Annotated in this window: 56 protein-coding genes and 1 pseudogene; 29 read left to right on the top strand and 28 right to left on the bottom strand. The window is 62.1% G+C overall.

From position 1 onward, the window contains the following. Nucleotides 1-30 precede the first annotated feature (30 nt). The 3 genes from BFW87_RS29355 to BFW87_RS29345 form a co-directional block, all read right to left on the bottom strand. Complete coding sequence (locus BFW87_RS29355) at nucleotides 31-1,056, bottom strand: purine-nucleoside phosphorylase (RefSeq protein ID WP_078743213.1); 1,026 nt, start codon at nucleotides 1,054-1,056, stop codon at nucleotides 31-33. Between the two features lie 14 nt (nucleotides 1,057-1,070). After that, on the bottom strand, nucleotides 1,071-2,033 hold the full coding sequence (locus BFW87_RS29350) for a nucleoside-specific channel-forming protein Tsx (protein WP_078743212.1): 963 nt from the start codon (nucleotides 2,031-2,033) through the stop codon (nucleotides 1,071-1,073). Nucleotides 2,034-2,205: 172 nt separating this feature from the next. Further along, nucleotides 2,206-3,126 (bottom strand): AraC family transcriptional regulator, encoded by a 921-nt coding sequence (locus BFW87_RS29345; protein WP_078743211.1) that lies wholly within the window; start codon nucleotides 3,124-3,126, stop codon nucleotides 2,206-2,208. Nucleotides 3,127-3,404: 278 nt separating this feature from the next. On the opposite strand from BFW87_RS29345, the gene BFW87_RS29340 reads away from it, so the two are divergent. Together BFW87_RS29340 and BFW87_RS29335 are read left to right on the top strand one after the other, a co-directional pair. Further along, a complete protein-coding gene (locus tag BFW87_RS29340) occupies nucleotides 3,405-4,664 on the top strand; it encodes an ABC transporter substrate-binding protein (protein ID WP_439848407.1) in 1,260 nt (419 codons plus the stop codon). A 17-nt stretch (nucleotides 4,665-4,681) separates the two neighbouring features. Next, entirely contained in the window at nucleotides 4,682-5,455 is a 774-nt protein-coding gene (locus BFW87_RS29335) for an L-iditol 2-dehydrogenase (protein ID WP_078743209.1), read from the top strand. 157 nt (nucleotides 5,456-5,612) lie between these two features. Here BFW87_RS29335 and BFW87_RS29330 read toward each other — a convergent pair whose 3' ends face one another. After that, nucleotides 5,613-6,305 carry an NUDIX hydrolase gene (locus BFW87_RS29330; protein WP_078743208.1) on the bottom strand — a complete coding sequence of 231 codons (693 nt, stop codon included), beginning with the start codon at nucleotides 6,303-6,305 and terminating at the stop codon, nucleotides 5,613-5,615. 146 nt (nucleotides 6,306-6,451) lie between these two features. Here BFW87_RS29330 and BFW87_RS29325 point away from each other — a divergent pair, with 146 nt between their 5' ends. The 3 genes from BFW87_RS29325 to nadE are packed head-to-tail and all read left to right on the top strand — an operon-like array spanning nucleotide 6,452 to nucleotide 9,139. Further along, nucleotides 6,452-7,099 carry a nicotinamidase gene (locus BFW87_RS29325; protein WP_078743207.1) on the top strand — a complete coding sequence of 216 codons (648 nt, stop codon included), beginning with the start codon at nucleotides 6,452-6,454 and terminating at the stop codon, nucleotides 7,097-7,099. An 11-nt stretch (nucleotides 7,100-7,110) separates the two neighbouring features. Beyond that, a complete protein-coding gene (pncB, locus tag BFW87_RS29320; RefSeq protein ID WP_078743206.1) occupies nucleotides 7,111-8,328 on the top strand; it encodes a nicotinate phosphoribosyltransferase in 1,218 nt (405 codons plus the stop codon). Nucleotide 8,329: 1 nt separating this feature from the next. After that, nucleotides 8,330-9,139 (top strand): ammonia-dependent NAD(+) synthetase, encoded by an 810-nt coding sequence (gene nadE / locus BFW87_RS29315; RefSeq protein ID WP_078743205.1) that lies wholly within the window; start codon nucleotides 8,330-8,332, stop codon nucleotides 9,137-9,139. Nucleotides 9,140-9,147: 8 nt separating this feature from the next. Here nadE and BFW87_RS29310 read toward each other — a convergent pair whose 3' ends face one another. Then, complete coding sequence (locus tag BFW87_RS29310) at nucleotides 9,148-9,636, bottom strand: Hcp family type VI secretion system effector (protein WP_078743204.1); 489 nt, start codon at nucleotides 9,634-9,636, stop codon at nucleotides 9,148-9,150. Nucleotides 9,637-9,810: 174 nt separating this feature from the next. Between BFW87_RS29310 and BFW87_RS29305 the strand changes: the two genes are divergently transcribed. Beyond that, a complete protein-coding gene (locus tag BFW87_RS29305; RefSeq protein WP_078743203.1) occupies nucleotides 9,811-10,734 on the top strand; it encodes an NAD synthetase in 924 nt (307 codons plus the stop codon). 44 nt (nucleotides 10,735-10,778) lie between these two features. Then, complete coding sequence (locus BFW87_RS29300) at nucleotides 10,779-11,210, top strand: hypothetical protein (RefSeq protein WP_078743218.1); 432 nt, start codon at nucleotides 10,779-10,781, stop codon at nucleotides 11,208-11,210. 45 nt (nucleotides 11,211-11,255) lie between these two features. Here BFW87_RS29300 and BFW87_RS29295 read toward each other — a convergent pair whose 3' ends face one another. Genes BFW87_RS29295 through BFW87_RS29265 form a run of 7 tightly spaced genes read right to left on the bottom strand, consistent with a single transcriptional unit; the run spans nucleotide 11,256 to nucleotide 17,695 of the window. Beyond that, nucleotides 11,256-12,287, bottom strand: coding sequence for an ABC transporter substrate-binding protein (locus tag BFW87_RS29295; protein WP_078743202.1), 1,032 nt, complete (start codon nucleotides 12,285-12,287; stop codon nucleotides 11,256-11,258). A gap of 14 nt (nucleotides 12,288-12,301) precedes the next feature. Next, nucleotides 12,302-13,399: an NAD(P)/FAD-dependent oxidoreductase gene (locus BFW87_RS29290; RefSeq protein WP_078743201.1), complete on the bottom strand. Its 1,098-nt coding sequence runs from the start codon at nucleotides 13,397-13,399 to the stop codon at nucleotides 12,302-12,304. Further along, complete coding sequence (locus BFW87_RS29285) at nucleotides 13,396-14,739, bottom strand: NAD(P)/FAD-dependent oxidoreductase (protein ID WP_078743200.1); 1,344 nt, start codon at nucleotides 14,737-14,739, stop codon at nucleotides 13,396-13,398. Before BFW87_RS29285 ends, BFW87_RS29290 begins: the two co-directional genes overlap by 4 nt. Beyond that, entirely contained in the window at nucleotides 14,736-15,026 is a 291-nt protein-coding gene (locus BFW87_RS29280; protein WP_078743199.1) for a (2Fe-2S)-binding protein, read from the bottom strand. The genes BFW87_RS29285 and BFW87_RS29280 overlap by 4 nt, the downstream gene beginning before the upstream one ends. Further along, the gene (locus tag BFW87_RS29275; protein ID WP_078743198.1) at nucleotides 15,026-15,820 is read right to left on the bottom strand and encodes an ABC transporter permease; all 795 of its coding nucleotides are present in this window, start codon (nucleotides 15,818-15,820) and stop codon (nucleotides 15,026-15,028) included. The genes BFW87_RS29280 and BFW87_RS29275 overlap by 1 nt, the downstream gene beginning before the upstream one ends. 4 nt (nucleotides 15,821-15,824) lie before the next feature. Then, nucleotides 15,825-16,670, bottom strand: a complete 846-nt coding sequence (locus BFW87_RS29270; protein WP_078743197.1) for an ABC transporter permease — start codon at nucleotides 16,668-16,670, stop codon at nucleotides 15,825-15,827. After that, the gene (locus BFW87_RS29265) at nucleotides 16,667-17,695 is read right to left on the bottom strand and encodes an ABC transporter ATP-binding protein (protein ID WP_078743196.1); all 1,029 of its coding nucleotides are present in this window, start codon (nucleotides 17,693-17,695) and stop codon (nucleotides 16,667-16,669) included. The genes BFW87_RS29270 and BFW87_RS29265 overlap by 4 nt, the downstream gene beginning before the upstream one ends. A 241-nt stretch (nucleotides 17,696-17,936) precedes the next feature. On the opposite strand from BFW87_RS29265, the gene BFW87_RS29260 reads away from it, so the two are divergent. Beyond that, nucleotides 17,937-18,767: an IclR family transcriptional regulator gene (locus BFW87_RS29260; protein ID WP_078743195.1), complete on the top strand. Its 831-nt coding sequence runs from the start codon at nucleotides 17,937-17,939 to the stop codon at nucleotides 18,765-18,767. A gap of 120 nt (nucleotides 18,768-18,887) precedes the next feature. Here BFW87_RS29260 and BFW87_RS29255 read toward each other — a convergent pair whose 3' ends face one another. Together BFW87_RS29255 and BFW87_RS29250 are read right to left on the bottom strand one after the other, a co-directional pair. Continuing rightward, entirely contained in the window at nucleotides 18,888-19,553 is a 666-nt protein-coding gene (locus BFW87_RS29255) for a response regulator (protein ID WP_078743194.1), read from the bottom strand. Then, entirely contained in the window at nucleotides 19,528-22,911 is a 3,384-nt protein-coding gene (locus BFW87_RS29250; protein WP_078743193.1) for an ATP-binding protein, read from the bottom strand. The genes BFW87_RS29255 and BFW87_RS29250 overlap by 26 nt, the downstream gene beginning before the upstream one ends. 301 nt (nucleotides 22,912-23,212) lie before the next feature. Between BFW87_RS29250 and urtA the strand changes: the two genes are divergently transcribed. The 6 genes from urtA (at nucleotide 23,213) to BFW87_RS29220 (ending at nucleotide 29,737) form a co-directional block, all read left to right on the top strand. Next, nucleotides 23,213-24,421 carry an urea ABC transporter substrate-binding protein gene (urtA, locus tag BFW87_RS29245; RefSeq protein WP_078743192.1) on the top strand — a complete coding sequence of 403 codons (1,209 nt, stop codon included), beginning with the start codon at nucleotides 23,213-23,215 and terminating at the stop codon, nucleotides 24,419-24,421. Between the two features lie 167 nt (nucleotides 24,422-24,588). After that, on the top strand, nucleotides 24,589-25,506 hold the full coding sequence (gene urtB, locus BFW87_RS29240; RefSeq protein WP_053256607.1) for an urea ABC transporter permease subunit UrtB: 918 nt from the start codon (nucleotides 24,589-24,591) through the stop codon (nucleotides 25,504-25,506). Nucleotides 25,507-25,516: 10 nt separating this feature from the next. After that, nucleotides 25,517-26,677, top strand: a complete 1,161-nt coding sequence (gene urtC, locus BFW87_RS29235; RefSeq protein ID WP_078743191.1) for an urea ABC transporter permease subunit UrtC — start codon at nucleotides 25,517-25,519, stop codon at nucleotides 26,675-26,677. After that, complete coding sequence (gene urtD / locus BFW87_RS29230) at nucleotides 26,674-27,432, top strand: urea ABC transporter ATP-binding protein UrtD (RefSeq protein WP_078743190.1); 759 nt, start codon at nucleotides 26,674-26,676, stop codon at nucleotides 27,430-27,432. The genes urtC and urtD overlap by 4 nt, the downstream gene beginning before the upstream one ends. Before the next feature lie 10 nt (nucleotides 27,433-27,442). Beyond that, complete coding sequence (gene urtE / locus BFW87_RS29225) at nucleotides 27,443-28,132, top strand: urea ABC transporter ATP-binding subunit UrtE (protein WP_078743189.1); 690 nt, start codon at nucleotides 27,443-27,445, stop codon at nucleotides 28,130-28,132. 150 nt (nucleotides 28,133-28,282) lie between these two features. Beyond that, nucleotides 28,283-29,737: an amidase family protein gene (locus BFW87_RS29220; protein WP_078743188.1), complete on the top strand. Its 1,455-nt coding sequence runs from the start codon at nucleotides 28,283-28,285 to the stop codon at nucleotides 29,735-29,737. Between the two features lie 14 nt (nucleotides 29,738-29,751). Here BFW87_RS29220 and BFW87_RS32685 read toward each other — a convergent pair whose 3' ends face one another. Next, nucleotides 29,752-30,459 (bottom strand): methyl-accepting chemotaxis protein, encoded by a 708-nt coding sequence (locus tag BFW87_RS32685; RefSeq protein ID WP_439848406.1) that lies wholly within the window; start codon nucleotides 30,457-30,459, stop codon nucleotides 29,752-29,754. Nucleotides 30,460-30,879: 420 nt separating this feature from the next. After that, nucleotides 30,880-31,365: pseudogene (locus BFW87_RS32680) on the bottom strand (MCP four helix bundle domain-containing protein); the annotation flags it as partial. Between the two features lie 258 nt (nucleotides 31,366-31,623). Between BFW87_RS32680 and fmdA the strand changes: the two are divergent. The 6 genes from fmdA to BFW87_RS29185 all read left to right on the top strand — a co-directional run bounded on the left by fmdA (nucleotide 31,624) and on the right by BFW87_RS29185 (nucleotide 37,243). Continuing rightward, entirely contained in the window at nucleotides 31,624-32,853 is a 1,230-nt protein-coding gene (gene fmdA / locus BFW87_RS29210; protein WP_064452754.1) for a formamidase, read from the top strand. Between the two features lie 2 nt (nucleotides 32,854-32,855). After that, a complete protein-coding gene (locus tag BFW87_RS29205) occupies nucleotides 32,856-33,203 on the top strand; it encodes an FmdB family zinc ribbon protein (RefSeq protein WP_078743186.1) in 348 nt (115 codons plus the stop codon). A gap of 15 nt (nucleotides 33,204-33,218) precedes the next feature. Next, on the top strand, nucleotides 33,219-34,262 hold the full coding sequence (locus BFW87_RS29200) for an aliphatic amidase (RefSeq protein WP_078743185.1): 1,044 nt from the start codon (nucleotides 33,219-33,221) through the stop codon (nucleotides 34,260-34,262). A gap of 3 nt (nucleotides 34,263-34,265) precedes the next feature. Beyond that, nucleotides 34,266-35,222 carry an AAA family ATPase gene (locus tag BFW87_RS29195; protein WP_078743184.1) on the top strand — a complete coding sequence of 319 codons (957 nt, stop codon included), beginning with the start codon at nucleotides 34,266-34,268 and terminating at the stop codon, nucleotides 35,220-35,222. A 64-nt stretch (nucleotides 35,223-35,286) separates the two neighbouring features. Further along, a complete protein-coding gene (locus tag BFW87_RS29190) occupies nucleotides 35,287-35,862 on the top strand; it encodes a DUF2239 family protein (RefSeq protein WP_078743183.1) in 576 nt (191 codons plus the stop codon). A 25-nt stretch (nucleotides 35,863-35,887) separates the two neighbouring features. After that, nucleotides 35,888-37,243 carry an MATE family efflux transporter gene (locus BFW87_RS29185; protein WP_078743182.1) on the top strand — a complete coding sequence of 452 codons (1,356 nt, stop codon included), beginning with the start codon at nucleotides 35,888-35,890 and terminating at the stop codon, nucleotides 37,241-37,243. On the opposite strand, the gene BFW87_RS29180 is transcribed toward BFW87_RS29185, so the two are convergent. Beyond that, the gene (locus BFW87_RS29180; RefSeq protein WP_078743181.1) at nucleotides 37,244-37,705 is read right to left on the bottom strand and encodes a DUF4440 domain-containing protein; all 462 of its coding nucleotides are present in this window, start codon (nucleotides 37,703-37,705) and stop codon (nucleotides 37,244-37,246) included. Nucleotides 37,706-37,770: 65 nt separating this feature from the next. Continuing rightward, complete coding sequence (locus BFW87_RS29175) at nucleotides 37,771-38,736, bottom strand: GlxA family transcriptional regulator (protein WP_078743180.1); 966 nt, start codon at nucleotides 38,734-38,736, stop codon at nucleotides 37,771-37,773. A gap of 171 nt (nucleotides 38,737-38,907) precedes the next feature. Between BFW87_RS29175 and BFW87_RS29170 the strand changes: the two genes are divergently transcribed. Further along, entirely contained in the window at nucleotides 38,908-40,080 is a 1,173-nt protein-coding gene (locus BFW87_RS29170; RefSeq protein WP_078743179.1) for an MFS transporter, read from the top strand. Here the strand turns inward: BFW87_RS29170 and BFW87_RS29165 are convergent, their stop codons facing one another. Together BFW87_RS29165 and BFW87_RS29160 are read right to left on the bottom strand one after the other, a co-directional pair. After that, nucleotides 40,081-40,446 carry a type II toxin-antitoxin system HicB family antitoxin gene (locus tag BFW87_RS29165; RefSeq protein WP_078743178.1) on the bottom strand — a complete coding sequence of 122 codons (366 nt, stop codon included), beginning with the start codon at nucleotides 40,444-40,446 and terminating at the stop codon, nucleotides 40,081-40,083. It abuts the gene before it with no gap. Then, a complete protein-coding gene (locus BFW87_RS29160; RefSeq protein ID WP_078743177.1) occupies nucleotides 40,443-40,694 on the bottom strand; it encodes a type II toxin-antitoxin system HicA family toxin in 252 nt (83 codons plus the stop codon). Before BFW87_RS29160 ends, BFW87_RS29165 begins: the two co-directional genes overlap by 4 nt. Before the next feature lie 209 nt (nucleotides 40,695-40,903). Here BFW87_RS29160 and BFW87_RS32475 point away from each other — a divergent pair, with 209 nt between their 5' ends. From BFW87_RS32475 to BFW87_RS29145, 3 genes are read left to right on the top strand one after another with little or no spacing between them, the layout of a single operon-like run. Then, complete coding sequence (locus BFW87_RS32475; protein ID WP_078743176.1) at nucleotides 40,904-51,868, top strand: non-ribosomal peptide synthetase; 10,965 nt, start codon at nucleotides 40,904-40,906, stop codon at nucleotides 51,866-51,868. Between the two features lie 14 nt (nucleotides 51,869-51,882). Further along, nucleotides 51,883-72,630, top strand: coding sequence for a non-ribosomal peptide synthase/polyketide synthase (locus tag BFW87_RS31865; protein WP_078743175.1), 20,748 nt, complete (start codon nucleotides 51,883-51,885; stop codon nucleotides 72,628-72,630). A 58-nt stretch (nucleotides 72,631-72,688) separates the two neighbouring features. Further along, a complete protein-coding gene (locus BFW87_RS29145) occupies nucleotides 72,689-73,654 on the top strand; it encodes an alpha/beta hydrolase (RefSeq protein WP_078743174.1) in 966 nt (321 codons plus the stop codon). 92 nt (nucleotides 73,655-73,746) lie between these two features. Here BFW87_RS29145 and BFW87_RS29140 read toward each other — a convergent pair whose 3' ends face one another. The 5 genes from BFW87_RS29140 to pvdM form a co-directional block, all read right to left on the bottom strand. Then, a complete protein-coding gene (locus tag BFW87_RS29140; RefSeq protein ID WP_078743217.1) occupies nucleotides 73,747-76,083 on the bottom strand; it encodes a TonB-dependent siderophore receptor in 2,337 nt (778 codons plus the stop codon). Between the two features lie 349 nt (nucleotides 76,084-76,432). Then, nucleotides 76,433-78,085, bottom strand: a complete 1,653-nt coding sequence (locus BFW87_RS29135) for a cyclic peptide export ABC transporter (protein WP_078743173.1) — start codon at nucleotides 78,083-78,085, stop codon at nucleotides 76,433-76,435. Nucleotides 78,086-78,201: 116 nt separating this feature from the next. Continuing rightward, entirely contained in the window at nucleotides 78,202-79,074 is an 873-nt protein-coding gene (pvdO, locus tag BFW87_RS29130) for a dihydropyoverdine dehydrogenase (RefSeq protein WP_078743172.1), read from the bottom strand. 31 nt (nucleotides 79,075-79,105) lie between these two features. Continuing rightward, nucleotides 79,106-80,377 (bottom strand): pyoverdine-tailoring periplasmic protein PvdN, encoded by a 1,272-nt coding sequence (pvdN, locus tag BFW87_RS29125; protein ID WP_078743171.1) that lies wholly within the window; start codon nucleotides 80,375-80,377, stop codon nucleotides 79,106-79,108. 19 nt (nucleotides 80,378-80,396) lie between these two features. Then, complete coding sequence (gene pvdM, locus BFW87_RS29120) at nucleotides 80,397-81,746, bottom strand: pyoverdine-tailoring dipeptidase-like protein PvdM (RefSeq protein ID WP_078743170.1); 1,350 nt, start codon at nucleotides 81,744-81,746, stop codon at nucleotides 80,397-80,399. 142 nt (nucleotides 81,747-81,888) lie between these two features. On the opposite strand from pvdM, the gene pvdP reads away from it, so the two are divergent. Next, nucleotides 81,889-83,520 carry a pyoverdine maturation tyrosinase PvdP gene (pvdP, locus tag BFW87_RS29115; protein WP_078743169.1) on the top strand — a complete coding sequence of 544 codons (1,632 nt, stop codon included), beginning with the start codon at nucleotides 81,889-81,891 and terminating at the stop codon, nucleotides 83,518-83,520. On the opposite strand, the gene BFW87_RS29110 is transcribed toward pvdP, so the two are convergent. Continuing rightward, nucleotides 83,501-83,944 carry a GFA family protein gene (locus tag BFW87_RS29110; protein WP_078743168.1) on the bottom strand — a complete coding sequence of 148 codons (444 nt, stop codon included), beginning with the start codon at nucleotides 83,942-83,944 and terminating at the stop codon, nucleotides 83,501-83,503. The two genes, pvdP and BFW87_RS29110, sit on opposite strands and share 20 nt — an antisense overlap. A gap of 118 nt (nucleotides 83,945-84,062) precedes the next feature. On the opposite strand from BFW87_RS29110, the gene BFW87_RS29105 reads away from it, so the two are divergent. Beyond that, the gene (locus BFW87_RS29105) at nucleotides 84,063-84,953 is read left to right on the top strand and encodes a LysR family transcriptional regulator (RefSeq protein ID WP_078743167.1); all 891 of its coding nucleotides are present in this window, start codon (nucleotides 84,063-84,065) and stop codon (nucleotides 84,951-84,953) included. Here BFW87_RS29105 and BFW87_RS29100 read toward each other — a convergent pair. Next, nucleotides 84,941-85,834: a LysR family transcriptional regulator gene (locus tag BFW87_RS29100; RefSeq protein WP_078743166.1), complete on the bottom strand. Its 894-nt coding sequence runs from the start codon at nucleotides 85,832-85,834 to the stop codon at nucleotides 84,941-84,943. The two genes, BFW87_RS29105 and BFW87_RS29100, sit on opposite strands and share 13 nt — an antisense overlap. Nucleotides 85,835-85,931: 97 nt before the next feature. Between BFW87_RS29100 and BFW87_RS29095 the strand changes: the two genes are divergently transcribed. Further along, entirely contained in the window at nucleotides 85,932-86,921 is a 990-nt protein-coding gene (locus BFW87_RS29095; RefSeq protein ID WP_078743165.1) for an aldo/keto reductase, read from the top strand. Next, entirely contained in the window at nucleotides 86,918-87,394 is a 477-nt protein-coding gene (locus BFW87_RS29090; RefSeq protein ID WP_078743164.1) for a (R)-mandelonitrile lyase, read from the top strand. The genes BFW87_RS29095 and BFW87_RS29090 overlap by 4 nt, the downstream gene beginning before the upstream one ends. A 65-nt stretch (nucleotides 87,395-87,459) precedes the next feature. Here the strand turns inward: BFW87_RS29090 and BFW87_RS29085 are convergent, their stop codons facing one another. Further along, nucleotides 87,460-88,323 (bottom strand): LysR family transcriptional regulator, encoded by an 864-nt coding sequence (locus BFW87_RS29085; RefSeq protein WP_078743163.1) that lies wholly within the window; start codon nucleotides 88,321-88,323, stop codon nucleotides 87,460-87,462. 102 nt (nucleotides 88,324-88,425) lie between these two features. On the opposite strand from BFW87_RS29085, the gene BFW87_RS29080 reads away from it, so the two are divergent. Further along, nucleotides 88,426-89,430, top strand: coding sequence for a quinone oxidoreductase family protein (locus BFW87_RS29080; protein ID WP_078743162.1), 1,005 nt, complete (start codon nucleotides 88,426-88,428; stop codon nucleotides 89,428-89,430). The last annotated feature ends 96 nt before the right edge of the window (nucleotides 89,431-89,526 follow it).

Raw genomic sequence — 89,526 nt, 5'->3', positions numbered from 1 at the left:
AGCAAGCCCCCTCCCACACTTTGATCTTCATCAGGCTTCGGGGGCGCCTTTTTCCCAGGCTGACCAGTTCTTGAGGATTGCCTGCACCAGCGGGTTCCCCGTGCGATACAGGTTCTCCAGCGCCGGCACAAACCCGCCCTGGTCCGCATATTTCAGCAGGTTATCCACTTCGCTGTAGCCCGGGTACGGGCGGTCGAAATCGGAACCGGCGCGCACCACAGCGAGGCGCTGGATATCCACCAAGCCTTCGTGGCTCGCACGTAACAGGGCCTCGTAGGTGGAGTTGTCTTCCTGCTGGGTGGTGCAGTACTCGCCTTTATTATCAGTCAGCAACTTGGTCCACACTTCAGCGCGTTCGCTCAGGCGCGTGCCGGAGAACCAGGTGTTGCCCGCCAGCGTGTCGCAGCGTGTGACTTGCGGCGGCTGGTTGGCCGGTGCGGCCGGGTAGTGTTTACGCCAAGCGGTGGATTCTTTGCTTTCCGTCAGCTCAACCTTCTGCGACAGGGCGAATGCCTTGGCCTGCAGCTTGGGGTTCAACTCAAACACTTCGGTCTTGTAGTCCAACGGTGGTTTCTCGTTGGGGCCTTTGGTGTTGATGCCGATGTAGCCGGTCGGCCAATCCTCCGGCGCGTCGCGCGAATCCAGCTCCCACTGGGTGCCGAATTCCACCAGGTAATGTGCCCAGGCAGCGGTGCCGATGGTTCCGTGTTTAGGGCTGATGCCGGCGATCCCGGCGATCAGGAAGTAGCTCTGACGCAGGTCGAACTTGGGCGACAAGGCCAGCGCCAATGTGGACGCTGCTGCGTTGGTCTGGCCCATGCCGGTCACCAGCAGGCATACGTCCTGGGTGTTGCAGCGGATCACCGGGTATTCGGCGGAGAGGCCCGGCACGCGCACCTCTTGCTTGAGTTCCAGGCGGTCGATCCATGTTTGCGCCTCGGGCGCGAACATGGTGATCAGCATGACCTTGGGTTTGATCGGCGCGGTATCCGCCAGCACCACGTGGGGCAGCAGGGCCAGGCCCACGGCGATCGAGAGTCGTGTAAACGCTTTCATCTAATGCTCCTTTATCAGAATTGGTAGCCCACGCCGGCGTAGTAACCCCAGCCGTCGGAGCGGGCGCGGAAGTTGCCTTCGCCAAAATTCAACTCGCTGCCGTCTTCCCAGTTGCCGCCGTTGTGGAAGTAACGGCCGACCAGAGTGAAGCGCAGGTGAGTAAACGAATACAGCAGCACGTTGGTGGCCACCGTGGACGTGGCGGTACGCGCGGGGTTGTCCTTGTGCAGGCTTGAGCCGAAGTCGTGGTTGGTGAAGCCGATGTACGTCAGCGAAGCACCGTTCTCGAAGCTGGTGATGGGCACGATGTACTTCATTTGCGCGCGGTAACCATCCCACGAATATTCATTGCTCGCGCCATAGTTTTCCCACTGGTAGCGCCCGTAGAAGTTGGCCGACAGGTTGACCCGCGAGTGCGTGTCGATGTCGGTGCCCAGGCCGCTGTACAGCGTGTTGGCACGGTTTGCCTTGTTACTGCCGTGGTCATAGATCCAGTCAAATGCTACATACCATTCCTTGAACGGGCCGATCGCCAGGCTGCGCCCCGCCAGGTAGTCGATGGAGATACGCGGCTCGTGCTCCATGAACACCGGCGAGCCATGATCCCACGCGCCTTTGTCATTGCTGTTACCGATGCCGAGGATCTTCGGCACATCTATATAGCCATATAACTCGAAGGGGCCTTTGCGGCCGAAGTACTCGTATTCCAGGTAGACGTCATCCTGCGGTTTGGGGCCGAAGCTGATGTCTTTGCTGCCGATCAAGGTCAGGTCCTGGTTGAACCAGTCCGACAGGTACGGGCCTTTTTTCGGTGGGTTGGCTTCCGGCTTTTTGGTTTCCGGGCTGAGGGTTTCGCCCTGTGCTGAATCATCGGTGGGGTGTTCCTGCGCCAAAATGGGCGCACTGAGTACTCCCGTAACGGCGGCCAGTAGCAAAGAAACACCAAAGCCAGCATGACGCCTTGAGGTGGGGTGCATTGAAAATCCCTGTTCGTACGCGGTTTAGACCCGGTTCAGCGGGTAAGGGTGAACTTGGCGGCCAAGTTCGTTCCGCAAACGTTTGCACAGGCTGTACCAACTTTGCTCAATCAGTTGATCAGGTTGAAAAAAATCGAGATTAGTCGACCTTTTGATCAGAAATGACTCGGTGTCATTTCTCAAGGCGGTTGAACAGGTGCATCGCGGTTTCCCGTCGGTATTCACTCGGCGTCTGGTTCATTTCGATCCGAAAATGCCGGTTGAAGTTGGACAGATTGGCGTAGCCCACTTCAAAGCAAATGTCCGCGACCGACATGTCACTTTGCAGCAACAGGCGGCAGGCGCGTTGCACGCGAAACTTGCGCATCAGGTCGATAAACCCGTGGCCGGTGTTGCGTTTGAAGAAACGCGAAAAGCCCGGCTCGCTCATGTCCAGTTGCTGGGCGATCACCGACAGGCGCAAGTCGCCGGTGAGTTCACGCATGAGGTAGTCGAAGGCCTTGTTGATGCGTTCGGCGCTGCGGGCGTCCAGTGTGGGGGCGTAGCAGGCGCTGGCTAACGCTTGGCTGTGCTGGGGCGGAGCATTTTTCAGCGTATCCAGCAGTTGCAGGAAAAGTATCAGCCGTTGCAGACCGTGGGCGCTGCCGATGTCTTCCATCAAGCGCGCCGCCTGCACGGCGGTGTGGCCGCTGAACGCGAGGCCGCGTCGCGCGTTTTCAAACAATTGCTGCAAGTCGCCGAGTTCCGGCAAGGTTTTGCGCAGGGCGAGGAGGGCGGCGCCGTCGAATTGCAGCACCACATCGCGCCCGGTCAGGTATTCGCCGGGAGCCAGGTCGCCGATCCAGTCGTGGGGCAGGTCCGGGCCGATCAACGCGACATGCCCGGCGCAGAAGGCGCCGATGTAGTCGCCCGCGACCAACTTGCCGCTGCCTTTGCGGATCAGGTGAATTTCAAATTCAGGGTGGTGGTTCCAGCGCGCCAGGTCATAGGGGTAGTCGTGTTCGAACCAGCGAAAACAATGGTCCGGTTCGGGCAGGATCACTTCGAGTTCGGCGGGGCGGTGCTCGAACAGCTTGGCGCGGCTGACAGGCATGGCGAGGCTTCTTTGTTGTACTTGGAATGCCCTCAAAATACGCGCCTGCGACGTGTGCGCGCTACCCCAGGTTTCGCCCGGTACTGATACTTTTTTGATCCTGGACCCCGGGTTAAAAAAGTATCAGTCGGGCATTCGCCATTCGTTTGTTAGGGTTTGGCAGAGCTGCTGTAATCGGCGCTCAACAACAAAAACAACAGGTGAAAACCGCCATGTTCCCGATCTGCAAAGGCAAGCTCCCGCAAGCGCTGTTCCTGCTGTCCGGCCTGGCGCTGGCCATGCCCAGTTACGCCGCCGACACCGTGACCATCGCCACCGTCAACAACAGCGACATGATCCGCATGCAGCGCCTGTCCAAGGTGTTTGAGGAACAGCACCCGGACATCAAGCTCAATTGGGTGGTGCTCGAAGAAAATGTGCTGCGCCAACGCCTCACCACCGATATCGCCACCCAGGGCGGGCAGTTTGATGTGTTGACCATTGGCACTTATGAAACCCCGTTGTGGGGCGCCAAGCATTGGCTGGAACCCTTGACCACGTTGCCGGCCGCCTACGATACCGACGATATTTTCCCCGCCGTGCGCCAGGGCCTGTCGGTAAACAACACCCTTTATGCACTGCCGTTCTACGGCGAAAGCACCGTGACCTATTACCGTACTGACCTGTTCAAGCAGGCCGGGTTGAGCATGCCTGCGCACCCGACCTGGACCCAGCTCGGCGAGTTCGCGTCCAAACTCACCGTTAAAGACAAAGACCAATACGGCATCTGCCTGCGCGGCAAGGCTGGCTGGGGTGAGAACGTCGCGCTGCTGAGCACCATGGCCAACGCCTTTGGCGCGCGCTGGTTCGATGAGCAGTGGAAGCCTGAACTGACCAGCCCCGAGTGGACGGCCGCCGCGAACTTCTATGTCAATACCCTGAAAAAATACGGTCCGCCGGGCGTCTCCAGCAACGGTTTCAATGAAACATTGGCGCTGTTCAACAGTGGCAAGTGCGCAATCTGGGTCGATGCCAGCGTGGCCGGGTCCTTCACCACCGACAAGAGCCAGAGCAAGGTCGCCGACAGCGTAGGGTTCGCCGCCGCACCGACGGAAGTCACCGACAAGGGCTCCTCCTGGCTGTACGCCTGGTCGCTGGCGATTCCGGCCACCTCCAAGCACAAGGACGCCGCCAAGGCCTTTATCACCTGGGCGACTTCCAAGGACTACATTCAGCTGGTCGCCGATAAAGAAGGCATCACCAACGTACCGCCGGGTACCCGCCAGTCCACCTATAACGAGGCTTACTTGAAAGCCGCGCCGTTTGCCCAAGTCACTCTGGAAATGATGAAGCACGCTGACCCCGCCCACCCTTCGGCCAAGCCGGTGCCGTACGTGGGCATTCAGTACGTGACCATCCCTGAGTTTCAGGCGATTGGCACCTCGGTCGGCAAGCTGTTCTCGGCGGCACTGACCGGTGGCATGACGGTTGATCAGGCGCTGCTGGAAGCCCAGTCCACCACCGAGCGCGAGATGAAACGCGCCGGCTACCCTAAATAACGTTGACAGGACTCCCCATGAAACGACTGGAAGGTAAAAGCGCGCTGATCACGGGGTCTGCGCGCGGGATCGGCCGCGCCTTCGCCCAGGCTTATATCGCTGAAGGCGCGACGGTTGCCATCGCCGATATCAACTTGCAACGCGCTCAGGCCACCGCAGCCGAACTCGGTCCGCAGGCCTACGCCGTGGCGATGGATGTCACCGACCAAGCCTCCATCGACGGTGCGATTGCCGCCGTGGTGGCTCAGGCCGGCAAGCTGGATATCCTGATCAATAACGCCGCGCTGTTCGACCTGGCGCCCATCGTCGACATCACCCGCGACAGCTTTGACCAGCTGTTCTCGATCAACGTCGCCGGCACGCTGTTCACGCTGCAAGCTGCAGCACGGCAGATGATCAGCCAGGGCCACGGCGGCAAGATCATCAACATGGCCAGCCAGGCCGGGCGCCGTGGCGAGCCGCTGGTCGCGATCTACTGCGCGACCAAGGCGGCGGTGATCAGCCTTACGCAGTCGGCGGGGCTGAACCTGATCAAGCGGGGCATCAACGTCAACGCCATCGCGCCGGGTGTCGTGGATGGCGAGCATTGGGACGGGGTGGATGCGATGTTCGCCAGGCATGAAGGGTTGGCGCCGGGCGAGAAGAAGAAGCGGGTAGGGGCCGAGGTGCCGTTTGGGCGGATGGGTACGGCGGAGGATTTGACCGGGATGGCGATTTTTCTGGCGTCGAAAGAGGCTGATTACGTGGTGGCCCAGACCTACAACGTCGACGGCGGCAACTGGATGAACTGAGCCTCTTCAGTCAAAGGAAATCTCCTGTGGGAGCTGGCTTTTGTGGGAGCTGGCTTGCCTGCGATGCAGACACCTCGGTATGGCTGGTGGACCGCAGTGATGCTATCGCAGGCAAGCCAGCTCCCACATTTGATTTTGGTCGTTTGTGGGGGAGGGGCTAATCAGCAAAGCTGCGATCGAAGAAGTAGACCTCTCCCGGTTTTAACACCTGCACCGTCGCCTGCGGCCTGCCTCCCTCACCATTTTTCTTACGCCCCGTCTCACGCAAATACCCCGCCTCGGTCAGCTTCAACAACCGCTGACGAATACTGGTCTTCAACACCGGCCGCGCCAGCACCAGGGAAAAAATCGCTGTCGCTTCCGGCGCGCTGAACTCATCGCCCAGGAACATCAGCGGCAAGCTGCTGTACAGCGACTTTGAGAACAGCCGTTCCTGCACCGACGCCACGATCAGGTTGTGATCGAACGGCAGCTTGATGCTGCCATCGGCTACCGCCTTCAGCGGATACCAGGCCTGATGATCACCGAGCGCGACCTCGTGCGCCACGATCGCCAGGTAGTAGGTGGACGACGACCAGCAGCGCGGGTCGCGAAATGCATCACCCACCGTGCCGACTTGCTCGCTCCACGCCAGCGTCAGGCCTACCTTGTCACTCGCGCGCAAACGCTCCACGGCATCCTTGAGGCTCAGATCTTGCACGCCGCCATTCACCACCACGCCGGGTAACGCCCAATGCCCGGCAAAAGGTTCGGCGTCACGTTTGTTCAGCAGCAGCTTTAATTCCCCCGAGGCGCGGCAGTAAAACAGCACGCACAGGTCGACAGTGTGCAGGTAGGCGCTAAGTGGCATGTGAGGTCCTTATGAACGGTGGCAAGGCACAGTCTAACGGATCGAACAGCGATGTCATGTACTGACACCAGGATAGATAACCAAATGTTTCTTGCAATGAAAGTACATGACGTGTACTTTTGTTTTCAGGCCACAGGAGAACCACCATGACCCTCTCGAAAACTGCCATCGCTTCATTCGACGTTGACCCGCAAAAGAGCTTCACGCCGTTGTGCCCGGATGAGTTGCCTGTGGCCGGTGGCGACCAGATCGGTGCCGAACTCAACTACATGGCCAGCCTTGCCGGCCACCGCGTCGGCAGCAAAGACGCGCACACCCCGCAGGCGCCGTGGGTGGTCACCGAGCGCAGCGACATGTACCGGCCCACCGGCCTGGCGCATGCGGATATCACCTGGGTCAGCCACTGTGTACCGGGCACCGAAGGCTTCACCTTGCTGGACGAGTTGCCCGCCCCGTATGACTACGATTACTTCATCTGGAAAGGCGTCGAACCCGACCTGCACCCCTACGGCGCCTGCTACCACGACTTGCATGACAAGCTCTCCACCGGCGTCATCGAATACCTGAAAGCCCACGGCGTCACCCGCGTGATTGTCGGCGGCCTGGCCCTGGACTACTGCGTCAAAACCACTGCGTTGCAACTGCTCAGAGCCGGTCTGGAAGTCGTCCTGCACCTGCCGGCCTGCCGAGGCATCACGCAGGACGGCGGCGTACAGGCCCTCAATGAATTGCAAAAGGCCGGTGCCGTCATCAGCCGCACCCGCGAAGAACTGGCAGCACAGGCCGCGCGTTAAGGAGTCACCGTATGGAAAGTGCCTACGACTACGAATCCCCGGTGATCCAGGGTTTGCTCGACACCGACTATTACACCTTCACCATGATGCAAGCCGTATTGCACCAGCACCCGAACGTGGACGTGGAATACAACTTCATCGTCCGCTCGAAGGAAAAACTCGGCCACCTGATTCTGCAACTGCGCGATGAGCTGGAAAAGCTCGCTGGCCTGCACATGCGTGAAGGTGAGCTGCGCTTTCTGTTCAACCCTCGCTTTCGCGAATACCTGACCCCGGATTACGAGCGCTTTCTCGGCCTTTTCCGCTTCAACCTGCGTTACCTCCACGTCAGCGAAATCGACGGGCAACTGAACATCCGCGTGGTCGGCCCGATGCTGCACTGCATCATGTTCGAGCAGCCGGTGTTGGCGCTGGTCAGCGAGTTGCGCAACCGCGATAAATACCCCGACGTGACCCTGGAAGACGTCACCCGCAAGCTCTATCAGAAGTTCGACTGGCTGGAGAAAAACCTCAGCCGCGAGGAACTGGCCGACCTGCGTGTTTCCGACTTTTCGACCCGCCGGCGCCTGTCGTTCAAGGCCCAGCGCGAAGTGATCGACATCATGCGCCGCGACTTCCCCGGCCAGTTCGTCGGCACCAGCAATGCGCACCTGGCTTATGAATTTGACCTGCCGCTGATCGGCACCATGGCTCACCAATGGCTGATGGTGCATCAGCAACTGGGCCGCCTTCGCGAAAGCCAGAATGCCGCACTGGAAAACTGGGTGCGTGAATACCGTGGCCGCCTCGGTATCGCCCTGACTGACTGCATCAGCACCGACTTCTTCCTCAAGGACTTCGACCTGTACTTCGCCAAGCTCTATGACGGCCTGCGCCAGGATTCCGGTGACCCTATCGTCTGGGCCGATAAAGTCCTGGCCCGCTACAAACAGCTGGGCATCGACCCGATGACCAAGGACCTGATGTTCTCCGACGGCCTGAACTTCGAAAAATGCCTGCCGATCCTGCGCCACGTGCGCGGCAAGGCCAAATTCGGCTTCGGCATGGGCACCAGCCTGGCCTGCGATGTCGAGGGTGTGGAGCCGCTGAGTATCGTGATGAAACTGGTACGCGTGCACGGCGAGCCGGTGGTGAAATTCTCCGATGACCCGATCAAGAACGTCTGCGAAGACCCGTCGTTTTTGCAGTACGCAGCCAAAGTGTTCAACATTGATAATGTGGAGGTGTGACATGCAAGAGCGTATCGCGCAGGAGCTGAACATCAATCGGCAACTGGTCAAAGGCGGTGAGGCCAGGGAAATCCAGCGGCGTATCGACTTCATCACGCACACGCTGCGCCAATCCGGCTGCAAGGCGTTGGTGCTGGGCATCAGTGGCGGGGTGGATTCTCTGACAGCGGGTCGGTTGTGCCAGTTGGCAGTTGAGCAATTACGAAATAACGGCCACGCCGCGCGCTTTATCGCCATGCGCTTGCCCTATAAAACCCAGGCGGATGAAAGGGACGCCCAGACCTCCCTGGATTTCATCACCCCGGACCACAGTGAAACGCTGAACATCGCCGCCAGCGTCGACGGTTTGATGGCCAGCCTGTCGGCCGACTCAGCCAGTGCCGAGCAGATCGATTTCATCAAAGGCAACGTCAAGGCCCGCGCGAGGATGCTCGCGCAATACGCCGTGGCCAATCTGCATAACGGCTTGGTGGTCGGCACCGACCACGGCGCCGAAGCCTTGATGGGTTTCTTCACCAAGTTCGGCGACGGCGCCTGCGACCTGGCGCCGCTGTCCGGCCTGACCAAAACCCAGGTGCGGCTGTTGGCTGCTGCCCTCGGAGCACCGGCACATCTGGTCCATAAGCTGCCCACTGCCGACCTTGAAGAGCTGGCGCCGGGCAAGGCGGATGAGCAGGCCTATGGTTGCAGTTATGAAGAGATCGATGCGTACCTGATGGGCAAGCCGGTCAGTGAGCGGGTGAGGGCGATCGTCGAAGGGGCATACAGCAAGACCGCGCATAAGCGTGCGCTGCCGGCCGTTCCCGACTGAACCTGCAATTAGATTTTGATATTTTCTCGAATATTCCAGCCGAACCGGATAGGCCCGCCGTCTTTTCCACCGTCGGCTTTCTGCGGCTGATAGCTGACTTCAACCTTGGCAAAATTCAGACTGATTTCTTCAATGAGTACGTCACCTGTTGATGCTGCGCGCGTGTCATAGGAAGCAACCATGACTTCCTTCAAGGTGATCACCAGATACTCAAGATTGCTCTCGCCGCCGGCCTTGCGAACGACGATTCGCGCTTCTGGATAATGCTTTCCGGTTGCGCAGGCCATCATCAGGTTGGGCGTGGATTTGTCGAGGGTCTTCTCGATGGCGATGTTGGCCATATTGACCTTGCCCGCTCCACCGCCTGAACCGGTATGCATAGAGCCTGATTGCCGCATGCTCCAGCCCCAGCGGGTAATGTCGATTTCATCACGGTGCGCCTGGTCCCTGGCCTCGCCCTTGATGTCTCCCAGCTTCAAAAATATATCCGTAGCCATCTTCATTCCCTGTCTGAACGTTCGCCGGCAGTGGCGTGGGGCGTACTTTTCCCCTACCCGCGATTGACTACAAGAGGCTGAGAGGAGAATGGGAAGTGCCCGTCCGGAAAAAGGAAACTTTCCGACATTCTTGCCGGATACGCTCTGCGCTCTCGTGAGTTCAGGAGTAAAGGAATGGCTTCCAGTGTCTTCAGGGACGGTTTCCCAAGCGCCCATCTCACTACGCGTGAGCGGGTGGAAAGCAGTATTGATCTGCGTCGATTGTTTGCTGTCATTGACGCCGATCCGGCGATTGCCGGGGCGGGGGTGGTGTATCTCGATGCCCAACTATGGCCGGTAACATTGCGTGAGTTTCAGCCGATTTGCAGTGTATTGCCCAAACGGTTGATTTTGCGTGAGATGCCCCGGTCAATGGCGCGGTTGGATTTTATGAGGGCGCTGGAGGAGGAACCGAGGGAGTCGCAGCTTGTATTTGAGGCGATCAACACCTCCTTATCCTGTGGAGCCGCAGTGTTGGGGTGGATTGTTGTTCTGAGTGGCTCAGTGGCGATTCCGTTTACCGCAGGTTTCAGCAGCTTTGTCGTTGCCGCAGGCGTCTCCGCGGCAATTGCCAGTTCTGCCCAATGCGTGATTGGATCGATTCGAACCTTTAACGAACATTACCGTCCGGGCGAAAATGATCGTATGGATGATTCCGATTGGTACAACACGGTCACGCCCATACTGGATGGCGTTTCGCTGATTGGAATTGGAACCAGTACGCTGACGACCGTGCGGCTATTAAAAACCGCCAGGAACTCGCTGGGTAAAAGCTGGCTTGAGCTTCTGCGCGGGCTGTCTCGTCAAGAACGCAAAAAATTGACCAATGAGCTGTTGGCTCTGAGAGATCCAGCCTTGACCGCAAAGATACTCAAATTAAAACAACGAGCAGGCGTGATTCCAAAAAGTTACAGTGCCGGGCAAATTCGACATGCCACTTTTACTCAGTTGAAAGATGTTCTTGGCGGGATCTTGGGGCTCGCTGGAAGTTATCAAAACGGTCACGTTGGAAACGCAGCGACCATCGTTATTGGCGTGTACGAGGAGATTGCAGAGTGAATGATTCGCTTATCAGCTTTCTCACTCGTTACTTTCCCGTCTTCATGGGCACGATATTCATGGCTATCTTCTCAACCGCTATGTTGACCGTCGTGGTTGAGGAGAGCTACTTACGCAGGCTTGACCCGTCGCTGAGAGCTGAGCTGTCTGGTTGGGGCCTTCTGTCACTGACAGTTTTTTTCGGGTTCGCCAATTTCCTGATTGCGCGAGGACGCAGATGGGCCGCTGGCTTATTGGCAGGCTATTTCGCTTTTTGCTTGCTGCTGGTATTGCCGACGATTCAGTACAGCCCGCATACACTGGCGTATGCATTGGGTATTGCGTTTCCACTGCTCGGATTGCTGCTGCTCAATACTCACCGCCATCGAGAAATGCGGCAGAAGTTGTTTGAAGTCCGTATTCAGCGGAATGCGGCGAGAGCGATTTACAAAACACATTCCAATAAACTCAAGGCCAAAGCGCGCAACGCACGGTAACAGCAGCTCCCACCCAAAAACGTGGGAGCGATCCGTTATTCCAGTCTACCGCTCGATAGACCGGCTCCACCGCGCATTCCACTCCGGCCGCGCCTGGTTCACCTGGTCCCAGTCAATCGAAATCGCCGTCTGCAAATACCCCTGCATCGCTTCAACCCGTGCACGGGTTTTGTCAGTGGTCGGCGTAGTCGGGTTCGACGGAATCTGATCACCTTCTTCCAGCGCGGGCGCCTGGGCTTCAGCCGTCAGCAGAAACGCTGCAAGTTTCTGTGCCAGTTCCGGCTGGTCATTGCGTGCGATTACGCATTCGGCGACGTTCAGCACCACCGCGCCTTCTTTGGGCTGCGCGTATTCCATCGGCACGCCGAGCAGTTTCTGGGTGGTGACCTGGGTCGGTGTCAGCGGGAAGATTGCGGCTTCGTCGGTTTGCACCATCTCGGAGATTTTCGCGGAGCTGGCGATGTATTCCAGCACATTCGGGCCAATGGTTTTTGGCCAGGCCTTGAAGCCCGGTTCCACGTCGGTTTCAGAGCCGCCCTGAATGCGGTTGAACATCAGGAAACCGTGCAGGCCGAAGGTGGAGGAGGCCAGGGACTGGAACACCACTTTATCCTTGAAGCGCGGGTCGGCCAGGTCCATCCACGAAGTGGGAGCGGCCCAGCCTTTCTCCTTGAACATCTTGGCGTTGTAGCCCAGGCCCGTGACGCCGAGTGTCACGGCCACGGCTTCGTCCTTGATTTTCGCCTTGGACGGAATCTGCTCAAGGGTCGGGTTTGGCGTGAGCTTGTCGCACAGGCCCATGGAGATGGCGCGGTACATGATGCCGTCGTCGAGGAACATCACGTGCATCTGTGGGTTGTCTTTGTTGGCCTGGACTTTGGCGAGGATGTCCGACGAGGTGCCAGGCACGATCACCACTTTGACGTTATTGGCTTTTTCGAACGCGGGCAGCACCTTGTCGGCGTAGACCCGTTCCATGGTGCCGCCGTTCATGCCCAGGTACAGCGTAGGTGCCGCGTGGGCGGTGGACGCGAGCAACGCGAGGGACAAGCAGGACAGCGCGATACGTGTGTTCATGGATGTTTTTCCTCTCAGGCTTGGAAACGACGGATGGAAAACGCTTCGATGGGTTGTCGGCTGGCCCCGGTGCAGACGATCTCTGCCAGGGCTTCACCGACGGCGGGGCCGAGCTGGAACCCGGCGCCGGCAAAGCCGAAACCGTGGAGCAGGCCGGGTTGTGTGCTGCTGGGACCGATCACCGGTTCATGATCGGGAAGGTAACCTTCGGTGCCGCTCCAGGTGCGAATCGCCTGTGCCCCCTTGAGAAACGGGTACAGCTCACCGGCATTGCGCAGAATTTCCAGCACCGCTGCCTGGCCCGGTCGAGCCTGCAGCGGGCCAAGGGCAAAGCCGCGGCCGCCGCCCAAAATGCAGTTGCCCCGGGCGACTTGCCGCGCATAAATCCCACCGCCTTCGACGCCGGTACTCACGTTCATCACCACCGGCAACGGCTCGGTGACCAGCATCGCCGGGTGCGCCGAGGTGATCGGCACCGGCTCGCCAAATTGTTCGGCCACCGTGCCGGCCCAGGCGCCCGCGCAGTTGAGTAGCCACGGTGCTTGCAGATGCAAACCGTTGGCGCAGTGCACCTGGAACTCGCAGCCGTCGTGTTCGATGCGAATCACTTCCGCCTGCTCGTAAACCGACGCACCGAGGCGTTGCGCTGCACGGGCGAAAGCGGGCGATACCAGGCGCGGGTTGGCGTGGCCGTCTTCGGGGCACAACGAGGCGCCCACCGCGATATCACCGACCCAGGGGAAGCGCGCGCGCAGCTCGGCGTAGTCCAGCAGCTGCAAGCCCAGGCCGAAGCCACGGGTGTGCTCGGCGTACGCCTGCAAGGCCGCGAAATCCGCCTGACTGCGCGCCAGTTTCAAATGCCCGGAACGCACGTATTCGCCGTCGATGCCGATCAACCCCGGCAAGTCGGCCCACAACGCATGTGAACGCTGCGACAACGGCAATTGGTGTAAAGGTCGCCCTTGGCGCCGCACGCCGCCATAGTTGACGCCACTGGAATGCGAGCCGCAGAAATCGCGCTCGACCAGCGCCACACGCTGGCCTTTTTGCGCGAGCATCAAGGCCGCTGACGCACCGACGATTCCGCCGCCCAAGACGATGACGTCGATCATGGCTGCACCTCCACGCCAAACGGCAGCGGCTTGATCGGTGCCTGGCCGCGCATCCGCCCGACGTTTTCAATCCCGCGACCACTGCGCTCAGCCACGATTTCCGCAGCCGCCAGCCCGCACATGCGGCCCTGACAGCGGCCCATGCCGACGCGGCAATGCGCTTTGACCCGATTGATTTCCCAGTGGCCTTCATCTACCACGGCGCGCACATCGCCCACGCTGACTTCTTCGCAGCGGCAAAGCATCAACTCATCCGGTGCTTGTGCAGCCCACTGCTCGGGGAAGGGAAAGGCGGTTTCCAGGCCGTGACGAAAACGCTGGATGCCTGCCAATTGCTGTTCCAGCACCGCAGGGCGGCGATGATCGATGGCGATGCCTGAATCTTCCAGCACCGCCAACGCCGCACGTTCACCCGCCATTTGCGCGGCATCGGCGCCCATGATTCCGGCACCGTCGCCGGCCAGGTACACGCCCCTGACACTGCTGCGCCCGGCGCTGTCGCGCTGCGGCAACCATGCGCGGTTCAAGGCATTCCAGGCGAATTCACAGCCGAGCAAATCCGCCAGTTGCGTTTCGCTGCGCAGGGCATGGGCGAAGGCCACGGCATCGCATTCCAGGGCCTGATTGCCCCAGCGAATGCCACTGACGCGTTGTTCACCGTCGATCTGCGTGAGTGTTGCGCCTTGGTGCACGGCAACCCCATGGGCCGTCAGCCAGGCGCGGTAATACACGCCCTTGGCCAATGTCGCCGGTTGCCCAAGCAATGCCGGCAGCGCACGGCATTGGGCGCTGAACGGCGCGCTGTCGAGCACCGCGACGACCTTGGCGCCCGCCTTGGCGTATTGATAAGCCACCAGATACAGCAACGGCCCGCTGCCACAAAACGCCACGCGTTCACCGATGGCGCAACCCTGATACTTCAAGGCGATCTGCGCCGCGCCGAGGCTATACACGCCGGGCAAGGTCCAGCCCGGCACCGGCAGGATGCGGTCGGTCGCGCCGGTGGCGACGATGATCTGAGAATATTCGACGCTTTCGGCGCGACCGTTATTGAGCATGTCGAGACGACCGTCCTCGGCATTCCACACCAGGGTTTCTGGCCTGTAATCGATCAGGGGGGCGAGTTCATCCATCGTGCGATGCACCGCTTCGGCCTTGCTCGCTTCAAATCCATAAATCTGCGCCGCCGTGCGTTGAAAGCCTTGCGGCTGGCGGCGGTAAATCTGCCCGCCACCACGCAAACTTTCATCCACCAGGCACGCTTTGATGCCATGGTCGAGCAGCGTGCGCGCCGCACTGATCCCCGCCGGGCCTGCGCCCACAATCACCACCGGCTTCATGGCTGGCGCCCCGGATCTCGGCTGATCGCCTGGCCTTCTTCCAGCAAGGTCGAGCAGGCGCGCACTCGCCGCCCATCTTCCAATCGTACCCAGCAATCCTGGCAGGCACCCATCAAACAAAAACCGGCACGCCGTTCAGCGCTGAAATCACTGCCACGCAGGTGTTCGGCGCTGGTCAGTACGGCGGTCAGCAGGGTGTCGCCGAGCAAGGCGCTGGCGGGTTGACCATCCAGCGTGAAGGTCACGACAGGGCGCCCGGTCTCGGCCAGACGTTTGAACAAGGCCATCAGTGTTTCCCCACCAGCACGCGGTCCAGGCCGTAGACCCGGTCGAGCAGAATCATCGTCGCGGCGGTCAGCGCAATCACCAGCGCCGAAACCGCCGCCATCATTGGGTCGATCGACTCGGTGGCGTACACATACATGCGCACCGGCAAGGTTTGCGTGGCGGGCGAGCTGACAAAAATCGACAGCGTCACCTCGTCGAAACTGTTGATAAACGCCAGCAACCAGCCGCCCGCAACGCCCGGCAAAATCATCGGCAAAGTGATTTGCCGAAACAGCGTAAAGCGGCTGGCACCCAGAGATTCCGCCGCCTGCTCGGCACTGCGATCAATGCCGATGGCCGCCGCCAACACCAGGCGCAACACATACGGCGTGATGATCACCACGTGCGCCAGCATCAGCCAGGTGAAGCTGCCATTGACGCCCATCAGCGCGAACAACCGCAGCATCGCCACCCCCAGCACGAGGTGCGGGATGATGATCGGCGACAGAAACAACGCGCTGAAAAAGTTGCGGCCGGGGAACTGATATCGGCTGATCGCCAAGGCGGCCGGTACGGCAATTAACGTCGCCAAACTGGCGGCGGTAAACGCCAGGATCAGGCTGTTATAAAACGCCTGGATAAAATCAGCCCGCTCGAACACCGCGCGAAACCAGCGCAGGGAAAAGCCCGACGTTGGAATGCTCAGGGTGTTTTCCGGGGTGAACGCCACCAGGCACACCACCACCAGCGGCGCCATCATGAACAGCACCACCAAACCATGGAAACCGAGGGCCAAAGGACCGTTTCTGGACATGCGCTTAAACCCCCAGGGACTTTTTGTAGCGGCTTTCGACCATGCGGTTCCAGCTCAGCATGATCAGCAAATTGACCAACAGCAGCACTACCGCGATGGTCGCGCCCATCGGCCAGTTGAGTTCCGAGAGGTACTGGTCGTACACCACGGTGGCGACCATTTTCAGGCGTCGCCCGCCCAGCAGGCCGGGGATTGCAAATGAGCTGGCGGCCAGGCCAAACACGATCAAGGTGCCGGACAACACGCCGGGCATCACCTGCGGCAACACGATTCTGCGCATCACCGTGGCCTGGCTGGCACCCAGCGACAACGCCGCCTGCTCCGCCGACGGGTCGAGTTTTTGCAGGGACGTCCACACCGGGATGATCATGAACGGCAGCATCACGTGCACCAACGCGATCACCACGGCAAACGGCGTGTACAGCAGCTTCACCGGGCGGCCGCCAAGGGCCTGGATCAACTGGTTCACCAACCCGTCGGCACCCAGCAACAGGCTCCAGCCAAAGGCGCGCACCACCACCGAAATCAGCAACGGCGTAAGGATCAGGATCAGGAAAATCGAGCGCCATGGCGTGCCCATGCGGCTGAGGATGTAGGCCTCCGGCACACCGATCACCACGCACAGCAAGGTCACCAGCGCGCTGATCCAGAAGGTGCGCCAGAAAATCTCGTAGAAGTACGAATCGCTGAACAGCGACAGGTAATGCGCGAAGGTCCACTCATCGGCCTTCACGCCTACCTGATAGTCGAACACGTTGAACGACAGCACCAACGTCATCAGCAGCGGCAGGATCAACAGGCCGCTGAACAGCACCAGCGCCGGTAACGAGAGCAGATAACCCCGGCTCATGCGCGCACCTCATCGGCCGCCAGTACTCGCAACAGGTCGGCGTGCCAGTCCAGGCCCACGAGTGCCCCGCAGCCCAGCGGCGCGCTGCCGTCATTGCCGCGTACCACGGTAATTTCGCCGAGGCCGGTGTGGATGCGGTACAGCCATTGGCTGCCGAAGAAGTAACTGTCGAGGACCTTGCCTTGCAGGCGACCCGTGCCGGCGCCCACCAGCTGGATTTTTTCCGGGCGCAGGCTCAGGGTCAGTTCGCCGTTGCCGGCTTCATGGCGTACTTGCGGGATGCCAAGCTGGTCGTAATCACCGGGCAGCAGATTGGCCTTGCCGACGAAGTCCGAGATGAACCGCGTGCGCGGGTGTTCGTAGAGCTTGTACGGCGTGTCGATCTGGGTCACGCGCCCGGCCTGCATCACCACCACGCGGTCGCTGATCGACAGGGCTTCGGCCTGGTCGTGAGTGACCATCAAGGTAGTGATGCCGACGGCGCACTGGATTCGGCGGATTTCAAACTGCATCTCTTCGCGCAAATTAGCGTCGAGGTTGGACAGCGGCTCATCCAGCAGCAGCACCGGCGGCTCGATCACCAGCGCGCGGGCCAGGGCCACGCGTTGGCGTTGGCCGCCGGAGAGTTCGCGCGGATAACGGTCGGCGTGGGGCGCCAGGCGCACCAGCTCCAGCACGGTTTTGACTTTGCTGGCGATCTCGCCTGCCGGGACTTTGCGCATTTTCAAGCCGAAGGCGACGTTGTCGCGCACGGTCATGTGCGGGAACAGCGCGTAACTCTGGAACACCACGCCCAGGCCACGGCTGGCGGGTTTGGCGTGGGTGATGTCGCGCCCGTCGAGCAGGATCTGCCCGCCGCTCACATCGACGAAGCCGGCGATCATTTGCAGGGTGGTGGTTTTGCCGCAGCCCGAGGGGCCGAGCAGGGAAACGAATTCGCCTTTTTCCACCGCAAGGTCGGTGGCGACCACCGCGTCGACGGCGCCGTAGCGTTTGCTCAAGGCGTTGAGTTGGAGAAAAGCCATGGTTGCGTTCCACCTTTTTGAGTCGCGTCGAAACGCGCTTTTTTGTTTTGGGCAGATGCGAAAAGGGTGTTGCGGGTGCGGTGGCGCTCGATCTGGAGTCGGCTGCCGTTAGTTGTTCATTTCGCCCCTGTGGACGCAGATTAGGACGAAGACTAGGATGGGCGGAAGATGGAATTTCACTGAATGGACTATTATTTTCAGTTTTATTCACTCACCAGAATATACTTAGAGATAAGCTGTTATGGATTCCACTGAGCGGAATGAAAACGGTAAGGAAGTCGGCGCCGGTGGTGTGTCTCGACTGTTTGCGTTGCTGCGTGTGCTGGGCGCTGTGCCTGAAGGCGGCGAACGCGTCACTCAACTTGCGCAACAGGTTGGCCTGTCCCAGCCCACGACCCACCGACTGCTGCGCAGCCTGATGGACGAGGGCATGGTTGAGCAGGACGCGCGTAGCAAGCGCTATCGCCTGAGCCTGGAGTTCTTCGCCCTGGCCGCTAACGCGGGCAAGACCGGCAACCTGCGCGATTTGGTGCGGCCGAGCATGTTGCGGCTGAGTGCGTCATTGGGCGACTCGCTGTTCCTGCTGGCGCGCAGCGGCTTTGACGCGATCTGCCTGGACCGCAGCGAAGGCCCTTATCCTATTCGCACCTTCACCGGTGATATCGGCGGGCGCGTGGCGTTGGGCGTGGGGCAGGGCAGTTTGGCGATTCTGGCGTTCTTGCCGGAGGAAGAGCGTGAGACGGTGATTCGCTACAACCTGCCACGGCTCAAGGACTTTCACCTGTATGACGAGGTGCTGTTGCGTTCGGAAGTGGAGAACGTGCGCAAACTTGGCTACGCCGCGCGCAATACCGGCGTCCTGGAAGGCATGGCAGGCTTGGCGGTACCCATCCTGAACCGCGACGGGCATGCGGTGGCGGCGTTGAGTGTGGCGACCATCAGTGACCGGCTGGGACCGACGCGGTTGCCGATGGTGGTGGAGTTGCTCAAGCGCGAAGCGGCGGCGATCGGGCCGCGGATCAACCCGTTCGATCCGACGCTGCGCCGGCCTTCACAAACCTTTGGCGGGTAGCAAATATCCGCAACATCGCAGATCAAGTGTGGGAGCTGGCTTGCCTGCGATGGCTGAGTAACAGTCACCGAAGATGCAAGCTGACTTACCGCTATCGCAGGCAAGCCAGCTCCCACATTTTCATATCGCAGCTAACGCAACCGATGTCGCGGCGGTGCGGGTCTCTACACCGAGCTTCACATACACATGCTCCAAATGCTTATTCACCGTCCTCGGGCTCAACCCCAAAATATCCCCAATATCCCGATTGGTCTTCCCGCACGCCACCCAGCGCAGCACCTCAACCTCGCGCTCGGTCAATTGAAACCGCGCCGTCAATAGCCGTTGCGCCGGCGCATCCTCCAGCGTCAACACACTGGGCTGGCTTGCCTCACGTGCCGACAACAAAATCCGCGACGTACGCAAATGCGCCGCCACTCGCGCCAACACCTCATCCGTCTGAATCGGCTTGGTCACGTAATCACTGCCGCCCACCTCAAACCCCTGTACCACGTGCTTGCTGTCGGTCAGTCCGGTCATGAACACCACCGGGATATCCGCGCTTGAGGGCTGCGCCTTGAGCCGGCGGCAGGTTTCAAAGCCGTCCAGGCCCGGCATCATCGCGTCGAGCAAAATCAGGTCCGGGCGCCGGCGTTGCACGCGGTTCAGCGCGCTGAGGCCGTCGAGGGCCACCAGCACCATGTAGCCCGCGTCGTCGAGAGCGTCAGAGAGCATGGCGAGGTTGTCCGGGGTGTCGTCGACGATCAGCACCACGCCGGGTTCAGTGCTGCGGGTGAGTGCATTCATCTTCGGCCTCCTTGAGGGTTCGGTTGAGTTCATCCAGGCGGAAACCCTTGAGCAAGCCGCGCACTTTCGTGATGAAAGGGCCGGTGTCCGGGGTGTGTTCCAGGATCGTGTCGAGTTTTTCGTGCAGGCCGCGTACATAGCCGATGGCGCTGAGTTCAATCAGCGCGGCGAGGTCTTCAGGACCCGGCAGCACGCTGGGCGGCGGCGGCGGGACAAGGCTTTTGGTGCGCCGCAGCCACAGCAAACCCAGGTGCTGTTGCACGCGCCCGAGCAGCTCGGGCGTGCGCACCGGTTTGGCCAGGTAGTCGTTGCAGGCGGCCGCGATGCTGCGCTCGCGGTCGTCGGTGAAAGCGTTGGCCGAGATGACGATGATCGGCGCAGTGGACAGCGCATTGCGTCGGATCAACCGGCTGGTTTCGTAGCCGTCCAGCGTCGGCATCGACAGGTCCATCAGGATCAGGTCCGGCGCCAGCAGCGCCACTTGGCGGATCGCGTCCTGGCCATTGCTGGCCTGAATCACCTCAAACCCCAGCGGCGTGAGCATGCCGCTGAGCACCTTGCGGTGGTCCACATGGTCATCCACCACCAGGATGCGCCGGCGCTCGCCTTGATAGCCGATGATGTCGTGTTCCACATGCACCACGGCTTGCGGCGCGCGCACTTGGGACAGGAACAAGCGCACCTGAAAACAGGTGCCTTTGTCGAGTTCGCTGGTCACCCGCAACTCGCCGCCCATCAAGGCCGTGAGCATGCGCGTGATGGTCAGCCCCAGGCCCACGCCTTTGTCCTGGCGCATCAAGTCGCCGCGTTCGAACGGCTGAAAAATCTGCTCGATCTGTGCAGGGTCAATGCCGATGCCGGTGTCGATAATTTCAAAATTGGCGGTTTCGTGCCGGTAACTGACCCGCAGACATACCTCGCCGCTGTCGGTGAAATTCACTGCGTTGCCCAGCAGGTTGATCAGGATTTGCCGCACGCGTTTTTCGTCGCCACGCACCACCGCCGGGATCTTGCCCACGCAATCCAGCCGAAAGCGCAGGCCCTTGTCCTGGGCCTGGGGCGTGAACATCTGCTCCAGATCATGAATCAGCTCGGGGAAGGGGATTTCAGTGAGTTCCAGGCGCAACTTGCCGGCTTCGATCTTGGCCACATCGAGCAAGCCGTCGATCAGCGACACCAGGTGCGTGCCGCTGCGCAGGATGGTCGCCAGTGCGTCCTGATGCTGTTCGGGCATGGCGCTGTCACGCTGCAGGATCTGGGTGAAACCGAGCATGCTGTTCAGCGGCGTGCGCAACTCGTGGGACAGCCCGGTGACGTAGCGGCTCTTGGCGGCGTTCGCGGCTTCCGAGGCTTCCTTGGCCTGTTGCAGGGCTTGATCGGTGAGGCTGTGAGCATCGATTTCCTGCATCAGCAGCAGGGTCTGACGGTCGGACTCTTCCTGGGCCACGCCGCGGCTTTCGCGGGTCAGCACCACCCACCAGGCGAGCACGGCGGCCAGCACCGAGAGGGTGAGGAAGGCCTTGAAGAAGGCTTGGTAGAGGGTTTCTGAATGGGGCAACCCTTGCGCCGCCTGCACGTAGATCAACGCCAGCGCGCCCGCGAGCATCAGCACCAACGCCAGCAGCAACCCGAGGTAATGTGCCAAGCGCGTGTGCAGACGCGGCATCACTGTGTTGGGCAGTAACAGGCGCAACACGCCTTCAAACTGCGTCACCAGCCGCGCGTGGGGTTTGCAGCGGTCGCCACACCGCGCATCCAGCGAGCAGCACAGCGAACAGATCGGCGTGCTGTAGGCCGGGCAGAACGCCATGTCCGCCGTTTCGAACGGGTTGCTGCACAGCCCGCACACCGCGTGGGTGGCGGGGGCCACCGGGTGAATCAGGTGCAGGGCGCTGGTGCGGGCGATGTAGTACTTGCCCTTGGTCAACCAGGCCAACAACGGCGCCATGATCAATGCCGTGCCCAGCGCCACAAACGGCGGCGCTGCCTGGGCCAGGGCGCCGAACAGGCCGAAGTGGGCGAGGATCGACAGCAACGAGGCGATCAGCATCGAGCCGACGCCTACCGGGTTGATATCGTAGAGGTGCGCACGCTTGAATTCGATGTGCTTGGGCGACAGCCCCAGCGGCTTGTTGATCACAAGGTCCGCCACCAGTGTGCCAATCCAGGCGATGGCAATGTTCGCGTAAAGCCCCAGCACTTGGTCGATGACGTCGAACACGCCCAACTCCATCAGCATCAACGCGATGGCCACGTTGAACACCAGCCACACCACACGCCCGGGGTGGCTATGGGTGACGCGGGCGAAGAAGTTCGACCAGGCCAGCGAGCCGGCGTAGGCGTTGGTCAGGTTGATCTTCATCTGCGAGATGAACACAAACAGCACCATCGCGCCGAGGGCCCATTCCGGCGAGCTGAACACGTAGCGGAACGCGACCAGGTACATTTGGGTCGGCTCGGCGGCGCGTTCCATGGGGATTTCATGTTGCAGGGCGAGAAACGCCAAAAACGCCCCGGCGAACATTTTCAACGCGCCGGGAATGATCCAGCCAGGCCCGGCGCAGAGCAGGGCGGCCCACCAGCGCTTGCGGTTGGCGGCGGTTTTTTCCGGCAGGAAGCGCAGGTAGTCCACCTGTTCGCCGATCTGCGTCACCAGCGACAACGCCACGGTGCAGGCGGCGCAGAACGACAACAGGTTAAAGCCGCCACTGTCACCGCTGCGTCCGACAAAACTGGTCCAGTCCGTGAAGGCGTCAGGGTTTTTCCACCAGACAAAGCCGTAGGGCAGCACCAGCAACAGCAGCCAGACCGGTTGTGTCCACAATTGCAGGCGGCTGATCAGGGTTACGCCGTAGGCCACCAGCGGGATCACTAGCAGTGAGCAGATCACATAGGCGATGGCCAACGGGATATGGAAATACAGCTCCAGCGCCAGGGCCATGATTGCCGCTTCGAGGGCGAAGAACAGAAAGGTGAAGCTGGCGTAAATCAATGAAGTAATGGTGGAGCCGATGTAGCCGAAGCCGGCGCCACGGGTCAGCAGGTCCATGTCCACGCCGTAGCGCGCGGCGTAGTAGCTGATGGGCAGGCCGGTGAGAAAGATCACCAGGCTGATGGCGAGGATTGCCCAGAAGGTGTTGGTGAACCCGTAACTCAAGGCCAATACGCCGCCGATGGCTTCCAGCGCCAGGAATGACACGGCGCCGAGGGCGGTGTTGGCGATGCGCAACTCCGACCATTTGCGAAAGGACTTGGGGGTGTAGCGCAGGGCGTAGTCTTCCATGGTCTCGTCGGCGACCCAGGAGTTGTAGTCGCGGCGAATCTTGACGATGCGCTGAGTGCCGGAAGGAGGGTACACGGTGGGAGGCTCCGGGGGGTGGGCATGATAGGTGAGCAAGTTCCATGCCCTGATTCAAAATGTGGGAGCTGGCTTGCCTGCGATAGCGCTGGGTCAGCCACTGCAGATGTCGCCTGATGTACCGCCATCGCAGGCAAGCCAGCTCCCACAGGGGTATGCGGTGTCGGGGCGGGCGGGATCCTGCGCGAAAATGGTGCGCGGCGGCATACGTCAAATGACGTACTCCGTTACGTCAGGCTGCGTATACCCGCGCTGGCCCCATGCCGCCATGCTGACCCCCTCATTGCAGAGGAGTCGCCCCATGGCACCACGATTGATCCGCTCCAAACCCTTGTTGGCCCTGTCATTGCTGGCGGCCGCTCTGTTCAGCCAGGGCGTGCTGGCCGATAACGAAGGCCTGGCCGTGACCCCCACCGAAGTCACCGTCGGCCAGTTGCACTCGGCGACCGGCACCATGGCGATTTCCGAAACCGGTTCGATTCAGGCCGAGCGCCTGGCCATCGACCAAATCAACGCCTCGGGCGGGATTCTGGGACGGCAGATCAAGGTGATTCAGGAAGACGGCGCCTCTGACTGGCCGACCTTCGCCGAGAAAGCCAAGAAACTGCTGGTCAACGACAAGGTCGCCGCCGTGTTCGGCTGCTGGACCTCGGCTTCGCGCAAAGCCGTGCTGCCGATCTTCGAGAAAGAAAACGGCTTGCTCTACTATCCGACTTTCTATGAAGGCCTGGAACAGTCGAAAAACGTGATCTACACCGGGCAAGAAGCCACCCAGCAAATTCTCGCCAGCCTCGACTGGATCGCCAAGACCAAAGGCGCCAAGACCTTCTACCTGGTCGGCTCGGACTACATCTGGCCACGCACCTCGATGAAGATCGCGCGCAAGCACATTGAAAACGTGTTGCACGGCACCGTGGTCGGCGAAGACTACTACCCGCTGGGCAACACCCAGTTCGGTTCGCTGATCAACAAGGTCAAGCTGAAAAAGCCTGACGTGGTGTTCGCGGCGGTGGTGGGCGGCTCCAACGTGGCCTTCTACAAGCAACTCAACGCGGCGGGTGTGAATTCGTCCAAGCAGACCCTGCTGACCCTGTCGGTGACCGAGGATGAACTGCTCGGCATCGGCGGCGAGAACATGGCCGGTTTCTATGCTTCGATGAAGTACTTCCAGAGCCTCGACAACCCGAACAACAAAGCCTTCGTCGCAGCGTTCAAGGCCAAATACGGCAAGGATGCGGTGATTGGCGACGTAACCCAGGCTGCCTACCTCGGCCCATGGTTGTGGAAAGCGGCGGTGGAGAAGGCGGGCAGTTTTGACGTGGATAAAGTCGTGGCGGCATCGCCTGGCATCGAGCTGAAAAACGCGCCGGAAGGCTACGTGAAGATTCACGAAAACCATCACCTGTGGAGCAAGTCGCGTATTGGTGAGGTGCAGCCTGATGGGCAGTTCAAGGTGATCTACGAGTCCGATCTGATCGAGCCGAACCCGTTTCCCAAGGGCTACCAATAACCTTCGGGCACACAGGGTTTCAAAATGTGGGAGGGGGCTTGCTCCCGATGGCGGTGTATCAGTAGCCGGTAAGTTGACTGACCCACTGCTATCGGGAGCAAGCCCCCTCCCACATAGAGCAAAGCAAAAGCAGTCAGCATTTCATCTCTCTGTAGGAGACCATCATCATGGAATGGCTATCGGAATTTGGAGCCATCGCGGCGATGCAGGGGTTCAACGGCTTGTCCGTGTTCTGCGTGCTGTTGCTGATGGCATTGGGGCTGGCGATCATTTTCGGCCAGATGGGCGTGATCAACATGGCCCACGGTGAGTTCCTGACCATCGGCGCCTACACCACTTACGTGTGTTCCAGCCTGACGGCGCACTTTGCGCCGAGCTTCCAACCCTATTACTTCTTCTTTGCCATCGCCCTGTCATTCCTCGTCGCCGGCGCCGTCGGCTGGCTGGTGGAGTGGGCGATGATCAGCCGTTTGTACAAGCGGCCGCTGGACACGCTGCTGGCGACCTGGGGCTTGTCCCTGGTGATGCAGCAAACCTTCCGTTCGGTATTTGGCGCCCGTGAAGTCAGCGCCGAACCGCCGGCCTGGCTGATGGGCTCGGTGAACTTCACCGACGCCATCGAAATCCCGCGCAATGGCCTGTTCATGATGGGCCTGACCTTGCTGCTCACCGCCGCCATCTTCCTGATGCTCTACCGCTCACGCTGGGGCTTGCAGGTGCGCGCCACGGTGCAGAACCGCCTGATGAGCCGCGCGGTGGGCATCAACACGCGCAAGGTCGACCGCATGACGTTCGCCCTCGGCTGCGGCGTGGCCGGTGTGGCGGGCGCGGCGTTCACTACCATTGGCTCTACCGGCCCCACGGCGGGTTCGCAATATATTGTCGACACCTTTCTGGTGGTGGTGTTCGGCGGCGCGCAAAGCCTGTTCGGCACCATTGCCTCGGCGTTCGTGATCGCCCAGACCCAATCGCTGTCGGAGTTTTTCCTCAGTGGCTCGATGGCCAAGGTGCTGACCCTGTCGTCGGTGATTCTGATCCTGATGCTGCGCCCGCAAGGGTTGTTCTCCATCAAAGTGCGCAAGTAGAGGCGAGCAGATGAAGGCTTTAGACAAGCTGCTGGGCGGCCAGCAAAACCTGATCGGCATCGTGCTGCTGGCGCTGTTGATTCTGGTGGTATTTCCCCTGACCCTGGATGCGTTTCGCCTGAACATGGTCGGCAAATACCTGACTTACGCGTTCGTCGCGGTGGGGCTGGTGTTGTGCTGGGGCTACGGCGGCATTCTCAGCCTGGGGCAGGGCGTGTTTTTCGGCGTCGGCGGCTACTGCATGGCGATGTTTCTCAAGCTGGAAGCGTCGGACCCGGTAAGCACCAAGATCCAGTCGACGCCGGGCATCCCGGACTTCATGGACTGGAACCAGATCACCGAATTGCCGCTGTTGTGGCAGCCGTTCCACAGCTTCACGTTTACCGTGGTGGCGGTGGTTGCAGTGCCGGTACTGCTGGCGTTTGTGATCGGCATCGCGCTGTTCAAGCGTCGAGTGGGCGATGTGTATTTTTCCATCGTCACCCAGGCGATTGCGCTGATTCTCACCGTGCTGATCGTCGGCCAGCAAGGCCTGACCGGCGGCGTCAACGGCATCACCGACCTCAAGACCCTGCTCGGCTGGGACCTGCGCACCGACAGCGCCAAGCTGATCCTGTACTTCATCAACGCCGGGTTGCTGTTTGGCTGCATCTTTATCGGCCGCTTCATCCTCGCCTCCAAGTTGGGTCGGCTGCTGATGGCCATGCGTGACAAGGAAGAGCGCGTGCGGTTCTCCGGCTACGACGTGGCGAGTTTCAAGATCTTCGTGTTCTGCGTGGCTGCTGCGTTTTCGGCGATTGGCGGGGCCATGTTTGCCTTGCAGGTGGGCTTTATGTCGCCGTCGTTCGTCGGCATTGTGCCGTCGATTGAAATGGTGATTTTTGCCGCCGTGGGCGGGCGCATGTCGCTGCTCGGCGCGGTGTATGGCGCGCTGTTGGTGAACTACGGCAAAACCTACTTTTCCGAGTCGTTCCCCGAGTTGTGGCTGTACTTGATGGGCGGCCTGTTCATCGCTGTGGTCATGTACTTCCCCAACGGTTTGGCGGGGTTGTGGGAGAGCCACGGGCGTCAGGCGTTGGCCCGGCTGCTGCGGCGTGAGCCGGTGGTGAAAGCCGCTGCACCCGTGGTCAAGCCCAAGACTGAAGCGAAAATCCTGGAGACCCAGCCATGACCGCCGTCGGCTTTGAAATGAAAAAACCGGTGCTGGCCATCGAAGGCCTCACCGTGTTGTTCGACGGCTTCAAGGCGGTCGATAACCTCAACCTCTACATCGACCGCAATGAAGTGCGTGTAGTGATCGGCCCCAACGGCGCGGGCAAGACCACCGTACTTGACCTTATCTGCGGCAAAACCCGCGCCACCAGCGGCAGCATCCAGTTTGACGGCCAGGAACTGACCAAAATGCGCGAGTACAACATCGTGCGCGCGGGCGTCGGGCGCAAATTCCAGAACCCGTCGATCTACGAAAACCTCACGGTGTTTGAAAACCTTGAGATGTCTTATCCCGCCGGGCGCAAGGTCTGGGGCGCGCTGTTCTTCAAGCGTAACGCCCAGGTCGTCGCGCGGGTCGAGGAGGTGGCGCGGGAGATCTTCCTCGGCGACCTGCTGCAACAACAGGCAGACCTGCTGTCTCACGGGCAAAAGCAGTGGCTGGAAATCGGCATGCTGCTGATGCAAGACCCTGAGCTGCTGATGCTCGACGAACCGGTGGCGGGCATGAGCGTCAACGAGCGGGCGCAAACCGCCGAGTTGCTCAAGCGCATCAGCCAGGGCCGTTCGGTGCTGGTGATCGAGCACGACATGGAGTTCGTCAAAAGCATCGCCCACAAAGTCACGGTGCTGCACCAGGGCAAGGTGCTGGCCGAGGGCAGCATGGAGTCGGTGCAAAGCAACCCTAAAGTCATCGAAGTGTATTTGGGCCACTGAGGAATCCGGCATGTTCAAGATCGACCAATTGTCCTGTGGCTACGGGCAGAGCCAGATCCTCCACGACCTGGACCTGAACGTGGCCAAGCGCGAGATCGTCGCGGTGATGGGCCGCAACGGCATGGGCAAGACCACGCTGTTCAAGAGCCTGATGGGGATTTTGCCGCAATGGAAAGGCCATGTGACGGTCGACGGGCACGACGTGTCGGCGCTGGAAACCCACGAACGGGTAGCGCGCGGAATTGCCTATGTGCCACAAGGCCGGATGATTTTTCCGAGCATGACTGTGCTCGAGAATATCCAGACCGGGCTGCCGGCTTCTGCGCGGGGCAAAGTGCCGGAGGATTTGTACGCATTGTTTCCGGTGCTGCATGACATGCAGTCGCGCAAGGGCGGTAACCTGTCTGGCGGGCAGCAGCAGCAGTTGGCGATTGCTCGCGCATTGGCGACCAATCCGAAGGTGTTGTTGCTGGACGAGCCGACGGAGGGGATTCAGCCGTCGATCATCAAGGACATCGCGCGTACCCTCAAAGAGATTCGCAACCTGCGGGATCTGACCATCGTCGTATCCGAGCAGGTGCTGTCCTTCACCCTTGAAATCGCCGACCGCTTCCTGGTGATCGAAAAGGGCCGCTTCGTGATCGAAGAGACCCGCGACCGGGTAGATGAGGCGACGATCAGCCGCTACCTTTCAGTCTGAAACATTATGTGAGGTAATCCATGGAATAACCGGATAGGCTCAGGTGTTTACCGAAATACCTGACCACACACCGAGCCTCCCCGGATGAATAACAACAAGACCTGCCACCTGTTCTCCCCTCGACACGCTGCACGTTGCGGGTGAAGCGCCATGAGTCCCGACAACGGCTACCGCAGTGCCACTGAGTTGCTTGCCGACATCGCCGCTGGCCGCCTGAGCAGCCGCGCCTTGCTCGAAAACTATATCGCCCGCGTGGAGATGCTCAACCCGATGCTTAACGGCATTGTGGCGTGGAACCTGGAAGACGCGCGGCTCAAGGCCGATCTGGCCGACACGGCCGTGCGCAACGGCCTGCCACTGGGCCCGTTGCATGGCTTGCCCATGACCATCAAGGACACCTTTGAGGTGCTCGGCATGCCTTGTACCGCCGGCGCCCCCGAGCTGAGCGAGCATCGCCCGCAGCAATCGGCCGCGGCGGTCAAGCGCCTGGAAGATGCCGGTGCGATTGTCTACGGCAAGACCAACGTGCCGATGATGGCCGGGGATATCCAGACCTACAACAGCCTGTTTGACACCACCAATAACCCGTGGAACCTGGCGCTGACCCCGGGTGGCTCCTCGGGGGGCGCGGTCGTTGCGCTGGCGGCAGGGTTTACGCCCCTGGAATTGGGCAGTGATATTGGCGGTTCGATCCGTATTCCGGCGCACTTTACCGGGGTGTACGGGCATAAACCCACGTATGGCCTCGTGCCTCAACGCGGGCATATTCCGGGGGCGCCGGGAGAACTGGCAGAGGGGCACCTGAATGTCATCGGCCCGTTGGCGCGCACCGCGGCTGATCTGCAAGTGATGCTGGACGTGATCGCAGGCGGGCAGGTGCAGCTGGCCGCGCCGCGCCGCGCGTCCCTCAAGGCTTTTCGTGTGTTGTTGTGGACCGAAGACGCCGACTGCCCCCTCGACAGCGACATGACCGAAGCCTATCGGCAGTTGCGCCTGAAGCTGGAGGCAGCGGGGGTGGAGGTGGTGCAGGGCGCGCCTGCCGGTGCGTCACTGGAACGGTTGTTTGCTGCCTATCTGGTGCAGTTGGGCGCCAAGCTGGGCGCGTCGCTGTCTGCCACGAGCCGCCGCTTCATGGGCCTGATCGCGCCGGTGTTGCGCGGGTTGGCACAGGTGATGGACATGCCCCGGCACGCCGACAAGTTCTATGAAGGCACCGGCATAAGCCACGCCAACTGGCTGAAGGCCCATGAGCAAGGCCTTCACCTGCGCGAAGCCTTCCTCAAGACCTTTGACGATTTTGACGTGGTGCTCGCACCGCCCACCTTCACCACGGCGTTTGCCCATGATCAATACAAAGTCATCAGCCTGCGCAGCCTGAAGGTGGACGGTAAAAAACGCCACTACGCCGACCTCTACCAATGGATTTCGCCTGCCACCCTGATGGGCCTGCCGGCGACCAGCGCACCCATCGGCCTCACCCGCCAGGGGTTGCCGGTAGGGGTGCAGATTATCGGCGCGCCTTTTGAGGATCGCACCACGATCAAGTTCGCCGAGTGCCTGGCCGAAGTCGTCGGCGGTTTTCAAGCGCCTCCCGGCCTGAGGTAAGACGGCGCCAGCGTTCATGCCACGTTAAAGAACGCCACCTTGGTGCTCAAACGGTCTGCCAGATCCGCCAGTTCGCGGTTGGAGCTTTCCGCCACCTCGGAGCCGGCCGCCGACTGCACGGTGGAGCTGTGGATGCGCGTGACGTTCTGCGCCACTTCTTCCGCCGCCGCGCTCTGCTGCACCGAGGCACTGGCGATCTGTGCATTCATGGCGTTGATCGCACCGACTTCCTGGCTGATCTTGCCCAGCGCCACTTGGGAGTCGCGGGTCTGCGTCACGGTGACCTGTGCCAGCGTGCGACTGCGTTGCATGATGTCGGCGGCGTCCTGGGTGCCGCTTTGCAGCTTGCCGATCATCTCGCGGATTTCCTGAGTGGATTCCTGAGTGCGTGTGGCGAGTGAGCGCACCTCGTCAGCCACCACCGCAAAACCACGGCCGTGTTCGCCGGCACGGGCCGCTTCAATCGCGGCGTTCAGCGCCAGCAGGTTGGTTTGCGCGGCAATGGCGTTGATCACTTCAATCACGGTTTCGATGTTTTCACTGTCGCTGGACACTTGATTGACGCGCGTGGTGGCCTGTTCAAGAATCGTCGCCAACTCTTCGATCGCTGTGCTCACTTCGCCCACCAGGCGGTGGCCGCTGTTGACTTCAGCGTCTGCCAGACTGGTCGCTTTGGAGGCGGCGGACGCGTAGCCCGAGACCTCGCTGACCGAGGCCGCCATTTGCGTGATGGCGGCAGCCACATGCTGGGCTTCGCTGGTTTGCAGGGTGATCTGCTGGCGGTTTTCGCTGGCCACCGACAATAGAGTGACCGAAGAATGGCGCAAGGCCTGGGCGGCCGCGCGCACCTCGGTGATGGTGTCGCCCAGGCGGTTCAGGGCGTTTTTCAGGATGCCCATTACGCTGTCGGGGTAGCGGGTTTCAATCGGCTGGTTCAGCTCGCCATTGGCCAGGCGACGGATTGCCTCGGCGACTTCCTCAGGTTCTGCGCCAAGGGTGGCCTTGACCTTGCGGATGATCAGCAGCGACACCAGCACGCTCAAGATGATTGCCACCGTGCTGGCGGCGATCATCAGCAGCGCGAACTGGCTGGCGGCGGTCTGCACGGTGCCCAGGCTGTGTTTGATTTGGGCTTCTTCGAAGTCGATCAGTGCGTTTACGCGTTTCAGCCATTCGGTGTAATAGCCCGAGGTTTGCGCGAGTAACAGGTCTTGGGCGGCGCCGATATCGTTAGCGCGACGCAGGTTGATCACGCGCTCGGAGGACGCGAGCGCCTGGACCTCGATGGCTTTGATATCGCTCAGCAGGCGGGTTTCTTCGGCGCTGGCGCTGGTGGCGAACAGGCGGTCAAGCATGACCGCGGAATCCTGATAATCGCGCTTGAGCTGATCGATTTCAGCCAGGTGGCCGTTTAACGCCGGCTCGTCCTTGACCAGCACCGCATCGCGAATGGCGATGGCGCGGTTGTGCACGCTGCCTCGAAAGTTGATCGCGTAGCGCTGGGCCACGGCGGCTTGTTCGGCGACGTCCTTGAGGGTGTTGTCGATAAAACCCACGCGCTGGATACCGACGGCAGTGATCAGTACCAGCAACGACAGCGTGGACGCAAAGCCCAATCCGATACGCATCGCTAACGAGACAGGTTTTTTCATGAAAGGCCCGATAATCAGAGGGTTAAGAGTGATGGCTAAAAGCTATCTGTCTCGCGGAATCTAAACACCCTCAGCCGGTGCGTCCAATCAGTAATTGCTGACCCTGACATTGAGCGAATTGATGGAATAAAACCCGGCCCTCGGGTTTTATACGTCATCCAACGTATTTTCCGTTTGCCCTGTGCGCCTGAGACTGGATTGAACGCAACACGTCATCCGTCCAGGAGCCAGCCCATGACCGAAACGCTGATCAAAGTCGACCTCAACCAGCCCGTCACCGAAAACGAAAATATCCATAACCGCTGGCACCCGGATATCCCGATGGCCTGCTGGGTAAAGCCGGGCGATGATTTCATCCTGGAAACCTACGACTGGACCGCCGGCGCGATCAAGAACAACGACGACGCCAGCGACGTGCGCGATGTGGACCTGTCCACCGTGCATTACCTCTCGGGCCCCGTGGGTGTGCACGGCGCAGAACCCGGTGATTTGCTGGTGGTGGACCTGCTCGATATCGGCGCCAAGGCGGATTCCCAGTGGGGCTTCAACGGGTTCTTTTCGCGGCAGAACGGCGGCGGCTTTCTCACCGATCACTTCCCCAGCGCACAAAAAGCCATCTGGGATTTCAAGGGGATGTTCACCAGCTCACGGCACATTCCGGGTGTCAATTTCGCCGGTTTAATCCACCCCGGTTTGATCGGTTGCCTGCCTGACCCGGTGATGCTTGCCGACTGGAACCGTCGCGAGCAGGAACTGATCGACACCAACCCGACCCGCGTGCCGCCGCTGGCCAACGCGCCGCTGGCGGCCACCGCGCACATGGGCAAGCTCAAGGGTCAGGCCCGCGATGACGCCGCTGCCACCGGCGCGCGCACTGTGCCGCCGCGTGAGCACGGCGGTAACTGCGATATCAAGGATTTGTCGCGGGGTTCGAAGATCTTCTTCCCGGTCTACGTCAACGGTGCCGGGCTGTCGGTGGGCGATTTGCACTTCAGCCAGGGCGACGGCGAAATCACCTTTTGCGGCGCCATCGAGATGGCCGGCTGGGTGCACATGAAAGTCGAGCTGATCAAGGGCGGCATGGCCAAATACGGGATCAAGAACCCCGTGTTCAAGCCGAGCCCGATTACACCGAACTACAAGAATTACCTGATCTTCGAAGGCATTTCGGTGGACGAACAGGGCCAGCAGCACTACCTGGACGTCAACGTTGCCTACCGCCAGGCGTGCCTGAACGCGATCAACTACCTGACCAAGTTCGGCTACTCGCCGGCCCAGGGCTATGCGCTGCTCGGTTCGGCGCCGGTGCAAGGGCATATCAGCGGCGTGGTGGATATTCCGAATGCGTGTGCGACCTTGTGGCTGCCCACGGAAATCTTTGAATTCGACATCAACCCCAACGCCAATGGCCCGACCAAGTTCCTCGACGGCAGCATCGACCTGCCCATCGCCCCGGACCTGTAGCCATGCCGACTTACGAATACAGCTGCGACACCTGCGGCACCTTCACCATGCTGCGGCCCATCTCCCAGCGCCACGACCCCAGCGAATGCCCGTACTGCGCCTCGGCCGGCGGGCAACTGTTGGTGTCGGCACCGGCGCTGAGCATTCTTTCTGCCAACCAGCGCAAAGCCATCGCTGGCAACGAGCGCAGCGCGCATGCGCCGCAAACGGTGGGTGAATATCAGGAGAGTCGCCGACACCCGGCGGGTTGCAGTTGCTGCGGCACCAGCAAGAAGGTGGAACCGAGCAAAGCCAACCCATTGGGCCTCAAGACCAAAACCGGGCCACGGCCGTGGATGATCAGTCACTAGACCAGGAGCGTTGTTATGCGTCATGGCGACATTTCCAGCAGCCCTGACACCGTCGGTGTCGCGGTGGTGAACTACAAGATGCCGCGCCTGCACAGCAAGGCCGAGGTCATCGAAAACGCGAACAAAATTGCCGAAATCATCGTTGGCATGAAGCAGGGCCTGCCGGGCATGGACCTGGTGGTGTTCCCCGAATACAGCACCATGGGGATCATGTACGACCATGACGAGATGATGGCGACCGCTGCCAGCATCCCCGGCGAGGAGACCGCGATTTTTTCCGCGGCTTGCCGCCAAGCCAATACCTGGGGCGTGTTTTCCCTGACCGGCGAGCGCCACGAAGAGCATCCGCACAAGGCCCCGTACAACACGCTGATGCTGATCAATAACCTTGGCGAAATCGTGCAGCGTTACCGCAAATGCATTCCGTGGTGCCCCATCGAAGGCTGGTATCCGGGCGATCGTACTTATGTGTGCGACGGCCCCAAGGGCATGAAGATCAGCCTGATTATCTGCGACGACGGCAACTACCCGGAGATCTGGCGCGACTGCGCAATGAAAGGTGCCGAGCTGATCGTGCGCTGCCAGGGCTATATGTACCCGGCCAAGGAGCAGCAGGTGCAGATGTCCAAGAGCATGGCCTGGGCGAACAACTGCTACGTCGCGGTGGCCAACGCCGCCGGGTTCGACGGGGTGTATTCGTACTTCGGGCACTCGGCGATTATCGGGTTTGACGGGCGTACCCTGGGCGAATGCGGCGAGGAGGAGATGGGCATTCAGTACGCGCAGTTGTCGGTGTCGCAGATCCGCGATGCGCGGGCCAATGATCAGTCGCAGAACCATCTGTTCAAACTGCTGCACCGGGGCTACACCGGCCTGCATGCCTCGGGCGATGGCGACAAAGGCGTGGCCGACTGCCCGTTCGAGTTCTACCGCACCTGGGTGCTCGACGCGCAAAAGGCTCAGGAGAACGTCGAGCAATTCACCCGCAGCACGGTGGGGGTCGCCGAGTGCCCGGTGGGGCAGTTGCCACACGGCGGCCAAGAAAAGACGGCGGAGTAGGGCATGCGTTTTACCTTTGATCCGGCCCAGGTGATGGCGTTGTTACGCAGCCGGATCGTGGGGCAGGACGCTGCGTTGGCTCAAATGGAAGGGGTGCTGAAAGTGGTCAAGGCCGACATCGGCGAGCGTGACCGACCCCTGAGCGTCAACCTGTTCATGGGGCCGACCGGCGTCGGCAAAACCGAAATTGTGCGCCTGCTCGCCCAGGCACTGCATGGTCGCGCCGACAGTTTTTGCCGCATCGACATGCACACCCTGGCCCAGGAGCATTACGCCGCAGCGCTCACCGGCGCGCCGCCGGGGTATGTGGGCAGCAAGGAGGGCATCAGCCTGTTCAACAGCGAGCTGATCCAGGGCACTTACAGCCGACCCGGCATTGTGCTGTTCGACGAACTGGAAAAGGCCAGTCAGGAAGTGGTGCGCAGCCTGCTCGGTATTCTGGAAAACGGCCAACTGACCCTGGCCGGCGGCACGCGTACGCTGGACTTTCGCAACAGCCTGATCTTCATGACCAGCAATATCGGCGCGCAACAGGCGCGGCGTCATCGCCAGCGGTTTGCTTATGGCTGGCGCCGCTTGTTGCGAGTATTCATGCGGGGCGAGGCGACGGTGCTGGAAGAGGCGTTGCACGCGCACTTTGAGCCGGAATTTCTCAACCGTATCGACCGTGTCCTGGTGTTCGAACCGATTGGCAATCACTGGCTGGACGCGTTGCTGGACGTGGAATTGGGCAAACTCAATCAGCGCCTGGCCTTGCAGCAGCGTTCGTTGAGTGTGGATGAACGGGCGAGGGCCTGGTTGTGCCGTCAGCATGATGTGCGGTTTGGCGCGAGGGCGTTGGGCCGCCGCTTGCGGGTGGAGCTGGAGCCCGCCATCGCCGAATGTGTGCTGCGAGAACCCTCTGTGCAACGGATGTGCGCGACCCTTCGCGAGGAACAATTGGAGGTTTCTTCGCAATAGCCTTGCAAACCCTGACAGTGCGACTAATATGACCCGGGTAAAACAAATAACACCCGGGTAATAAATGATACCTACGTCAACTGTTCCCTTATGCAGCGCATTTGTCCGCCATCAGCGCGTGGCGACGGGCAGCTATCGCGCCGTTGCTGACGCCCTTTCACACTTCGAACTGCCAGCTGGCAGCTTTCTGGTCTTCGATGACGCCACCGGCAGCCAAGTCGACTACCCTTGGCCGCCTGATTACGCCCCCGAGCCGGCGGCGCAGGTTGAGCTGGATGACGAGCCCCCCGCAATTGCGTCTGTCGGCCGTCCAAAACTGGGAGTGGTCGCGCGGGAAATCACCTTGTTGCCGCGCCACTGGGAGTGGCTGGGCCAGCAGCGTGGCGGCGCCTCGGCGGCGTTGCGCCGGTTGGTCGATGAAGCTCGCAGCGCCCATGCGGCCCGTGATCAGATGCGCCTGGCCAAAGAAGCCAGCTATCGTTTCATGAGTGCCATCGGCGGCGACCTGCCAGGTTTTGAAGACGCCTCAAGGGCGTTGTTTGGCAGTGATGCAGCGGTTTTTTCCAGCAAGATTGCGCATTGGCCCGACGACGTGCAGACGTACCTGGCCTGGCTGTCGCGCAATGCTTTCCCCGTCTAACAATAATTCCGGGACCCGAACCACCATGCAAGTCACTCCCAATCGGCCGTTGTGGCAGATCTACCTGATCTTTTTGGCACCGATGGTGCTGTCCAACTTCCTGCAAAGTTTTTCCGGCACGTTGAACGGCATCTATGTCGGGCAAATGCTCGGCACCCAGGCGCTGGCGGCAGTGTCGGGGATGTTCCCCATCGTGTTTTTCTTTATTGCCCTGGTGATCGGACTGGGGGCGGGCGCTTCGGTGTTGATCGGCCAGGCGTGGGGCGCTCAGGAAACCGCGATGGTCAAGGTGATCACTGGCGCAACCTTGACGCTGGGTGCGCTGGTGGGTTTGATTGCGGCAGTGCTCGGCAGCCTGTTCGCGCGCCCGGCCTTGCAGGCGTTGGGCACGCCGGTCGATGTGTTGGACGATGCGGTGGGCTACGCCCAGGTCATGATGTTGATCATGCCGCTGCTGCTGGTGTTTATCCTCTACACCCAGTTGCTGCGGGGCGTCAGCGATACGATTTCGCCGTTGCTGGCGCTGATGGTTTCAACCCTGGTGGGCCTGCTGCTGACCCCGGCACTGATTCGCGGCTGGGTCGGCCTGCCGCCCATGGGCATCCAGAGTGCGGTGTACGCAGGCTTGGTGGGCAACGCGTCGGCCATGCTGTTTCTGATCCTGCGCCTGCGTCATAAAAAACACGTGATGGCGCCGGACCGTGAACTGTTTGCAGCTTTGCGCCTGGACCGCGCGATTCTCGGCAAAGTCCTGCGCATCGGCCTGCCCACCGGCTTACAGATGGTGGTGCTGTCGTTGTCGGAATTGGTCATTCTCGCCCTGGTCAACAGCCACGGCTCCCAAGCCACGGCGGCGTATGGCGCGGTCACGCAGATCGTCAATTACGTGCAGTTCCCGGCGCTGTCGATTGCGATCACCGCATCGATCCTCGGTGCCCAGGCGATTGGCGCCGGGCGTCTGGAACGCATCGGGCCGATCTTGCGCACGGGGCTTTTGATCAACACGTGCCTCACCGGCGGGTTGATCGTACTCGGCTACCTGTTATCGCACTGGCTACTTGGCTTGTTCATCACCGACGACGCCGCGCGCGTCAACGCCGAACACCTTTTGCACATCATGCTTTGGAGCATTCTGGTGTTCGGCTTCCAGGCCGTGATTGGCGGGATCATGCGCGCCAGCGGCGTGGTGCTGATGCCCGTCGCTATTTCGATCTTCTGCGTACTGTGCGTTGAGCTGCCGATGGCGTACTTGCTCAACGCACACTTCGGCCTTGAAGGCGTGTGGATGGCGTTTCCGGTGACCTACCTGGCGATGCTGGCATTGCAGACGGCGTATTACCGACTGGTGTGGCGGCACAAGCAGATCAAGCGGTTGGTGTGATTATTTAAAGTGGGTATCGGCGACCGGCAGGATGCTTGCGACATGCCAGCCGTCTTTGTCTTTCAACAGCGTCTGGCTGATCAGGAACGTGTCGACCTGCGGCGCTTCGCCAGGGTGGCCGCGGGTAAAGGCCACCGGGACCATCAATTGGGCGACCTCGTCGTTCACCATCACCACGCTGAAATGGCTCATGTCCGGTTTCAGTTGCCAGGTGCCCTTATAGTAATCCTTGAGCTTGCTGACGACGCCGTCGGGGCCCCAGTTGGCTTCGCCGCGGGCAAACCAAAGCATTTTCGGTGAGTCCCAGAGCATGGCTTTGATCTGGACGAGGTCATGGGCGTTCTGCGCCTCGACGAACCGGGTAAAAAACGCGCGGGTTTCATCCTCTTGAGGGGTCGCGAAAACGGGCGTGAGGGGGAGTAGCGAAAACAGGGCGCAGAAGGCCAGTGCACAACGTTTCATAAGGGTTCCTCAGGGATGGTCGCTGAGATCAAGCTTAGGCCAGCCCGAGCGCCAGCGAAGGCCATTTACCCCTCGTTTCTGGACATTGCGCTCGCATCGGCGGGGTTTCTCGCCGTGCGTCGTATCACCCGTGGTGGCTCACCGAACTGGCGAATGAACGCGCGACGCATACGCTCGCTGTCACCAAATCCGGTTTGGCGGGCGATGTTGTCGAGGGGGTGACGTCCATCCTGGATCAGCGCCACGGCGGCTTCAATGCGTAGCTTTTCCACGGCTTTGGCCGGTGAAAGCCCGGTTTGCGCGTGAAACGCCCGGCTGAACTGGCGCAGGCTCAGGTGCGCGACGTCTGCCAGTTCACTCAGGGGCAACGCACGATGCAAGTTGTTGCGCATATAGGCCATGGCCGCCTGAATCCGGTCGGTTTGCTGTTCCATATCCAGCAGCACCGAACGTTGTGGCTGGCCTGCGACGCGGCGGCTCTGAAGAATGAAGTTTTTCGACACGGCGCGCGCGACTGCCGGCCCCAGGTCGGTTTCAACCATGGCCAATGCCTGATCAATGCCTGCGGTCATGCCGGCGCTGGTCCAGATAGATCCGTCGATCACAAACAATCGCTCTTCTTCCAGTTGGACCTTGGGATAGCGCGCGCGAAACTCGTCGGCAAAAAACCAGTGGGTGGTCGCCCGCATACCGTCGAGCAACCCCGCCTGAGCCAGAAAGAATGTACCCGAGCAGGTGGCCGCAAGGCGGCGACTGTGCACGGCGGCGTGTCGCAGATAAGTCAGCAGTGGCGCGGTAAATTCGCGATCATTGCCGCCGCCGATGATCACCGTGTCGAACGCGGTGTCATCGAAGCCTTCGGTGTGCACGACCACACCCAGGGAACTGCGTACTGGCCCGCCCGTTTCGGAGAGCAGCCTCACATCATAATGGGCTTTTCCCACGGCGTTGTTGGCACTCTCAAAGACGGACAGCGCGGCGAAGCTCATGACGCCGAAACCGGGAAAGGTGATGAAACCGATGCGCTGCATGATGGGCTCCGGGAAAAGGGCGGACGAGCTGTTTCACGTGTGTAGGCGCTGCATGCCTTATCGGTGAGTTGCAATTGCGCGTCCATTTCGCCGTCGGGCTGGGCCACGAGTATCTTGCCCTGATACTGTGAGATAGCAAGTTTCAAGGCACTTAGGAAGAGGTTAAGCAGGATGGCAAACCCTTACGCCGAGTTGTTCCAGGTTCCGGGCGCTCGTGCTTTTGTGCTGGCGGGCATGCTTGCACGCATGCCGGTGTCCATGACCGGGATCGGCCTGATCACCATGCTTTCGCAGGTGCATGGCGGCTATGGTTTGGCCGGCGCGGTGGCGGCGGTGTTTGCGCTGGCCACGGCGTTTTGTGCGCCGCAGGTTTCACGTTTGGTCGACCGTTATAGCCAGGGCAGAGTGCTGCCGATTGCTGCCATGATCGGCGGCGGGGCTCTCTTGATGCTGCTGTTGTGCACGCGCATGCAGGCGCCAAGCTGGCTGTTGTTTGTGTTCGCTGCACTCGCTGGCTGCATGCCGAACATGTCGGCTATGGTGCGGGCGCGCTGGTCCGAGGTGTATCGCGGCCAGCCCAGGCTGCAAACCGCGTTTGCTCTGGAGTCGGTGCTCGATGAGGTGTGCTTCATTATCGGCCCGCCGATTTCCGTAGGCCTGAGCGTGGTGCTGTTTCCCGAAGCAGGGCCTTTGGTGGCTGCACTGCTGTTGGCAGTGGGCGTTACTACCTTTGTGCTGCAACGCGAGACAGAACCGCCGGTGCATGAGCATGAGGATCATCACGGCGGCTGGCTCATCGCCTCACCCTCGGTATTGATCCTTATGATCCTGCTGCTGGCCATGGGCGTGATTGTCGGTGTGGTGGACGTGGTCAGCGTTGCCTTCGCCCAGCATCAAGGCCAACCGGCAGCGGCGAGCATCGTGCTGTCCGTATACGCCATTGGCTCGTGCCTGGCGGGGCTGGCCTTCGGCACGCTCAAACTCAAGGTGCCGCTGCCGCAACAGTTCCTGTTCTGCGGGGTGGCCACGGCGCTGACCACCTTGCCTTTATTGCTGGTGACCAACATCCCCGGGCTGGCCGGGGCGATCTTTATCTCCGGCCTGTTCTTCGCGCCCACGCTGATCGTGTCCATGGCGCTGGTGGAGCAAGTCGTCCCGCCCAGCCGGTTGACCGAAGGCATGACCTGGCTGATCACCGGCCTGAGCATCGGCGTGGCCATTGGTGCCGCCAGTTCCGGCTGGATGATCGACCACTTTGGCGCCACCAGCGGGTTCTGGGTGGCGTTGGTGGCGGGGGCAGTGGTATTGGGTGCGGCGGTTTTGGGGTATCGACGGCTTGGATAGTCAGCTGATTGCCGGGCAAGGGTCCGCGCTGTGGTGCTGCAAAAACTCATTCAGTGCCTGACGTGTCAGGTCATTGAGTGTCACCTTTTTACGGGTGGCTGCCAGGGCCGCAGCCAAATGCAGGTCATGGCCGACGCGTACGTTGAATGAGCCTTTGCAAGGCTTCTCCGGTGTTTGCCCCAGGCTGTGGCAGGTGGCGAGATAGTCGTCTACGGCTTCACGAAAGGCCGCGTCCAGTTCCGCGACAGTTTTCCCTTCATAGCTGACCAGCGCCTTGATGAACAGGACCTTGCCGAACAGGCAATTGTCTTCGAGGCTGGCTTCGATAGAGCCGATGTAGCCTTGGTGTTTCAGTTGGTTATTCACTGAATCAGTTCTCCTGATTTCAATTGTTCGATGACTTGGCGCCGAATGTAGTGTTTCAGTTCGTTGCCGGGGTGAGGCTTGTGCAAGGTAATCATTGCACTGGGGTCGCCGATGTCGAATTTGACGCGGCTTCCGGCCCCTTCAATCTGTGTGTAGCCCAGCCAACGCAGCAGCGTTACGAGCTCAGGCCAGGTAAATGCCATGTGCTCGTTGAGCAGTTTGGCGAGCAGCTTTTCATTTTTTGACACGGCGATCCTTGCCTGTAACTAAATGTAGTTGCAAAAAGTGGTGTCCGTCAATCCTAGCGTGTGTGGGCGAGTCTTTCCTGGGATTGATGTAACCCTTGATGACACCTCGCTTCGCGCCTCCCATCCCTCGCTAATTTTTCCCTCCCCGGTTCGTTTTATAGGGACGACGTGCCTTTGTGCTTCCTGCCTATTGCTCCGGACCTCACCAAATGAATGCTGAAGACTCCTTGAAACTTGCTCGCCGGTTTATCGGGTTGCCCCTGGAAAAACGCCATTTGTTCCTGCAAGCCTTGCAGAAAGAAGGGGTGGATTTTTCAAGGTTTCCGATTCCGGCAGGGGTCGAGGTGGAGGATCGCCAGGCGTTGTCCTACGCACAGCAACGCATGTGGTTTCTCTGGCAACTGGACCCGGCCAGCGGCGCCTACAACTTGCCGGGCGCGGTGCGACTCACGGGGGCGCTGACCCTCGGTGCGATGGAGCAAGCCTTCGCCAGCTTGGTGGCGCGCCATGAAACCCTGCGCACCGTGTTCCAGCGCCAGGCAGACGACCGCCTGGCGCAAGTCGCCGCCGATCCTTCATTGGCAATCGATAGACTGGACTTGAGCGCCTTGGCCCCCTTCGAACGCGAGCGGGCCGTCATCGAAGCCGCCACCCGTCAATCGCTGCAGCCCTTTGACCTGGAACACGGCCCGCTGCTGCGTGTGCAGTTGCTCAAGCTCGATGATCAGGAGCACGTCTTGCTGCTGACCCTGCACCACATCGTCTCCGATGGCTGGTCGATGAACGTGCTGATCGACGAGTTCATCCGTTTTTACGACGCCCATGAGCGCAATGAGGCACCGCAACTGGCAGCGCTGCCGATCCAGTACAGCGACTACGCCCTGTGGCAGCGCCGTTGGCTGGAGGCGGGTGAGCAGGCGCGTCAGCTGGAGTACTGGCAGGCACGCCTGGGCGATGAGCACCCGGTGCTGGAGTTGCCAACTGATCGCCCGCGCCCGGCCATGCCCAGCTATCAAGGCACGCGGCACACCTTCGCGATCGACTCGGCGTTGGCCGCGCAACTGCGCAGCTGTGCGCAAAAGCACAATGTGACGTTATTCATGCTGCTGCTTGGCGCGTTCAACGTGTTGTTGCATCGCTACACCGGGCAGGGCGATATCCGTATCGGCGTACCCATCGCCAACCGCAATCGCAGTGAGGTCGAGGGGCTGATCGGCTTCTTCGTCAACACTCAAGTCTTGCGCACCGAGCTCACCGGGCAAACGCGGATTGCCGAGTTGCTGCAAGGCATCAAGGAGCACGCCCTTGGCGCCCAGGCCCATCAGGAATTGCCGTTTGAACGTTTGGTGGAGGCGCTGAAAGTCGAGCGCAGCCTCAGTCATACACCGCTGTTCCAGGTGATGTACAACCACCAGCCGGTGGTAGCGGACATCGCCTCCGTCAGCACCGCCTCCGGCCTGAAACTCGCCCTGGTGGAATGGCACGCCCGTACCACCCAATTTGACCTGACCCTGGACACCTACGAGAAATCCGGCACCCTGCACGCCGCGCTGACTTACGCGAACGACCTGTTCGATGCGCCCTCCATCGAGCGCATGGCCAGGCACTGGATCAGCCTGTTGCACGCCATGGTTGGCGATGGCGAACAGCGTGTCGGCGAATTGCCGATGCTGGGTGTCGACGAACAGCGTGTATGGGTGCACGACTGGAACAGGACTGCCGAACCTTATCCGACCGAGCGCGGCATCCATCAGTTGATCGAAGAGCAAGTGCAGCGCACGCCGAATGCGCCGGCGCTGGTGTTCGGCGCCACCACCTTGAGCTATGCCCAACTCGACGGCCGCGCCAATCAGCTGGCCCACGCCCTGGGTGAGAAGGGCGTCGGGCCGGACGTATTGGTGGGTGTCTGTATCGAGCGCTCCATCGAAATGGTGGTGGGCCTGTTGGCTATTCTCAAGGCCGGCGGCGCCTACGTACCGCTGGACCCTGAATACCCCTGGGACCGCCTGGCCTACATGATCGAAGACAGCGGCATTCAACTGCTGCTGACCCAGCAAAGCCTGCTGGGGTCGCTGCCGGTGGGCGCCCATACCGTCATCGCCCTGGACGCCTCACCCGATTGGCTCGACCGCTACAGTACGCAGCCGCCCGCTGTTGAGGTTCACGCGCTCAACCTGGCCTACGTGATTTACACCTCCGGCTCCACCGGCAAACCCAAGGGCGCCGGCAACAGCCATCGTGCGCTGGTCAATCGCCTGTGCTGGATGCAGCAGGCTTACAGCCTGGATGCCGGCGACGCCGTGTTGCAGAAAACCCCGTTCAGCTTTGACGTGTCGGTGTGGGAGTTCTTCTGGCCGTTGATGACCGGCGCACGTCTGGTCGTCGCAGCACCAGGCGAACACCGTGAACCGGCGCGCCTGATCGAGACCATTGGCCGTCACGCCATCACCACGTTGCACTTCGTACCGTCGATGCTCCAGGCGTTTATTCACGAGCCGGGCGTGCACGCCTGCACGGGCCTCAAGCGCATCGTGTGCAGCGGCGAAGCCTTGCCGCTGGACGCGCAACGGCAGGTGTTCGCCAAGTTGCCGGGCGCCGGGTTGTACAACCTCTACGGCCCGACCGAAGCCGCGATCGACGTGACCCACTGGACCTGCATCGACGAAGGTGCCGACAGCGTGCCCATCGGTCGGCCGATCGCCAACCTCGTCACCTACGTGCTCGACGCCCAACTCAACCCGGTGCCCGCTGGCGTGTCCGGCGAGCTGTACCTTGGCGGCACCGGCCTGGCTCGCAGCTACCACCGCCGCCCGGCACTGACCGCCGAGCGCTTTGTGCCGAGCCCCTTTTTGGCGAGTGAGCGCCTGTACCGCACCGGTGACCGCGTCTGCCAGCGAGCCGACGGCGTGATTGAATACCTCGGTCGCCTCGATCATCAGGTCAAGCTGCGCGGCTTGCGCATTGAGCTGGGCGAAATAGAGACGCGGCTGATGCAGCATCCGACGGTGCGTGAGGCCGTGGTGTTGGTGCAGGGCGGCAAACAGTTGGTCGCCTACCTGGTGCTCGAAAGCGATGCACCCGCGGACCTCAAAGCCTGGCTGCTCAAGAGCTTGCCGGACTACATGGTGCCGACGCACTGGGTTACGTTGGCAAGGTTGCCCGTCACGGCAAACGGCAAGCTCGACCGCAAAGCCTTGCCCTTGCCGGACGCAACGCCGCAACAGGCGTTTGTCGCGCCGGAAAATGACCTGCAAAAAGCCTTGGCGACGATCTGGAGCGATGTGCTCGGCGTCGAACACGTCGGCCTGGAAGACAACTTTTTCGAGCTGGGGGGTGATTCGATCATCTCCATTCAGGTGGTCAGCCGCGCCCGCCAGGCGGGCATCCGGCTGAGCCCGCGCGACCTGTTTCAGTACCAGAACATCCGCAGTCTGGCCCTGGTCGCAACCTGTGAGCAGGCCAGCGTGATCGATCAAGGCCCGGTCAGCGGCGAAGTGATTCTGACGCCGGTGCAGCAGCGCTTTTTTGCCCAGGCGATACCTGCGCGTCACCACTGGAACCAATCGCTGTTGCTGACCCCGCGTGAGGTCCTGGAACCCGTGCGCCTGGAAGCGGCGCTGACGCAGTTGATCAACAGGCACGACGCCCTGCGCCTGCGGTTTGTGCAGCAGGCGGGCGAGTGGCAGCAAGCCCATGCGGCGCCTGTCACCGAGGCCGCACTGTGGCAGTCCCAGGCAACCGACGACACCGAGCTCGCCGCACTGTGTGATGAGGCTCAGCGCAGCCTCGACCTGGCGCAAGGCCCGTTGCTGCGCGCCGCTCTGGTTGCCATGGCCGATGGCACCCAGCGTTTGCTGCTGGTGGTGCATCACTTGGTCGTGGACGGCGTCTCGTGGCGCATTCTGCTGGAAGACCTGCAACAGGCGTATCGGCAGGCGCCTTTGCCGGCCCGGACCAGCGCCTATCAGCACTGGGCGCAACACCTGCAAGACCATGCACACACCCTCAACGCACAACTGCCGTATTGGCAGGCGCAGTCCGTCGACTTCGAGCTGCCGTGTGACAACCTCGAGGGCGCGTTGCACAACCATTTGGGCCGCAAGCTCGAAACTCGTCTCGACGCCGAGCTGACCCGCCAGTTGCTGCAAGACGCCCCGGCGGCGTACCGCACTCAGGTCAACGACCTGCTGCTGACGGCGCTGGCCCGCGTGGTCTGCCGCTGGAGCGGGCAGGCAGCCGCGTTGATCGAGCTCGAAGGACATGGCCGCGAAGACCTGTTCGACGCGCTCGACCTGACCCGTACCGTCGGCTGGTTTACCAGCCTGTTCCCGGTCCGATTGCAAGCGAATGGCGAGCTGTCGACGGCGATCAAATCGATCAAGGAGCAGCTGCGCGCGGTGCCCGACAAGGGCCTGGGCTACGGCCTGCTGCGTTACCTGGCTGCGCCCGAAGTGCGCGAAACCCTTGAAGGTCTGGCCCCGCCGCGCATCACCTTCAATTACCTCGGCCAGTTCGACCGTCAGTTCAATGAGTCGGCGCTGTTTGTTCCGGCCACCCAAGGCAGCGGCCAGGCACAGGACCCGCAAGCGCCATTGGCCAACTGGCTGACAGTCGAAGGGCAGGTGTATGGCGGTGAGTTGTCGCTGCAATGGGGGTTCAGTTGCGAGATGTTCCAGGCCTCGACCATCCAGCGCCTGGCGGATGAGTACACGGCCGAACTCAAGGCGCTGATCCGGCACTGCTGCGCCACGCCCGCCGGGCAGGTGACGCCGTCTGACTTCCCGTTGGCGCGTCTGACCCAGCAGCAATTGGACGATTTGCCGGTGCCTGGCCCGGCCATTGCCGATCTCTACCCGCTGTCACCGATGCAGCAAGGCATGCTGTTCCACACGCTGTATGAGCCCGAGGCTCAGGCCTACATCAACCAGTTACGCCTGGACATTGATGGGCTCGACCTGCTGAACTTCGGGCGTGCCTGGCAGGCCGCCCTGGACCGGCATGACATCCTGCGCAGCAGCTTCCATTGGCAGGGCCTGGACGGCGCCCATCAGGTGATCCACCGCCAGATTGACTTGCAGCTGCAAGTGATCGAGGACCCGGCCGCCGACTTCGACGCCCTGGCCGACGCCGAGCGTGAGCGCGGCTTCGAACTCAATACGGCACCGCTGTTTCGCCTGATGCTGGTGCGCGCCACGGGCGCCACCTGGCACATGATCTTCACCAGCCATCACATCCTGATGGATGGCTGGAGTAACGCCCAGTTGCTCGGCGAAGTCATCTCCCATTACGCCGGTCTTGGGCTGCCGGCGCCGTTGGGGCAGTTCCGTGATTACCTCGGTTGGCTGCAACAACAAGCGTCGGGCGAGGTGTTCTGGAAGAGCGCCCTGGCACCGCTGCAAGCGCCGACCTTGCTGGCTGAAGCATTGCGCGCGCCAGTTGACGGCGTGGGCATGGCTGACCATCACGTGACGCTGGACAGCGTGTTCACCCGCACCCTCGGCGAGTGCGCCCGTCAGCATAAAGTCACCCTGAACACCGTGCTGCAAGGTGCCTGGAGCCTCCTGCTGCAACGCTACACCGGCCAGGATTGCGTAGCTTTTGGCGCCACCGTCGCCGGGCGTTCAGCGCCACTGCCGGGCATCGAGCAGCAACTGGGGCTGTTCATCAACACATTGCCGATCATCAGCGCGGCCTCGCCCGCTCAGTTGGCGGCCGACTGGCTCGTTGAGCTGCAAGCCCTCAACCTCAGCCTGCGCGAGCATGAACACACACCGCTCTACGACATCCAGGGTTGGGCCGGCCAGCAAGGCGCGGCGCTGTTCGACACCTTGCTGGTGTTTGAAAACTTCCCGGTGGCCGAGGCGCTCAAGGGAGGCGCGCCCGCCGGGCTGACCTTCGGCAAGATGCACAACCATGAGCGCACCCATTACCCGCTGACCCTGGGCATCGAGCTGGGTGCCAGCCTGCGCCTGGAATTCAGTTACGACCGTGCGCGCTTCAGCGCGCCACAGGTCGCGCAGTTGAGTGCCAACCTGCAGCACCTGCTGGCGCAACTGGTAGCGGATGCGCAGGTGGCGCTCGGCAATCTGCAATTGCTGGATGACGGTACGCAACGCACGCTGCTTGCGGTCAGCCAATCCCCTTGCACGGCTCTGCGGCAGGTGCGTGTGCATGAGCGTATCGCCGCTCAGGCCCAGGCCACCCCTGGCGCTCTCGCGGTACAGGCGGGCAATGAACGCCTTGACTACGCCGAACTCAATGCGCGCGCCAACCGCCTGGCTCATCGCCTGCTGGAGCTCGGCGTAGGCCCGGGCCAGCGTGTGGGCCTGGCGTCCCGGCGCGGGCCGCAATTGATCGTCAGCCTGCTGGCGGTCCTTAAAAGCGGCGCTGCCTACGTACCGCTCGACCCGAAATACCCGACCGAACGGCTGGGCTACATGCTGGCGGACAGCCGCTTGAACCTGTTGCTCAGTGAAACCGGTTTGCTCGCCGACCTGCCTTTGCCTCAGGGGCTGACTCGCGTGGACTTCAGCGCGCGCGGCGAAGAGCTGGCGGGCTACCCGGCGACCAACCCGCCAAACCGGGCCGCCCCCGGCGACCTGGCCTATGTGATCTACACCTCCGGCTCCACCGGTCAGCCCAAAGGCGTGGCCATCGACCATGCCGCCCTCGACCAGTTTTGCGACACGGCGGCAGATTACAGTGCGCTCACGCCCGCCGACCGGGTGTTGCAGTTCGCGACCTTCAGCTTCGACGGCTTTGTCGAGCAGTGCTACCCACCCCTGTGCGTTGGTGCAGCGCTGATCATGCGCGGTGACGAGTTGTGGGACGCCGGGCTGCTGGCGCGGGAGATCGTTGAGCACGGCGTCACGCTGGCCGACTTGCCCGCGGCCTATTGGTATTTGCTGGCCAAGGAGTGTGCCGTCGACGGGCGCGCCCTGGGCGACCTGCGCCAGGTGCATGTGGGCGGTGAAGCCATGGCGGTGGAAGGTGTGCGCGCCTGGCATGAGGCCGGGCTCGGCAAGGTGCGTTTGCTCAATACCTATGGCCCGACCGAAGCCACCGTCGTGTCCAGCGTGCATGACTGCCAGCGAGCGGACGCCAACGACGCTTATGGCATGCCGATCGGCCGGGCGATTGAAGGGCGCGCGCTGTATGTGCTCGACAGCGCGTTTGAATTGCTGCCGACCTGTGGCGTCGGTGAGCTGTGTATCGGGGCTTCGGCGGGCCTGGCCCAGGGCTATTTCGATCGCCCGGCGCTGACCGCCGAACGCTTCCTGCCTGATCCGTTCTGCGGCGTGCCGGGCGCGCGGCTCTATCGCAGTGGTGACCTCGCTCGCTACAACGAAAAGGCGGCGCTGGAGTACGTGGGCCGTATTGACCACCAGGTGAAGATCCGCGGGTTCCGCATCGAGATGGGCGAAATCGAAACCTGCCTGCAAGCCCTGCCTCAGGTGCGCGAGGCGGCTGTGATCGCGCTGGAGGGGCCCACCGGCGCGCAGTTGGTCGCGTATGTCGTGGCGCAGTCCGCAGCTCTGGAAGCGCAAGCCTTGGCGGCGGTGTTGCGCCAGTCCTTGCCGGACTACATGGTGCCTGCCCACTGGGTGATGCTTGAGGCCTTGCCCCTCAACAATAACGGCAAGCTCGACCGCCGCGCACTGCCGCAGCCGACGATCAATCAAGGTCAGGTGGCGTATGTAGCGGCGCAAAGCTCGCTGCAAATCCAGTTGGCCGCCATCTGGCAAAACGTGCTGCAGGTTGACGCAGTGGGTTTGAATGATCATTTCTTCGAGCGCGGCGGTCACTCGCTGCTGGCGACTCAAGTGATTTCACGGGTGCGTCACGTGCTGGGCCTGGATGTGCCGTTGCGTGCGCTGTTCGAGCAACCGACGCTTCTCGGGTTTGCCCAGGCCTGCAGCGATCTGCAACAAGTGCCCGAGGTGCCGATGCTGGCCCAGGAGCGTGCGCAACCGCTAGCGTTATCGTTTGCCCAGGAGCGCCAGTGGTTTCTCTGGCAACTCGACCCGCACAGCGCCGCCTACAACGTGCCCGCTGCATTGCGTATAGAGGGCGCGCTGGATATCGACGCGTTGCAACGGGCCTTTGACCGTGTGGTTGAGCGTCATGAGCCGCTGCGCACGACCTTTGTGCAACAGGGCGCGCAAACGCTGCAGGTGATTCACCCGACGCGGCCGGTATCGGTCGAGCGTCACTCTGCAGCGGCCGGGCAAGACCTTCAGGCGTGGGTGGAAACCCAGGTACGCCGGCCATTTGATCTGGTCAATGGGCCGTTACTGCGCGTCGACCTGTTGTCGGTGGGCGCCGAGGCTCACGTGCTGGTTATCACCCAGCACCATATCGTTTCCGATGGCTGGTCAATGCAACGGCTGGTCGATGAGCTGTTTGCGTTGTACCAGGGGTTCAGCCTCGGACGAGACGTGGCATTGGCCGACTTGCCGCTGCAGTACGCCGACTATGCGGTATGGCAGCGGCAATGGCTGGAGCAGGGCGAGCGTGAGCGACAGTTGAATTACTGGACCGCTCAACTGGCTGGCGAGCAACCGGTGCTGGAGTTGCCGTTTGACCGCCCGCGCCCGGCGCAGCAAAGCTTCAAGGGGGCGCGCCTGGACTTCACCGTGGCGGCGGCACTCACCGCCGAGCTGCACGAGGTTGCCCGGCGTGAGGGCGTGACCGTGTTCATGCTCCTGCTGGCGTCGTTCCAGACCTTGTTGCACCGCTACAGCGGCCAGCAGGACGTGCGCGTCGGCGTGCCGATCGCCAACCGCAACCGGATCGAAACCGAAGGGTTGCTGGGCTTCTTCGTCAACACTCAAGTGCTGCGTGCCGACGTGCATGGGAGCCTGCCGTTCAACCAGTTATTGGCCCAGGTCAAGGCCGCTGCCGTGGGGGCCCAGGCTCATCAGGATTTGCCGTTCGAACAGCTGGTGGAAGCGCTGGCGCCGGAACGCAACCTCGGCTACAGCCCGTTGTTCCAAGTGCTGTTCAACCATCAGGGCGCCGAGCGTCGCACCGTTGAATTGCCGGGGCTGCAGATTGAAGGTTTGGCGTGGGACAGCGGCACGGCGCAATTCGATCTGGTGCTGGACACCACGCAGACCGAGCACGGTCTGGCTGCTTCGTTGACCTACGCCACCGACCTGTTCGAGCGCTCGACCATCGAGCGCATGGCGCACCATTGGCAGGCTTTGCTGCAAGGCATTGTCGCGCAGCCGCAGGCACGCCTCGCCGCATTGCCGATGCTGGCCGACGATGAGCGCGAGCGCACGCTGCAGCAGTGGAATGGCGAACCGGTGGATTACCCGCAAACCGCCGCGATTCATCAACTGATCGAAGCGCAAGCGGCGAAAGCGCCGGACGCGGTCGCGCTGGTGTTTGAAGGCCAGCGCATGAGCTATGGCGACCTGAACCGGCGCGCCAATCGCCTGGCCCACACGCTGATTGCGCGGGGTGTTGGCCCGGAAGTTCGGGTGGGTCTGGCGGTGGAGCGTTCGTTCGACATGCTGGTGGGCTTGCTGGCGATTCTCAAGGCCGGCGCAGCCTACGTGCCGCTTGACCCGGCGTACCCGCAAGAGCGCTTGCAGTTCATGATCCAGGACAGCGGCCTGAGCCTGCTGTTGACCCAGGCACACCTGCCGGTTCCCCAGGGCGTTGACAGCCTGTTGATCGACGGCGCGCAGGCTGGCGCCGAGCACAACCCGCAGGTCAATGTTGGGCCGGATAACCTCGCCTACGTGATCTACACCTCAGGCTCCACCGGCAAACCCAAAGGCACGCTGTTGCCACATCGCAATGTGCTGCGTTTGTTCGAGGCCACCCAGGGCTGGTTTGAATTTGGTCCGCAGGACTGCTGGACGCTGTTCCACTCCTACGCGTTCGACTTTTCGGTGTGGGAGATCTTCGGCGCGTTGCTCTACGGCGGGCGCCTGGTGATCGTGCCGCAGGAGGTCAGCCGCTCGCCACAAGCGTTTCTGCATTTGCTGCAAGCGCAACAGGTCACGGTGCTGAACCAGACGCCGTCGGCCTTCAAGCAATTGATGCAAGAGGCCTGTGCCGCGCCGCAAGCGACGTCGCTGCGGTACGTCGTGTTTGGCGGTGAGGCCCTGGAGGTGAGCAGCCTGCGTCCCTGGTTCGAACGCTTTGGCGATGCGGCGCCACGCTTGATCAACATGTACGGGATTACCGAAACCACGGTGCACGTGACGTACCGCCCGCTGTCGCTGGCCGACCTTGAGCAAGGGGCGTCCAGCCCGATTGGTGTGGCGATTGCGGACCTGTCCTGGTACGTGCTGGATGCCGAACTGAATCCGGTCGCCCGGGGCTGCATTGGCGAGCTTTACGTGGGGCGCGCGGGTTTGGCGCGGGGCTACCTGAACCGTGCCGACCTCACCAGTACGCGCTTTGTACCGGACCCGTTCGGCGCCGACGGCGGGCGCCTGTACCGCACCGGCGACCTGGCGCGCTACCGCGCCGACGGTGTGATCGACTACGTGGGGCGTATCGACCACCAGGTCAAGGTGCGTGGATTTCGCATCGAGTTGGGCGAAATTGAGGCGCGCCTGTTGGCCCAGACTGTCGTGCGGGAGGCCGTCGTGCTGGCGCGGGAAGGCGCCGGCGGTACGCAGTTGGTGGGCTACGTGGTGCCGCGCATGCCGGTGGATGACCTCGCGTTTTGGCGTGATGAACTGCGCGCAGCGCTGAAAGCCGACCTGCCGGACTACATGGTGCCTGCACATTGGGTATTGCTGGAGCAAATGCCACTGACGGCAAACGGCAAACTGGACCGCAAGGCGTTGCCCGAGCCGGACGCCAGCCTGATGCAGCAGGCTTTTGTGGCCCCACAAGGCGAGCTTGAAAGCGATGTGGCGGGCATTTGGCAGGCGGTGCTGGAGGTTGAACGCGTAGGGCGCCATGACAACTTCTTCGCCCTCGGCGGCCATTCGTTGCTGGCGACCCAGGTGGTGATGCGTATTCGCGAGCAATTGAACCTGGAAGTGCCACTTAAAGTGCTGTTCACCACCGACAACCTGCAGGGTTTCTGTGATGAGCTGCAGGGGCTGCAGGGCGATTTACAGCCCTTGCAGGATGAACTGACTAAATCTCTGGAGGCCCTCAAACGTCTATCAGCCAATGATCTTGAGAAACTCATTTCTTAATTGAGGGCTATGGCGTGCAAAAGTTAATCGAGTCGGTGGGAGCGCTTTCTGCGAAAGAAAGGAAGGCGCTGGCCGTCCTGCTCAAGCAAAAGGGAATTAACCTGTTCGGTGTCGCGCCAATCTTCAAGCGTGACGCCGACGAGCCTCTGCTGCTTTCTTACGCCCAACAGCGCCAATGGTTTTTGTGGCAACTGGAGCCCGACAGCGCGGCCTATAACCTGTCCAAGGCTCTGCGCCTGTCCGGCGCGCTGAACGTCGATGCCCTGCAAGGCAGCCTTGAGGCGCTGGTGGCGTGCCACGAAAGCCTGCGCACGACGTTTATCCAGGACGGTGACGCAGTGCTGCAACACATCGGCGCGCCGACGGCCCAGCCGTTGAGCGCCCAAGCCCATGAAGCCCAGTGGCTCGCCGACGGCGAAGCGGGCTTGAAGGCGGTGGTGGAAGCGGAAACCGGGACGCCGTTCGACCTGGCCAACGGGCCGTTGATGCGTGCGCGTTTGCTGCGCCTTGCGCCGGATGAACATGTACTGGTGCTGACATTGCACCACAGCATTTGTGACGGTGCATCGCTGCAAGTGATGGCCGATGACCTGGTGCGCCTGTACGCCGAATTCAGCCGGGGCGGGCAGGGCAGCCTGCCGGCGTTGCCGGTGCAATATGCCGACTATGCGCTGTGGCAGCGCCACTGGATGGAGGCGGGTGAACGCGAGCGTCAACTGGGATATTGGCAGGTTCAACTGGCGGGCGAGCAGCCGGTGCTGGAATTGCCCACGGACCACCCGCGTCCGGCCGTCCAGAGCTTTGCCGGGGCCACGCTGCAGGTCGAGTTGGGGGCGCAACGCGTCGAGGCGCTCAAGCGCCTGGCCCAGCAGGAAAACGTCACCGGCTTTATGGTGCTCCTGGCGTCCTTCCAGGTGCTGTTGCAGCGCTACAGCGGTCAGTCGGATATTCGTGTCGGCGTGCCAATCGCCAACCGCAATCGCGCGGAGACCGAGCGCCTGATTGGCTTTCTGGTCAATACCCAGGTGCTGCGCACCGAGATCGACAGCCAGGCCAGCGTACGCAGCCTGCTGCAACAGGTGCGCAAACATGCCCTTGACGCCCAGGCGCATCAGGACCTGCCCTTTGAGCAGTTGGTCGAGGTGTTGCAACCCGAGCGCAGCCTGAGCCGCAACCCGCTGTTCCAGGTGATGTTCAACCACAAGGCCCATGACACTCAGGGCGCCTCGGTGCAATTGCCGGGCATGCGTGTGGAGGGCCTGGAATGGGAGAGCCCGACGGCACAGTTCGACCTGTCGCTCAACACGGTCGAGTACCTCGGCGGGCTGAGTGCGTCGTTCGTGTATGCGACGGACCTGTTTGACGCCTCCACTGTCGAGCGTATGAGCCGACATTGGCTGGCCCTGCTGGATGCGATGCTCGCGGCGCCAGGTCAGAAGGTTGAAGCGCTGGCGATGTTGACGAGCGATGAGCGCCACGTGCTGATCAACGCCTGGAACGACACGGCCACGAACTACCCGCCAGCCACCGTGCAGCAACTCATCGAAGCGCAGGTTGCGAAGACACCGGATGGCCCGGCACTGGCGTTCGGTGAGACCCGTTTGAGTTATCGCCAGCTCAACGAGCGCGCTAACGCGCTCGCTCATTACCTGATTGAACAGGGCGTTGGCCCGGACGTGCTGGTGGGTGTGGCGGCTGAACGCTCGATCGAAATGGTTCTGGCATTGGTAGCGATCCTCAAGGCTGGCGGGGCTTATGTGCCGCTGGACCCGGATTATCCGCAGGATCGTTTGAGCTATATGTTTGAGGACAGCGGAATTCAGTTGCTGCTGACGCAGGGCGCCTTGCTGGAGCGTTTGCCGATTCCTGAGGCAATTCGCAGCGTGGTACTGGATCAGCCGGGCGACTGGCTGGATGGCTACAGCATTGCCAATCCGGCGATTGAACTGACCGGCGAAAACCTCGCCTATGTGATCTACACCTCCGGCTCCACCGGCAAACCGAAGGGCGCCGGAAACCGTCACGTGGCCCTGACCAACCGTCTGTGCTGGATGCAGCAAGCCTACGGCCTGGACGCCAGCGACACGGTGGTACAGAAAACCCCGTTCAGCTTCGACGTATCGGTGTGGGAGTTCTTCTGGCCGCTGATGACCGGCGGGCGTCTGGTGGTTGCTGCGCCGGGCGATCACCGTGACCCTGCCAAACTGGTCGAGCTGATCAATCGCGAACAGATCAGCACGCTGCACTTTGTGCCGTCGATGCTGCAGGCGTTTTTGCAGGATGAATCCGTCGGCACATGCAGCAGCCTCAAACGCATCGTATGCAGCGGTGAAGCGCTGGCGGTCGATATCCAGCAGCAAGTCTTCGCCAAGCTACCGAGTGCCGGTTTGTACAACCTGTACGGCCCGACCGAAGCCGCCATCGACGTGACCTACTGGACCTGCGTCGACGAAGGCCGTGACAGCGTGCCGATCGGCCAACCGATCGCCAACCTCGCGACTTACATCCTCGACAGCAGCCTTGAGCCGCTGCCGGCGGGCGTGACCGGCGAACTCTACCTGGCCGGTATCGGCCTGGCGCGCGGTTACCATCGTCGCCCAAGCCTGACGGCCGAACGTTTTGTCGCCAGCCCGTTTGTGGCCGGCGAGCGCCTGTACCGCACCGGCGACCTGGCGCGTTACCGTGCAGACGGCGTGATGGAATACGCCGGGCGCATCGACCACCAAGTGAAAATTCGCGGCTTGCGCATCGAGCTGGGTGAAATCGAAGCGCGTCTGCTGGAACATGCCGCCGTGCGCGAAGCTGTGGTGGTTGCCCGCGATGGCAAGCAACTGGTGGCGTATGTGGTGCCGAATCAAGCGGATTTAGGTGAGCAGGATTACCTCACGCTGCTGCAACAGCATCTGTTGCAAGAGTTGCCTGAGTACATGGTGCCGGCGGTGATCATGCTGCTGGATGAAATGCCCCTGAGCCCCAACGGCAAGCTGGACCGCAAGGCGCTGCCGGCCCCGGATGCCAGTCAGCAAGCCGCCGTTTACACCGCGCCGAGCACGGCGCTTGAGCAGCGTATCGCCGCCATCTGGCAGGACGTACTCAAACGTGAACAGGTCGGCGTGACCGATAACTTTTTTGCCCTGGGTGGCGACTCGATTGTGTCGATCCAAGTGGTCAGCCGCGCCCGTCAGGCCGGTATCCTGCTGACGCCCAAGGATGTGTTCCAGCACCAGACCGTCCAGAGCCTGGCGCGTGTGGCCAAGCTGGGCAACACCTTGCTGATCGATCAAGGCGCCGTCACTGGCAGCGCGCCGCTGTTGCCGTTTCAGCAATGGTTTTTTGAAGCGCAGATCCCTGAGCGTCAGCGCTGGAACCAGTCATTGCTGCTCAAACCCGCACAGGCTATCGACCCGGTGCGCCTTGAGCAGGCTTTACAGGCGCTGGTGGTTCACCACGATGCGCTGCGTTTGCAGTTCACCCCGCACGGGCAGGCCAGCCATGGTCCTGTCGACCAGGCCGCGACACTGCTGTGGCAGGCCGAGGCCTGTGATGATGAGCAATTGCAAGCCCGCTGTGATGAAGCCCAGCAGTCGCTGAACCTGCAGCAAGGTCCTTTGCTGCGCGCCCTGCTGGTGCAAATGGCGGATGGCAGCCAGCGCCTGTTGGTGGTCGTTCACCATCTGGTGGTGGATGGGGTGTCCTGGCGGATTCTTCTGGAAGACCTGCAAAGCGCCTACGAACAACTGGCTACCGCCCGTAGCGTCAAGCTTGCCCCCAAAACCAGTGCCTTCAAGGCTTGGGCCGAGCAACTGACTGACTACGCCGCCAGTGACGCCGTGCAAGCGCAATTGGGCTACTGGTTGCAGACGCTTGGCCATGACGCGGATGACTTGCCGTGTGACAACCCTGCAGGTGGCTTGCAGAATCGGCATGCTGGCACCGTACAGACACGCCTGGACGCCACCTTGACCCGGCGTCTGCTGCAAGACGCTGCCGCCGCTTATCGCACCCAGGTCAACGACCTGTTGCTGACGGCACTGGCGCGCGTTGTCTGCCGCTGGACCGGCCACACCTCAAGCGTCATCCAGCTGGAAGGGCACGGCCGCGAAGACCTGTTTGAACAGCTCGACTTAAGCCGTACCGTCGGCTGGTTCACCAGCCTGTTTCCGGTGCGCCTCACTCCGGCAGCCGATCTTGGCCAGTCGCTGAAAACCATCAAGGAACAACTGCGCGGCGTACCGCAAAAGGGCCTCGGTTATGGCTTGCTGCGTTACTTGGCGGGCCCCGACGAGCGCGCATTACTGGCCCAGCGGCCGCAGCCGCGTATCACCTTCAACTACCTGGGGCAGTTCGACGCCCAGTTTGATGAAGCGTCACTGTTCGTGCCTGCCAGTGAGCCATCGGGTGCCGAGCAAAGTGCCGAGGCACCGATGGGTAACTGGCTGACCGTCGACGGCCAGGTCTATGGCGGCGAGCTGAGCCTGGAGTGGAGCTTCAGCCGCGAGATGTTCAAGGACGCCACGGTGCAGCAGTTGGCCGATGCCTATGCGCTGGAACTCCAGGCGCTGGTCAACCATTGCTGCGACCTGGCGCACAGCGGCGTCACGCCGTCGGACTTCCCGCTGGCGCAACTTGACCAGGTGCAGCTGGATGCACTGCCGTTTGCGCTGCGCACGATTGAAGACATTTACCCGCTGTCGCCCATGCAGCAGGGCATGCTGTTCCACAGCCTGTATGAGCACAATGGCGTCGACTACATCAACCAGTTGCGCGTTGACGTCGACGGGCTTGATTGCGCGCGCTTCCAGGCGGCCTGGCAAGACACGCTGGCGGCCCATGAAAGCCTGCGCAGTGCGTTTTTGTGGCACGGTGTCTTCGAGCAACCGATACAGGTCATCGCGCGACACGTCGAGGTGCCGTTCAGCACGTACGACTGGCGCACTCACAATGACCTCGCCACTGCCCTCGACACCGCGGCGCTGGAGCAGCGCAGCAGTGCCTTCGTGCTCGACCGCGCGCCGTTGCTGCGCCTGTGCCTGATCCAGACCGGCGAGGCGCGTCACCACCTGATCTTCACCAACCACCACATCCTGCTCGATGGCTGGAGTAACGCGCAGTTGTTCGGCGAGGTGCTGCAGCGCTATGCCGGGTTGCCCGTCAGCCCCTCAGCGGGGCGTTACCGCGACTACATTGCCTGGCTGCAAGGCCGCGACAGCGCCGCCAGTGAAGCATTCTGGACCGAGCAACTGGCGGCCCTTGAGTCGCCGACGCGTCTGGCCGACAGCCTGGCCAGCGGTGACGCCGCGGCAGAGGGCCATGGCGAACTGGTCCATACCCTGGATGCAGTCGCTACCGGCCGTCTGAATGCGTTCGCCCGCGAGCAGAAAGTCACGCTCAACACCCTGGTGCAGAGCGCCTGGCTGCTGTTGTTGCAACGCTACACCGGCCACGCCACCGTTGCGTTTGGCGCGACCGTGTCGGGTCGGCCTTCGGCGCTGGAAGGCATCGAGCAGCAGATCGGCCTGTTCATCAACACCCTGCCGGTGATCGCTGGCAGTGATGCGCGCCAATCTGTCGGCGAATGGCTGCAGACCATCCAGACCCTCAACCTGAACTTGCGCGAGCAGGAACATACGCCGCTGTTCGATATCCAGCGTTGGGCCGGGCAGGGTGGCGAAGCCTTGTTCGACAGCATTCTGGTGTTTGAGAACTACCCGATTTCCGAGGCCTTGCAGCAAAGCCAGAGCACCGGGCCGCGATTCGGTGAAGTGTCGAGCCTGGAGCAAACCAGCTATCCGCTGACCCTCGGCGTGATTCTGGAAGAGCGCCTGACGCTGCACTACGGTTATGCCTTGAAGAATTTTTCGGCGCCGGCCATTGCGCGGATCAACGCGCAGCTGCTGCACCTGCTTGAGCAGTTCAGCCATTCGGCACAGCGCCCCACCGGCTCCCTTGAACTGCTGACACCCCCTGAATGGGCACACTTGCGCGCCAGCAATGCCCCGCAACCTTACCCGGCGCAGCCCTACGTGCACGAGCGCATCGGTGCCCAAACCGCCGACCGCGTCGCGCTGATCATGGGTGAACACAGCCTGACCTTCGGGCAATTGAACGACCGTGCCAACCGCCTGACGCACGTGCTGATCGCCGAAGGCGTGGGGCCGGAAGTCCGTGTGGCCGTCGCCCTGCCGCGCGGCGAGCAACTGATGGTGGCGTTACTCGCTGTGCTCAAGGCCGGTGGTGCTTACGTGCCGCTGGACGCCAGCTACCCCGAAGAACGCCTGACGTACCTGATGCAAGACTCCGGCGTCGCGTTGTTGCTGACGGACTCAAGCCTTGTCGACGCACTGCCGCAGGTGGCAGGCCTGCATGCCCTTGAGCTGGACAAGATGGACTTCAGCCAATGGCCCGCCACCGCGCCGGTCGTTGACCTGCACCCGGATAACCTCGCGTACGTGATTTACACCTCCGGTTCGACCGGCCAGCCAAAAGGCGTCAGCGTGGCGCACGGACCGTTGTCCATGCATTGCCAGGCCATTGGCGAACGCTATGAAATGAGCGCCGCAGACTGCGAACTGCACTTCATGTCCTTCGCCTTTGACGGCGCCCACGAGCGCTGGCTGACCTCGCTCACCCACGGCGCTCGCCTGCTGCTGCGTGATGACAGCCTGTGGACGCCGGAGCAGACGTACACGGCCATGCATCGCCATGGCGTGACCGTGGCGGCGTTCCCGCCGGTGTACCTGCAACAACTCGCCGAGCATGCCGAGCGCGACGGCAACCCGCCGCGCGTGCGTATTTATTGCTTCGGTGGCGATGCCGTGCCCCATGCCAGTTTCGAGCTCGCCAAGCGTGCACTGCGTCCCGAGTACATCATCAACGGCTATGGCCCGACGGAAACCGTGGTCACGCCGCTGATCTGGAAGGCCGGCCCGGAACAGGCCTGCGGCGCGGCCTACGCGCCTATTGGCAGCCGCATCGGTGACCGCAGCACCTACGTGCTGGACGACCAGCTCAACCCGCTGTCCCAAGGCTTGAGCGGCGAGCTTTACCTGGGTGGCGAAGGCCTGGCGCGGGGTTACCTGAACCGCCCGGGAATGACCGCCGAGCGCTTTGTACCCGACCCTTTCGGTGCGCCGGGTGGGCGTTTCTACCGTTCCGGCGACCTGGTGCGCCAGCGCGAAGACGGCACCACCGATTACATCGGGCGAATCGACCATCAAGTCAAAATCCGTGGCTTCCGCGTCGAGCTGGGCGAGGTTGAAGCGCGCCTGCAAGACGACCCGCGGGTGCGTGAAGCGGTGGTGGTGGCTCAGCCCGGGCTGAGCGGCCAACAACTGGTGGCGTATGTGGTGCCAACCGATGCCACGCATGTGCAGGACGTTCAACTGCCAGCGGCGATCAAGGCGCACCTCAAGCAGCAGCTGCCGGGCTACATGGTGCCGGCGCATCTGGTGCTGCTCAGCACTTTCCCGCTGACACCCAATGGCAAGCTGGACCGCAAGGCCTTGCCGAAACCTGCGGCAGGTGCGGCGCAAGCCGATTACCAGGCCCCGCAAAGTGCACTGGAACAGCGGATTGCCGCGATCTGGCAGGAAGTCTTGCGCCTGGATCAGGTCGGCCTGAACGACAACTTCTTCGAGCTGGGCGGTGACTCGATCATCTCCATTCAGGTTGTCAGCCGCGCCCGGGTGGCCGGCATTCACTTCACACCCAAGGACCTGTTCCAGCACCAGACCGTGCACAGCCTTGCTGCTGTGGCACAGACGGACAGCCAGCGGGTCCAGATCGATCAAGGCCCGGTTACCGGCCAAACGCCGCTGTTGCCGGTGCAGCAATGGTTCTTTGAACAGGTGATTCCTGAGCGTGACCACTGGAACCAATCGGTGCTGCTCAAACCTGCCGTCACCTTGCAGGCCGCGCGCCTGGAAGCGGCGTTGCAGGCACTGGTCACGCATCACGATGCATTGCGCATGGCCTTCACCGCAGAGGGTCGCGCCCATTACCTGAGCCCCGAGCATGCGCAGGCCACGCCATTGCTGTGGCTCGCCGAGGCTGCCGATGCCACGGCGCTGCTTGCCGTGGCGGAGAGGGCTCAACGCTCGCTGGACCTAAACGCTGGCGTGGTCGCGCGTGCTGTGCTGGTGGCGATGGCGGATGGCTCCCAGCGCCTGTTGATGGCGGTCCATCACTTGGTGGTGGACGGGGTGTCCTGGCGGATCCTGCTGGAGGACTTGCAACACAGGTATCGACAGCTGGAAGCCGGTCAGCCGCTGCACTTGCCGGCCAAGACCAGCGCCTTCAAAACCTGGGCCGAGCGCCTGCATGAGTATGCCCACAGTCAGGTCTTGGCTGACGAGCTGGCGTTCTGGCAGGCGCATCTGGCCGGTGCCGTGGCGGGGCTGCCGTGTGACCGTGCGCAGGGTGGTTTGCAGAGTCGCTACGTAAGTTCGGTGCAAACGCGCCTGGACAGCGACCGCACCCGGCAACTGCTGCAGGTCGCGCCAGCCGCTTATCGCACCCAGGTCAACGACCTGTTGCTGACGGCATTGGCGCGGGTGATCTGCCGCTGGACAGGGCAGGCTTCCACGCTGGTGCAGATGGAAGGCCACGGCCGTGAAGAGCTGTTCGATGAGGTTGACCTGACCCGCACAGTGGGTTGGTTCACCAGCCTGTTCCCGGTCAACCTCACGCCCGCCGGGCAGGTGGGTGACTCGATCAAGGTGATCAAGGAGCAACTGCGCAGCATTCCGCAAAAGGGCATCGGCTATGGCGCCCTGCGTTATCTGGGGGATGAGGCGGTGCAAAACGCGTTGCGCGAATTGCCGACACCGCGCATCACTTTCAACTACCTCGGCCAGTTTGACGGCAGCTTCGACGAGGCCGATGGCGCCTTGTTTGCGCCGGCGCCGGAGGACACCGGCGCCGAGCACAGTGCCGATGCGCCGTTGGGCAACTGGCTGACCCTCAATGGCCAGGTGTATGGCGGTGAACTCAGCCTGGACTGGCGTTTCAGTTCGCAGATGTTTGACGCCCAGACCCTCCAGTGCCTGGCTGACGACCTGCAGGCCGAACTCGTTGCGCTGATCGAACACTGTGCCCAGGCTCAGGGCGTGACGCCGTCGGACTTCCCGTTGGCGCACCTGAGCCAGGCGCAGCTGGACGCGCTGCCGGTGGCGGTGGCTGATATCGAGGACATCTACCCGCTGTCGCCGATGCAGCAGGGCATGCTGTTCCATACGCTGTACGAGCAATCGACAGGGGATTACATCAACCAGATGCGCCTGGACGTGAGCGGGCTTGACCCGCAGCGTTTCCGCCAGGCCTGGCAAGCGGCACTTGATGCCCACGACAGCCTGCGCAGTGGTTTTGTGTGGCAAGGCGACATCGAGCACCCGGTGCAAGTGGTGTTCAAGCACGTTGAGTTGCCCTACACCCTGCATCATTGGCAGGGCCTTGAGCACCTGCCCGTGGCGCTTGATCAACTGGCCGCCACCCGGCGCGAGCAAGGTTTTGAACTGGCCCAGGCACCGCTGCTGGGGCTGGAGGTCGTGCACCTGGGTGAGGACCGTTACCACTTGATCTTCACCAGCCACCACCTGCTGATGGATGGCTGGAGCAACTCGCAGTTGCTGGGCGAGGTGCTGCAGCGCTACAGCGGCCAGGCGCCCGCGACGTCGCCCGGGCGTTACCGCGATTACATCGGCTGGCTGCAAGCCCAGGACAGCGGCTTGAGCCAGCACTACTGGCGTGAGCAACTCGCAGCTCTGGATGAGCCGACGCGTTTGGCCGATGCCCTGGCCTATGACAAGCAGGCCGCAGTGTCCGCCGACGGGCACGCGGACCACTTCCTCACACTGGACCGCACCCACACCCGGCGCCTGAGCGACTTCGCCCGCGCCAACAAGGTGACCCTCAACACCTTGGTGCAAGCGGCCTGGCTGTTGCTGTTGCAGCGCCACGTCGGCCACGCGGCCGTGGCGTTTGGTGCCACGGTATCGGGGCGCCCGGCTGAACTCAAAGGCGTCGAGCAGCAAATCGGCCTGTTCATCAACACCTTGCCGGTGATCGCCCGCCCGACCGCCGAGCAAAGTGTCAGCCAGTGGCTGCAAACCGTGCAGGCACTCAACCTAGCGTTGCGTGAACATGAGCACACGCCGCTGTTCGATATCCAGCGCTGGGCCGGGCAGGGCGGTGGCGCCTTGTTCGACAACATCCTGGTGTTCGAGAACTACCCGGTGTCCGAAGCCTTGCAGCACAGCGAGCCTGAGCAGTTGCGTTTTGGTGCGGTAGAAAGCCATGAGCGCACCAACTACCCGCTGACATTGCTGGTCAACGTGGGCGAGCAACTGGGCTTCCAGTTCAGCTACAGCGAGGCGAAGTTCAACGGTTCGGCCATCAGCGGTTTGGCGGCTTGCCTGGAGACGCTGCTGGAACGTCTGGCCGACTCCGGCGAGCGTGCCGTGGGCGAGGTTCAGATGGTCCCGGTAGCGGCGCGTCACACCGTGATTGACGGCTGGAATGACACTGCCATTGATTACCCGCTTGCCACCGTGCAGCAACTCATCGAGGCCCAGGTTGAAACGACCCCGGATGCCTCGGCACTGGCGTTTGGCGAGACCCGTTTGAGCTATCGCCAGCTCAACGAGCACGCCAACCGGCTCTCCCATTACCTGATTGAGCAGGGCGTCGGCCCGGACGTTCTGGTGGGTGTGGCAGCTGAACGCTCGATCGAAATGGTGCTGGCGCTGGTGGCAATCCTCAAGGCAGGCGGGGCTTATGTGCCGCTGGATCCGGATTATCCGCAGGATCGTTTGAGCTACATGTTTGAAGACAGCGGCATTCAGTTGCTGCTGACCCAAGGCGCGTTGCTGGAACGTTTGCCGATTCCGGAAGCGATTCGCAGCGTGGCGCTGGATCAACAAGGCGACTGGCTCGACGGCTACAGCACCGCCAATCCGTCAGTGGAACTGACCGGCGAAAACCTCGCCTACGTGATCTACACCTCCGGTTCTACAGGCAAACCAAAGGGCGCCGGCAACCGTCACGTGGCATTGACTAACCGTCTGTGCTGGATGCAGCAAGCCTACGGCCTGGGCGCCAGTGACACGGTGGTACAGAAAACCCCGTTCAGCTTTGACGTATCGGTGTGGGAGTTCTTCTGGCCGTTGATGACCGGCGCACGCTTGGTAGTAGCGGCGCCGGGTGATCACCGTGACCCAGCCAAACTGGTGGATCTGATCACCCGCGAGCAGATCAGCACGCTGCACTTCGTACCGTCGATGTTGCAGGCGTTTTTGCAGGATGAATCCGTCGGCACCTGCAGCAGCCTCAAACGCATCGTGTGCAGCGGTGAAGCGCTGGCGGTAGACATTCAGCAGCAAGTCTTCGCCAAGCTGCCAAACGCCGGTTTGTACAACCTGTACGGCCCGACCGAAGCCGCCATCGACGTGACCTACTGGACCTGCGTCGACGAAGGCCGCGACAGCGTGCCGATCGGCCAACCGATCGCCAATCTCGCGACCTACATCCTCGACAGCAGCCTTGAGCCGCTGCCGGCGGGCGTGACCGGCGAACTCTACCTGGCCGGTATCGGCCTGGCGCGCGGTTACCATCGTCGCCCAGGCCTGACGGCCGAGCGTTTTGTCGCCAGCCCGTTTGTGGCCGGCGAGCGCCTTTACCGCACCGGCGACCTGGCGCGTTACCGCGCCAACGGCGTGATCGAATACGCCGGGCGCATCGACCATCAAGTGAAGATCCGCGGCTTGCGCATCGAGCTGGGTGAAATCGAAGCGCGCCTGCTGGAACACGCCGCCGTGCGTGAAGCTGTAGTGGTTGCCCGCGATGGCAAGCAACTGGTGGCGTATGTGGTGCCGACCCAGTCAAATTTGGGTGAACAGGATTACCTCACGCTGCTGCAACAACATCTGTTGCAGGAACTGCCTGAATACATGGTGCCAGCGGTAATCATGCTGCTCGACGAAATGCCGTTAAGCCCCAACGGCAAACTGGCGCGCAACCTGCTGCCCGCGCCTGAGGCGGCGCACGTTCAAGCCTACGTGGCGCCTGCCACCGACGTGGAGGCCGCACTCGCGGCGATCTGGAAAACCTTATTGGGCGTTGAGCAGGTCGGTGTGACCGACAACTTCTTTGCCCTGGGCGGCGATTCCATCGTGTCGATTCAGGTGGTCAGCCGGGCTCGCCAGGCGGGCATTCGCTTCACGCCCAAGGACCTGTTCCAGCATCAGACCGTGCAGAGCCTGGCGGCGGTGGCCAAGACCGGCAGCGAAGCGCTGATCATCGATCAGTCGCCAGTCACGGGCGCCGCGTTGCTGTTGCCGATGCAGCAGCATTTCTTTGAGGCGGTGACCACCGAGCGTCATCACTGGAACCAGTCGGTGCTGCTCAAACCCCGGCAAACCCTGAATGCCGACGCATTGGAGCGCGCCCTCGACGCTGTGTGTGCGCACCACGATGCCTTGCGCCTGCGCTTTACCGAACAGGCCACTGGCTGGACCGCGCGCTTTGCCGAGGCGCCGGTTTCGCTGCTGTGGCAAGCGACGCTCGATCACCCCGATGAACTGGCCGCAGCCGGCCTTGAGGCCCAGCGCAGCCTGAGCCTGCAGGACGGCCCGTTGTTGCGTGGTCTGTTGGCGACTCTGGCGGATGGCAGCCAGCGCCTGCTGTTGATCGTCCATCACCTGGTGGTAGACGGCGTGTCCTGGCGTGTATTGCTGGAAGACCTGCAACTGGCTTACCAGCAGGCACAGACCTCGCACACCCTGCGCTTGCCAGCCAAGACCTCGGTGGTCAAACACTGGGCCGAGCGCTTGCAGGCGTATGCCCGCAGTGCGCCCGTGCAAGCCGAACTGCCGTTCTGGCAGGCGCAGTTGCAAGGCAACGAGGCATTGCCGAGCGATCGCCCTGACGGTGCCCTGTTGAACCGTCACGCCGTGACCTTGCAGAGCCACCTGGACGCCGGCCTTACCCGGCAACTGCTGCAACAGGCGCCTGCGGCTTACCGCACCCAAGTCAACGACCTGTTGTTGACGGCGCTGGCGCGCACGATAGGGCGTTGGACCGGCCACGGGGCGACCAGCATTGCCCTCGAAGGGCACGGTCGTGAAGACCTGTTCGATGACCTTGACCTGACCCGCAGCGTGGGCTGGTTCACGAGCCTGTTCCCGGTGCGCCTGCAACCGTGCGACGACCTCGGAGCCTCGATCAAGGCAATCAAGGAGCAACTGCGCGCCATCCCCCACAAAGGCATCGGTTTTGGTGCGTTGCGCTACCTCGGCGACGCAGCCAGCCAGGCCGCCCTGGGGGTCTTGGCAATGCCACGGATCACCTTCAACTACCTGGGCCAGTTCGACAGTCAGTTCGATGAGCAGGCGTTGTTCGTCCCGGCAGGCGAATCGGCGGGTGCCGAGCAAAGCCCGCAGGCCAACCTCGCCAACTGGCTGACCCTGAACAGCCAGGTGTACGGCGGCGAATTGAGCCTGAGCTGGACCTTCAGCGCAGCGATGTTCGACACCCACACCATCCAGGCCCTGGCCGATGACTATGCCGAAGAACTTCGGGCGCTGATCGCCCATTGCTGCGACGGCGCCCACAGCGCTGTCACGCCGTCGGACTTCCCTCTGGCGCAACTCAGCCAGGGGCAACTCGACAGCCTGCCGTGGGCGGCCGATGCGGTGGCGGATATTTACCCGTTGTCGCCGATGCAGCACGGTATGTTGTTCCACAGCCTGTACGAACAGGACAGCGGGGCTTACATCAACCAGTTGCGCGTGGATGTGCAGGGCTTGCAGGTCGAACGCTTCCGCGCCGCCTGGCAGGCGGCGCTGGATGCACACGACATTCTGCGCAGCGGTTTCCTCTGGCAGGGTGCGTTCGAGCGGCCGGTACAAGTGGTCCACCACCACGTGTCTGTGCCGTTGACGGTTCATGATTGGCAGCACGAAGCCGGGCAACAGCAGGCGCTGGAGGCGTTGGCCGAACGCGAACGTTTGCAGCCGTTCGACCTGCAGCATCCGGCCTTGCTGCGCCTGACGCTGGTGCAAACCGCCGCCGAGCGCTATCACTTGATCTACACCAACCATCACATCCTGCTCGATGGCTGGAGTAACGCGCAGTTGTTCGGCGAAGTGTTGCAGCGCTACAGCGGTGCGACGGTGCCCGCGTTTGCCGGGCGTTATCACGACTACATCGCCTGGCTGCAACGCCAGGACCGTAGCGTCAGCGAAGCCTTCTGGACTCGCCAATTGGCACAGTTGAGCGAGCCGACTCGCCTGGCGCAGAGCGTCAGCCAGGCGGGCGTCGCCTTGAGCCACGGGCACGCCGAGCATGTACGTGTGCTGGATGCAGCGTTTACCCAGCGCCTGGGCGAATTTGCCCGCCAGCAAAAAGTCACCCTCAACACCCTGGTGCAAGGCGCGTGGTTGCTGCTGTTGCAACGCTTCACCGGCCAGGATGCCGTGGCCTTCGGTGCCACGGTGTCGGGCCGCCCGGCTGAGTTGGTCGGCGTGGAGCAACAGATCGGCCTGTTCATCAACACCTTGCCGGTGGTGGCGAGCCCGCAACCGGAACAGCGCCTGGCCGATTGGCTGGCGCAGTTGCAAGCTCAGAACTTCGCCCTGCGTGAGCAGGAACACACGCCGCTGTTCGATATCCAGCGTTGGGCCGGGCAGGGCGGTGCCGCCTTGTTCGACAACATTCTGGTGTTCGAAAACTACCCGGTGTCCGAGGCCCTGGAGCGAGGTGTAACCGGCGGCCTGAGCTTCGGCACGGTGGCCAACCATGAGCAGACTAACTACCCGCTGACCGTACTGGTCAACCTGGGCGAAACCTTGTCATTGCACCTGAGCTTCGACCTCGGCAGTTTCCGCCAGGAAGCTATCGAGCAGATTGCCGACGGATTGCTCAACCTGCTGGGTTGCCTGGACGGCGACACGTTGCTCGGTGATATGCAGCTGTTGCCCGCCAGTGGGCGTCAGGTGCTGATCAACGAATGGAACGACACCACTACGGACTATCCGCCAGCCACTGTGCAGCAACTCATCGAAGCGCAGGTTGCAAAGACCCCGGATGCCCCGGCACTGGCGTTTGGTGAGACCCGTTTGAGCTATCGCCAGCTTAACGAGCGCGCTAACCGGCTCTCCCATTACCTGATCGAGCAAGGCGTTGGCCCGGACGTGTTGGTGGGTGTGGCGGCTGAGCGTTCTATCGAAATGGTGCTGGCATTGGTAGCGATCCTCAAGGCAGGCGGCGCTTATGTGCCGCTGGACCCGGATTATCCGCAGGATCGTTTGAGCTACATGTTTGAAGACAGCGGCATTCAGTTGCTGCTGACTCAAGGCGCGTTGTTGCAACGCCTGCCGATTCCTGAGGCGATTCGCAGTGTGGCGCTGGATCAACCGGGCGACTGGCTCGACGGCTACAGCACCGCTAATCCGGTGATTGAATTGACCGGCGAAAACCTCGCCTACGTGATCTACACCTCCGGTTCCACCGGCAAACCAAAAGGCGCTGGCAACCGTCACGTGGCCCTGACCAACCGCCTGTGCTGGATGCAGCAAGCCTACGGCCTGAACGCCAGCGACACGGTTGTGCAGAAAACTCCGTTCAGCTTTGACGTGTCGGTCTGGGAATTCTTCTGGCCGCTGATGACCGGCGCGCGTCTGGTGGTTGCAGCACCGGGTGATCACCGTGACCCAGCCAAACTGGTGGATCTGATCACCCGCGAGCAGATCAGCACGCTGCACTTTGTGCCATCAATGCTGCAGGCGTTTTTGCAGGATGAATCCGTCGGCACGTGCAGCAGCCTCAAACGCATCGTGTGCAGCGGTGAAGCACTGGCGGTCGACATTCAGCAGCAAGTCTTCGCCAAGTTGCCAAACGCCGGGCTGTACAACCTGTACGGCCCGACCGAAGCCGCCATCGACGTGACCTACTGGACCTGCGTCGACGAAGGCCGCGACAGCGTGCCGATCGGCCAGCCGATCGCCAACCTCGCCACCTACATCCTCGACAGCAGCCTTGAGCCGCTGCCGGCGGGCGTGACCGGCGAGCTGTACCTGGCCGGTATCGGCCTGGCGCGCGGTTACCATCGTCGCCCAAGCCTGACGGCCGAGCGTTTTGTCGCCAGCCCGTTCGTGGCCGGCGAGCGCCTGTACCGCACCGGCGACCTGGCGCGTTACCGTGCAGACGGCGTGATCGAATACGCCGGGCGCATCGACCATCAAGTGAAGATCCGCGGCTTGCGCATCGAGCTGGGTGAAATCGAAGCGCGTCTGCTGGAACACGCCGCCGTGCGTGAAGCCGTGGTGGTCGCCCGCGATGGCAAGCAACTGGTGGCGTATGTGGTGCTGGAGCCTGAGGCCAATGCCGATTGGCAAGCCGTATTGAACCACTACCTGCTCGGCTGCCTGCCGGACTATATGGTGCCCGGCCAATGGCTGGCGCTGGCTGAATTGCCGCTGTCGGCCAACGGCAAACTCGACCGCAAGGCACTGCCTGCACCCGAGCTGGCGCAGAGCGTCTACGTCGCGCCGCAAACGGACGTCGAGACAACCCTGGCGAGCATCTGGCAAGCGGTGTTGGGCCTTGGGCAAGTCGGGCTTGCCGACAACTTCTTCGCGTTGGGTGGCGATTCCATCGTGTCGATCCAGGTGGTCAGCCGCGCCCGGGAAGCCGGGTTGGGCTTGAGCCCCAAAGACCTGTTCCAGTTCCCGACCCTCGCGGCCCTGGCGCTGCGGGCCGTCAGCCTGGACGGGGTGGCGCCTGAGCCTGCGCCGGTCACCGGCCAAGTGTTGCACAGCCTCAACCCTGAGCAGGTGCAAGCATTGCCGATCCCGCAGGCACAGGTGCAAAGCCTGTACCCGCTGTCGCCGATGCAGCAGGGCATGCTGTTTTTGGGCCTGAACGCGCCGGACAGCGAACTGTACGTCAACCAGTTGTGCCTGCCGGTCAAAGGCCTGGATGTGGACCGCTTCAAGCGGGCCTGGGAAGTGGCCTTCGCCCGTCATCCGATCCTGCGCACCGGTTTTGTGTGGCAGGACCTGGAGCAGCCGCTGCAGTTCGTGATGGACCACCTGCACGTGCCATTGCGTGAGCTGGATTGGCGCGACGAGGCGGATGTGGAGCAACGCTTGCAGGCACTGGCCGCCGAAGAGCGCATTCAGGGTTTCGAGCTGGACCAGCCGCCGTTGCAAAGGATCCTTCTGGTACGCCTGGACGATCACAGCCACCAACTGGTCTGGACCTACCACCACATTCTGATCGACGGCTGGAGCATCTCGCAGCTGATCGGCGAGGTGTTGGCCGAATACTCCGGGCAGGCCTTGGCCCCGGCCTTGCCGTACGAGCATTACATTGCCTGGCTGCAACGTCAGGACGCGGCGGCCGGCGAGCAGTTCTGGCGCCAACAACTGGCCGTGCTGGACCAACCGACCTACCTGGCCGACACCCTGTCGGCCGTGCGTGAGGGCAAAGGGCACAAGGCGCAGTACAGCCGCTTTGATGCGGCAACCACCGAAGCGTTCAAAGGCTTTGCCCAGAGCCAGCAAGTGACCCTGAACACGCTGGTGCAGGCGGCCTGGTTGCTGCTGCTCAGCCGTTACAGCGGGCAGCGCAGCGTGGCCTTTGGCGCCACCGTCTCGGGCCGTGCCGCCAGCCTGCCGGGTTCCGAGCGCATCCTGGGGTTGTTCATCAACACCTTGCCGGTGATTCAGGAGGTTGCCCCGCAACAGCCAGTGGGCGACTGGTTGCGTCAATTGCAGGCCTACAACCTGGACATGCGCGAACGCGAATACACACCGCTGGCGGATATTCAGCGCTGGGCCGGCAAGGCCGGGCAGGCGCTGTTTGACAGCATCATCGTGTTCGAAAACCAGCCCATCGATCAGGCGCTGCGCGAATGGCAAGACGGCAGCCTGGCGTTTGGCGACGTCGCCAGCGCCGGTCTCACAGACTTCCCGATGGACCTGATGGTGACCCTCGAAGACGGCCTGGTGATTGAGTACATGTACCTGCGCGAACACTTCAACGACGCGGTGGTTGAAGGCATTCGGGCGAACATGGAAGGCTTGCTGCAGCGCCTGGCAGACGATGCCGGGCAATGCCTGGGCGCCATTGGCTTGCCGACGGCCAGCGTGTCTGCGGTAGAGGCGCCGATGGCCGTGCGGGAGTCGGGTTGGGTGCACGAGCGCATCAGCCAATGGGCGGCCGTTCAGGGCGATGCGCCAGCCGTGTTGTTCGCCGAGCGCCAAGTGTCGTTCAGTGCGCTGGACACACAGGCCAATCGCCTGGCCCATGCCTTGATTGCACAAGGCGTCGGCCCCGATGTGCGGGTCGGCGTGGCCTTGCCGCGCAGCGAAGGCATGATCATCGCGCTGTTGGCGGTGCTCAAGGCCGGTGGCGCCTATGTACCGCTGGACGCCAGTTACCCGCGTGAACGCCTGGCTTACATGATGCAGGACTCGGGTATTGCCTTGCTGTTGACCGAGCAGGGGTTGCGTGGGCAGTTGCCGATTCCGGCGGCTGTGCAGGTGCTGGAGCTCGACCGGTTGAATCTGCAAGGCGGCTCGGCATCAGTGCCTGCGATCACCGTGCAGGGCGACAACCTCGCCTACGTGATCTACACCTCCGGCTCCACCGGGCTGCCCAAGGGCGTTGCGGTCAGCCATGGCCCGCTGGCGATGCATTGCCAGGCCATTGGCGAGCGCTATGAAATGACTCCGGCCGATTGCGAGCTGCACTTCATGTCGTTTGCCTTCGACGGCGCCCACGAACGCTGGCTGACCACCTTGACCCACGGTGGCCGCCTGTTGATTCGCGATGACAGCCTGTGGACCCCGGAGCAGACCTACGACGCGATGCACGCCCACGGCGTGACGGTCGCGGCGTTCCCACCGGTGTACCTGCAGCAATTGGCGGAACACGCCGAACGCGATGGCAACCCCCCGCCGGTGCGGATCTATTGCTTCGGCGGAGACGCCGTGCCGCAGGCCAGTTTCGAGCTGGCCCAGCGTGCCCTGCGTCCGCAGTTCATCATCAACGGCTATGGCCCGACCGAGACGGTGGTCACGCCGCTGATCTGGAAGGCCGGGCCGGATGCCGTCTGCGGTGCAGCCTATGCACCGATCGGCAGCCGCGTCGGCAATCGCAGTGCCCAAGTGCTGGACATGGACCTCAACCGGCTGCCCAACGGCCTGGCCGGTGAGTTGTACCTGGGCGGTGAAGGATTGGCGCGCGGCTACCTGAACCGGCCGGCGATGACGGCTGAACGCTTTGTGCCTGACCCTTCCAGCCTCAATGGCGGGCGCTTGTACCGCTCCGGCGACCTGGTGCGGTTGCGCGACGATGACACGGCTGATTACCTGGGGCGTATCGACCAGCAGGTGAAAATCCGTGGCTTCCGTATCGAGCTGGGCGAAATCGAGGCGCGTCTCAAAGACAGCGCCGAGGTTCGCGAGGCCGTGGTGATCGCCCGTGACGCCGGCAACGGCAAGCAATTGCTCGGCTATGTGATTGCCGCCGACAGTGCCGTAGATCAGGGCCTGGTGCAGCGCCTGCGTGAACAGTTGCAGCGGGCGCTGCCGGACTACATGGTGCCGACGCACTTGATCGTGCTGGCGCAGCTGCCACTGACGCCGAATGGCAAGCTCGACCGCAAGGCGCTGCCGGAGCCATCGGCCAGCCTCGCGAACGGAGGCTACGTGGCGCCCGTGACCGAGGTGCAAAAAGCCTTGGCGCTGATCTGGCAAACCTTGCTGAATGTGGAGCGGGTAGGCCTGGACGATAACTTCTTCGAACTGGGCGGTGACTCGATCCTCAGCCTGCAATTGGTGGCCCGTTCGCGGACGCTCAAGGGCCAGGGGTTCAGCCTCAAGCTGCGCGACCTGATGCAGAAACCGACCATTGGCGAGTTGACCGCCGAAGCGGCCACCGGCAAGCCGGCAGAACAGCGTTCGCCGCTGCTGGCGCTGAGCCCGGCGGTGGCGGGGCGTACACCGTTGTTCTGCATCCATGCCGGGTTCGGTACGGTGTTTGACTATGAGCCGCTGGCTCGCGCGTTGGGCACGGCGCGGCAGGTGATTGCCGTGCAGTCGCGGATGCTGCTTGACCCACTGTGGAAGGATGAATCGCTGGCGGGCATGGCGCGTGACTATGTCGGTTATGTGCGTCAGCAGCAGCCCGAGGGGCCTTACCACCTGGTGGGTTGGTCCCTGGGCGGCACGTTGGCGGCGTTGATGGCGGCGGAACTGCAGCGTCAGGGGCAAACCGTGGAATGGCTCGGCCTGCTCGACGCTTACGTGCCGGGTGAATCGGCCACCTCGGTAGATGACTGGCAAGCCGACTTGCGTGAGTTCGTCGACGTGACCCGTTCCAGCCTGGCGCCGCACCTGCACCCGGCCGGTGGAGAAACTCCCGACAACCTGCGCCAGCTGTTCAGCGACGCACTGACCCGTGAAGGAGGCGACGCTAATCGGCCGGGGTTCGGTGCCGAGGAGCTGGCCCAGGTGTTCATGGTGGCCCGTCACCTCAAGCGACTTTCGTTGCAACTGGCGGCGTGTGAAGCGTTGCCGGTGCGGCCTGAGTGCTGGTGGACCGACGGCCGTGCGCAAGAGGCGCTGCGCCTGGGCGTGCAGCTGGGGCAGGGCACCACGGGGCATTTGCTTGACTGCGGTCACTTCGAGGTGCCGCGTGACGAGACGGTGCTGAAGCGGCTGGTCAACGCACTGGCACAGCCTGCTGCCGTCATCTAACCCTTTGAATCAATGCCGGGCGAGGCCATACGCCCGCCCGGCTCAGCGAGTGTTTTGTATGTCTTTGAACCCTGATATCGCGGCCTTCCTTGAGCTGGTAAACAGCGGTCGCGCCGCCGGCAAAAATCTGGCGATGCACCAACTGTCGCCCGAGCAGGCGCGCGAGCAGTTCGATCTGTCGTCACAGATGATGGACGCCGGTGCTGCCGACTTGGATCAGGTCGACAGCCTTGAAATTCCGACCCGCGATGGCCAACGCCTGGCGGCGCGACTCTACAGCGCCAGCCCGTTAAGCCAGGCTGCGCCCGCGCCGGCGCTGCTGTATTTCCATGGCGGCGGCTACGTGGTCGGCAGCCTCGATTCCCACGACTCACTGTGTCGCGCATTGGCCGAACTGGCGGGCTGCGCAGTGGTGTCCGTGGCCTATCGCCTGGCACCGCAATGGCGCTTCCCTACCGCCGCCCACGACGCCGAGGACGCCTGGCACTGGCTGGTAGCGCAGGGCACAGGCCTGGGTATCGACACCCGTCGGCTCGCTCTGGCGGGGGACAGCGTTGGCGGCAGCCTGGTCGCGGTACTGGCGACGCAGTTGGCGCGGGAAGGCGCCGCTGTCCAGCCACAGCTTCAAGTGCTGATCTACCCGGTCACCGACGCCACTCGCAGCACACCTTCGCTGGAGCGCTACGCCTCGGGTTACCTGCTGGAAACAGACACCCTGCAATGGTTCTACGGGCTCTACGCACGCGACCACGCCGACCGCCAGGACCCGCGTTTTTCACCGCTGCTGGGAGCCGTCCCGCACGACCTGGCGCCGACGCTGATGATCCTGGGCGAGTGCGACCCGTTGCACGACGAATGCCTGGCGTACGTCGCGCAGTTGCGCGAAGGGGGCGCCGTCGTGGACCTGACGGTGTACCCGGGCATGACCCATGACTTCTTGCGCATGGGCGCAATCATTGACGAGGCAGAGGAGGCGCAGGAGCAGATAGCGCAGGCATTGCGGGGGGGGGTTTCGGGGCGATAAACGGGCGTATTGCGGCCAATAAAAAAGCGCATCAGCCGGGCTGATGCGCTTTTTTATTGAACGGGCTCCTCGACCATCGGAGCCCGGTGTTATCAGAAGTTGTACTTGAACGAGGTCATCAGGTTGCGCGGAGCGCCCCAGACACCAGCGGTGGTGGTGGTGTAATACTCTTTGTCGAACACGTTGTTCAGGTTGACGGCGGCCGACAGGTTTTTGGTGATGTCGTAGCGCGCCATCAGGTTGGTGATCGCGTAGCTTTTCTGCTCATAGGTGTGCAGGTCGAACCCGGTTTTGCTCTGCCAGTTCACGCCACCGCCTACGGTCAATTTGTCCAGCGGCCCGCTCAGGCGGTAGGTGGTGAAGAGCTTGGCGTTGTGACGAGGAATCTGGGTGGCGATGCGGTTGTCGTCCTTGTCGGTGCTGACGCTGTAGGTATAACCGCCGGTGGCCTGCCAGCCTTCAGCCAGTTCACCGTTGAATTCCCATTCCACGCCCTGGGAAGTCGTGCCTTGTGCCGCTTTGTAGGCTTGCGAGCCTTGCGGTGTCAGGTTGCTACCGTCGTAGACCGCCAGGTTGTCCTGCTCGAGTTTGAACAGTGCGAGGCTGGTGTTGAGCCGGCCGTCGTTGAACGCAGCCTTGACCCCGGCTTCGTAGCCGGTGCCTTCCAGCGGGTCCAGGTAGGAGCCCGAAGTGGACTGGAAGGTCTGCGGGTTGAAGATCTTGGTGTAGCTGGCGTACACCGACCAGATTTCGCTGAGGTCGTAGACGAGGCCGGCGTAAGGGATGGTGACGCCGGTTTCGGTACGCGAGGTTTTGCTGTTGTCGCCGTCGGCAGCGGAGAAGTACGTGTATTCGTCGCTTTGCTTCCAGTTGATGACCCGGGCGCCCAGGATCAGCGTGGTGTCGTCATTGAGGTGGAAGCGCGAGGTCATGTAGGCCGCGTATTGGTTTTCCTTGAAGTCTTCCCTTCCCTTGTTGGTAAAGGTTGGCTTCGCGACGTCGCCGTTCCAGCTGTCGACGGGCCCCAGGGTGCCGTCGTAGACGCCGCCGGGACGTACCCAGCCGCCGTAGTTCGGCGCGTCTTCGTTGCGGATCTGGGACAAGGTCACGCCCGTGATCAACTCGTGTTCGCGACCGAACAACTGGAACGGACCGGTGAGGTAGGCATCCACCGAGTTCTGGATCGGGTTGCCCTTGAATTTGTTGGGCATCACGAACGCACCCAGGCCGGTGCTCTTGTCGACGCTGCCGGCGAAGTAAACGATCTCGGAGTCGTATTTGTTCTCGTTGCGGCTGTATTCGACCTTGCCGCTCCAGCCATTGTTGAACTGATGTTCGAGAGACGTGAAGAAGGTGGTCTGCTCGTGGTCGTAGTAGTTCCAGTTTGCGGCCGTATTGAACGAGCGCTTGAAATTAGTGCTGCTGCCGTCGCTGTAGGTGAGCGGGAAGCCGCTGCGCGGTGGCTGGTTGGTGTGTTGGGTCTGGTAGCTGAAACCCATGGTCAGCAGGGTGTTTTCCGTCAGGTCGAACTCGGTGATGCCGTAGATCAGGTTGTTGTCTTGCTTGTAGCGGTCAACCCAGGCGCCCTGATCCTTGTAGTCCACGACCAGACGGCCGCGGATGTTGCCGGCATCGGTCAGCGGACCGGAGACGTCAAAGCCTGCACCGTAGCGGTCCCAGGTGCCGGCTTCGCCGGTGATGCTGGCTTGCGCGGTGTCGGTGGGGCGCTTGCGAATCAGGTTGATGGTGGCGGACGGGTCACCCATGCCGCTGATCAGGCCGGACGCACCGCGCACCACTTCAATGCGGTCGTACATGGCGGTGTTCTGGGTGTAGTTGTCCTGGCGCGACGAAGTCGGTACGCCGTCGATTTCATAGTTGTTGATCTGGAAACCGCGGGAATAGTAGGCGTCCGAGTCGGCGCCCAGGCCTTCGCGTACCACGGTGATGCCCGCCACTGCTTCCATGGTGTCGGTGAGGTTGGTCAGGCGCTGGTCCTGCAGGCGTTGCTGGGTGATCACGGTGATCGACTGCGGCGTTTCCTTGACCGGAATGTTCAGCCGCGTCGAGCTGCTGGAGTTGTACGTGGTGTAGGAGCCGGTGCCTTCGGTGGTGGAGCCGGGCGCTTTGCCGGAGATGCTGATGGCCCCCAGCTCCAGGGTTGAGCCTGTGCTCGCCGGTGTCAGCGAAAGGGTGTTGCCGGTTTGCTGATAATTGATACCGCTGCTCCCCAGCAGGGTTTCGAGTGCCTGTGCCGGCTCCAGCGTGCCGTTGACCGGTTTGGACTGCAGGCCCTGCACGGTTTCCGGCCCGTAGAGAATCTGCACGTCAGCCTGGCGCCCCAACGCCTGCAACGCGCTGGCAAGCGGTTGCGCAGGAATATTCAAGGGCACTGGCGCGGCATGGGACGGGCTGGCTGCCACTACCATGCCCAGGATGGCACAGGACAACAGGGTGCGTTTGAATGCCGGTCGCGAGGCGGGGGTCGCCAAACGGCGCAGGTTTGGGGTGTTCATCGCTTGAGAAGGCTCCAGAGTGTCTTGGCAGACTTTTAGTTAATAAGAATTATTATTAGACGCATCGCGTCAGTAAAACCGGATCACAAAAACCGAAAAAATCCATGCAAGGGGTAAGAATCAGTCGAAAGGGCGGGCGCGGGCGGCGGTTTAATTCTTCGCTGCTAGTGAATACGAAACCGCTGCACAGGAATTTAGTCCGCCCACAAAAAAGCCCCTGAAAACGTTGTTTTCAGGGGCTTGGCAGGGGGCAGGTGAGCGGTCAGGCCAGTGCTTGCGCCTCGACGACCACGCGCCCGGCTTCCATCCTGACCAGTTGATCGGCCGCGTCAAAGTAACGGTCGTCGTGGGAAATCACGATGATCGTCTTGCCCAGGCGCTTGAGGTCGGGCAACAGCTCGGTGTAGAAAATCCGCCGGAATGTCGGGTCCTGGTCCGCCGCCCATTCGTCGAACACCAGCACCGGGCGTTCTTCCAGCCAGGCGTTGACCAGGGCCAGGCGCTTGCGCTGGCCGGTGGACAGATCGGTGGTGGTGAAGGTGCCGTCCTTGACGCTGACCTTGTGCGCGATCTCCAGGCGCTCAAGGTATTTGTTGGCGTCTTCGGGAATCTGCTGATCGCCTTGCACCACATCATCGAACAGGTAGTAATCGGCGAACACGGTGGTGAACAGCTGGCGATATTCATCGCGGTTGGTCGGGTCGATGACCTGATCGTTCAAACGAATCTGCCCCTGTTGCGGCGCATAAAGCCCCAGCAACAGTTTGATCAGGGTGGTCTTGCCGCAGCCGTTCTCGCCCACGATAAACACGATGTCACCCTGGCGAATGCTCAGGTTGATCGGGCCGAGGGTGAACGGCGCATTGCCTTCCACCGCTGGAAACGCATAGCTGACGTTGCTCAGATCCAGCCGCTCTACCACGCCGGCGGGCGCGCCCTGGTCGTTGAGCAGCAAGTGGGGTTCCGGCGAAGAAAACTGCTCGGACAACTCGGCGATCCGGCGAAAGGCAATCTGCGCCCGGCTGACGATGGGCAGGGTGCCGATCAAGTGTTCCAGCGGGCCCTTCATGTACAGCAACACCAGCACAAAACCGCTCATCACGGTTTTATCCGCGCTTGGCCACAGTGATTGCAGGGCCAGTGCCAGGCCAATCACCACGAAGAACAGCATCGAGCCGAAGGTCTTGGCGATCACGAATGTGTTGATCGAGCGCACCTGGGTCTTGCAGATGAAATCCGCCGTGGCCTGGATGCCGGACACAAACATGCGCTGGCGACGGGGCCGGTTGATGCGCAGTTCCTTGGCACCTTCGGCAATGGCGTTGTAGTGTTTTTGCAACTCGTCCTCGGCCTCGCGAGCCGCCATGAAGCCCTTGATGCCCGCACCCTGGGCCAGGAACTGGACCACGGTGCCGATGATGATCGCCACCACCAGCAGCAGGAACATCGGCCACGACAGCATCGCTAGGTAGCCCATACAGCCCAGGGTCACGGTGAGCGAAATGGCCAGTGGTGCGAAGGCGAAGGCGAAGTCGCTGATGGTGTCGACGTCGTGGGTCAGCACCGGAATCAGCCGGTGGCTGCGGTAGCGTTCGATTTGCTCGATCGGTGCCGAAAGGACCTTCTCCCCCAGCTCTTTGCGCAGTTTGGCAATGATGTGCTGGCCCACATAGTTGGTGCCGATGTCCGAGCAGATCGAGCTGAACAACGCCATCAGGCACAGCCCGCCGAACAGCAGGATTACGGCGTTGGTCAGGCCGGTTTCCGAGTGCAGCGCGCTGTTGATTGTCGCCAGCAGCACGGTCACGCTCAGGCCGCCCACCATGCCCAGCAGGATGGACAGGCCGACCACCAGTCGAAAGGGTTTCAGGAGGGTGAACAATTCATGAATTGCACCGCGCTTGGGCTGGGACATGAGGAATGAGTTCCTTGGGATCGAGACAGATACCAGGTAAAACGTCTGGCCCGGCGCTAAATTTAGCCGCCCGGCGATGGTCGGCAGGCGGCGTTCTTGCGGGTGGGGCGGGTGAATCAGAGGTCGCGTACTACCCTGAAGCCAATCCAGTCCCCCCGCGTCTGCGGGTAGATATTGTTACGGTTGCCCGAGCGCGAAAACACCGGTGCTTCGCCCCAGTCATTGCCACGAATCTGATAGGACTCGCAGTTCGGCTCCATCCACGCGCTGCCGTCGGTAGGCGCGCCGATGTAGTTGGGGTGCTCGCAGTCGGCAACACGCTCGTAGACGTTGCCGTGCATGTCGTACATGCCGAATGCGTTCGGCGGGTAACTGCCCACTGGCGATGAGTAGCTATAACCGTCCGCCGGCCCATAAGTGTTGGCGTGCTCGGCGATGCTGTAACCCTTGCCCGCATCGAACGGGAACGGGAAAGGCCCGGTGGAGCCTGCCCGTGCGGCGTATTCACGCTGGGCTTCGCTGACCATGTGGTAGCGCTGGCCGGTCTTTTTCGACAGCCAGGCCACGTAGTTTTTGATATCGTCCATGTCCATGCACACCGCTGGCTGACGCGGACCTTGCGGGTAGCGCGGCTTGCTGGCGATGCATTCACGACCGGGGCGATCGTCGCCATTGGCGATCTTCACGCCGGTCTGGCGCACGTAGCTGTCCCACTCACCGGCGGTGACGTGGAATCGGCTCATGGCGAAGGCCTTGGCGAAGGTCACCTCGTGCATCGGGCCTTCGTCCGGCTCGCGGCCGACTTCATCTTCCGGCGTGCCCATGGTGAAGGTGCCCGCGGGCAGCACCACCATTTCCGGGCAGTCCTTGCAGTCTTTGAATACCTTGCCAGGTTGCGGCGTGGCCGCCTGGGCGAGGTTTGGCAGCAGCGCAGCGCACAGGGCGGTCAAGGCCAGGGCGGCGAGGGGCTTGAGTCGGGATGGATTCATGTGGGCATCTCGTTCAAAGAAAAAAGGGCGATCACAGGCGTGGGCTCAGCAACGCCATAAAGCGCTGGATTTCATCGGTGCTATTGAGCAGGCCGGGGGAGGTGCGAATCACCGGGCCGACATCGCGGTCCACGGCGTCGATCACCACGCGGTTTTTCATCATGTAGGCAGCGACGGCGCCGCTGTCTTGGCCCTTGACCCGGAAGAAGGTAAAACCTGCCGACAGCTCGGGGCTGCGCGGTGTCACCAGTTCGATCTGCGGGTGGGCGAGCAGCTGGTTTTTCAGCTCGGTGTTAAGGGCGTGAATGCGCGCCTGTACCTGCGCCTTGCCTAATTGCAGGTGCAGTTTGAAGGCTTCGTCGGCGGCCCACCGATGCTCGAAAGCGTGGTAGCCGCCGGGGGTCATGGTGGTGGCGAAATTGGTGTCTTCAGAGAACGTCGGCACCATCGGCGTGACGTATTTATTCTCGGCGTCACGTGCGCACACCAGCCCGGTACCGCGTGGGCCGAACATCCATTTGTGGGTGCCGGCGATAAAAAAATCGCAGTGCATGGCCGGAAAATCGAGGTTTTCCACGCCAAAGCCATGCACACCGTCGACCACGTACAAAATGCGGTCCTTGTCGTCGCGCTGGCGGTTATGTTCATCCACTAATTGGCCGATTTCACCGACCGGCAGCTTCACCCCGCTGCCGGACTGCACCCAGGTCATGCCCAGCACGCGGGTGTTGGGACGGATATTGCGCTGGATGTTGCCGAGCACTTCGTCGACGGACACTTGGGCGGCGTTCTCGAACAGGCTGATGCGGCGCACCTGGGTGCCTTCCTTGAGCACGCGAAAATCCAGGCTGTTCTGCGTCGCATAGTGCTCGTGCACCGTGGTCAGGATTTCCTGATCGGGCCGCACCTTGATGCCGCCATAGATCATCGCCAGGCCTTCGGAGGTGCTGCCGGTGAGGGCGATCTGCGCGGGTTTGGCATCCAGGTAACGGCCTGCCCATTCGCGCACCTGACCTTCACGCTTCCAGGTTTCCTGCAGGTCCCAGTCCATCGCAAGCCCGGGGTTGCGGTCGATTTGCACGCGGTAGCGCTCGATGGCCTCGCGCACCGGTTTGGGGTGCGAAGCCACGAGGAAGTTGGAAAAGTGCAGGTAGTTCGGGTCTTGATTGAACAGCTGTTTGAGCCCCGTCCAAGGGCTGTCGGTCGGGCTGGCGGCCATGGCTTCGGGGAGAATGGCAGCGCCCAGTGGCAGGCTGGCGGCAAAGACACCAGCCTGCTTGAGAAACGTACGGCGGTCGGTCATGGACTTGATTCACGGCTGATTAGCGGTTGGCCAATGGTTTGGCGGCTTTTTGTACCTGGTCCCACACGCGCAGGAAGTTGCCGCCCCACAGCTTGGCGATATCGGCTTCGGAGTAGCCGCGCTGGATCAGCTCGGCAGTGACGTTGCGCACTTCGCCAACGTTCTCCCAGCCCTGGATGCCGCCGCCGTCGTTGAAGTCCGAGGCGATGCCGACGTGATCGATACCGATCTTGCGCACCGTGTAATCGATAGCGTCCCCGAAGTCCTTGAGGGTGGCCTTGGGTTCTTCCTCGAGGATGGCGTACAGCGCGCTGGCGTACTGGCCGAACTTCTGCTCGGACCACGCCGTGATGATCGCGTCGCCCGGCATCAAAGCCATGGCCAGGTTCGGCAGTGGCGGTAAATCGAAACGTGCGCGCAGGGCGTTGAGTTTGTCCTGGGTCGGCTGGCTCAGCGGGCGCAAATACGCCGGGAAGCCCACCACCTGAACCACGCCGCCGCTGTTCTTGATCAGTTGCAATTCCTTGTCGCTGAGGTTGCGCGGGATATCCACGGCGGCACGTGGCGCCGAGTGAGAGGCGACCATCGGCGTGCGGCTCAACTGCGCAACCTGCTCCAGGGCCTTGGTCGACATTTGCGAGACATCAATAATCACGCCCAGATCATTCAGGCGGTGCACTGCTTGTTGGCCGATCGGCGAGAGCCCTTCGAGGGCATCGGTGGTGTCATTGAAAAACGGCAGCGGGCGCGACGAGTCGGACCAGGCGTTGTTGCCGATATAGCTGAAGCCGAACATGCGCATGCCGCGCGCCGTCCACAGGTCCAGCTGGTTCAGGTCATTACCCAGCGGGTAGGCGTTGAGCATGCTGATGAAAATCGCAAACTTGCCTTCGCCATGCAGGCGCCGGAAATCGTCCGGGGTATAGGCGATACCGACCTGGTTGGGGTAGTCGCGCACCATGCCGGAAATGATCTTGTAGCGCACTTCCTGCTCATGCCGGGCCTCTTCGACAAAACCCTCCGTAGGGCGATGGGGCGCGTTGGCGCCACTCCAGATTTCCGGCCAGCCAAAAATCGTCAGGGCCGCGCCGGACAAGCGCCCGCGACTGGCCTTGGCCAGGTCGAACTGGCCGCTGCCGTCCTTGTCGGCCTCATTGCCGGCGGTGCCGAAATCCAGGGGCACGGTGATATGGCTGTCGAAGGACAGCAAACGGTCCTGCATTTCATTGGCTTGCTTGATCACCTCCAGCGGGTAGCCAGCATTGCCTTTGAACCAGTGATCCCAGACCAGGAAGCCAGCCCCGGCGCAAACGGCCAGTGCCAGCGGCAGGCCGAGATACAGCGCCTTTTTCGAACGTGGTTTTGTCATCGCCATCTCAGTCAGTTGAGGCCTTTGCTATCAGGGAGGAACGAGCCATGGCGCTGGAAATTTAGGCGGGGAGGGGGAGGCGGTAAATTTTGCGCGGCTGCAAACGTTCTAGCTCTGATCAAGCCGTTTCCTAAGGTAGACAATGACCCTCTCTCGACGTGGCTTCATCGCAGGCCTGGCACTGACCGGCGCTGCTGTGCCGGCGGCCTTTTATGCCCATCGCGAGCTGACGCGCAAGGAAGAATTCCCGATCACGCCCGGCGAAGCCACGGTGGACCTCGCCGATACGGCCGGCCAGCACCTGGCAAATACCCTGCGGGGTGTGTGGAGCTTGCGCCTGGAAGGCGCCGATGCCGGCCTCAAGCATTTGCCGCTGCACGGCCTGGAATTGCTGCTCGACATCGCCCCGCGCGGCCGTGGCCTGCGCGGTTACCTGGACACCGCCGAGAACCTGCGCGCTGACGGCGAGCCGCGCTACCGGGTGCTGGGCGACGTGCTCACGGGCGATGGAAAGGTGCTGTATTGGCGGCTGATCGATCGCGATTCGGCAACCGGCGTGCCGGCCTATGAATTCAAGATGACCCTTGATGCAGTCTGGGCCGATTTCGGTAACGCGGGCAGCGGCACCCTCAGCGGGCAGGTTCTGGACCTGGACCGCCCGCTGGCGTTAACCGAGCGCGACAGCCGTTTTATCGCCCACAAACAGCTGTTTCCCGAAGCCCGCCAGCGCATCGGCCTCAACCCGACCCTGCTGGCCTGGTTGATCGCGCCTGAGCATCGCCTGTTCCATCAACTGTGGCATGCCACCCGTGACCAGTGGCACAAACTCTCCGAGGAAAAACGCGACGCGCTGCGGGGTATCGGCTGGCAACCCGGGCCACGCGGCCAGGAACGTGACGCGCGCGGCAAGCTCAAGGACCGTAACGGCTCGGGCATCGACTTCTTCTTCATGCACCGGCATATGCTCGGTACCGCGCGCTCGATGCAGCACCTGCCGTCCTGGCCGGCCTTCCCCGAACCGCAACCTGCGCTGGAGCGTGACCGCCTGGGGTTCTTGCGCTACTTCGACAACAGCGACGGCTACGCGCTGCCGCCCACCTGGACGGCACCCGACGACAGCGACTACACCCAGTGGGTCAGCGATATCAAGGCGGCCGAGACTTACCACAGCAACTTTGAAGTGTGGGAGTCGCAATACCGCGACCCGCGTTACCTGGCCAAACTCACCCTCGGCCAACTGGGCTCCGAGATGGAACTGGGCCTGCATGACTGGCTGCACATGCGCTGGGCCTCGGTGCCCCGCGACCCGTCCAACGGCGCCCCGGTGCCGTTTGCGCGCGACCCGGCGGACTTTGCCGCGCGCTGGTACGCGCCGGAAAACGATTTTCTCGGCGACCCGTTTTCCTCCCACGTCAACCCGGTGTTCTGGCACTTCCATGGCTGGATTGATGACCGGGTTGAGGACTGGTTTCGCGCCCATGAGCGCTTCAACCCGGGCGAAGTCAGCCGGCTTGAGGTCAATGGCGTGCACTGGTTTGCGCCGGGGCGCTGGGTGGAAGTGAGCGACCCGTGGCTGGGCCCGGACACCCACGGCTGCAGCACCACGCCGGGTTTGCAGGTGGGACGGTCCATGGAGATGGACCCGGAAATCATGAAACTGGCGCTTCGCATCACCTTTGGGTCGGACGAGGACGTGCTCAAGGGATTATTCAAGCGTGTGCCGCAGCGGCCTTGGTACGCGCGGCACTTGAAGGTCAAGGCGCGGGAGGCGTAAGCGCCTTGGCAAAGGCTTCAGGCGTGGGGCTTTGCGGCCAGGTCGGCACGCTGTCCGGGAAGGCCAGCCACGGCTGTTTGCGGCTAACCCAAATATGCGCGACCGGTTGCAGTGCCGAACTGTTATCCAGGGTGCCCACGCGCAGCACCCGCAACCCCGGCGCGGCGGTGGTGGTGTTGCTGATGCGGGTATGGCACACGGCGCACACCTGATGCTCAGACCGCTGGCCGTCAGCCTCATAGGCGTAGTGCGTGATGGGGCCCGCCAGCTGCAATGCATCCGCTGGCAACAGCGCATGCAGGGCGAAGGCACTGCCGCTCCAGGTCTGGCAGTGGTTGCAATGGCAGGCGTAGATCGCCGGTAACGCGTCCAGGTGCAGCTGATAGGTGACGGCGGCGCAGCGGCATTGACCAGTGAAAATCATTGAGTTTGATCCTTCAGGCATGAGAGGGCGCAAGGCCCATCAGGTATGCTCGCCAGCATGCCCCAGCGAGCGTTCGATGAACATTCGCCAAAACTGCCCAGCGGCTCACAGGAAATGTATGAACGCCCCTCAACTGCAATGGGAAACCCAGCGTGCCTTTCTCGCCGTGCTGCGCACCGGCAGCTTGTCGGGGGCGGCGCGTTTGCTCGGGATCGCCCAGGCCACGGCACGCCGGCGCATTGAAGCGCTGGAACAGAGTGTCGGGGTCAGCCTGTTTGTGCGTTCGCCCAAAGGGTTGCTGCCCACGGACATGGCCCGCGAGCTGATCGGCCATGTAGAGGCGATGGCCGTCGCCGCCAATGCCTTTAACCGCGCCGCTTCGGCAGACGTGGCCGTTGCGGGCGGGACCGTGCGGCTCACCAGTGGCCCCTTACTGGGTGTTGAAGTGTTGCCGCCGATGCTGCGCACGTTGAGGCGCGACCATCCGCAGCTGGCGGTTGAGCTGAGTGTCTCCAATCGCTTGCAAGCACTGGCGCAACAGGAAGCCGACGTGGCCGTGCGCATTCATCGGCCGACCGAAGCCACGGTCGTCACGCGCAAGGTCGGCGACCTGCACGTCGGCCTGTACGCCGCCCCTGAATTACTCGCGGAATTGGGCACGCCCAGCGGTTTGGCGCAGTTGCAGGGCTACCCGTTGATCGGGCCGGACCGCAACGGGCAAGACATTGAGTTTCTCCAGCAGCACGGTTTCGACTGCAGCGCTGCACGCACCGTTATTCGCACCGACGACCATCTGGCGCAGTTCGCCGCCCTGCGTGCCGGCCTCGGCATCGGCGTGTGCCCGCGCCAATTGGCGCAGCGCCATGGCTTGGTGCAGGTGTTGCCCGAGGTGGCTTTTGATGTGGATGTGTGGATCGCCATGCACCAGGACATGCGCCGCGTGCCGCGCATTGCGGCGACGTTTGATGCATTGGCCGCTGCCTTGACGGCCTTTCTTCAGCCGCGATAACGCAACGCTTCCACCAGCAAGGCAAACGCCGGAGAGGCCTGGCGGCGGCTGGGGTAGTACAGGTGAAACCCGGCAAAGGGCGCGCACCATGGATCAAGCACGGCGATCAAGCGGCCATCGACGAGGTAGGGCGCCACGATGTCTTCGGGGATGTAGCTCAAGCCAAACCCTTCCAGCGCGGCCTTGAGCAATTGGTACACGCCGTTGAATGTCACCTGGCCCGACACGCGCACATTCAAGCTTTCATCGTCCTTCTTGAACTCCCACGCATACAGCCCTCCGTTGGTGGGCAAACGCAGGTTATTGCAGGCGTGGGCGGTGAGGTCGCGCGGCGAATCGGGCACGGGGTTGCAGGCGAAATAGGCGGGCGATCCGACTACGCGCATGCGCATATCCGGGCCGATCCGGGTGGCAATCATGCCTTCGGCCACGTCTTCGCCCAGGCGCACCCCTGCGTCGAAACCTTGAGCCGCAATGTCGACGAAGCTGTAGTCGCAACAGACTTCTACGGCGATATCCGGGTATTGAGCCAGGAAAGGTTTGAGCACCGGCCACAGAATATGCTCCAGCGCATGGTCCATGGCGTTGATGCGAATCGTGCCGGAGGGCGTATCGCGCAGGTTGCTCAGGCCTTCAAGACCGATCTGGATCTCATCGAAGTGCGGCCCCACGGTATCGATCAGGTGTTGCCCGGCTTCGGTCGGCGAAACGCTGCGCGTGGTGCGCGTCAGCAGGCGCAGCCCCAGCCGGGCTTCGAGCCCACGGATCGTGTGGCTGAGCGCAGATTGCGACACGCCAAGCTTGGCCGCCGCTTTGGTGAAGCTGCGCTCGCGGGCCACGGTCAGGAAGGCGAGCAGGTCGTTAGCGTTTTCCCTGAGCATTGATGAGGCCTATTCATAAGTATTTTCGAATTCTAGCGTCTAATCATATCAATGGCTTCTTGTTAGATTGAATCAGCCCTTCAATCGGAGAACCACCATGCTTAAACGCACACTTGGCAACAACGCGCTCGAAGTCTCGGCCTTGGGCCTGGGGTGCATGGGCATGAGTTTCGGCTACGGCGCGCCCGCCGACACGCAGCAAATGATTGCCCTGTTGCGCGGTGCGGTGGAGCAGGGCGTGAGCTTTTTCGACAGCGCCGAAGTCTATGGCCCGTTCATCAACGAGGAACTGCTCGGCGAAGCGCTGGCGCCGGTGCGTGATCAGGTGGTGATCGCCACCAAATTCGGTTTTGCGCCGGACCGTGACGGTAAATGGTCGGGCCTCAACAGCCGCCCGGAACATATCCGCGAGGTCGCCGAAGCTTCCCTCAAACGCTTGAAAACCGATGTGATCGACCTGTTCTATCAGCACCGGGTTGACCCGAATGTGCCGATCGAGGACGTCGCCGGTGCCGTGAAAGATTTGATTCAGGAAGGCAAGGTCAAGCATTTCGGCCTGTCCGAAGCCGGTGCCTCGACCATTCGCCGCGCCCACGCTGTGCAACCGGTCACGGCGCTGCAAAGCGAATATTCGCTGTGGTGGCGCAAGCCGGAAGCCGAGATTCTGCCGCTGCTCGAAGAGTTGGGTATTGGCCTGGTGCCCTACAGCCCGCTGGGCAAAGGCTTTTTGACCGGCAAGTTCGACAGCCAGAGCACGTTCGACAGTGGCGATTTCCGCAGTCGCCTGCCACGGTTCACATCCGAAGCACTGAAGGCCAATCAGGCGCTGGTGGAGTTGCTGCGTCAGGTCGGGCAACGCAACAACGCGACACCGTCGCAGGTCGCCCTGGCCTGGCTGTTGGCGCAAAAGCCCTGGATCGTACCGATTCCAGGCACCACCAAAGCCACACGTCTGACCGAAAACCTCGGTGCCCTCCAGGTACAACTCAGCGCCCGCGAATTGCAGGACCTCGACGTGGCCGCCGCCCATATCAGCGTCCAGGGCGAGCGCTACCCCGAGGCCCTGGAAAAGATGACCGGCCTATGAAACCGCTCGCCGCCACCGCACTTTCACTGGCACTGCTCGCCCAGGACTCACACGCACAGGAGACCCCCATGCTCACCGTCACCCCCAACGGTTCACAGCCTTCAGTCAGAGGCCCGGCGGACTGGTTCACCGGCACCGTGCGCGTGGATGCCCCGTTCAAAGGCAGCGATGCCGCTCGCGTCAGCGGTGCCACCGTGACCTTTGAACCGGGCGCTCGTACTGCCTGGCATACCCATCCGCTGGGCCAAACCCTGATCGTCACCGCCGGCGCGGGCCTGGTTCAGGAATGGGGGCAACCGCTGCGCTCGATCCGCCCCGGCGACACCGTGTGGATCGCCGCTGGCGTCAAGCACTGGCACGGCGCCACACCGACCACGGCCATGACCCATATCGCGATTGCCGAGGTGTTGGAGGGCAAGGTGGTGGACTGGTTGGAACAGGTGGGCGAGGAGCAGTACGCTCCAGAGTCCTGATTGCATGCCTGTGGTGCGGTGTCTTGGGAGTGCAATTAGCAGCGTAGTGCGAGAATTCCTCGTCCTCAACGACGCAGTTGACGTTCACCCTCAATACACTCCACCAAAAACTCCATCACCACCTTCACCGAAGGCGAGCGACGCATATCCGGGTACACCGTGAGCCAGATATCACGCACCGGCCCGTCGCTGGCGGTGGGTAACCGGACCAGTAGCGGATCGTGGTCCCCCACCAGCGTCGGCAACACCACCGCGCCGACGTGAGCGCGGGCGGCCATTTGCTGGGTGATCAGCTCGCTGGCGGCAAATACAATCGGGCGCTGGCCGCGTAATTGATGCATCCAGGCTTGTTGGGGCAAGTGGTCACGGCTGCCGTCGTAGGCGATAAACGTCCAGTGTGCGGCAGGCTTTTGCTGGAGTTCGGGTGAGCCATACAGGCCGAAACGCACCGCGCCGACCTTGCGCCGTACCAGCGCGTCTTCATCCGGGCGCACGGTGCGCAAGGCGATATCCGCTTCACCCTTGTCCAGTGCGGCGAGTTGGGTGGAGGGCATCAGTACCAGATTCAGCTGCGGGTAATGCGCGCGCAACCGCGCCACACGGGGCGCGATGCAGTGGTTGGCAATCGACGGCGGGCAACTGACCCGCACCGTACCGGCCATTTCGATGGAAGCTGCCCGCGACAGGCGCAGGACGTCGGTGGCCATTTCACCCATACCGGCCGCCAGTTCCGCGAGTGCCACACCTTGTGCAGTGAGCGGTCGACTGCGCGGCAAATGGTCGACGAGCTTCACGCCCAGGGCTTTTTCCAGTGCGTCGACGCGCCGCCCGACGGTGGCGTGCTCTACCTGCAATTCGCGGGCAGCCGCTGATAACGACTGGGTGCGTGCCAGCACGGTGAAGTAATACAGATCCTGCCAATCAAACATCGGGTTATTTCCGCACAGAGGCTGGGAGGTATTGGGGAATTTTCCTACTGAGAATGTCCTTTTACCATGGCCGCTTCCCAGTGCAAACGGAGTTGTTCCCCGATGAAAGCCATCACTTTGCAAGCTTACGGCGGCCCGGAAGTCGCACAGTTGCGCCTTGACGTACCCAGACCTCAGGTTTCACCCGGCCACGTGCTGGTCAAGGTGGCCTGTGCGGGCATCAATTTCATGGACATTCATACCCGCCAAGGCAAATACGCGCAGTCGACGACCTACCCGGTGCGTTTGCCGTGCACCCTGGGCATGGAAGGCGCAGGCGTGGTGGTGGACGTGGGCGCGGGTGTCAGCCATCTGGCGGTTGGCGACCGGGTCGCCTGGTGTATCTCTTGGGGGGCGTATGCCGAATACGCGAATGTACCGGCTGAGAAAGTGGCGCAGATTCCCGACGCAATTGCCTTCGATCAGGCCGCAGCCGCGATGTTTCAAGGTTGCACCGCCCACTATTTGATTGATGATGTGGCGCGGCTGCAGGCCGGCGACACCTGCTTGATTCACGCTGCATCCGGCAGCATTGGTCAGTTGCTGGTGCAAATGGCGCGTCGATTGGGCGCGACGGTATTCACCACGGGCAGCACCGTCGAAAAATGTGCGATTGCGCTGCAACGTGGTGCTCATCAAGCCTGGACGTATGACGAAGGCCGGTTTGCCGAACGTGTTCTGCACGCAACGGACGGTAGAGGCGTGGATGTGGTCTTCGACTCGGTGGGCAAGTCCACACTGCGCGACAGTTTCCGCGCTTGTCGTACACGCGGGCTGATCGTCAATTACGGCAATGTTTCCGGCTCTCTCACCGACCTGGACCCGATTGAATTGGGGGAGGCGGGTTCGCTGTTCCTGACCCGACCGCGACTGGCCGACCACATGGCTGACGGCCCGACCGTGCAACGGCGTGCCAACGCAGTATTCGCGGCGATGCTGGAAGGTTCGCTGACTGTGGACATCGCAGGTCACTACACCCTGGAAACGGTGCAGCAGGTGCACGCACGCATCGAAGCGCGGCAGCAGATCGGCAAGGCGGTGCTGTGGGTTGACCGCGACGTGGATTAATCGAAGGCGAAAAAAAACCGGCTGATCAGGCCGGTTTGGGGTGCCTCGCCAACAGCGAGGGTTATGCGTTGTTGCTGTGCAGACGATCAGCACCGC

Origin of the sequence: Pseudomonas fluorescens (assembly GCF_002022275.1) — a bacterium.
GTDB lineage: Bacteria > Pseudomonadota > Gammaproteobacteria > Pseudomonadales > Pseudomonadaceae > Aquipseudomonas > Aquipseudomonas fluorescens_AJ.
Note: the sequence above shows the minus strand (reverse complement) of the source record. Positions and strands in the feature narration are given on the sequence as shown.

Bases quoted from the DNA above. Each gene is read 5' to 3' on its own strand.
- BFW87_RS29355 (WP_078743213.1), bottom strand. From the start codon at position 1,056: ATGAAAGCGTTTACACGACTCTCGATCGCCGTGGGCCTGGCCCTGCTG.
- BFW87_RS29350 (WP_078743212.1), bottom strand. From the start codon at position 2,033: ATGCACCCCACCTCAAGGCGTCATGCTGGCTTTGGTGTTTCTTTGCTA.
- BFW87_RS29345 (WP_078743211.1), bottom strand. From the start codon at position 3,126: ATGCCTGTCAGCCGCGCCAAGCTGTTCGAGCACCGCCCCGCCGAACTC.
- BFW87_RS29340 (WP_439848407.1), top strand. From the start codon at position 3,405: ATGCCCAGTTACGCCGCCGACACCGTGACCATCGCCACCGTCAACAAC.
- BFW87_RS29335 (WP_078743209.1), top strand. From the start codon at position 4,682: ATGAAACGACTGGAAGGTAAAAGCGCGCTGATCACGGGGTCTGCGCGC.
- BFW87_RS29330 (WP_078743208.1), bottom strand. From the start codon at position 6,305: ATGCCACTTAGCGCCTACCTGCACACTGTCGACCTGTGCGTGCTGTTT.
- BFW87_RS29325 (WP_078743207.1), top strand. From the start codon at position 6,452: ATGACCCTCTCGAAAACTGCCATCGCTTCATTCGACGTTGACCCGCAA.
- pncB (WP_078743206.1), top strand. From the start codon at position 7,111: ATGGAAAGTGCCTACGACTACGAATCCCCGGTGATCCAGGGTTTGCTC.
- nadE (WP_078743205.1), top strand. From the start codon at position 8,330: ATGCAAGAGCGTATCGCGCAGGAGCTGAACATCAATCGGCAACTGGTC.
- BFW87_RS29310 (WP_078743204.1), bottom strand. From the start codon at position 9,636: ATGGCTACGGATATATTTTTGAAGCTGGGAGACATCAAGGGCGAGGCC.
- BFW87_RS29305 (WP_078743203.1), top strand. From the start codon at position 9,811: ATGGCTTCCAGTGTCTTCAGGGACGGTTTCCCAAGCGCCCATCTCACT.
- BFW87_RS29300 (WP_078743218.1), top strand. From the start codon at position 10,779: ATGGGCACGATATTCATGGCTATCTTCTCAACCGCTATGTTGACCGTC.
- BFW87_RS29295 (WP_078743202.1), bottom strand. From the start codon at position 12,287: ATGAACACACGTATCGCGCTGTCCTGCTTGTCCCTCGCGTTGCTCGCG.
- BFW87_RS29290 (WP_078743201.1), bottom strand. From the start codon at position 13,399: ATGATCGACGTCATCGTCTTGGGCGGCGGAATCGTCGGTGCGTCAGCG.
- BFW87_RS29285 (WP_078743200.1), bottom strand. From the start codon at position 14,739: ATGAAGCCGGTGGTGATTGTGGGCGCAGGCCCGGCGGGGATCAGTGCG.
- BFW87_RS29280 (WP_078743199.1), bottom strand. From the start codon at position 15,026: ATGGCCTTGTTCAAACGTCTGGCCGAGACCGGGCGCCCTGTCGTGACC.
- BFW87_RS29275 (WP_078743198.1), bottom strand. From the start codon at position 15,820: ATGTCCAGAAACGGTCCTTTGGCCCTCGGTTTCCATGGTTTGGTGGTG.
- BFW87_RS29270 (WP_078743197.1), bottom strand. From the start codon at position 16,670: ATGAGCCGGGGTTATCTGCTCTCGTTACCGGCGCTGGTGCTGTTCAGC.
- BFW87_RS29265 (WP_078743196.1), bottom strand. From the start codon at position 17,695: ATGGCTTTTCTCCAACTCAACGCCTTGAGCAAACGCTACGGCGCCGTC.
- BFW87_RS29260 (WP_078743195.1), top strand. From the start codon at position 17,937: ATGGATTCCACTGAGCGGAATGAAAACGGTAAGGAAGTCGGCGCCGGT.
- BFW87_RS29255 (WP_078743194.1), bottom strand. From the start codon at position 19,553: ATGAATGCACTCACCCGCAGCACTGAACCCGGCGTGGTGCTGATCGTC.
- urtA (WP_078743192.1), top strand. From the start codon at position 23,213: ATGGCACCACGATTGATCCGCTCCAAACCCTTGTTGGCCCTGTCATTG.
- urtB (WP_053256607.1), top strand. From the start codon at position 24,589: ATGGAATGGCTATCGGAATTTGGAGCCATCGCGGCGATGCAGGGGTTC.
- urtC (WP_078743191.1), top strand. From the start codon at position 25,517: ATGAAGGCTTTAGACAAGCTGCTGGGCGGCCAGCAAAACCTGATCGGC.
- urtD (WP_078743190.1), top strand. From the start codon at position 26,674: ATGACCGCCGTCGGCTTTGAAATGAAAAAACCGGTGCTGGCCATCGAA.
- urtE (WP_078743189.1), top strand. From the start codon at position 27,443: ATGTTCAAGATCGACCAATTGTCCTGTGGCTACGGGCAGAGCCAGATC.
- BFW87_RS29220 (WP_078743188.1), top strand. From the start codon at position 28,283: ATGAGTCCCGACAACGGCTACCGCAGTGCCACTGAGTTGCTTGCCGAC.
- BFW87_RS32685 (WP_439848406.1), bottom strand. From the start codon at position 30,459: ATGGCGGCCTCGGTCAGCGAGGTCTCGGGCTACGCGTCCGCCGCCTCC.
- fmdA (WP_064452754.1), top strand. From the start codon at position 31,624: ATGACCGAAACGCTGATCAAAGTCGACCTCAACCAGCCCGTCACCGAA.
- BFW87_RS29205 (WP_078743186.1), top strand. From the start codon at position 32,856: ATGCCGACTTACGAATACAGCTGCGACACCTGCGGCACCTTCACCATG.
- BFW87_RS29200 (WP_078743185.1), top strand. From the start codon at position 33,219: ATGCGTCATGGCGACATTTCCAGCAGCCCTGACACCGTCGGTGTCGCG.
- BFW87_RS29195 (WP_078743184.1), top strand. From the start codon at position 34,266: ATGCGTTTTACCTTTGATCCGGCCCAGGTGATGGCGTTGTTACGCAGC.
- BFW87_RS29190 (WP_078743183.1), top strand. From the start codon at position 35,287: ATGATACCTACGTCAACTGTTCCCTTATGCAGCGCATTTGTCCGCCAT.
- BFW87_RS29185 (WP_078743182.1), top strand. From the start codon at position 35,888: ATGCAAGTCACTCCCAATCGGCCGTTGTGGCAGATCTACCTGATCTTT.
- BFW87_RS29180 (WP_078743181.1), bottom strand. From the start codon at position 37,705: ATGAAACGTTGTGCACTGGCCTTCTGCGCCCTGTTTTCGCTACTCCCC.
- BFW87_RS29175 (WP_078743180.1), bottom strand. From the start codon at position 38,736: ATGCAGCGCATCGGTTTCATCACCTTTCCCGGTTTCGGCGTCATGAGC.
- BFW87_RS29170 (WP_078743179.1), top strand. From the start codon at position 38,908: ATGGCAAACCCTTACGCCGAGTTGTTCCAGGTTCCGGGCGCTCGTGCT.
- BFW87_RS32475 (WP_078743176.1), top strand. From the start codon at position 40,904: ATGAATGCTGAAGACTCCTTGAAACTTGCTCGCCGGTTTATCGGGTTG.
- BFW87_RS29145 (WP_078743174.1), top strand. From the start codon at position 72,689: ATGTCTTTGAACCCTGATATCGCGGCCTTCCTTGAGCTGGTAAACAGC.
- BFW87_RS29140 (WP_078743217.1), bottom strand. From the start codon at position 76,083: ATGGTAGTGGCAGCCAGCCCGTCCCATGCCGCGCCAGTGCCCTTGAAT.
- BFW87_RS29135 (WP_078743173.1), bottom strand. From the start codon at position 78,085: ATGTCCCAGCCCAAGCGCGGTGCAATTCATGAATTGTTCACCCTCCTG.
- pvdO (WP_078743172.1), bottom strand. From the start codon at position 79,074: ATGAATCCATCCCGACTCAAGCCCCTCGCCGCCCTGGCCTTGACCGCC.
- pvdN (WP_078743171.1), bottom strand. From the start codon at position 80,377: ATGACCGACCGCCGTACGTTTCTCAAGCAGGCTGGTGTCTTTGCCGCC.
- pvdM (WP_078743170.1), bottom strand. From the start codon at position 81,746: ATGACAAAACCACGTTCGAAAAAGGCGCTGTATCTCGGCCTGCCGCTG.
- pvdP (WP_078743169.1), top strand. From the start codon at position 81,889: ATGACCCTCTCTCGACGTGGCTTCATCGCAGGCCTGGCACTGACCGGC.
- BFW87_RS29110 (WP_078743168.1), bottom strand. From the start codon at position 83,944: ATGATTTTCACTGGTCAATGCCGCTGCGCCGCCGTCACCTATCAGCTG.
- BFW87_RS29105 (WP_078743167.1), top strand. From the start codon at position 84,063: ATGAACGCCCCTCAACTGCAATGGGAAACCCAGCGTGCCTTTCTCGCC.
- BFW87_RS29100 (WP_078743166.1), bottom strand. From the start codon at position 85,834: ATGCTCAGGGAAAACGCTAACGACCTGCTCGCCTTCCTGACCGTGGCC.
- BFW87_RS29095 (WP_078743165.1), top strand. From the start codon at position 85,932: ATGCTTAAACGCACACTTGGCAACAACGCGCTCGAAGTCTCGGCCTTG.
- BFW87_RS29090 (WP_078743164.1), top strand. From the start codon at position 86,918: ATGAAACCGCTCGCCGCCACCGCACTTTCACTGGCACTGCTCGCCCAG.
- BFW87_RS29085 (WP_078743163.1), bottom strand. From the start codon at position 88,323: ATGTTTGATTGGCAGGATCTGTATTACTTCACCGTGCTGGCACGCACC.
- BFW87_RS29080 (WP_078743162.1), top strand. From the start codon at position 88,426: ATGAAAGCCATCACTTTGCAAGCTTACGGCGGCCCGGAAGTCGCACAG.